Source organism: Pseudoalteromonas tunicata (assembly GCF_002310815.1).
Lineage (GTDB): Bacteria > Pseudomonadota > Gammaproteobacteria > Enterobacterales > Alteromonadaceae > Pseudoalteromonas > Pseudoalteromonas tunicata.
The window spans coordinates 3,211,926-3,327,268 of record NZ_CP011032.1 but is presented as its reverse complement, the minus strand read 5'-3'; the positions used below and the strand labels follow the sequence as shown (position 1 = coordinate 3,327,268).

At 39.4% G+C, this 115,343-nt stretch carries 100 protein-coding genes and 2 pseudogenes (2 of these 102 cut by a window edge); 66 read left to right on the top strand and 36 right to left on the bottom strand.

Going from position 1 to position 115,343, the window contains the following annotated elements:
• The 9 genes from secD to PTUN_RS15060 all read left to right on the top strand — a co-directional run.
• Positions 1–1,143: the 3' portion of a protein translocase subunit SecD gene (gene secD / locus PTUN_RS15100; RefSeq protein ID WP_040643687.1), read on the top strand. It extends 714 nt beyond the left edge of the window; only the last 1,143 of its 1,857 coding nucleotides appear in the window; the start codon falls outside the window, past its left edge; its stop codon occupies positions 1,141–1,143.
• A gap of 9 nt (positions 1,144–1,152) precedes the next feature.
• Complete coding sequence (secF, locus tag PTUN_RS15095) at positions 1,153–2,097, top strand: protein translocase subunit SecF (RefSeq protein WP_040643686.1); 945 nt, start codon at positions 1,153–1,155, stop codon at positions 2,095–2,097.
• Between the two features lie 129 nt (positions 2,098–2,226).
• The gene (locus PTUN_RS15090) at positions 2,227–2,757 is read left to right on the top strand and encodes a hypothetical protein (protein WP_009837810.1); all 531 of its coding nucleotides are present in this window, start codon (positions 2,227–2,229) and stop codon (positions 2,755–2,757) included.
• Between the two features lie 299 nt (positions 2,758–3,056).
• Positions 3,057–4,847, top strand: coding sequence for a bifunctional diguanylate cyclase/phosphodiesterase (locus PTUN_RS15085; RefSeq protein ID WP_009837809.1), 1,791 nt, complete (start codon positions 3,057–3,059; stop codon positions 4,845–4,847).
• Between the two features lie 79 nt (positions 4,848–4,926).
• Positions 4,927–5,760 (top strand): substrate-binding periplasmic protein, encoded by an 834-nt coding sequence (locus tag PTUN_RS15080; RefSeq protein ID WP_009837808.1) that lies wholly within the window; start codon positions 4,927–4,929, stop codon positions 5,758–5,760.
• A gap of 71 nt (positions 5,761–5,831) precedes the next feature.
• Positions 5,832–7,949: a response regulator gene (locus PTUN_RS15075; protein ID WP_009837807.1), complete on the top strand. Its 2,118-nt coding sequence runs from the start codon at positions 5,832–5,834 to the stop codon at positions 7,947–7,949.
• A complete protein-coding gene (locus PTUN_RS15070; protein ID WP_009837806.1) occupies positions 7,946–8,653 on the top strand; it encodes a response regulator transcription factor in 708 nt (235 codons plus the stop codon). The genes PTUN_RS15075 and PTUN_RS15070 overlap by 4 nt, the downstream gene beginning before the upstream one ends.
• Positions 8,654–8,939: 286 nt before the next feature.
• Positions 8,940–16,700 carry a putative Ig domain-containing protein gene (locus PTUN_RS15065; protein ID WP_157742136.1) on the top strand — a complete coding sequence of 2,587 codons (7,761 nt, stop codon included), beginning with the start codon at positions 8,940–8,942 and terminating at the stop codon, positions 16,698–16,700.
• Positions 16,701–16,750: 50 nt separating this feature from the next.
• Positions 16,751–18,667, top strand: a complete 1,917-nt coding sequence (locus tag PTUN_RS15060) for a HEAT repeat domain-containing protein (RefSeq protein WP_009837804.1) — start codon at positions 16,751–16,753, stop codon at positions 18,665–18,667.
• A gap of 60 nt (positions 18,668–18,727) precedes the next feature.
• Here the strand turns inward: PTUN_RS15060 and suhB are convergent, their stop codons facing one another.
• Positions 18,728–19,531, bottom strand: coding sequence for an inositol-1-monophosphatase (suhB, locus tag PTUN_RS15055; protein ID WP_009837803.1), 804 nt, complete (start codon positions 19,529–19,531; stop codon positions 18,728–18,730).
• Between the two features lie 215 nt (positions 19,532–19,746).
• Between suhB and trmJ the strand changes: the two genes are divergently transcribed.
• The 13 genes from trmJ (at position 19,747) to PTUN_RS14990 (ending at position 32,713) form a co-directional block, all read left to right on the top strand.
• Entirely contained in the window at positions 19,747–20,496 is a 750-nt protein-coding gene (trmJ, locus tag PTUN_RS15050; protein ID WP_009837802.1) for a tRNA (cytosine(32)/uridine(32)-2'-O)-methyltransferase TrmJ, read from the top strand.
• A 39-nt stretch (positions 20,497–20,535) separates the two neighbouring features.
• Complete coding sequence (gene cysE / locus PTUN_RS15045) at positions 20,536–21,360, top strand: serine O-acetyltransferase (protein WP_009837801.1); 825 nt, start codon at positions 20,536–20,538, stop codon at positions 21,358–21,360.
• A gap of 166 nt (positions 21,361–21,526) precedes the next feature.
• Positions 21,527–22,015 carry a Fe-S cluster assembly transcriptional regulator IscR gene (iscR, locus tag PTUN_RS15040; protein ID WP_009837800.1) on the top strand — a complete coding sequence of 163 codons (489 nt, stop codon included), beginning with the start codon at positions 21,527–21,529 and terminating at the stop codon, positions 22,013–22,015.
• Between the two features lie 23 nt (positions 22,016–22,038).
• On the top strand, positions 22,039–23,253 hold the full coding sequence (locus PTUN_RS15035; RefSeq protein ID WP_009837799.1) for an IscS subfamily cysteine desulfurase: 1,215 nt from the start codon (positions 22,039–22,041) through the stop codon (positions 23,251–23,253).
• 66 nt (positions 23,254–23,319) lie between these two features.
• Entirely contained in the window at positions 23,320–23,703 is a 384-nt protein-coding gene (gene iscU / locus PTUN_RS15030; protein WP_009837798.1) for a Fe-S cluster assembly scaffold IscU, read from the top strand.
• A gap of 9 nt (positions 23,704–23,712) precedes the next feature.
• Positions 23,713–24,036 carry an iron-sulfur cluster assembly protein IscA gene (iscA, locus tag PTUN_RS15025; RefSeq protein ID WP_009837797.1) on the top strand — a complete coding sequence of 108 codons (324 nt, stop codon included), beginning with the start codon at positions 23,713–23,715 and terminating at the stop codon, positions 24,034–24,036.
• A gap of 87 nt (positions 24,037–24,123) precedes the next feature.
• On the top strand, positions 24,124–24,651 hold the full coding sequence (gene hscB, locus PTUN_RS15020; protein ID WP_009837796.1) for a co-chaperone HscB: 528 nt from the start codon (positions 24,124–24,126) through the stop codon (positions 24,649–24,651).
• Positions 24,652–24,672: 21 nt separating this feature from the next.
• Positions 24,673–26,535: a Fe-S protein assembly chaperone HscA gene (gene hscA / locus PTUN_RS15015; RefSeq protein WP_009837795.1), complete on the top strand. Its 1,863-nt coding sequence runs from the start codon at positions 24,673–24,675 to the stop codon at positions 26,533–26,535.
• Position 26,536: 1 nt separating this feature from the next.
• Positions 26,537–26,875: an ISC system 2Fe-2S type ferredoxin gene (gene fdx, locus PTUN_RS15010; RefSeq protein ID WP_009837794.1), complete on the top strand. Its 339-nt coding sequence runs from the start codon at positions 26,537–26,539 to the stop codon at positions 26,873–26,875.
• Between the two features lie 169 nt (positions 26,876–27,044).
• A complete protein-coding gene (locus PTUN_RS15005; RefSeq protein ID WP_009837793.1) occupies positions 27,045–28,511 on the top strand; it encodes an NAD-dependent succinate-semialdehyde dehydrogenase in 1,467 nt (488 codons plus the stop codon).
• A 113-nt stretch (positions 28,512–28,624) separates the two neighbouring features.
• The gene (locus PTUN_RS15000; protein ID WP_009837792.1) at positions 28,625–29,515 is read left to right on the top strand and encodes an NTP transferase domain-containing protein; all 891 of its coding nucleotides are present in this window, start codon (positions 28,625–28,627) and stop codon (positions 29,513–29,515) included.
• A 23-nt stretch (positions 29,516–29,538) separates the two neighbouring features.
• Entirely contained in the window at positions 29,539–30,606 is a 1,068-nt protein-coding gene (locus PTUN_RS14995) for a phosphotransferase enzyme family protein (protein WP_009837791.1), read from the top strand.
• 154 nt (positions 30,607–30,760) lie between these two features.
• Positions 30,761–32,713 carry an LTA synthase family protein gene (locus tag PTUN_RS14990; RefSeq protein ID WP_009837790.1) on the top strand — a complete coding sequence of 651 codons (1,953 nt, stop codon included), beginning with the start codon at positions 30,761–30,763 and terminating at the stop codon, positions 32,711–32,713.
• A gap of 88 nt (positions 32,714–32,801) precedes the next feature.
• Here PTUN_RS14990 and PTUN_RS14985 read toward each other — a convergent pair whose 3' ends face one another.
• Together PTUN_RS14985 and trhP are read right to left on the bottom strand one after the other, a co-directional pair.
• A complete protein-coding gene (locus PTUN_RS14985) occupies positions 32,802–33,050 on the bottom strand; it encodes a YfhL family 4Fe-4S dicluster ferredoxin (protein WP_009837789.1) in 249 nt (82 codons plus the stop codon).
• Between the two features lie 2 nt (positions 33,051–33,052).
• Positions 33,053–34,429, bottom strand: a complete 1,377-nt coding sequence (gene trhP / locus PTUN_RS14980) for a prephenate-dependent tRNA uridine(34) hydroxylase TrhP (protein WP_009837788.1) — start codon at positions 34,427–34,429, stop codon at positions 33,053–33,055.
• A gap of 308 nt (positions 34,430–34,737) precedes the next feature.
• On the opposite strand from trhP, the gene ndk reads away from it, so the two are divergent.
• The 10 genes from ndk to PTUN_RS14930 all read left to right on the top strand — a co-directional run bounded on the left by ndk (position 34,738) and on the right by PTUN_RS14930 (position 45,811).
• The gene (gene ndk / locus PTUN_RS14975; protein WP_009837787.1) at positions 34,738–35,169 is read left to right on the top strand and encodes a nucleoside-diphosphate kinase; all 432 of its coding nucleotides are present in this window, start codon (positions 34,738–34,740) and stop codon (positions 35,167–35,169) included.
• Between the two features lie 185 nt (positions 35,170–35,354).
• Positions 35,355–36,533, top strand: a complete 1,179-nt coding sequence (gene rlmN, locus PTUN_RS14970) for a dual-specificity RNA methyltransferase RlmN (RefSeq protein ID WP_009837786.1) — start codon at positions 35,355–35,357, stop codon at positions 36,531–36,533.
• 114 nt (positions 36,534–36,647) lie between these two features.
• Entirely contained in the window at positions 36,648–38,132 is a 1,485-nt protein-coding gene (pilW, locus tag PTUN_RS14965) for a type IV pilus biogenesis/stability protein PilW (RefSeq protein ID WP_009837785.1), read from the top strand.
• Positions 38,129–39,076 (top strand): RodZ domain-containing protein, encoded by a 948-nt coding sequence (locus PTUN_RS14960; RefSeq protein ID WP_009837784.1) that lies wholly within the window; start codon positions 38,129–38,131, stop codon positions 39,074–39,076. The genes pilW and PTUN_RS14960 overlap by 4 nt, the downstream gene beginning before the upstream one ends.
• 6 nt (positions 39,077–39,082) lie before the next feature.
• Positions 39,083–40,201: a flavodoxin-dependent (E)-4-hydroxy-3-methylbut-2-enyl-diphosphate synthase gene (gene ispG / locus PTUN_RS14955; protein WP_009837783.1), complete on the top strand. Its 1,119-nt coding sequence runs from the start codon at positions 39,083–39,085 to the stop codon at positions 40,199–40,201.
• 157 nt (positions 40,202–40,358) lie between these two features.
• Positions 40,359–41,633 (top strand): histidine--tRNA ligase, encoded by a 1,275-nt coding sequence (gene hisS / locus PTUN_RS14950; RefSeq protein WP_009837782.1) that lies wholly within the window; start codon positions 40,359–40,361, stop codon positions 41,631–41,633.
• A gap of 9 nt (positions 41,634–41,642) precedes the next feature.
• Positions 41,643–42,278 carry a YfgM family protein gene (locus PTUN_RS14945; RefSeq protein ID WP_009837781.1) on the top strand — a complete coding sequence of 212 codons (636 nt, stop codon included), beginning with the start codon at positions 41,643–41,645 and terminating at the stop codon, positions 42,276–42,278.
• A 10-nt stretch (positions 42,279–42,288) separates the two neighbouring features.
• Positions 42,289–43,464 carry an outer membrane protein assembly factor BamB gene (gene bamB / locus PTUN_RS14940; RefSeq protein WP_009837780.1) on the top strand — a complete coding sequence of 392 codons (1,176 nt, stop codon included), beginning with the start codon at positions 42,289–42,291 and terminating at the stop codon, positions 43,462–43,464.
• Positions 43,465–43,595: 131 nt separating this feature from the next.
• Entirely contained in the window at positions 43,596–45,074 is a 1,479-nt protein-coding gene (der, locus tag PTUN_RS14935; protein WP_009837779.1) for a ribosome biogenesis GTPase Der, read from the top strand.
• Between the two features lie 335 nt (positions 45,075–45,409).
• A complete protein-coding gene (locus PTUN_RS14930) occupies positions 45,410–45,811 on the top strand; it encodes a VOC family protein (protein ID WP_009837778.1) in 402 nt (133 codons plus the stop codon).
• Positions 45,812–45,855: 44 nt separating this feature from the next.
• Here the strand turns inward: PTUN_RS14930 and argE are convergent, their stop codons facing one another.
• The gene (gene argE, locus PTUN_RS14925) at positions 45,856–47,001 is read right to left on the bottom strand and encodes an acetylornithine deacetylase (RefSeq protein WP_009837777.1); all 1,146 of its coding nucleotides are present in this window, start codon (positions 46,999–47,001) and stop codon (positions 45,856–45,858) included.
• Positions 47,002–47,186: 185 nt separating this feature from the next.
• Between argE and argC the strand changes: the two genes are divergently transcribed.
• The 7 genes and pseudogenes from argC (at position 47,187) to PTUN_RS14890 (ending at position 53,544) form a co-directional block, all read left to right on the top strand.
• Positions 47,187–48,203 carry an N-acetyl-gamma-glutamyl-phosphate reductase gene (gene argC / locus PTUN_RS14920; RefSeq protein WP_009837776.1) on the top strand — a complete coding sequence of 339 codons (1,017 nt, stop codon included), beginning with the start codon at positions 47,187–47,189 and terminating at the stop codon, positions 48,201–48,203.
• The gene (gene argB, locus PTUN_RS14915; RefSeq protein WP_009837775.1) at positions 48,196–48,957 is read left to right on the top strand and encodes an acetylglutamate kinase; all 762 of its coding nucleotides are present in this window, start codon (positions 48,196–48,198) and stop codon (positions 48,955–48,957) included. Before argC ends, argB begins: the two co-directional genes overlap by 8 nt.
• An 8-nt stretch (positions 48,958–48,965) precedes the next feature.
• Entirely contained in the window at positions 48,966–49,886 is a 921-nt protein-coding gene (locus tag PTUN_RS14910; protein WP_009837774.1) for an ornithine carbamoyltransferase, read from the top strand.
• Between the two features lie 9 nt (positions 49,887–49,895).
• Positions 49,896–51,104, top strand: a complete 1,209-nt coding sequence (locus PTUN_RS14905; RefSeq protein WP_009837773.1) for an argininosuccinate synthase — start codon at positions 49,896–49,898, stop codon at positions 51,102–51,104.
• A 69-nt stretch (positions 51,105–51,173) separates the two neighbouring features.
• A pseudogene (gene argH / locus PTUN_RS14900) lies at positions 51,174–52,538 on the top strand (argininosuccinate lyase); the annotation flags it as partial.
• Positions 52,539–52,829: 291 nt separating this feature from the next.
• Positions 52,830–53,015 carry a hypothetical protein gene (locus tag PTUN_RS14895; RefSeq protein WP_009837771.1) on the top strand — a complete coding sequence of 62 codons (186 nt, stop codon included), beginning with the start codon at positions 52,830–52,832 and terminating at the stop codon, positions 53,013–53,015.
• A 70-nt stretch (positions 53,016–53,085) separates the two neighbouring features.
• Positions 53,086–53,544 carry a hypothetical protein gene (locus PTUN_RS14890; protein ID WP_083781259.1) on the top strand — a complete coding sequence of 153 codons (459 nt, stop codon included), beginning with the start codon at positions 53,086–53,088 and terminating at the stop codon, positions 53,542–53,544.
• A 22-nt stretch (positions 53,545–53,566) separates the two neighbouring features.
• Here PTUN_RS14890 and PTUN_RS14885 read toward each other — a convergent pair.
• The 4 genes and pseudogenes from PTUN_RS14885 to coaD form a co-directional block, all read right to left on the bottom strand.
• A pseudogene (locus PTUN_RS14885) lies at positions 53,567–54,418 on the bottom strand (IS3 family transposase); the annotation flags it as partial.
• Positions 54,409–54,564, bottom strand: a complete 156-nt coding sequence (locus tag PTUN_RS22270; protein WP_232284985.1) for a hypothetical protein — start codon at positions 54,562–54,564, stop codon at positions 54,409–54,411. The pseudogene PTUN_RS14885 and the gene PTUN_RS22270, both read right to left, overlap by 10 nt.
• 428 nt (positions 54,565–54,992) lie before the next feature.
• Entirely contained in the window at positions 54,993–56,441 is a 1,449-nt protein-coding gene (locus tag PTUN_RS14875; RefSeq protein WP_009837767.1) for a capsule assembly Wzi family protein, read from the bottom strand.
• The gene (coaD, locus tag PTUN_RS14870) at positions 56,438–56,920 is read right to left on the bottom strand and encodes a pantetheine-phosphate adenylyltransferase (RefSeq protein WP_009837766.1); all 483 of its coding nucleotides are present in this window, start codon (positions 56,918–56,920) and stop codon (positions 56,438–56,440) included. The genes PTUN_RS14875 and coaD overlap by 4 nt, the downstream gene beginning before the upstream one ends.
• A gap of 123 nt (positions 56,921–57,043) precedes the next feature.
• Here coaD and PTUN_RS14865 point away from each other — a divergent pair, with 123 nt between their 5' ends.
• Positions 57,044–57,685 carry a TetR/AcrR family transcriptional regulator gene (locus tag PTUN_RS14865; protein ID WP_009837765.1) on the top strand — a complete coding sequence of 214 codons (642 nt, stop codon included), beginning with the start codon at positions 57,044–57,046 and terminating at the stop codon, positions 57,683–57,685.
• Positions 57,686–57,741: 56 nt separating this feature from the next.
• On the opposite strand, the gene PTUN_RS14860 is transcribed toward PTUN_RS14865, so the two are convergent.
• On the bottom strand, positions 57,742–58,071 hold the full coding sequence (locus tag PTUN_RS14860) for a MaoP family protein (RefSeq protein WP_009837764.1): 330 nt from the start codon (positions 58,069–58,071) through the stop codon (positions 57,742–57,744).
• 195 nt (positions 58,072–58,266) lie between these two features.
• Here PTUN_RS14860 and rimK point away from each other — a divergent pair, with 195 nt between their 5' ends.
• Positions 58,267–59,181 carry a 30S ribosomal protein S6--L-glutamate ligase gene (gene rimK / locus PTUN_RS14855; protein WP_009837763.1) on the top strand — a complete coding sequence of 305 codons (915 nt, stop codon included), beginning with the start codon at positions 58,267–58,269 and terminating at the stop codon, positions 59,179–59,181.
• A 45-nt stretch (positions 59,182–59,226) separates the two neighbouring features.
• Here rimK and PTUN_RS14850 read toward each other — a convergent pair whose 3' ends face one another.
• Together PTUN_RS14850 and waaA are read right to left on the bottom strand one after the other, a co-directional pair.
• Positions 59,227–59,778 carry a DUF1415 domain-containing protein gene (locus tag PTUN_RS14850; protein WP_009837762.1) on the bottom strand — a complete coding sequence of 184 codons (552 nt, stop codon included), beginning with the start codon at positions 59,776–59,778 and terminating at the stop codon, positions 59,227–59,229.
• Between the two features lie 3 nt (positions 59,779–59,781).
• On the bottom strand, positions 59,782–61,050 hold the full coding sequence (gene waaA, locus PTUN_RS14845; protein ID WP_009837761.1) for a lipid IV(A) 3-deoxy-D-manno-octulosonic acid transferase: 1,269 nt from the start codon (positions 61,048–61,050) through the stop codon (positions 59,782–59,784).
• A gap of 167 nt (positions 61,051–61,217) precedes the next feature.
• On the opposite strand from waaA, the gene PTUN_RS14840 reads away from it, so the two are divergent.
• The 3 genes from PTUN_RS14840 to hldE are packed head-to-tail and all read left to right on the top strand — an operon-like array spanning position 61,218 to position 64,722.
• On the top strand, positions 61,218–62,630 hold the full coding sequence (locus PTUN_RS14840) for a capsule assembly Wzi family protein (protein WP_009837760.1): 1,413 nt from the start codon (positions 61,218–61,220) through the stop codon (positions 62,628–62,630).
• A gap of 59 nt (positions 62,631–62,689) precedes the next feature.
• Positions 62,690–63,277, top strand: a complete 588-nt coding sequence (locus PTUN_RS14835) for an SIS domain-containing protein (RefSeq protein ID WP_009837759.1) — start codon at positions 62,690–62,692, stop codon at positions 63,275–63,277.
• Positions 63,277–64,722, top strand: coding sequence for a bifunctional D-glycero-beta-D-manno-heptose-7-phosphate kinase/D-glycero-beta-D-manno-heptose 1-phosphate adenylyltransferase HldE (gene hldE / locus PTUN_RS14830; RefSeq protein ID WP_009837758.1), 1,446 nt, complete (start codon positions 63,277–63,279; stop codon positions 64,720–64,722). The genes PTUN_RS14835 and hldE overlap by 1 nt, the downstream gene beginning before the upstream one ends.
• A 57-nt stretch (positions 64,723–64,779) precedes the next feature.
• Here the strand turns inward: hldE and PTUN_RS14825 are convergent, their stop codons facing one another.
• A complete protein-coding gene (locus tag PTUN_RS14825; RefSeq protein ID WP_009837757.1) occupies positions 64,780–65,505 on the bottom strand; it encodes a 3-deoxy-D-manno-octulosonic acid kinase in 726 nt (241 codons plus the stop codon).
• A 127-nt stretch (positions 65,506–65,632) separates the two neighbouring features.
• Here PTUN_RS14825 and PTUN_RS14820 point away from each other — a divergent pair, with 127 nt between their 5' ends.
• From PTUN_RS14820 to glpG, 6 genes are all read left to right on the top strand, one after another.
• Positions 65,633–66,688: a glycosyltransferase family 9 protein gene (locus PTUN_RS14820; RefSeq protein WP_009837756.1), complete on the top strand. Its 1,056-nt coding sequence runs from the start codon at positions 65,633–65,635 to the stop codon at positions 66,686–66,688.
• Positions 66,685–67,233, top strand: coding sequence for a D-glycero-beta-D-manno-heptose 1,7-bisphosphate 7-phosphatase (gmhB, locus tag PTUN_RS14815; RefSeq protein WP_009837755.1), 549 nt, complete (start codon positions 66,685–66,687; stop codon positions 67,231–67,233). The genes PTUN_RS14820 and gmhB overlap by 4 nt, the downstream gene beginning before the upstream one ends.
• Positions 67,234–67,365: 132 nt before the next feature.
• Positions 67,366–68,562 (top strand): glycine C-acetyltransferase, encoded by a 1,197-nt coding sequence (locus tag PTUN_RS14810; RefSeq protein ID WP_009837754.1) that lies wholly within the window; start codon positions 67,366–67,368, stop codon positions 68,560–68,562.
• A gap of 87 nt (positions 68,563–68,649) precedes the next feature.
• Entirely contained in the window at positions 68,650–69,675 is a 1,026-nt protein-coding gene (gene tdh / locus PTUN_RS14805; protein ID WP_009837753.1) for an L-threonine 3-dehydrogenase, read from the top strand.
• Positions 69,676–69,749: 74 nt separating this feature from the next.
• Positions 69,750–70,070 (top strand): thiosulfate sulfurtransferase GlpE, encoded by a 321-nt coding sequence (gene glpE / locus PTUN_RS14800; RefSeq protein WP_009837752.1) that lies wholly within the window; start codon positions 69,750–69,752, stop codon positions 70,068–70,070.
• Complete coding sequence (gene glpG, locus PTUN_RS14795; protein WP_009837751.1) at positions 70,067–70,882, top strand: rhomboid family intramembrane serine protease GlpG; 816 nt, start codon at positions 70,067–70,069, stop codon at positions 70,880–70,882. Before glpE ends, glpG begins: the two co-directional genes overlap by 4 nt.
• Before the next feature lie 74 nt (positions 70,883–70,956).
• Here glpG and PTUN_RS14790 read toward each other — a convergent pair whose 3' ends face one another.
• Positions 70,957–71,352: a flagellar basal body-associated protein FliL gene (locus PTUN_RS14790; RefSeq protein ID WP_009837750.1), complete on the bottom strand. Its 396-nt coding sequence runs from the start codon at positions 71,350–71,352 to the stop codon at positions 70,957–70,959.
• Between the two features lie 229 nt (positions 71,353–71,581).
• On the opposite strand from PTUN_RS14790, the gene PTUN_RS14785 reads away from it, so the two are divergent.
• Both PTUN_RS14785 and ubiA read left to right on the top strand, forming a co-directional pair.
• Positions 71,582–72,124 (top strand): chorismate--pyruvate lyase family protein, encoded by a 543-nt coding sequence (locus PTUN_RS14785; RefSeq protein WP_009837749.1) that lies wholly within the window; start codon positions 71,582–71,584, stop codon positions 72,122–72,124.
• Entirely contained in the window at positions 72,121–72,999 is an 879-nt protein-coding gene (gene ubiA / locus PTUN_RS14780; RefSeq protein WP_009837748.1) for a 4-hydroxybenzoate octaprenyltransferase, read from the top strand. Before PTUN_RS14785 ends, ubiA begins: the two co-directional genes overlap by 4 nt.
• A 7-nt stretch (positions 73,000–73,006) precedes the next feature.
• On the opposite strand, the gene PTUN_RS14775 is transcribed toward ubiA, so the two are convergent.
• The 4 genes from PTUN_RS14775 to PTUN_RS14760 all read right to left on the bottom strand — a co-directional run bounded on the left by PTUN_RS14775 (position 73,007) and on the right by PTUN_RS14760 (position 77,151).
• Positions 73,007–73,636 carry a 2OG-Fe(II) oxygenase gene (locus tag PTUN_RS14775; RefSeq protein WP_009837747.1) on the bottom strand — a complete coding sequence of 210 codons (630 nt, stop codon included), beginning with the start codon at positions 73,634–73,636 and terminating at the stop codon, positions 73,007–73,009.
• Positions 73,637–73,746: 110 nt separating this feature from the next.
• On the bottom strand, positions 73,747–74,667 hold the full coding sequence (locus PTUN_RS14770; RefSeq protein ID WP_083781264.1) for a LysR family transcriptional regulator: 921 nt from the start codon (positions 74,665–74,667) through the stop codon (positions 73,747–73,749).
• A gap of 490 nt (positions 74,668–75,157) precedes the next feature.
• On the bottom strand, positions 75,158–76,684 hold the full coding sequence (locus tag PTUN_RS14765; protein ID WP_009837745.1) for a DUF3369 domain-containing protein: 1,527 nt from the start codon (positions 76,682–76,684) through the stop codon (positions 75,158–75,160).
• A 62-nt stretch (positions 76,685–76,746) separates the two neighbouring features.
• Complete coding sequence (locus tag PTUN_RS14760; RefSeq protein ID WP_009837744.1) at positions 76,747–77,151, bottom strand: DUF2721 domain-containing protein; 405 nt, start codon at positions 77,149–77,151, stop codon at positions 76,747–76,749.
• Positions 77,152–77,387: 236 nt separating this feature from the next.
• On the opposite strand from PTUN_RS14760, the gene PTUN_RS14755 reads away from it, so the two are divergent.
• Genes PTUN_RS14755 through PTUN_RS14745 form a run of 3 tightly spaced genes read left to right on the top strand, consistent with a single transcriptional unit; the run spans position 77,388 to position 79,896 of the window.
• Positions 77,388–78,983, top strand: a complete 1,596-nt coding sequence (locus PTUN_RS14755) for a coiled-coil domain-containing protein (RefSeq protein WP_009837743.1) — start codon at positions 77,388–77,390, stop codon at positions 78,981–78,983.
• The gene (locus tag PTUN_RS14750) at positions 78,984–79,319 is read left to right on the top strand and encodes a putative signal transducing protein (protein ID WP_009837742.1); all 336 of its coding nucleotides are present in this window, start codon (positions 78,984–78,986) and stop codon (positions 79,317–79,319) included.
• The gene (locus PTUN_RS14745; protein WP_009837741.1) at positions 79,303–79,896 is read left to right on the top strand and encodes a YjaG family protein; all 594 of its coding nucleotides are present in this window, start codon (positions 79,303–79,305) and stop codon (positions 79,894–79,896) included. The genes PTUN_RS14750 and PTUN_RS14745 overlap by 17 nt, the downstream gene beginning before the upstream one ends.
• 1 nt (position 79,897) lies before the next feature.
• Here the strand turns inward: PTUN_RS14745 and rsmD are convergent, their stop codons facing one another.
• Positions 79,898–80,494 (bottom strand): 16S rRNA (guanine(966)-N(2))-methyltransferase RsmD, encoded by a 597-nt coding sequence (rsmD, locus tag PTUN_RS14740; RefSeq protein ID WP_009837740.1) that lies wholly within the window; start codon positions 80,492–80,494, stop codon positions 79,898–79,900.
• Between the two features lie 150 nt (positions 80,495–80,644).
• On the opposite strand from rsmD, the gene ftsY reads away from it, so the two are divergent.
• The 4 genes from ftsY (at position 80,645) to rpoH (ending at position 86,181) form a co-directional block, all read left to right on the top strand.
• The gene (ftsY, locus tag PTUN_RS14735) at positions 80,645–83,287 is read left to right on the top strand and encodes a signal recognition particle-docking protein FtsY (protein WP_096035256.1); all 2,643 of its coding nucleotides are present in this window, start codon (positions 80,645–80,647) and stop codon (positions 83,285–83,287) included.
• 50 nt (positions 83,288–83,337) lie between these two features.
• Positions 83,338–84,015, top strand: coding sequence for a cell division ATP-binding protein FtsE (gene ftsE / locus PTUN_RS14730; RefSeq protein ID WP_009837738.1), 678 nt, complete (start codon positions 83,338–83,340; stop codon positions 84,013–84,015).
• Positions 84,012–84,998, top strand: a complete 987-nt coding sequence (gene ftsX, locus PTUN_RS14725; protein WP_009837737.1) for a permease-like cell division protein FtsX — start codon at positions 84,012–84,014, stop codon at positions 84,996–84,998. The genes ftsE and ftsX overlap by 4 nt, the downstream gene beginning before the upstream one ends.
• A gap of 316 nt (positions 84,999–85,314) precedes the next feature.
• Positions 85,315–86,181, top strand: coding sequence for an RNA polymerase sigma factor RpoH (rpoH, locus tag PTUN_RS14720; protein ID WP_009837736.1), 867 nt, complete (start codon positions 85,315–85,317; stop codon positions 86,179–86,181).
• A gap of 62 nt (positions 86,182–86,243) precedes the next feature.
• Here rpoH and PTUN_RS14715 read toward each other — a convergent pair whose 3' ends face one another.
• From PTUN_RS14715 to gpmI, 4 genes are all read right to left on the bottom strand, one after another.
• Positions 86,244–86,999 carry a divergent polysaccharide deacetylase family protein gene (locus tag PTUN_RS14715; protein ID WP_009837735.1) on the bottom strand — a complete coding sequence of 252 codons (756 nt, stop codon included), beginning with the start codon at positions 86,997–86,999 and terminating at the stop codon, positions 86,244–86,246.
• 120 nt (positions 87,000–87,119) lie between these two features.
• Positions 87,120–88,307 carry a S41 family peptidase gene (locus tag PTUN_RS14710; RefSeq protein WP_009837734.1) on the bottom strand — a complete coding sequence of 396 codons (1,188 nt, stop codon included), beginning with the start codon at positions 88,305–88,307 and terminating at the stop codon, positions 87,120–87,122.
• A gap of 38 nt (positions 88,308–88,345) precedes the next feature.
• Positions 88,346–89,488, bottom strand: coding sequence for a murein hydrolase activator EnvC family protein (locus tag PTUN_RS14705; protein WP_009837733.1), 1,143 nt, complete (start codon positions 89,486–89,488; stop codon positions 88,346–88,348).
• 5 nt (positions 89,489–89,493) lie between these two features.
• Positions 89,494–91,038, bottom strand: a complete 1,545-nt coding sequence (gene gpmI / locus PTUN_RS14700; RefSeq protein ID WP_009837732.1) for a 2,3-bisphosphoglycerate-independent phosphoglycerate mutase — start codon at positions 91,036–91,038, stop codon at positions 89,494–89,496.
• 282 nt (positions 91,039–91,320) lie between these two features.
• Between gpmI and PTUN_RS14695 the strand changes: the two genes are divergently transcribed.
• From PTUN_RS14695 to gpsA, 4 genes are read left to right on the top strand one after another with little or no spacing between them, the layout of a single operon-like run.
• Entirely contained in the window at positions 91,321–91,752 is a 432-nt protein-coding gene (locus PTUN_RS14695) for a rhodanese-like domain-containing protein (protein WP_009837731.1), read from the top strand.
• Positions 91,753–91,755: 3 nt separating this feature from the next.
• Complete coding sequence (grxC, locus tag PTUN_RS14690) at positions 91,756–92,013, top strand: glutaredoxin 3 (RefSeq protein WP_009837730.1); 258 nt, start codon at positions 91,756–91,758, stop codon at positions 92,011–92,013.
• A 24-nt stretch (positions 92,014–92,037) separates the two neighbouring features.
• Entirely contained in the window at positions 92,038–92,523 is a 486-nt protein-coding gene (gene secB, locus PTUN_RS14685; protein WP_009837729.1) for a protein-export chaperone SecB, read from the top strand.
• Positions 92,524–92,525: 2 nt separating this feature from the next.
• Positions 92,526–93,536 (top strand): NAD(P)H-dependent glycerol-3-phosphate dehydrogenase, encoded by a 1,011-nt coding sequence (gpsA, locus tag PTUN_RS14680; RefSeq protein WP_009837728.1) that lies wholly within the window; start codon positions 92,526–92,528, stop codon positions 93,534–93,536.
• On the opposite strand, the gene PTUN_RS14675 is transcribed toward gpsA, so the two are convergent.
• Complete coding sequence (locus PTUN_RS14675; protein WP_009837727.1) at positions 93,533–97,327, bottom strand: EAL domain-containing protein; 3,795 nt, start codon at positions 97,325–97,327, stop codon at positions 93,533–93,535. The genes gpsA and PTUN_RS14675 overlap by 4 nt on opposite strands.
• Positions 97,328–97,493: 166 nt before the next feature.
• Entirely contained in the window at positions 97,494–97,958 is a 465-nt protein-coding gene (trmL, locus tag PTUN_RS14670) for a tRNA (uridine(34)/cytosine(34)/5-carboxymethylaminomethyluridine(34)-2'-O)-methyltransferase TrmL (RefSeq protein WP_009837726.1), read from the bottom strand.
• Between the two features lie 136 nt (positions 97,959–98,094).
• Between trmL and PTUN_RS14665 the strand changes: the two genes are divergently transcribed.
• Positions 98,095–98,991 (top strand): cation diffusion facilitator family transporter, encoded by an 897-nt coding sequence (locus PTUN_RS14665; protein ID WP_009837725.1) that lies wholly within the window; start codon positions 98,095–98,097, stop codon positions 98,989–98,991.
• On the opposite strand, the gene PTUN_RS14660 is transcribed toward PTUN_RS14665, so the two are convergent.
• The 3 genes from PTUN_RS14660 to PTUN_RS14650 are packed head-to-tail and all read right to left on the bottom strand — an operon-like array spanning position 98,949 to position 101,980.
• Complete coding sequence (locus PTUN_RS14660) at positions 98,949–99,908, bottom strand: alpha/beta fold hydrolase (RefSeq protein WP_009837724.1); 960 nt, start codon at positions 99,906–99,908, stop codon at positions 98,949–98,951. The genes PTUN_RS14665 and PTUN_RS14660 overlap by 43 nt on opposite strands.
• Before the next feature lie 3 nt (positions 99,909–99,911).
• A complete protein-coding gene (locus PTUN_RS14655; RefSeq protein WP_009837723.1) occupies positions 99,912–101,294 on the bottom strand; it encodes an ATP-binding protein in 1,383 nt (460 codons plus the stop codon).
• 2 nt (positions 101,295–101,296) lie between these two features.
• The gene (locus PTUN_RS14650) at positions 101,297–101,980 is read right to left on the bottom strand and encodes a response regulator transcription factor (protein ID WP_009837722.1); all 684 of its coding nucleotides are present in this window, start codon (positions 101,978–101,980) and stop codon (positions 101,297–101,299) included.
• Positions 101,981–102,116: 136 nt separating this feature from the next.
• On the opposite strand from PTUN_RS14650, the gene PTUN_RS14645 reads away from it, so the two are divergent.
• Positions 102,117–102,536, top strand: a complete 420-nt coding sequence (locus PTUN_RS14645; protein ID WP_009837721.1) for a Spy/CpxP family protein refolding chaperone — start codon at positions 102,117–102,119, stop codon at positions 102,534–102,536.
• Between the two features lie 59 nt (positions 102,537–102,595).
• Here the strand turns inward: PTUN_RS14645 and PTUN_RS14640 are convergent, their stop codons facing one another.
• The gene (locus PTUN_RS14640; protein ID WP_009837720.1) at positions 102,596–102,901 is read right to left on the bottom strand and encodes a hypothetical protein; all 306 of its coding nucleotides are present in this window, start codon (positions 102,899–102,901) and stop codon (positions 102,596–102,598) included.
• 128 nt (positions 102,902–103,029) lie between these two features.
• Between PTUN_RS14640 and PTUN_RS14635 the strand changes: the two genes are divergently transcribed.
• Positions 103,030–105,573: an EAL domain-containing protein gene (locus PTUN_RS14635; RefSeq protein WP_009837719.1), complete on the top strand. Its 2,544-nt coding sequence runs from the start codon at positions 103,030–103,032 to the stop codon at positions 105,571–105,573.
• On the opposite strand, the gene PTUN_RS14630 is transcribed toward PTUN_RS14635, so the two are convergent.
• The 8 genes from PTUN_RS14630 to prmA all read right to left on the bottom strand — a co-directional run.
• Positions 105,565–106,377: a DUF2797 domain-containing protein gene (locus PTUN_RS14630; RefSeq protein WP_009837718.1), complete on the bottom strand. Its 813-nt coding sequence runs from the start codon at positions 106,375–106,377 to the stop codon at positions 105,565–105,567. The two genes, PTUN_RS14635 and PTUN_RS14630, sit on opposite strands and share 9 nt — an antisense overlap.
• A 49-nt stretch (positions 106,378–106,426) precedes the next feature.
• Positions 106,427–108,913, bottom strand: a complete 2,487-nt coding sequence (locus PTUN_RS14625) for an EAL domain-containing protein (RefSeq protein WP_162892527.1) — start codon at positions 108,911–108,913, stop codon at positions 106,427–106,429.
• A 208-nt stretch (positions 108,914–109,121) separates the two neighbouring features.
• Complete coding sequence (purD, locus tag PTUN_RS14620) at positions 109,122–110,408, bottom strand: phosphoribosylamine--glycine ligase (RefSeq protein WP_009837716.1); 1,287 nt, start codon at positions 110,406–110,408, stop codon at positions 109,122–109,124.
• A gap of 10 nt (positions 110,409–110,418) precedes the next feature.
• Positions 110,419–111,246, bottom strand: a complete 828-nt coding sequence (locus PTUN_RS14615) for a class I SAM-dependent methyltransferase (protein WP_009837715.1) — start codon at positions 111,244–111,246, stop codon at positions 110,419–110,421.
• A gap of 119 nt (positions 111,247–111,365) precedes the next feature.
• Complete coding sequence (gene purH / locus PTUN_RS14610; protein WP_009837714.1) at positions 111,366–112,958, bottom strand: bifunctional phosphoribosylaminoimidazolecarboxamide formyltransferase/IMP cyclohydrolase; 1,593 nt, start codon at positions 112,956–112,958, stop codon at positions 111,366–111,368.
• 158 nt (positions 112,959–113,116) lie between these two features.
• Complete coding sequence (gene fis, locus PTUN_RS14605; RefSeq protein ID WP_002957804.1) at positions 113,117–113,407, bottom strand: DNA-binding transcriptional regulator Fis; 291 nt, start codon at positions 113,405–113,407, stop codon at positions 113,117–113,119.
• A 17-nt stretch (positions 113,408–113,424) separates the two neighbouring features.
• Positions 113,425–114,396 (bottom strand): tRNA dihydrouridine synthase DusB, encoded by a 972-nt coding sequence (dusB, locus tag PTUN_RS14600; RefSeq protein ID WP_009837713.1) that lies wholly within the window; start codon positions 114,394–114,396, stop codon positions 113,425–113,427.
• A 211-nt stretch (positions 114,397–114,607) separates the two neighbouring features.
• On the bottom strand, positions 114,608–115,343 hold the 3' portion of the coding sequence (prmA, locus tag PTUN_RS14595; protein ID WP_009837711.1) for a 50S ribosomal protein L11 methyltransferase. The gene runs 143 nt beyond the window's last position; 736 of the gene's 879 nt are visible here — the last part of the coding sequence; the start codon falls outside the window, past its right edge — the gene reads right to left on this strand; it ends in the stop codon at positions 114,608–114,610.

The following is a 115,343-nucleotide window of genomic DNA, read 5'->3' as shown; positions in this document are numbered from 1 at the left end:
CGTGTAAATCAAATTGGTGTTGCTGAGCCAAATGTACAGCGCCAGGGTGCTGAACGCATCATTGTACAGCTGCCAGGTATTCAAGATACCGCACGTGCGAAAGAGATTTTAGGTGCCACTGCTACGCTAGAATTCCGTGAAGTAGACGAATCTGCCGATGTGCGTGATGCAGTTGCAGGGCGAGTGCCACCTGGTAGTGAAATTATCATGGCACGCCAAGGTTATCCGGTATTACTGAAAAAGAATTTAATTTTAGCCGGTAGTCACATTACGGGGGCGCAGTCGGGTAACGATGAGTATCAACGTCCGCAAGTGAACATTTCACTTGATAGTAAAGGCGGCTCAAAAATGGCTGCGTATACAAAAAATGCGATTGGTAAGCGTATGGCCACTGTATTCACTGAATATAAGCCGTCAGGAAAAGTCGACGAAAATGGTAAAGCATTACCACCAATTAAAGTTGAAGAAGTGATTAACGTTGCAACGATTCAGGCGCGTTTAGGTCGCTCTTTCCGTATTACGGGCATTGATAATCCAGCTGAAGCGCATAACTTAAGTATGTTACTTCGCGCAGGTGCTTTAGTTGCGCCAATTCAAATCGTTGAAGAGCGTACGGTAGGTCCAAGCCTTGGTGCTGAAAACATTGAAAAAGGTTTCACTGCTGTGGCACTTGGTTTTATTTTTGTATTAGTGCTCATGCTACTTTATTACAAAGCGTTTGGTTTAGTGGCTAACTTAGCACTTGCAGCAAACTTAGTATTAATAGTTGGTGTAATGTCACTTATTCCTGATGCTGCGCTGACCTTACCTGGTATTGCTGGTATCGTACTAACTGTTGGTATGGCAGTTGATGCCAACGTACTTATTTTTGAACGTATTCGTGAAGAACTTGAAGATGGACGTAGTCCACAGCAAGCTATTCATCATGGTTACGACAGTGCCTTTAGTACAATTTTTGATGCCAATATCACCACGTTAATTGCAGCAGTTATTCTATTTGCTGTAGGAACGGGTCCTATTGCCGGTTTTGCAGTTACATTAGCAATCGGTATTGTGACATCAATGTTTACAGCTATTATTGGTACGCGTGCTGTAGTTAACTTAGTCTGGGGCGGTAAACGCCTGGATAAATTGTCTATCTAGGGGTTAATGATGCAACTTTTAAGAGTTAAAGACACAATCGATTTTATGTCGATACGCAAATTAACAATGGCATTTTCTGCCTTGTTGATTGTTATCTCTATTATTTCGATGGCAGTTCGCGGTCTAAATTTTGGTTTAGATTTTACCGGCGGTACCGCCGTTGAGGTTGGCTTTTCACAAGCTGCGGATATAGACAAAGTGCGTGGCTCGCTCGAAAGCAGCGGTTTTGCTGATGCTTCGGTGCAGTTATTTGGTTCAAGCCAAGAAATCCTTGTTCGTTTAGCGCCACGTGGTGCTGATGTAACAGCGGTAATGATTGGCAATGATATGATGACTGCGATTCAACAGGTTTATCCTGATGCACAAATGCGTCGTATTGAGTTTGTAGGCCCAAGCGTAGGTGAAGACTTAAAAGAGCAAGGTGGTTTAGCTATGCTAACAGCCTTGATCTGTATCTTGATTTACGTTGCGATGCGTTTTGAATGGCGTTTTGCGGTTGGTGCCGTACTTGCACTTGGACATGACGTTATTATCACCATGGGGTTGTTTTCGATTTTAGGTTTGGAGTTTGATTTAACTGTGCTTGCTGCTATTTTGGCGGTAATCGGTTATTCGCTTAATGATACCATTGTTGTATCAGACCGTATTCGTGAAAACTTCCGAAAAGTACGCATCGATGACACCATTGAAATCATTAATATTTCACTGACACAAACGTTAAATCGTACCTTGATGACCTCAATGACAACGCTTGTGGTATTAGTGGCGTTATTTATTTGGGGTGGTCAAATTATCCATGGTTTTGCTACTGCGTTATTGATCGGTGTATTCATAGGTACTTACTCTTCGGTTTATGTGGCAAGTTCAATTGCTATCAGCTTAGGGATCAGTAAAGAAGATTTGATCCCTGTTGAAGTTGAAAAAGAAGGTGCTGAATTTGATAACATGCCGTAAAGGCTGTTTAATACAGTGAAGAAAAGCCACTTATTGAGTGGCTTTTTTTTTACAAAAATTAGATGAAAGTGGTGCAAAGTATGCTGTAAATTGTAATAATGAGAATTATTATTATTTGGAGTGTCATTGATGAAAACAATTAGTATTATAATTTTATTTGGTTTATTAAGTGGATGTAGCGATCCTGTTGTGCCACAAGAAACGGTGGTTAAGCAAGTGCAAGAGACTCAATTAACGCAATATAAAACAGCAACCAGTGCTTTGGTCGAACAAATTAAAGCTAATCACAATACACAAGAAATTGAGTTACAAGCGCAGCAATTAGTCAATTTATCTAAGGGTATTATTGATGATTTCTTAGTAGTTTACCCTCAATGTGAAGCCTATTTAAGTGCATTAAAACAAGCTGCTGATACTATTCCAACCCTACCATTAGCTGATATTGAGTCAGGTTATCATGCTGATGGACGCTTGCCGGCGTTTAGCGATCCAAACTGTTACCATGCTAAAGATTTATTAGTTCATCCTGCGACGGTGCAAGCGATTGCAAAATTAGGTTTTAATGAACCACATTTACGCGAGCAAGCTCAAAACGAATTGATTGAAGTATTAGCGCACTTTTCACAAGTTGAAATGGCTATTAAAAAACATTCACTTTAATGGGTTATAAGTAACCTCAATACCAGATAATAAATCTATCTCATGCAGCTTTTTTAAACGTAAACAGCGTTGGATTAACGTGTATTAGACCCACTATTGACACGTTAATCAGCCTTGTTAGGCTTGATAATCTCTGGCTAGAGATCAACAAATTTAGATATTTACTTTTAATTCAATATGTAGAACAACCTCTTATCTAGGCTGAGGTTAAGTAACCTTTGTTTACTGTCGCAATGCCATAAAATTGTCATTATTGGGTGTTAAATTCCCGGCTCACAGCAGTCGCGGGGTATTGAGTAGTGAAATTAAATGGCGCTCATTTGTTAGTGCAACTATTAACAGAGCAAAATATTAGCACTGTATTCCAGCCTATTTTTGATTTAGCAAATAGCTGTATTTTAGGGTATGAAGCCTTATCGCGCGGGCCAAAAGGGCATCCGCTTGAGTTTCCTAACCAACTCTTTTTAGCGGCAGAGCAGCAAGGTAAAGTGTCTGAACTTGAATTGCTTTGCCGGAAAAAAGCGATAGAAAATTTTGCATTGCTTGGGTTAAGTGGAAAGTTATTTTTGAATGTAAGCCCAAGAACTTTACTCGATCCTAAGCATCCTAAAGGTGAAACTCAGCACTTGCTTGAACAGCATGGTTTAAGTGCCGCGCAGGTGGTTATTGAAGTGACAGAGCAAGATGAAGTGCCTAATCATCAGCTATTACAGCAAACGTTGGCCTATTACCGCGAGCTTGGATTTTCTATCGCGATAGATGATTTAGGTGCAGGGCATTCTGGCTTAAGAAAATGGTCAGAACTACAACCTGATATTATTAAAATTGATAAATACTTTATTGATCATTGCCACCAAAGTATTGTAAAAAAAGAGTTTTTAAAATCTATCATCGATTTAGCCAAAGCAACAAATACCCAAGTGATTGCCGAAGGCATTGAGCATCAAGAAGAATTAGATTTACTGACAGGGTTGGGCGTGAGTTTAGCGCAAGGCTTTTTACTTGAAAGGCCAAGCATAGAGCCATCAAGACTGTTTTCTAGCGATTTACTCGCAAAGCAAGCGCTTAAGCAGCAAAATTCCCCCGAACTAGATGATCAAACCATAGGTTTATTGGTTGAAACTCAGCAAGCTATTTTTGCATCAACTCACTGCGCCGCAGCGCAAACTTGTTTTGAGAAAAATAAAGGTTTAATTAGTTTAGCTGTGCTAAATGAGCAGCAGCAACCGGTTGGCATGTTACATCGTGACCAGCTTGCAGAGCTTTTTGCAGCACCTTATGGTCATGCTTTGTATGATAAAAAAAGTGTTACACGAGTGATGGATACACAACCTTTGATTGTCGATAAACTTGATACACTTGATATGGTAAGTCAACAAATTACCGATTTTGATTTTGATATTCGTCGCCATATTTTAGTGACTGAACATCAAACTTATTTGGGCGTGGTACCACTGCGTAAAATATTAAAACATATCACAGACCAAAAAGTACGCCATGCACAACACGCCAATCCTTTGACTATGTTACCCGGTAATGTGGCCATCACTGAAGCAATTGAACTGCGGTTAAGAAGGCAGCAAAATTTCTTTTTAGCTTATGTCGACTTGAATCATTTTAAGCAGTTTAATGACCTATATGGGTATGCCAGTGGTGATGCAGTGATTAAGTTACTTGCGGATGTAATTAGTGATAGTTGTGATCCTGCAAATAGCTTTGTGGGGCATATTGGCGGCGATGATTTTATGGTGATTTTTGATGGTACAGATGCTTGGCATACCTGTCAGCTAATCATCAAAGAGTTTGAACGACGCTCACAAAGTTTTTTTACCCCTGAGCATATTGCAGCTGGCGGTTACTGGGCGCCAAATCGTGAAGGGCAGGAACAATTTGTGCCATTACTGACCTTGTCTATTGGTTTGGTGAATCCTGATTTAGCTTTTTGTGAAAATAGTCATCAAGTTTCAGCGCTTGCCACGGATGCTAAAAAAGAAGCAAAACGCTATCGACAAAGTTACCTATTTCTATGTCATCGGCGAAAACCAGCGACTCCCATTGTTCGAATGCGCTTAGCCAGTGGAGCCGATTAAACTAACACCATTTATTGCTTTACCTTTGTACCGTAACCCGTTAGTTTTCATTGAGGCTAGCGTAAGGTGTTCAATAAAAATGAAATTATTAATTGCGATGGCGGTGCTAGGGTTGATGAGCATCACAATACCCGTAGCGGCTAATGTGGTTAACGTCGCTCAAGAGCAACGCATTCTTTATCAACGAGATATTTACCTGATCGAAGTATTAGAGCAGGCCCTTAAAGCTGCCAATTATTCAGCAGAACTGAATTTTGTCGCAGTGCACCCGCATCAACAACGTACCTTATTAATGCTAAGCCAAGGTGAGGTTGATATCCATTGGGGCATGACTAGCACAGCCCGTGAGCAGCTTGCCACGGCAATCAAAGTCCCCTTATTTAAAGGTTTAATTGGCTGGCGAGTATTATTAATTAATCAAGAGTACGGCGCTCAATTTGCAGCAATTAACGATGCATCACAACTCAAATCACTAAAAGCCCTGCAAGGACATGATTGGCCAGATACTAAAATACTGACTCAAAATGGCTACACCGTTTTAGCACAGGCAAATTATGAACAAATGTTTAAGTTGTTAGCGCTTGGGCGAGGTGATTATTTTCCGCGTTCAGTGATTGAGGTGCATTCAGAGCTTGCGGCGCGTAAAGACTTACCGCTAATGATTGAGCCTCATTTATTACTCAAATATCCAACGGCATTTTATTTCTTTGTCAATAAAGAAAAAGTCGAACTGTCAGCTGCACTGCAAACTGGTTTAACGACCATGTTGAACAATGGCGAATTTGATGCCATTTTCACGCGTTATTTTGCGCAATATCTTAATAAATTAAAATTGGATACGCGCAATACATTTGAGCTAGAAAACATTAATGTTTCAGAACCATTGTTAGCTACAGATGATTTTTTACATTAAATGGTAAAAATGTATATTGTTGAAGCTTTTTCAATGATAATGATATTTAAGTAAATATTTATAAAGTCACTGTGTTAGATCCTAAATCATTAACCTTTATTGCTTCATTTACAGCGTTTATTAGCGCTCTTTATTTTATACCTGTTTGGCGAGTGAATAGGTTTATTTCTGGTGTGTCGGAATGGACTTTAAGTATTTTTAGTTTCGCTATTGCCCTGTTCTTATTATCTTTACAAACTGAAGTTCATTTTTTTTATAGCATCATCCTAGCAAATCATTTTTTATTATTGGCTTTTGTTTTATCTCTGATTGGCAGTTTATCTTTTTTTGACGTGCCAATAAAAAGAGGTTGGATGTATTGTTCTTATTTTATTTTATTTACGCCTCTGTTTAGCTACTTCGTTTTTATTGATAACAATGTTAATGCTCGTATTATCCTCGTAAGTGCTATGTGGTTAATGAGTCAGTTAATTGTTCTGGTAGCACTTAGGAAAAGTAACTTAATCTTATCTAAAATCAGTCGAGCCGTTTATATTTCAGTGAGTATTTACATCATTGTATTGATGTTTTTTAGGATTTATTTGTGCACTATCGGCAGTGGCGTTGAAAATTTTTTAGCGCCGAATACTCTTAATATTGTTACATCTCTCGCTGGTTTCCTTGTGCCTTATGGCTTAGTACTTAGCTTTAGCTTCTTATGTAATGATAGAAAAGAGTTTGAATTAAATAGGTTAAAACTCAAAGCTGAGCAAGAGCTTGATCAAAAATCAAAATTTCTTGCCGCATTTAGTCATGAAATTCGAACGCCATTAAACGGTATTGTAGGTCTAGCTCGGTTGATGCATTCAAGGATGTACAGTGATGAGGATAAAAAGGATTGTGAAACTATCATTCAAACAGGGATTCATTTAGGGGAGTTTTCTTCCTATGTATTGCAATCAGCTCAAGTTGAACATCATTCACACAGAGAGAGTGAAACGATCGCTTTATTACCTTGGTTGATGCAGTTATTGAATTTAGTCAAAAGCAAAGAAAAAGCACTTTGTTTAACCGTTGAGCTTAATTATACCTTGAGCAAGGATTTTACGGTGTCGACAGATACGCTGTTTTTACGACATATTTTGGTTAATTTACTCGATAATTCAATTAAATATACCGAGCATGGTTTCATTAGGTTGTCGGTTAGTATTTCTGAAACTAATTTGTTTTTTGAAATATTAGATTCTGGAATTGGTATCCCTAAAGGTGAAATAAATAACCTAATACAACCTTTTACATGGGCTTCAAACCACGGATGGCAGGACGGAGCGGGTTTAGGATTAGCCTTATCCCAAGATATGCTAACTCAAGTTGGAAGTACCCTAAAAATCTCTAGTAAAGAAGGGAAAGGCAGTTCATTTAGTTTTAATTTTCCTTATATTGAACAGCCTGTAGTGGAAAAAAAATCGCAAAGTATCAATGCTATACCATCTTTAAGGATCTTGTTAATTGAGGACATTCCACTAAATCAAAAAGTAACCAAAGGTCTTCTTGAGATCGATAACCACTTAGTAACGATTGCTGAAAGTGGGGAAAAAGCGATGCATGAGATTGAAAAACAAAGTTTTGATTTCATTTTTTTGGATATGAATTTACCTGATATTAATGGAGAGCGTTTATTTGAATATTTTAAATCGCTCAAGCTTACCAGCCAAGTGATAGCTCTTACAGCTAGAGTCGACTATCAGTCCCGTTTAAGATATCAAGAGATAGGCTTGCAGCATGTTTTAGCAAAACCAGTTGATATTGATATGCTCAGAAATACACTTAATAGCTTAGTTAATTTAAACTATAAATTTCAGGGTAATAACTCGCAAGAGCTGTTTAATAAAGAGGTTTTTCGCTACTTGAGACAGGTTTTGTCTGTTTCTGAAATTATCGTTGAAGTTTCACTGCTAAAGATTGAAGTGCTTGCACTAATTGAGGGTATCTCTAATGTTACCGACACCGAGCATTTGTTAAAGCAAATATCACTGCATAAAATCGCGAATAAAACAGCTCAATTCGGCTTAACAGCTGTATCTAAAACTGCATTAGATCTAGAACTTTATCATGAGGTAATAAATGAACAACAAATTATACAACTGACAGTAATGTTTAATGAGTCAATTGTGCAATTAGAAACAATAGGTTTGGTGGATCTACAATGATAATTAAACGTCACCATGTTGTAATTGTTGAGGATGACCCTCTACTGAATCGTGTTTTAGCGATCAATTTTGAGCAAAAAAACTATCAAGTAAGTGCTTTTATTCGAGGTAGTACAGTGATTGAGTTTATTCAAAATAGTAAGAACCATAAATTTGGCCCAGTTGATTTAATTATCTGTGATATTTCCTTATCTGATATTTCAGGTTATGAGCTAATGAATCAACTAAAAGATAACTCATCAATAGGTAAAATTATGATTTCGATGTATGGCTCTGAACAAAATAGAATTAAAGCTTTCCACTGTGGGACAGATGATTTTGTTACTAAACCCATAAATCCTGAAGAGCTTTACTTAAGAAGCCAGGCATTGATGCGCCGCATTAAGCCTGTTGAATATGGGAATCGCTCTATTAGTGTTTTGGATATGTTACTTGATATGGAGACTATGCAGCTTTCAAAAGGAAGTGAGTCTGTCTTATTATCTAAACTTGAGCAGCAGTTACTCATTCATTTAATTGCATATCAAGGCAAAGTAGTAAGTAAAGCTAAGTTACAGCAGTTACTTGGTAACTCTGAGCACGCTGAAGGTCGCTCACTCGATATGTTAGTCGTTCGCCTGAGAAAAAAAATGTTAAATATAAGTGAACTAGGAAAGGTCATAGTAACCGTTAGGGGGGAGGGATTTTTACTTATAACGAGTTAGTTTTTCTAATTAAAAAGGATTGTTTTTTGTTGCTTTTTCTACTGTTTGTTACCTTGTGTTACGTTTGTACCCCTTTCTGTTGTTTTTGTTTTGTAACTTTGCTCTTTGTTGTTTTAGATTGTTTAAACTCACCGATATTCAATAAAAATTTGATCATTCGTGAGTCAATTTAAACAGGAGAGGATTCGGAATGCCTAGTGCAATCTATCAAAAAATAAGGCAAGCATGTTACGTTTCATGTGTGTTTTTGATTCTTATTTTTGCAAAGCAATTACAAGCTGCACAATTGCAAAATTTTAGTTTTACAGCCGGCGATTACACCCCAGGAGCTGAAACGACTTATACTTTTGAATATACTACAGTGACTGAGGTCACAGATAGCCAGTATATTTTATATGTAGCTATTTATGAGAGTACTTTTATATTTCCCACTGGTTGCGAATTTGTAACCGTCGTTATTGATGGGATTGAGAAAACATGCGATTTTACTTCTAATGGCTCAAATTCAAATTATAGACTTATAAGAATTAGTGAGGCTGTTCCAGCAGGATCTGATGTTGTGCTAACAATGCGCGGTGTTACTAATGGATCTTCTGCAGGTAAATATAATTTTAGGTGGGTAATAACAGCGGATGGAGGTGGAAACGAGATTGATGGGGTAAGCCCGGTACCAAGTATTACGCTTGCTAATCCAAATTCAGCACCACTTATTTCAACCACAACAACTTCAATAGCTATTAATGATAATGAAAACCTCAAACCATTTAGTAATGTAACTCTTACTGATTCTGATAATAATGCTTTGACAATCGCCCTCAATTATCAAGGCATGAATGGCAGTTTGTCTGGTACTGGACTATCAGGCGCTGCGGGGACTTATACACTAGCAGGTTTTTCAGTTTCAGATACTCAAACTAAATTACGGAATTTGATTTTTAACCCGATAAAAGATCAAGTTAACGTTGATGATGCGGTAACAACCACGTTTTCTGTGCAAGCAAATGACGGTCATTTAGACAGTAATGCCTTATCAATAGCAGTAATCACAACATCAATTAATGATAACCCTACTATTTCGGGCTCAGCACAAACCATGATTGATGAACAATCATTCTATCAATTTATACCTGTCGCAAGTGATATCGATTTAAATGATACTGTTAGTTTTTCAATTACAAACAAACCGCATTGGGCCACCTTTGATACTGTAACCGGAAAACTTTCTGGGGTTGCACAAAATGGCGTATATCAAAATATTACCATTACAGTAAATGATGCCCATGGTGGTAGTGGTGTTTTAGCGCCCTTTACCATTAATGTGCGTGATGTGAATTATGCACCTTATCATTATCGACAAATTGATAGTATAGAAATTAAAGAAGGTGAAACCTTTAGTGCGACAGCAAGTGCTTATGATCCTGATGGCGATTCAATCACTTTTAGTTTGGTAAATGCCCCAAGCTGGTTATCGATTGATAGTAAAAGTGGTCAAGTGTTTGGTAAAGCTGAAGAAGCTCAAATAGGTGTCTATGAAAATATTGTAGTGACTGCCAGTGATTATGAATACTCAACTGATTCACGACCGTTCAATATTGTTGTATTAGACATAAAACATAAACCTGAAACATCAAATATAGTTATTAATACAGATGAAGATAGCGCTGTGTCTGTGCCTCTTTTTGCGACAGATAGAGATAGCAAAGATATTTTAATATTTAAGGTATTTTCGTTACCAAGTAATGGTCTTTTATCTGTGGGCGATGAAGTCGTTACAGCGTCAAGCTTGCTTACTTTGGCTCAAGCACAATCACTTGTTTTTTTGCCTAATGCCAATTTCTATGGCAAAGACTCCTTTAGTTTTTTAGTTTCAGATGTTGAGCATTCTGTTTCGGGTAATGTTCAAATAGACATTAAACCTATTGATGATTTACCAATGAGCGCAGGTGAATTGTTACTCGCAGACTTCTCTGAAGATGAATTAAACGGTCGACAATATGCTGTAAAAGACCTCTTAATTAATGTATCAGACATTGAAAAAGATGACGTCAAAGTCGTTGAAAAAGAATATCAAGGTTTATACGGTAAGCTGGTATTTAAAGATGGTAATTGGTTTTATCAGTATAACCATATTTTATATTCAGAACTTCCTGAATCAGATGATGGCGAGAGTGTCGAACCAGTAAAAGATTTAATTAATCCATTACATCGTGACGAAAAGCTTGTTGAAAAATTTGTTTTAGAAGTCACTAATTCTGAAAAAGAGACTGGCGTTATTTTAGAGCAACAGATGAGCTTTAACATCATTGGTGTTAATGATAAGCCTGAGGTGTTGTCACCTATTCTATCTGAAGGTAATGATCGAATAGTGAGCCACTTTGTTTTCGAACAAAAAGAATTGTTACAGATAGATGCAATAGATAAAGATAAAGATACTGTATTGAGCTACCAGATAGCAGAGGGGTTTGATGGGCAATTATTTAATATCTCTGAAAATGGCTTAATTTCAATTAATGAAATTATTACCAGAGACGAGATTGTAAAAAAATTAAAAGTAGAATCATATGTTATAAAATTAGTAATTTCAGATGAAATAGACAATGTAGAGTTATTAATTCAATTTGATTTGTCGTACGGCGATGATCTCGATAATGATGGTGTGACCAAAGAAGATGAAATAGCAGCAGGGACCGACCCTCTTGATGGCGCTAGTTTCCCTGATGCAGACAAAGATGGTGTTTCTGATCAGTTAGAAGTGACGCAAGGTACAAATCCAAACGATAAACTTTCATATTTAGATAGTGATCAAGATGGCGTACCTGATTATCAAGAAATACTACTAGAAACAGATACTGAGGATAAGAATAACTTTATTGATTCTGATTCTGATGGTGTACCTGACTATGTTGAGAATTTAGAGCAAACAGATCCATTTAACTCGTTGAGCTTTTTAGATACTGATGGTGATGGTGCAGCTGATGCGGTTGAAAGACGCTTTAATACCGATATAAATCGAGCTAGTTCATACCCTGACGCCGATGGTGACGGAGTCCCTGATACTCAAGAGATGATCGCAGGCACAGACCCAAATAATGAAGATGATTTTCTTGATAGCGATGGTGATAGTGTTTCTGATTATGGTGAAAAGTTAGCTGGAACTGACCCATTTGATGCTACAAGTGTCGATTTTGACTCTGATAGGGATGGTGTCTTTGATAAAGCTGAATTACTTGATGGTACCAATCCAAATGATCCTAGAAGTTTTAAAGATTCTGATGGCGACCAAGTGTCAGATGCTATGGAATTACTTGATAATACTGATATTAACAATGCTTCTATTTATTTAGATACGGATGGTGATCTTGTTCCTGACTACGTTGAGGACTTAGATGGGACTGAACCCGGTTTAGAGCGAGATTACTTAGATACGGATAAAGATGGTGTGCCAAATTATGTCGAAAAAATCGATGGTACAGATAGCTCTGACCCTAAATCTTTTAAAGACTCCGATCTTGATGGGGTTTCTGATTTCATGGAAAGACTCAATGGTACAAATCCGAATGATAGCTCAGATAAAGATAGTGATGGCGACTCCGTACCAGATAGTCAAGAACTGATTGATGGAACAGATCCTAATAATATCAATGATTACCTCGATACTGATGGCGATGGTGATCCTGATTATAATGAGATCTTAAAAGCTAATGATCCTAATGATGCCAAGGAATACAGCGATAACGATGGCGATGGCGTTTCCGATCCAGAGGAATTAAGAGTAGGTACCAACCCTTATGATGCGTTTGACTTTGTTGATTCTGATAACGATGGTGTTTCAGATCGCAGTGAGTTGATAAGTGGTACCGATATTTATAATAAATTTGAGTTTATTGATAGCGATGGTGATGGTTTACCTGATGATTACGAGGTGCGCTATGACCTTGATCATACCAATCCATTTGATGGTGATACTGATTTTGACTCAGATGGTATTTCTAATCTTGATGAATACCTAAATGGTACTAATCCTGCAATAGATTCGGTTGCACCTGAGTTTGTGATTCGCCAACAAGTTTGGATAAATGCTAATGATTACTTAACCGGAATTAATGAAGAGGTTTTTGAGCAAGATTATGCTATTGATGCAAAAGATGGTGTGGTAGAAATTCCTCGGAATGTGCTTTTACTGCGCCCTGGAAAACATCAAATCGAACTTCAAGTTAGCGATGCTCAGAATAATAAAGCTCAAACTATTCAATATGTTAATGTAAAGCCAATTGTGACTTTTGAAAGTAAAAGTATGCAAGTGGGTGAAGCAAACGAAGTTGTGATTAAGCTCAAGCTAAATGGGTTCTCACCAGTTTATCCGTTATCTGTCGGTTATACTATTTCAGGGAGCGCCTCGACTGAAGATCATGATCTTTTAGCTGGTATCGTTACTTTTGGTCAAGATGAAACTACAGCGGAAATTAAGTTTAATACTTTAGCGGATCAACTTGTTGAGGGGAATGAGTCTCTTTTCATTAATCTTGCACCTGTTGGAAGCGATGAATCTCAGCTTGCTAATATTACAGGCGATAATTTTGAATTAACGATTTCTGAAGCAAATTTAGCTCCATCTGTTCAATTGAGTATTAGACAAAATGGTCAAGAGACATCGTGGATATCACAAACTAACGGAGAGGTTTCTGTTACTGCATCGATTGCAGATCCTAATATAAAAGATGAATTAATCTTGAGTTGGGAATTAGAGGGGGATATCGCTCAACCTTCTCAAGGAGCACTTAATTTTAGATTTGATCCGAGTGAGCTTGATGCAGGTACTTATCAAATAATAGCGAGTGTTAGTGATAATGCGCCTGTTGTATTGAGTAGTTCAGCGTTTATTAGCTTTGTTGTGAGTGAGCAAGTAAGAGAAATCACCGATCCTGCAAAAGATAGTGATGGAGATGGCATATCTGACGGTGATGAGGGGTTAAAAGATAGTGATGGAGATTTAATACCTGACTATCTTGATGATGCTTTTTTAGCTGAAAACCAAATCATGATGCCATTATTAAATAGCGCTGCAACTGCCTCTTTCTCATTTACAGAAGATGGACTTCTAATGAAGGTAGGAAAACTTGCTAGCAGCAAGCAAAGTTCATCAATTGTACTAAATGGATTGGCAATAGACTCAGAAAAATATAATCAGATCAGCGATGTTTATGACTTTGAAATTTTAAACATACCTAATAACCAAACTTCGGTTGCAGTTGTTATTCCTTTGAATAAACCAATTGTACCTGAGTCTAATTATCTTAAATATAAACAAGATGGAGTATGGAGTGAGTTTACTATTGATAATCAGAATGCGCTGTTTTCTGCCGTTTCTGTTGCTGGGGTTTGTCCTCCAATGGTGGACCCGAGTTATCAAGAAGGCTTAGTTGATGCGAACGACTGTTTAAAATTGGTTATTGAAGATGGTGGGCCTAATGATGATGATGGTCTGAAAAATGGCGTAATCGTCGACCCAGGGATGATCGCAATTCTTATCGATTCAGGAGATGGCTCAGGTGATGGCTCAGGTGATGGCTCAGGTGATGGCTCAGGTGATGGCTCAGGTGATGGTTCAGGAGATGGCTCAGGTGATGGCTCAGGTGATGGCTCAGGTGATGGTTCAGGTGACGGGGAAGTCAAACCTGAAGAACCCAAACAGCGAAGTGGTGGCACTATGTTTGATATTTTAGCTTTAATCGTCTTAGTTGTATTTTTACGCCAAAAACAGTTGATAATATCTAGCTTTCTAATAAGTGCATTGTTTATTTCGACACTTAGTCACGCTGATATTAATGGTCTCTTTAGTGGTTCGACAGTTCAAATTGAGCAAGTGAGTCTCTCGGAGGAATTAGTTTCAGGTCAAAGCGTACCATTAAATTTTATATTAAAATCAGAAAAGCCTTTAAAAGGAGTGGTACTTGATTTTGCATTAGTTGCTAATGGTGACTATTCCAATGCAGTATTTGTAGGCAAAAAAGTGCTTGATACTATTAATTCGGGCCGACAGGTTATAGAACACACTCTTGAAATCGAAGGGGGTTCTATTTCAGGTGATTATGAGCTTATTATCTCTTTAGATTCAATTTATGAGTCCCAATTAGAACAGCAGGCTTTGTTGTTGCCTTTAAAAGAAGTATCTATTGTTTCAACTGGATTACCTGACATTAAAATACAATCAGCAACATTAAGTCGCTTTAGTTTTTTATTGCCTGAGCGACCAAATGATAGTTCACCTTTGAACAATGCTGAGCCTTTAATTAATATTGACTTAACACTTCAATCTTTGTTTCAAGATACAACGGAACCTGTTGATATCGAAGTTTATTTGGATATGCCAGATATTGGTTTATTTCCATTAAACTTAACAACAGAAATTGTTGATAGAGATTTTACTGAGTCCGACTCAATTTCAAGTATTGATGATAACGGTAAGGTAGCAGACTGGATTAAAGGTGTTACAAGAACAATTAAACCAAGCTGTGAAGAATATGAAAACCAGCAAAGATGCGCATCTTTAGAGCAAGATACAGAGGTGTCTCTAGATGTCGATTTGCATTTAAGTGAGGCCGCTTATTATGCCCTTTATGCATTTGGTAGTGATGTAGTTGGTGAGATAGTTGTAAAGATTAATCCTTCTCAAAGTATTAATGAGTGGCAGAATAATTTTATTAATAACATCGTTAGGCTTCCGGTAATTTATATTCACCAGCGCGTTGAAAATAGTAATGCGGCTTCTGCCGATACTGAAGAGTCTGAGTTTTTTGAACTTACTAAACAAGAAGTTAATCAAAATAGCTTTTTCATAAATACACCTTACTTGAGTAGTCAACAAGCATCTGAGGTGGTTACTTTATCAGAATTGAAACACGAAAAGACAGCGGGTGAAAAATCTAAGTTTGGATTGAAATATGAGTTATCTGGTAAGGCGCGTTATCGTATTGGCGGATTGAAAATTCCATATGAGGGAATGTTTGATGCGGATGGAGATGTTACGTTATATATTTTTGGAAAAAGCTTTAAGTTTTTAGATGCGAAATTTGACGGAGACTTAAAAGAAGATCCTTATAATAGTTATTGGAAAAATAGAGTCAAAATATTAGGTCAAGTAGTCTGGGAAGACCAAAGATATGTCCGCGACCATTATAATGAGGATATTTACGAACTTTGGTCAACCAAGGATGATGATGGTGATGAGCGTTACGTAAAGTATAAAAAGAAAGAAAAAAAGAAACACTACTATTATTTTGGGATTAAATTCACCTTAAAAGGCGCCATAAAAGGTGAAGTAGGTATCGTTGGTAATGTCTCTGTCGCTCGTGGCAATATATTAAGTGGCTTAATCGGTCCTTATGCATCAGTTGATGCCTCTGGTGGTGTAAGCGTTAATGCTTGGGTGGCTAAAGCTGGCGCTAAAGTTGATTTGAATTTATTGCGCCTAGATGCTCCATTTACTGCTAATTTTCAAATGTTACATGGTGAGTATGCTAATGTCACAGCTCGATTAGATTTTACTCGTCGACATCTTGACGGCAAAGTCACGCTTTGGGCTAAATGGAAAAAGCCTAAGTGGATTGGTTTTAAATGGAAGAAAAAAGAGAAAAAAATCATGAGTTGGGATGGTACAAGAGATACCAAAAACCTGTGGAGAAAAGGGAAAACATGGGGGCAACTTACATCCTACACAGTGCCAAATATTAAAAAGCAAAAATTTAGAAGCAAATTATTTGTTAAAAAACCAGCAGGAAAATATGCCTTGGTTAACGCTAAGGGGGAAGTTTATGGTGGTGGTGAAAAGCTTAAAACATGGAAATTGTTTGGTAAAAAATATACTAAAAAAATAAAGATTCCTGCAGATGAAATTTTACTTCAAGGTTGCGGTGGTAAGTTCAGCAAAAAGTTGAAAGGTAAATTTAATCAAACATACCGATTGCCTGAAGGGTGTCTGGCGCTTGATATTATTGGGGAGTTGGGTGGAAAAGGTAAGCGTACATCACCTGTATTTACTATTAACTAAATAAAATTGAGGGAGGTTTATCTCCCTCTTTTTTTGATTATTGTGAAAAAATGAAACATCTAAAATTAACTATTTGTCTTGTGGTTATTGGGCTATTTATTGTTGGTTATATTCTTTTTGATGGGGTTAATGACTATAAGATAAATAGAAAAATAGAAACTCAAGAGTCGAATGAGTTTATTAACCAAAATCTAGACAGGGATACTAGTACAGAACAATATATTGCTTATCGTTTTTCTTTGATTAATACAGGTTGGGTAAACTCAAGTTATTTAATTAACAAATTGATGCAACAGCCGCGCAGTCAGCAATTTGAGAAGCAATTATTTGAAGCGTCATTTTCAGGAGAAATTCATTTTTCTTATTTGGATGAGTCCGAAGGTTTACCATTATTTCAAGTTCAACTAAATGATCTTGTAACTAATACGACAATAACAGAGCAAGAACGTCAATGGATGATGCTGCCCTTTTTAGTCAGTATTGGTGAGCAAGGCTTACTGATTCTAAATAAACCTGAGTTAATTTATTCGGAACAACTCAAGTCGCTGATTGGACAGATATTACCGTACTTTCATGTTTTTGCTAGCAAGTCGCAAGAGTTAAATTGGCAAACTAGAGAGCTTGATTCTTTAGGAGTTTCATTAAATAGCTATCGAGTTCAATCAAACCATAGTTCACAAAAAACGCGTGAAATACAAAAAACGAAAGTACAGTATCTAGAGTTAAATCTTAAAGACGGTTTATTTTCATCTGCTGATGGAGCGCTAAATGTCGCAGTGGTTAATTCTGATACAAAATATAGTGTAGTTTCTGGTGCGATTTGGGCTGAGTCTATTAATTTGAAAGAAAGTCTGTTATCAAAATCAGATAATTTAGAGTTAAGTGAAACAACCGCTGTATTCATTTGTACTCAAATTAATAGAAGAATAAGTTTTAGTAGTGCTTCTTTATCTACAATAAAACCACAGCGTGAGTTAATGGGAATTGAGCAGTTTTATATCACTAACCCTGAATTAAATCAGTTAGTGCTGAATAAAAATCTTAAGGAAGTAACTCAGTTATTTGAAGAACTTTTGCATGATAATGAAGATTTAGCCTTAGATATGTTAATAAATTATCTTCGTTTACACCCTGAACAAAGTAATAATTTGGTCGACTATATCTTTGACGCGTCAGCCTTATTAACTCAGCAAGTCGATTTAAGGTTATGGTATTCGCTAGCTACTTCTGGTCATCAAGAAGCTCAACTAGCATTAATTTATGCAGCTTCGGAACCACGGTTTAATTCATTAATAAAATATCGAGCCATAACTTACATTCAAGATATTGAATTCCCAACCGAAGTATTTATTGACCAGCTCTCCTTATTACGAAAAAACTTATCAGCTTTTGATGATATTGAAAATCAAGAATTGGCTAATATGGCATTGTTTGCTTTAGGTTCAATGGGAGGGAATGACAAGTTAAATCAGATGGTTAAGTATAAAGTTGCGGATATATTAGCAGACAGCCTACCGTCGATTTCATCTGATCAAGAAGCGATTACTTTGTTAACTGCAATCGCAAATACTGGTAATACGGATTTGATACCTGTTATCTCTGAGATGTTTAATAATCCTAACGGTAAGGTAAAAGCTGCCGCATTTGATGCCTTAAGCAATATGGAGGGCAAGCAAGTGATAGATTTATTTGTAGAAGAATATGAAAGAATCAATGAGTTAGAACTACAAGAGTATGCAGTCAAAGTAATGCTTCAAATGCCCGAAACATCAGAAAAGAATCAGTGGATTGCAGCTCAAGTGCAAAAATCAACTAACTCAACATTAAATCAGTTGTTTATTAAGGGGTTAGGGGCAAATTTAAGCAATTATCCTGAAAATGAATCGATACTTCGTAATTTGCTGATAAAGGAATTAACTGTTCAAGAAAAAATGGCTATCTATAAGTATATTCCACCAAAACTCTAGAATGTTAAAACAAAAAAGAGCCGTAGGGCTCTTTTTTGTTGGCTTGATTTAAGCTGAAAATTAACGCAGTAATGCTTCAGTTAAATGTGGGCGCATTTCTTTTACCATGCTTTGTGATAATTTTGGTGCCGCACAAATGATGTTGCCGCTGACTTCGTAGTTATTGCCGCCTGCAAAATCAACTACCATGCCACCTGCTTCTTTAATTAATAATAGGCCTGCAGCGCTTTCCCATGGTTTTAAGCCAATAGCGAAATAACCATCAGCACGACCTGCTGCAGCATAAGCTAAATCTAATGCTGGACAACCTGAATTACGGATATCAGTAGCGTGTATAAATAACGCATTAAACGCTTTGCTATAGGCTTCTAAATGATGTTTGTGACGGTAAGGCCAGCTAGTTGCTAAAACAGTACCAGCTAATTCGTTCGATTTACTAACACGAACACGCTTGCTGTTTATTTGAGCGCCTTGACCACGGCTTGCAGAGAAAATTTCACCACGAATTGGATCGTAGATAACAGCTTGTTCAGTACGGCCTTTTACTTTAAGCGCTACTGAAACAGCAAAATGAGGAATACCTTTAACGAAGTTTGTTGTGCCATTGATTGGATCAATAACCCATAGGTAATCGCTATCAGTTCCTTTGTGCTCGCCTAATTCTTCACCTACTAAACTATGAGTAGGGTAAGCTTTCAAAATGGTATCACGAATAACCGCTTCTGCGTCTCTGTCGACATTTGTCACTAAATCGTTAGTGCCTTTTTGTGAGACTTCTAACTTGCTTAAATCTTCACACGCTCGAAGGATGACCTTACCAGCATTACGCGCAGCACGAACCGCAATGTTTAACATTGGATGCATAGAATTACCTATAGGTTGTAAAAGAACAATTCAAATCAATTAGCCGGCGTATTCTAGCGATTTTTATTGCAATGTAAACCATAATTGAAATTTTATTTTGCTTAACATTTGAGCAACTTTTTACGCTTATGTGACTTCATCATGAACTAGTTTGGCGATTTTTAATCGGCTTATGGTAGAATCCTGCCAGCGAATTTAGTCAAGGCTTAAAGTAAATGTTATTAAACGATATTAGAGTGGTACTGGTTAACACATCTCATACAGGCAACATAGGTTCAGTTGCCCGTGCAATGAAAACCATGGGTTTATCTAAATTGTATTTGGTTGATCCGGTTAATCAAATTGATAGCCATGCCTCTGCATTGGCTGCAGGCGCAACTGATGTGCTTGGTAATGCTGTAGTGGTTGATGATTTAGCGCAAGCGATTGCAGATTGTTCATTAGTAATTGGTACTAGCGCGCGTTCACGTACCTTATCTTGGCCTATGGTTGAGCCGCGTGAATGTGGTCAGATGTTGGTTGATGGCGCTAAAAAAGGCCCTGTGGCGTTAGTATTTGGCCGTGAAAACAGCGGGCTTAGCAATGAAGAGCTACAAATGTGCCATTATCATGTATGTATTCCGGCAAATCCTGAATATAGCTCGTTAAATCTTGCGATGGCGGTGCAAACGCTAACGTATGAAGTGCGTATGGCATTTTTACAACAGCAAGAAAAGAAAGTAGAAGTAGATGAAACTGTTTATCCAAGTTCGCAGCAATTAGAGCTATTTTATCAACATCTTCAAAATACCTTAGAAAACACTGGTTTCATTATTAAGCAGCATCCGGGGTTGGTAATGACTAAGCTTCGACGCTTATTTAATCGTGCTCGTCCAGAAGATGGTGAGTTGAATATTTTACGTGGCATTTTGACCTCAGTAGATAAACTTGATTCACAAGCTACTAAAAACAACGAGCAAAAATAGTAAGCATTTTTAACGGCCGAATAGCAAGAGAAACCAGCCATGTTTGCCAGAATCAAAGAAGATGTTCACAGTGTATTTGCGCGAGATCCTGCAGCGCGAAATTTTTGGGAAGTTTTTTTTAACTCTCCTGGGTTGCATGCTCTATGGTGTTATCGACTTAATCATAAGCTCTGGCAAGCAGGTTGGTTTTTTTTAGCCCGAACCTTTTCTACGGTAGCGCGCTGGTTTACTGGTATTGAAATTCATCCTGCCGCAACAATTGGCCGGCGATGTTTTATTGATCATGGTATGGGCGTGGTGATTGGTGAAACGGCTGAAATTGGTGATGATGTAACGCTTTACCACGGTGTAACATTAGGTGGCACCAGTTGGCAGACGGGCAAGCGCCATCCCACATTAGAGCAAGGGGTGGTTGTTGGTGCTGGTGCACAGATTTTAGGACCAATCACAATTGGCGCCGGTGCTAAAATAGGTTCTAACTCTGTGGTAGTTAAACATGTGCCCAGTCACGCGACAGTGGTTGGCATCCCTGGGCGAGTTGTAACCGCAAAAGCACCGGAACTTGCAGCCGATTCAGCCAAGCAGCAACGAGCGGCCATAGCCGAAAAGTACGGCTTTGATGCTTATGCCGTGTCTTATGATAATCCAGATCCGGTAGCTAATTCGATTGGTAAAATGCTCGATCATATTCATTTACTCGATGCAAAAATTAATGAATTAAGTTGTGCGCTCAATAAGTTGGGTGGTGATGTCTGTGAACAGCAATTACCTGAGCTCAATCTAGATGATCAAGACTTTTGTAAAGCAGAACAATTAGCGAAACAAAAGCGCCAACAGCATGATGACTTTGATCCTAAGATATAACAAATTGTCAGTAGATAATACTTGACTAAATTAGTCGGGTATATACAATCACCTTATGAATACTTGACTAAATTAGTCGGGTAATATTGGTAGCGAGATAATACTTGACTCTTTTAGTCAGGTTATTAAAATTCGCGGTCTTAAAATACTTATTAGTGAGGTCAACATGAAGTTAACATCAAAGGGTAGATATGCAGTTACTGCGCTACTAGATGTCGCTTTGCATACTAATGTTGGCCCAGTATGTTTAGCTGAAATTTCTGAACGCCAAGAAATTTCTCTCTCTTATCTTGAACAATTATTTGCTCGCCTACGTAAACAAGGCTTAGTTCGTTCGGTAAGAGGCCCTGGTGGTGGTTATTTGCTTGGCAAAGAAGCCAGTGAAATTTCAGTGGGTGATGTGATTAGTGCGGTTGATGAGTCAGTCGATGCAACCCGTTGTCATGGTGAAGGCGGATGTCAAAAAGGCGTTCGTTGTTTAACCCACTCATTGTGGTCAGATTTAAGTATTCGAATTGAAGATTTTTTAAACAATATTACATTAGCTGAACTTGTCGCCAAGCGCGATGTCCAGGAAGTGGCAATCCGTCAGGACAAAGCTGTCCAACACGCCCTTCAACAATTAGATAACATTCAAGTTAGCTGTCAACTCTAAGCAGGACTGGAGCACCAAAGAAAATGAAGTTACCAATTTATTTAGATTATGCAGCAACCACTCCGGTTGATCCGCGTGTTGCAGAAAAAATGATGCAATGCCTTACTATGGACGGTAATTTTGGTAACCCAGCATCACGTTCACATCGTTTTGGCTGGCATGCAGAAGAAGCAATCGATCAAGCGCGTCATGATATAGCAGCACTTATTAATGCTGACCCTCGTGAAATTGTATTCACTTCAGGTGCAACTGAATCAAATAACCTTGCAATTAAAGGTGCTGCGAATTTTTACAGCAAAAAAGGTAAGCACATCATTACAGCTAAAACAGAGCATAAAGCGGTTTTAGATACTTGTCGCGAATTAGAGCGTCAAGGTTTTGAAGTGACTTATATGGACGTTGAAGAAAACGGCCTACTTGATTTAGATAAGCTTGCAGCAACAATGCGTGATGACACAGTACTTGTTAGTATTATGCACGTAAACAATGAGTTAGGTGTAGTGCAAGACATCGCTACCATTGGTGAAATGTGTCGCGAACGTAAAATTATGTTCCATGTTGATGGTGCGCAAAGTGCAGGTAAAGTTGAGGTTGACTTACAAGCACTTAAAGTTGATTTTATGTCGTTTTCAGCACACAAAATCTATGGTCCTAAAGGGATTGGTGCGCTATATGTTCGTCGTAAACCGCGTGCCCGTTTAGAAGCGCAAATGCACGGTGGTGGACATGAACGTGGTATGCGTTCAGGTACTTTACCAACACATCAAATTGTGGGGATGGGTGAAGCATTCCGTATCGCAAAAGAAGATTTTTCAGCTGATCACGCTCGTATCGAAAAATTACGCCAACGTTTAATTGATGGCGTAATGGACATTGAAGAAGTGTACTTTAACGGTACGCGTGAGCAATCTGTGCCAGGCATTATCAACATCAGTTTTAACTATATCGAAGGTGAGTCATTATTAATGGCCCTTAAAGATATCGCAGTATCATCAGGTTCAGCCTGTACATCAGCAAGCTTAGAGCCGTCTTATGTTTTGCGTGCTCTTGGTCGTAATGATGAATTAGCGCACAGCTCGATTCGTTTTAGTATTGGTCGTTTTACGACTGAAGAAGAAATTGATTACACAGTTACATTAATTAAAGAGTCAATTGGCCGTCTACGTGAAATGTCACCACTTTGGGAGATGTTTAAAGATGGTATCGATTTAGACTCGGTTGAGTGGGCAGCCCATTAAACCTAAGGTGGTGTGATTAAGCAATGGTCACACCCGGCATGAATAGCAGGTATTGAGGTAATAAAAATGGCTTACAGCGATAAAGTATTAGATCATGTTGCAAATCCACGTAATGTGGGTGCGTTTGATAAAAACGATCCATCGGTAGCAACTGGAATGGTAGGGGCTCCTGCCTGTGGCGACGTAATGAAGCTACAAATCAAAGTATCTCCAGAAGGTATTATTGAAGATGCTAAATTTAAAACTTATGGTTGTGGTAGTGCAATTGCTTCCTCATCATTAGTAACTGAGTGGGTTAAGGGTAAAACACTAGATCAAGCTGCTGAAATCAAAAATACAGATATCAGCGCTGAATTAGAGCTTCCACCAGTAAAAATTCACTGCTCAATTTTAGCAGAAGACGCAATTCAAGCAGCAATTGCAGACTATAAGAGCAAGCACGGTAAATAAGAGATAACTATGGCAATCACACTGACAGAATCAGCTGTTAATCGCGTTCGTACTTTTTTGCAAAACCGTGGTAAAGGAATTGGCTTGCGTGTTGGTATTAAAACTACTGGCTGTTCTGGTCTTGCCTATGTACTTGAGTTTGTTGATGAACTAGCTGAAGGTGATGAAACCTTTGAGCAAGATGGTGTCACTGTGATTGTTGATGCAAAAAGTCTTGTTTATATCGATGGCACACAACTGGATTTTGTTAAAGAAGGCCTTAATGAAGGGTTCAAATTTAGCAATCCAAACCAAAGTGGTGAGTGTGGCTGTGGTGAAAGCTTTACTGTTTAGTAAGCGTTTTGCCTTTTAGCGACCTTATCAAGCCCTCACCTTTAGGTTAGGGCTTTGTCCTTTTTGAAATGTGAATTAGGAAAATGAATGCGTTATTTTGACCTTCTCTCTTTACCTGTTGATTATCAAGTTGATTTAACCTTGCTTAATGCACATTATCTTGAACTTCAAAAAGTTATTCACCCAGATAAATTTGCCAATCATAGCGAGCAAGAGCAGCTATTAGCGGTGCAAAAAGCGGCAGAAGTAAACGATGCGCTACAAACATTAAAACATCCGTTAAAACGTGCCGAATACATGCTTGCAGAGCGTGGTGTAGATATTCGAGCTGAACAGCAAACACTACAAGATCCGATGTTTTTGATGCAGCAAATGGAGCTACGAGAGGCGCTTGAAGAAATTAGTTCAGCTGCTGAGCCAGAAGATGCCATTGCTGATATTGAACAGCAAATTAAACAGCTAATGAGCACCTTGCATCAAGAGTTATTGTCGCTTATCAGCAGTAGCGAAACAGCAGCGCAGCATAAAGCTGCTGATGTAGTACGAAAATTAAAGTTTATCTACAAATTAAAAGATGAACTAGCGCGAATTGAAGATTCATTATTTGAAGACTAAAGAGTAAGTTAAAGCATAATTATGGCACTATTGCAGATTGCTGAGCCGGGGCAGAGCGCGGCACCTCACCAACATAAACTCGCTATTGGTATTGACTTGGGCACCACTAATTCATTGGTGGCTACAGTGCAAAGTGGCGAAGCAAAAGTGTTGGCTGATTTTGATGGTTCGACCATGTTGCCTTCGGTGGTTGCTTACACTGAACAAGGTATTGTTGTTGGCAGTGCTGCAATGAATAACGCAGTCGAAGACCCAACCAATACATTGGTCTCAATCAAGCGATTTTTAGGTAAATCTCATGCTGATTTAGCTGCACGTTATCCTGAGTTACCTTATCAACTTAGTGAGCAAAACGGCAGTTTAAGCATTGCGACCCGTCAAGGCGATGTTAATCCTATTCAAGTTTCAAGCGAAATTTTAAAAGTATTAAAACAGCGCGCGACAGATTCATTTGGTGGTGATGATATTTTAGGTGCTGTTATTACTGTACCTGCTTATTTTGATGATGCGCAGCGCCAAGGTACAAAAGATGCCGCAGAGCTTGCGGGCTTAAACGTTTTACGCTTATTAAATGAACCAACAGCTGCCGCAGTTGCTTATGGACTCGATTCGGGTCAAGAAGGGTTAATTGCCGTTTATGACTTAGGCGGTGGTACGTTTGATATTTCTATTTTGCGCTTGCACCAAGGTGTATTTGAAGTATTAGCAACCGGCGGTGACTCAAGCTTAGGTGGTGATGATTTTGATGCTTTATTGGTTGAGCATTTTAAACAACAAACCGGTGTAAGTGAATTAGACGCTAAAACATCTCGCCTTTTTAGTAATAAAGCGCGTGCCTGTAAAGAAGCATTAACTAACTACAATTCAATTAATGTTGGCCTTGAATTTAATGGTCAATCCCATGTTGTGGTCGTAGATAAAGCACTCTTTAACGAACTGGCAATGCCATTAGTGAAACAAACCTTACGTGCTTGTCGTCGTGCATTAAAAGATGCCGAAGTAGAAAAAGAAGAGATTCTGCAAGTGGTAATGGTTGGTGGTTCAACACGTATGCCGTTGGTTCGTAGTGAAATAGGTGCTTTTTTTGAAAAAGAACCCCTAACTTCAATCGACCCTGATCGAGTTGTAGCCATTGGTGCTGCGATTCAAGCTGACATCTTAGTCGGTAATAAACCTGATTCTGAAATGTTATTGCTTGATGTATTACCACTTTCATTAGGTCTTGAGACCATGGGTGGTTTAGTTGAAAAAATTATTCCGCGTAATACCACGATCCCAGTTGCTCGCGCGCAAGAATTCACCACTTTTAAAGATGGCCAAACTGCAATGTCGCTCCATGTATTGCAAGGTGAGCGTGAGTTAGTTACAGATTGCCGCTCGTTAGCAAAATTTAGCTTAAAAGGCATTCCACCTATGGTGGCAGGCGCAGCGCATATTCGCGTAACCTTTAAAGTAGACGCAGATGGTATTTTAAGTGTCTCCGCGATGGAAAAGTCATCAGGTGTGCAAGCTGAAATCCAAGTTAAGCCTTCTTACGGTTTGTCGGATGATCAAGTAACACAAATGCTGCGCGATTCAATGAGCTTTGCCAAAGAAGATATGCAAGCGCGAATGCTCAAAGAGCAACAAGTTGAAGCGTTACGTGTGATTGAATCGTTAAATGCATCATTAAACGAAGACAGTTACTTATTAGATGAAAGTGAATTAGCAGCGCTTCGCCTTGAAATTGCAGCACTAGTTGTATGTTATGAAACAGCAACAACACCAGATCAACTTAAAAACGCAATTGAAAAAGTAGATAAAGCCAGCTCAGAATTTGCATCCTTACGAATGGATGCGTCAATTAAAAAAGCACTGCAAGGGCAGTCGGTAGACGAGGTTTAACATGCCACAAATTATTTTTCTTCCTCATGGCGAATTATGTCCAGATGGCGCAGTGATTCAGGCGCAAAGTGGGCAAACCGTGCTTGATGTTGCATTAAAAAATAACATTTCCATTCCACATGCATGCGAAAAATCATGTGCGTGTACAACTTGCCATATCATTGTGCGTGAAGGGTTTGATTCTCTTACAGAAAGTGATGAGCTTGAAGATGATATGCTTGATAAAGCATGGGGTCTAGAACCCGAGTCGCGCTTAGGTTGTCAAGCAATCATAGCCGATGAAGACTTGGTCGTTGAAATTCCAAAATACAACTTAAACATCGTTAATGAAGATCATTAATCGTTGCTTTAAAGAATGATGTGAAAGACAAAAACCGCTACCAAGCGGTTTTTTTGTGCTCGATAGCCTCACATCAGGCTTAGTTGACTTATATGGTCTTGCTCTTGTATCAAACGTATTAAGCCCCAATAATAATTGTACTGTGTTTTATATTCCCCTAGGTTTTCTTATGTTTTCACCACTTAGCCAGCCGCTTGTCTTTACAGATTCTGTCATTGCTAATCAGCCTTTTGTAACCAAGACTTTTATAACGGTTGATAATCCTGCTACAGAAAAACTTTTAACCTCAGTCAGTTGTGTTGATGACGCAGGCATTGAGCATGCAGTGCAAAGTGCAGAGCTAGGGTTTGGCACACTTAAATCAATGCACTCTCAAGCACGAAGTGACTTATTGATGCGTTGGTATCAGTTAGTTATCGATTATATTGATGCATTAGCAGAAATTATGACTCTTGAGCAGGGCAAACCGCTGGCAGAAGCTAAAGGCGAAGTGATCTATGGCGCTGAGTTTATTCGCTGGTTTGCAGAAGAATGTAAACGCAGTTATGGCCAGCAAATTCCAAGTAATAATAATCACCAGCAGTTAAGCACCATAAGACAGCCGATTGGTGTGGTACTTGCTATTACGCCGTGGAACTTTCCAATTGCTATGATCACTCGCAAAGTGGCGCCAGCCATTGCCGCAGGTTGTAGTGTTATTTTAAAACCTTCAGAATTAACGCCATTGTCAGCACTCGCATTGGCGCATTTAGCCATCCGTGCAGGCTTTCCTAAAGGAGCATTTAATGTCTTATTGACCGATGATGCGCCGAGTCTTGTAAGCAAATTATTGGCCGATCATCGAGTAAAAAAAGTCACCTTTACCGGATCTACGCAAGTGGGGCGTATTTTATTAGCGCAAGCGGCTAATACAGTGAAACGTACTTCAATGGAGCTTGGTGGTAATGCGCCTTTTATCGTATTTGACAGCGCAAATCTCGATCAGGCAGTTGATGGGCTGATAAAAAGTAAATTTAGAAACGCAGGGCAAGCCTGTGTTGCGACTAATCGAGTATTACTTGATGCGTCAATCGCTGGGGATTTTACGGCCAAATTACTCACTAAAGTGGCGACCTTAAAAACAGGAAATGGACTTTCAAACGATACTGATCTTGGGCCATTGATCAACCAAGCTGCAAAGTTGCGCTTAGTTGCAACCATTGAGCAGGCAATTTGCGAAGGTGCAAGTTGGGTCTTTGGCGAAACAGCATTTGCAGAGGCCAAATGCAGCAAGGATAATTTTTTACCGGTAGTTGTGCTCGGTAACATCAATCAAGATATGGCTATTTTTCAGCAGGAGTTATTTGGCCCTGTAGTATTACTCAGTCAATTTGAAAGCGAGCAACAAGCGATTGAGTTAGCAAATTCAACCGAATACGGTTTAGCAGCTTATTTTTATTCGCAAAATATCAATCAAGTGCATCGAGTTGCTGAATCCTTGACTTTTGGTATGGTTGGCATTAACGAAGGGCTTATTTCTAATGCAATTGCGCCATTTGGTGGTATTAAACAATCGGGACTTGGCCGTGAAGGTGGCCAAGCTGGGCTTGATGAGTATTTACAGCAAAAATACCTTTGCCTCAATATCAAAGATTGAATCTAACCTATTGTTTTAATGTAAAAAACAAAAAATAGAAACTTATCTAAAAGATGCGTACAATAACTGCCCTTATTTGAGTTGGTCGCGGTGACACCGCAGGGCAGTGGTACATGCAGGTACAAACACAACCGTTAACCTTGGTTATTTTAGCCGCTGGGTTAGGTAGCCGCTTTGGTGGCGCCAAACAATTGGCTGAAATTGAAGGGCTTAACCGCACTATCTTTGAGCTTAGTATTTTAGATGCAGCCCCTTATGTTAGCAAAGTGGTATTGGTGGTTAATCAGACCATCCTACCTATTATTGAGCAGCAAATACTGCCGCGTTTGCCAAGCCACTTACAGGTTGAACTGGCTATTCAAGCGATTGAAGATGTGCCTGAGCAATTTCAACACCTTGCAGCTACTCGGGTAAAACCTTGGGGCACAGGCCATGCACTTCTGGCTGCAAAACCTTATGTAATGGGAAAAGCCATTGTCATCACAGCAGATGATTATTATGGTCCCCATGCCTTTGCACAATTGGCTGCGCACCATCAAAAAAGTAATGATTGGGCAATGTTGGCTTATCCCATTTTAAATACCTTATCGAGCCAAGGTGGTGTCAATCGTGGAATATGCCAAATTAATCAGCACGGTTATTTAACCTCAGTTACTGAATACTTGAATATTGCACCTTATATTGGGCAATTAATGGGACAAAACCCAGCTGGAGAAATGGAACCTTTACCGGATTCGGCATTGGTCTCAATGACCTGTTGGTTAGTTGATGAAGCACTTTTTACTTTACTCGAAGCCGGATTTAGTACCTTTTTATTAGAGGCTGACACCGTTGTCAAAAGCGAGTATTATTTGCCGAATCAAATTCAAAGGGCAATTACTGAGCAGCTTGCAGCTGTTACCGTGATTAAAGCTCAAGATAAGTGGCTTGGTATTACCTATCGAGACGAATTGGCAGCGATCACTGCTGAACTTAATCACATATTCAGGGATTCAGTGGCTTAAAGCTGAAATAAAGAGAATTTTAGATGTACCAAAAACAAGCAACTATTTTATCTTCACACTTTGGCTTAGGTGAGCATGATATTAGCATTAAGCCTATTGGTAATGGTCATATCAATACCACTTTATTGCTCAAAAGCCCGACTAAACACATTGTGGTGCAAAAACTCAATACTCATGTTTTTCCAGATCCTAATGCATTAGTGAATAATGCGCGCCAAATAGAACATCACTTAAGTGATAAAAAACATCATGATGCCTATCAATTAGAAGTGATCAAACATGTAGCAACAACAGATGATAACTATCTTGTTGAAATCGATGGTGATAGTTGGCGTGCGCTTGAGTTTATTGGTCGCAGTTACAGCGAAGATGTGGTTGATAATCAAGAGCAAGCACAAATAGCTGCTAATGCGTTTGGACAATTTGCTGCTGCGCTGCAAGATTTTGATGCTGAAAAATTGCATGCGGTGATCCCTGATTTTCATAACCTTGCCATGCGGTTAGATGCACTTAAGCGTGTAATTGATGCAAACCCAGTTGGGCGTTTAAGCGACTGTCAGCACGAAGTGGATTTTTGTTTAGCGCAAACGCAGTTATTACAAGAGTTAGCTGAGCTGATGCCGCAGCTACCCATTCGTGCTTGTCATAATGATACCAAAATCAATAACATGCTTTTTTGTAATAAAACGCAGCAAGCAAAAGCTGTGATTGACTTAGATACCTGTATGCCTGGTTATTGGATGTTTGATTTTGGCGATATGGTCCGTACTTTTTGCTCACCAGAAGCAGAAGATTCAACTAATCTTGACGGCGTACAGGTGCGAGAAAATATTTTTCAAGCCATTGTTGATGGTTATGTCGCACCGCTGCAACAAATAATAACAACACAAGAAAAGCAAAGTTTTTGGTTAGGCGCAAAAGTTATGTCTTTTATGATTGGCGTGCGTTTTTTAACAGACTATATCGATGGCGATAACTATTTTGGTACTAAATATCCAACGCATAATTTAGATCGTGCCCGTAATCAATTTGCTTTATATCGTGATCTGCTGAACAAACAAGCGCAATTGCAGGCAATATTGTTTAAATAAAGTGCATAGCGTGTAAATAAAAAAATTAAATTTGTAATAAAAGGTTAACCCATTTAAAGTGCGCGGGTTAACCTTTTTTGTTAAAGCCATTTAAGTTTGCCTTAAGACAAAATTGTTATGTTAACAACGATTAACTTGTTATTGGGTACTTTAAATGGCTCGTGTGTTGTCTAGTTATAAGCCTCTGCTTTACTTCTTTTTATTTTCGCTCTTGTGGTTATTTTTGTCTCGAACAGCATTGACGCTTTGGCAGTTTGAACGAGTATCAGCCACGCAAGATTGGTTTAATTTCTTATTAGGTGCGCTTCGCATCGATATCAGCACAGTTGCTTACTTGCTGATTATTCCTACTTTATTACAAATAATTGCTCATTGTTTTAGCTTTCTTTCTGCAGTGATGCGACCGATTATTTTCATTTGGCTTGTGCTAAGTGCATTTATTTTAGTGTTCATGGAGTTTTCAACCCCAGCATTTATTATGGAATACGATTTGCGGCCAAACCGTTTGTTTGTTGAATATTTACTCTACCCACAAGAAGTATTTTCGATGCTGTTAACTGGGCATTTGCTTGAAGTAGTATTGGCAAGCATTGGTTGTACAATTGTGATGTATTTCACCTTTGGTTTGCTCAAAGCATGGTGTAATAGTCAACATGAACCTCAGCCACTTTTACCTAGTTTATTTAGTGGATTACTAGTTGTTGTAATGATTTTTTTAGCCGCCAGAGGTACACTACAACATCGGCCTATTAATCCATCGTTGGCGTATTTTTCGACCGATCCCTTGGTTAATTCATTAACACTTAATTCGAGTTACAGCTTGGCCTTTGCAATTAAGCAATTAGGAAATGAAGCGAGTGCCAGTAAAATTTATGGCACTATGGATGAGGTGAGCATTATTGCGCATGTTCAGGCTCAAACGGCTAAACCCAGCACCGGCTTTAATCACACTGAGCTGCCCACTTTGGCCTCAAATCCAGCTGTGTATCAAGGTAAACCTAAAAATTTGGTAATTGTGCTGCAAGAGAGTTTAGGCGCGCAATTTGTACAAAGTCTAGGTGGTAAAAATTTAGCTCCAGAATTTGATAAATTACTCAATCAAGGCTGGTCATTTGATCAACTCTACGCCACGGGTACTCGCTCAGTACGAGGTATAGAAGCGGTAGTGACAGGCTTTACTCCAACACCTGCTCGTGCGGTAGTAAAGCTTGATAAATCGCAACATAACTTTTTTACCCTTGCCGCCTTATTGCAACAAGAAGGCTATGCAACCCAATTTATTTACGGTGGTGAAAGCCATTTTGATAATATGAAAAGCTTTTTTTTAGGTAATGGTTTTGCTGATATTGTTGATTTTGATGATATTGAGCAGCCTGAGTTTGTGGGTTCTTGGGGCGCATCTGATGGTGATTTATTTCGTCAGGCCGATAAAGAATTACAGCAATTTCATTTGCAGGATAAACCCTTTTTTAGTTTGATTTTTAGCTCGAGTAATCACGACCCATTTGAGATCCCTGCTGGAAAAGTGACGGGAATCGATGAAACTGAGCGTTCGCGAGACAATGCCATTCGTTATGCTGATTTTGCTTTGGGTGAGTTTATCGCCAAAGCAAAAACTCAATCTTATTGGCAAGATACCATTTTTTTAGTGGTTGCCGATCACGATGCTCGAGTATTTGGCGCAAATTTAGTGCCAATCAAATCATTTCATATCCCAGGGGTGATTTTGGGCAAAGATATTGATGTTAAACGAGATACGCGCACAGTTAGCCAAATTGATTTAGCACCGACAGTACTGAGCTTAATGGGGATCAATGCTGCGACGCCAATGTTAGGCAGAGATTTAAACCGAACGGATATTAACCAGCGGGCCATGATGCAGTTTGATAAAAACTTTGCTTATTTAGAAGGCGATAAAGTCGCCATCTTACAGCCAGAAAAGCCAATAAGTTATTACCGTTATGATTATGTGGGCAAGGAATTAATTGCGATTAATGACGTAACCGCAGAGCTTGAAACTCTTGGCCAAGTCGCAAAAGCCCACGCCTTATTTGGTTCACTGGCTTACAACAAAAATTGGTTTCGATTGGCAACCCAAATAAATTAGCCCCAATACGTTGGAAAATATCTTATTCAAAACTGAGGTTAAATTAATCTCACATGCAATAAAAAAGCGCCGAGGCGCTTTTTTTGTTTTATAGCTCAGTGAGCTTGAGGTATTTTTGCGCCAGTTCGTCAAGGCTTTCACGGTGAGCTGGGTCGGGTTTAATACAATCAATCGGGCAAACACTGATACAGGTTGGTGTATCATAATGCCCGATACATTCGGTACATTTAGTTGGCTCTATCTGATAAATTTTTGTGCCCATAAATATGGCTTCATTAGGGCATTCAGGCACACACATATCACAGTTAATGCACTTGTTATTAATAAGTAATGCCATGATTAAACACAAGAACTGGCTTTGAATGGATTTCGTGTATCTTGGTCTTTATCAAGATTTCGCATCAAGAGGGCATGGCTTAAATCAATATCCACAGGAATTGGAATTTGCACGATATGACCAGAGCCTTTGGCATCATCAATACGTTCGCCTTTTTTGTTTTCCATATGATCTAATGTGAAATTGATATTGCCTTGTGGTGTCATCAATTCGAGCGAGTGGCCAGTACAGAATTTATTTTTAACATCAATTTCAACTAAGCCATTTTGATTGCGGCCTAATATCTCACCCACAAATTGCTGCTGATCTGATACCGAGTGACCATAATCATAATTTTGATAGGCTTGGTGATTGTGGCGTTTTAAAAAGCCTTCGGTATAACCGCGATGAGCTAAATTTTCTAAGCTATGGAGTAAATTCATATCAAATGGTCGACCTGCAACAGCATCATCGATGGCTTTACGATACACCTGCGCTGTACGCGCAACGTAATAAAATGACTTGGTGCGGCCTTCAATTTTTAAACTATGCACGCCCATTTTTGTGAGTTGTTCAACATATTGCACTGCACGTAAATCTTTTGAATTCATGATGTAAGTGCCATGTTCATCTTCAAACGCTGGCATGTATTCGCCAGGGCGACCTTGTTCTTCAAGCATAAAAATTTCTTTACTTGGTTCGCCAGCACCTAAGGTCGGAATAATTTTTTTAGGGTCGAACTGATGCACGATTTCGCCGGTTTCGGTTTCTTTACCAGGTTTTACATCATATTCCCAGCGACATGCGTTAGTACAGGTGCCTTGATTTGGGTCGCGTTTATTAATGTAACCAGAGAGCAAACAACGGCCAGAATACGCCATACACAGTGCGCCATGGACAAAAACTTCAAGTTCTGTTTCTGGGCAAAGGGTGCGGATTTCACCAATTTCTTCTAGCGATAATTCCCGCGATAAAATAACACGCTCAATGCCTTGTTTGGCCCAAAATTTTACGGTGGCAAAATTGACCGCATTAGCTTGCACCGATAAATGAATGGGCATCTCGGGCCATTTTTCACGCACTAGCATGATCAAGCCAGGATCAGACATGATCAAGGCGTCGGGTTTCATCGCAATTACAGGTTCAATATCGCGCAAATAGGTATTCACTTTTGCATTGTGCGGCGCAATATTTGAGACCACATAGAGTTTTTTATTAAGCTTATGGGCTTCTTTAATACCAAGTGCGAGGTTGTCTAAATCAAATTCATTATTGCGCACCCGCAAGCTATAACGTGGCTGACCGGCATACACTGCATCAGAGCCATAAGCAAAGGCATAGCGCATATTTTTTAAGCTGCCCGCAGGCGAAAGTAATTCTGGAGTAAAAAGGGTAGACATAAGTATTCCTCACACATCGAACTGAGTACGGATCAGTTGCATGAATCAGCCGCGGTGTTTTAGCGGCCATTAAAAAAGCGGGCAAGCGTAGCGTAAATAAAGGGCTTATTATTTGCGTTAGATCATGTTTTTGGCTTTTTACCTGCTTTAGAAAAAATGTCATTTAATCCTGTTACGATCCTTTTTTATGATCTCTCAGATCAAATGGGGGATTATTGCGCAAATTTAATAGGCTTTTGCTTGAAAAAAGCGTATAATCCGCCGCCGTTGAATTTAAACAATCTTACTAATTAATTTGGAGCATAAAGATGGCTTTAGAGCGTACTTTCTCAATCATCAAACCTGACGCAGTTGCTAAAAACCACATCGGTGCAATCTATAACCGTTTTGAGTCTGCTGGTCTTAAAATCGTTGCATCTAAAATGGTTCACCTTTCTAAAGAGAAAGCTGAAGGTTTCTACGCTGAGCACAGCGCACGTCCATTTTTTGGCGCTTTAGTATCTTTCATGACTTCTGGTCCAGTAATGGTTCAAGTTTTAGAAGGCGAAAACGCTGTTCTTAAAAACCGTGAAATCATGGGAGCTACTAACCCAGCTGACGCACTTGCAGGTACTTTACGTGCAGATTACGCAGACAGCATCGACGAAAACGCTGTTCACGGTTCTGACGCATTAGAATCAGCTGCACGCGAAATCGCATACTTCTTCTCTGACGAAGAAATCTGTCCACGTACTCGTTAATATTTGGTTAGGATTTATCCTTAAATCAAATAGATGCGGATCGTAGCAGTTAGAAAAGGGCCTTGCGCCCTTTTCTTGTCAGTATGCTTACACAAGCAATTACAGTGTTTGTGTCAGCACATTGTGGTGTTATCAAGATGCCCTAGTGGCAGGTAAGTTTTATCAAAGTGGTCGAGGTCTCTTCAATGAGCGAAGCGCAAGCAGTGAGTGGTATTGCACAAGGCAATACGACAAAGAAGAAAATTAATTTACTTGATTTGAACCGTGAAGGCATGCGTGAACTGTTTGTCTCATTTGGTGAGAAACCGTTTCGTGGTGATCAGGTGATGAAATGGATCTATCACTTTGGCGTCGATAACTTTGATGAAATGAGCAACATCAATAAAAAGCTTAAAGCACGTTTAGAGCGTGAATGCGAAATTGTTGCACCTGAAATCTCGGCTAAACAAGTGGCTGCCGATGGCACCATTAAATACGCTTTACTGCTTGAGGGCGGTCAAGAAGTTGAGACTGTTTGGATCCCTGAAAAAGAACGCGCTACGTTATGTGTCTCGTCACAAGTTGGCTGTGCTTTGGAATGTACATTTTGTTCAACTGCACAACAGGGCTTTAACCGTAATTTAAAAGTATCTGAAATCATCGGCCAAGTATGGCGTGTGGCTAAAGACATAGGTTTATACGGTGATAGTACTCGTCGTCCGGTAACAAACGTAGTGATGATGGGAATGGGCGAGCCTTTACTTAACATCAATAACGTTGTGCCAGCAATGGAATTGATGATGGACGATTGGGCGTTTGGTTTATCAAAACGCCGTGTAACCTTAAGTACATCGGGTGTTGTGCCTGCGCTTGATATTTTAAAAGAGCGGATTGATGTTGCTTTGGCAATTTCATTACATGCACCGGATAACGCATTGCGTGATGTATTAGTACCTATCAATAAAAAGTACCCAATTGAAGAGTTTTTAGCTGCGTGTCGTCGTTATATCGATGGTTCGAAAGCAAATAAAGACGTGACGGTTGAATATGTGATGTTGGACGGTATTAATGATAGCATGGAACAAGCACATCAATTAGTTGAGACCTTAAAAGGTACGCCTTCTAAAGTGAATTTGATCCCATTTAATCCATTTCCGGGTAACGAATATGGCCGTTCAAGTAATAGCCGAATCGACCGTTTTTCTAAAATCCTACAAGCTGCTGGTATTACTTGTATTGTACGCCGTACCCGTGGTGATGATATTGACGCGGCATGTGGGCAATTAGTGGGGGATGTGGTTGATAGAACCAAGCGTTTAGCTAAGCGTCAGCTGCAAAAAGAAAATGAAATCGCCGTGACTATGGTTTCAAATCCAAACAGCTAAGTTTTATCGAACTATTTTGACTTTATTGATTCAAAGCATTTGAAAAATAAATAGATGAAACAATAGGATGTTGGGTTAAACTCAACATTCGGACCTTAAAATAGAGAATTCGCGATGCGACATTTATTATTAGCCGCCAGTGTTTTGGCGATGACAGGATGTGTAACTGAAAGTGTTTACTTAGGCAGTGATAAACCCGTTGTAGAAAAAAGGATAAATAATGATGATGCAGCTCGAACGCGAGTTTCCCTCGCTCTGAAATATTTAGCCTCAGGTGATAGTTCACAAGCTAAATATAACTTAGAGCGAGCAGTCGGTTTTGCTCCAAAATTACCTGAAGTTCACTACACCACCGCTTATTATTACTCTGCTGTGGGTGAAGTTGAGCTGGCCAAAAAATCATACTTACGCGCCATAGAGCTTGATCCTAACGATCCCAATACCCTAAATAACTATGGGGTGTTTTTATGTAGTAATGGCGAATATGACGAAGCGCAAGAATATTTACTCGCTGCAATTGCGATTCCAAGCTATATCCGTGTCGCTGAAAGTTATGAAAATTTAGCTTTATGTGCAATTGAAAACGATCATTTTAGCGAAGCGAGTGACTTTTTAATTTCATCGGTTAAACACAGTCCGTTGCGTGGTTCATCGTTGCTTAATCTATCTTCGTTATATTATGCCAAAAGTGATTTCCATAAAGCCGAAGATTTATTAGAGCGTTATGAAAATTCGGGTCGAATTTCATCACGGTCGTTATTACTGTCGTACTTAATTCAAAGCAACATGGGCCATCTCGAAAAAGCCAATACGGTTGCCAAAACATTACAACAAACGTACCGCACTTCCTATGAAGCACTAATTGTGCGTGAAAATAAATTGGTAGACAGTGAGTTTGAAAAATTACGTGAGCAATACCGTAAAAGTGAATTGCGTAAGTTGCAAAAAGATTTAGTAAAGGATGTTGATAAGCCAAAAATTAAGATAGTGAAGCGTAAGGCTCCGGTACAGCAAGCAAATGAAAATGCGGCTACAACATCTGTTGAAGCAAGCGAGCAAAAAAACGCTGTGATTATCAATGCGCCTTTAATTAAAATTACGCCAGCAGAGGACAAGGTCACCTTTAACGAAGTCCCGCTTAGCGCCAATGCTGTTGCTGCCCTTGAGCAAGAGGCTGAAGCGGCAATCATCGAAAAACCTAAAACGAAAAAAGCAAAAAATGAAGAGGCTGCATCTGAAAAAATAGCTGTCGTGATTGCAGATCGTAAAGAACTTGGCATGATTGAGCCGCCGTACCATGTAGTCAAAAAAGGTGAAAATCTTTTTAGTATTTCAGTTAAATACAATGTGAAATTACAAAAGCTACTAGAATGGAATGCATTAACTGAAAGTGATCAGGTTTATAGCGGCACCAAAGTGTACTTGAATGACCCAAATGTCTATCACCATGTGGTAGAGGGTGATACCTTGTTCAGCATCTCAGTAAAATACAATATTTTGATGAAAAAATTAGTGGAGTGGAATGAGCTAGCAACTGATGCTTATTTAACACCAGGTCGTAAAATTTTATTAGTGAATCCAAAAACATACTCATTATGATAGAACAAGAAGTAACGGATAATACAGTTGAAACCCCACTACCGTTAGTTGGGAGTTTTTTAACCGCAGGGCGTGAAGCTGCGAAAATTTCGGTTGATGAATTTGCTAAACGTTTAAATCTTAGTGCCGCGCAATTAACTAACCTTGAGAGCAATCAGTTTGCTTTACTTGGTCCGGCTACTTTTGTAAAAGGCTATATTAAATCGTATTGCAAATTTTTATCGCTTGATGAAAGTTATGTACTTTCTTTATATGATGCACAAACAGAAGGCCCCACAATTAGTAAGATGCAAAGTTTTTCGCGTCGGACAGAAAAAGAAGCGCACGATAATCGTTTGATGTTATTCAGTTATGCTGTGCTTTCACTGGTAATTGGTTTGTCGGTTTTGTGGTGGTGGCAAAATCGTGATACCACGCCAGCCCCAATAGCTAGCCCTGAAATTCAAAATGTTGAGCAACAAAGCGTAAGCGTTGTAGCGCAAGATTCTCTTCAAAAGCAACCTGTGCAAAATCAAGATGCACAACTTGGATTAAATTCTGAACAGATAACTAATGAGTTAAGTGAGCAGACACAAGTTGAGCAAAGTGAACAAACGCCAGAATCAACGCAAGTTGAGCAAGAATTAAATGAAGCGACACAAGTTATTGAACCTGTTGTTGCAGTAATAAAAAAAAATGACAAGCAAGCTAATAACTCGCTTAATAAAGTTGTGATGTACTTTAACAACGATAGTTGGGTTGAAATTTTTGATTCGTCGGCTGCTCGGGTAGCATTTGGTGTTAAAAAAGCGGGTTATACCATGACAGTTGAAGGTAAAGCGCCTTTTGCTGTGGTTGTCGGCAAACCTCATTTAGTTGAGGTTGAGTTTGATGGCGAGCAGATTGATATGTCAAAGTTTCCATCTCACCGCCTTGCTAAGTTCAGTCTTCCTTTAACAGAGTAATCGTTTATGTTTTCAGAATCTCCTATTGTAAGACGCAAATCTCGCCGCATTTATGTAGGTAATGTGCCTATTGGCGATGGTGCACCGATTGCAGTGCAGTCTATGACTAATACTGACACCCTGAATGTCGAAGCGACAGTTAAACAAATTCAAGCTATTCAAGCGGCTGGGGCAGACATAGTGCGCGTTTCTGTGCCTACCATGGATGCTGCCGAAGCATTTCGTAAAATTAAACAACAAGTTGATATTCCGTTAGTTGCAGACATTCATTTTGATTACCGTATTGCCTTAAAAGTGGCTGAATATGGCGTTGATTGTTTACGAATTAATCCTGGTAATATTGGCAGCGAAGATCGTATCAAAGCAGTGGTTGATGCAGCCCGTGAGCGCAATATTCCAATTCGGATCGGTGTTAATGGCGGCTCACTTGAGCGCGATTTACAAGAAAAGTATGGTGAGCCAACACCAGAAGCGTTACTCGAATCTGCCATGCGTCATGTGAATATTTTACAGCGCCTTAATTTTGATAACTTTAAAGTATCTGTCAAAGCGTCTGATGTATTTTTAGCGGTAGGCGCCTATCGTTTACTTGCTAAGGAAATTGATCAGCCATTGCATTTAGGTATTACCGAAGCCGGTGGTTTTCGCTCAGGCTCGGTTAAGTCAGCGGTCGGTTTAGGCATGCTGTTAGCCGAAGGTATTGGTGATACATTACGAGTTTCTCTTGCTGCCGATCCGGTACAAGAAATTAAAGTCGGTTTTGATATTTTAAAATCACTGCGCATTCGTTCGCGTGGAATTAACTTTATTGCTTGCCCTAGTTGTTCTCGCCAAGAGTTTGATGTGGTTGCAACCATGAATAAGCTCGAAGAGCGCTTAGAAGATATTATTACACCAATTACCGTATCGGTAATTGGCTGCGTTGTGAATGGCCCTGGTGAAGCGTTAGTCAGTGATATTGGTTTGGCTGGCGCAAGTCGTCGTTCAGGCTTGTATATTAATGGCGAACGTCAAAAAGAGCGGATCGATAATGACAATGCGGCAGAGCAATTAGAACAAAAAGTACGTGAGTATTTAGCGAAAAAAGAGCTGCAAAGCCCTATCGATATCAAAATCGTCGAATAATGATTAAATAACACGACAAAGCCGTGCTTTGTCGTTTACGTTTTAGTCCAGATCGTTATAATTCTTTATTTTAACGAAGCCAAGTTGCAGCAATGTGCGCAAATATTAATCTTGGCTGCGTAAGTAACCCAGTTAAATAGTATTGATAGGATAATCAGTGGCCAAACAAATTCAAGCAATCCGTGGAATGAACGACTGCCTGCCAGGCGATACCCAAGTTTGGCAAAAAGTCGAAACTATATTACGAGATACCGTCGCCTCTTTTGGTTATCAAGAAATTCGCTTTCCAATTGTCGAATCAACCGATTTATTCAAACGTTCAATTGGTGAAGTGACCGACATCGTTGAAAAAGAAATGTACACCTTTGAAGACCGTAATGGCGACAGTTTAACACTTCGTCCTGAAGGGACTGCGGTGTGCGTGCGTGCTGGTAACGAAAATGGTTTGTTATATAACCAAGAGCAACGTTTGTGGTATATGGGCCCAATGTTTCGCCACGAACGCCCACAAAAAGGCCGTTACCGCCAGTTTCATCAATTTGGTTTAGAGTCATTTGGTGTTGCGACTGCGGATATGGATGCTGAGGTTATTTTATTAACCGCTCGCTTATGGCAAGCATTTGGCGTGTCAAAGTACGTGCGTTTAGAACTTAACTCGTTAGGTTCTAATCAAGCACGTGAAGAATATCGTAATGCGCTAGTGGCGTATTTAGAGCAACACATTGAGCATCTTGATGAAGACTCAAAGCGTCGTATGTATTCAAATCCACTGCGTGTACTTGATTCTAAAAATCCTGATGTACAAGCTATTTTAGGCAATGCGCCTAAGTTATCTCAGCACTTAGATGCAGAGTCAGCAGAACATTTTGCAAATTTATGTGAACGTTTAGATGCAGCTGGCGTCGAATACCAGGTTAATGAAAAGCTGGTTCGAGGCCTAGATTATTATAATCGTACGGTATTTGAGTGGGTTACAGAAAGTTTAGGCGCACAAGGTACAGTGTGTGCCGGTGGTCGTTATGATGGCCTAGTTGAACAACTTGGTGGAAAAGCAACCCCAGCGGTTGGTTTTGCCATGGGAATGGAGCGCTTGGTCTTATTATTACAAGAATTAGACTGCGTAGGTGACATTCGTCGTACTTCAGATGTGTATTTAGCTTCTTTAGGTGACAAAGCGAGTATTCAAGCGCCTGTAATTGCAGCGCAATTGAGAGAACAAGTGCCAGGTATTCGCATCATGGTGCATGCTGGTGGCGGTAATTTTAAAAAACAATTAAAACGTGCAGATAAAAGTGATGCCGTGGTTGCCTTGATTTTAGGTGATGACGAGTTAGCGCAAGGGCTTGTAACGGTCAAATATTTAAGAGAACACAAAGACCAACAAACACTTGAACTAAGCCAAGTGGCCACTTTATTAGCCGACCTGATATAGGAAGTTATAATGGAAATTTATTCAACAGAAGAACAACAAGCAGAAGCAATAAAGCGATTTTTCCGTGAAAACGGCACTGCATTAGTGATTGGTGTGGTATTGGGTCTAGGTGGCTTATATGGTTGGAAAGCCTATAACCAAAACCAAGTTGAATCGGCTGAAGCGGCTTCTGATGCGTATGAAAAGCTAGTTAAAGCTGATGCGCAAAATAAAACCAATGCACTTGCTGGCGCAGATGAATTCATTAAAAATAATAAAGATTCAAGCTATGCGGTACTAGCAGCGTTTGTTGCTGCTAAAGAAGCGGTTGAAAAAGCAGACTTTAATTTAGCGAAAGAAAAATTAACGTGGATCACACAAAATAATAAAAATCCTGAGTTAAACGCGATTGCAAATTCTCGTATTGCCCGTATTGAGCTTGAGCTTAAAAATTACGATGCGGCATTAAAAGTTTTATCAGTAACCATGCCTGAAGCGTTCAAAGCAAGTGTTGCCGAATTAAAAGGTGATGTATATCGAGCTCAAGGCGATTTAGGCCAAGCTCGTAGCGCATATCAAGCCGCTGCAGATGCTGGTGGTTTGACAAATAACGCAACATTACAAATGAAATTAGATGATTTAGCTGTCGACACGCCAGCATTATAAGGTAACGGCCATGAAAAAAATTACCATGGCGACCTTAGCATTATGCATGGCGTCGTTAGTTGGGTGTTCTTCAAGTGATGATGAAGACGAATTAGTACTGCCTGAAATCGTAAATAAATTTGAAACCAAAGTGGTGTGGCAAACATCAATTGGTGATGGCGTTGAACATTATTTCTCGCGTTTAACACCAACAAGCTACAAAGATACAGTTTATGTAGCTGCGCGTTATGGTCAAATTGAAGCATTGTCTCTCGCCGATGGCAAAGTAAAATGGCGTCAAGACGCTCGTAAAAAAATTGCTTTTTGGCCGTGGGAAGATGACGATAGCGCCAAGTTATCGGGCGGTATTTTACAAGCTTACGGCAAGCTCTTTATTGGTTCTGAACATGGTGAAGTGTTAGCACTTGATCGTGAAACAGGGGACATTGTTTGGCGTGTAAAAGTGCCGGGTGAGTCATTATCAAAACCTGCTGCGGGCGATGGCTTAATTTATGTCAATTTAGGTTCAGGTAAACTAGTTGCATTACATCCAGATACGGGTGATTTACGTTGGACTTATGAGCAAGAAGTGCCAGCGCTTACGCTGCGCGGAATGAGCTCACCTGTTGCGGCCAATGGCGGCGTATTGGTAGGTGAAGAAAGTGGTAAATTAGCTGTGTTAATTTCAGAAAGTGGCTTTGCTGCTTGGAAAGCTGACGTTGCTATTGCCAAAGGTGCCTCTGAGTTTGAGCGTTTAGTTGATGTTGATACTCAGCCTGTTGTCTCAGGCGGCCAAGTTTTTTCATTGGCCTATAATGGTAATTTAGCAGCTATTGATATTCGTAGTGGCAATGTTATTTGGAAGCGTGAATACAGCGGTTACCGTGAGCTTTCAGCTGATTTACAAAATATTTATTTGGTAGACACCGCGGGTACAATTTACGCGCTAGATAAATCATCGGGTATTGAGCGTTGGAGTCAACCTGCGTTAAATGGCTGGTACCTAACGGGTCCTGCGGTAATTGGCAATTACTTAGCCTTGGGGGATCAAGAAGGAAATTTACATTGGCTTGATAAACAATCTGGTGAACTAGTTTCTCGTGAAGAGTTTGATAGTTCAGGCTTTTTTGTTGAGCCTATCGTTGCGGAAGATAAGCTAATTATCTACACCCGCGACGGTGAAGTCAGTGCCATTGCGGCACCTTAAACTTAAGTTGTTATTATGTTGATACCAATCACATTTAATAACAAACCGCGTTAATCGCTAGCTTATTTTAGTTGATTGGTATTTAGGCTTCGCGTCGCGAAGCCTTTTGTTGTTTTTATAAGGGGTTGTTTATGCTTCCTGTGATCGCTCTCGTGGGGCGACCAAATGTTGGTAAATCCACATTATTTAATCGTTTAACTCGTAGCCGTGACGCATTAGTGGCCGATTTTCCTGGCCTAACGCGTGACCGTAAATACGGCCAAGCAAAGTATGATGAATACGAGTTTATCGTCGTGGATACTGGCGGAATCGACGGCTCGGAAGAAGGTATTGAACTTGAAATGGCCGAGCAATCATTGCTCGCCATTGAAGAAGCTGATGTTGTCATGTTTTTAGTTGATGCGCGAGCGGGTATGACTGCTGCCGATCAAGCTATTGCTAATCATTTACGTAAGCTCAATACTCAGAAATCAATTTTTTTAGTCGCGAATAAAATTGATGGTTTAGATGCTGATTCAAGTTGTGCTGAGTTTTATCAATTAGCACTTGGCGAAGTGTATCAAATTGCAGCCTCTCATGGTCGTGGTGTGACTCAGTTATTAGAAACTGCGCTACAACCAGTGATTGAAGAATTTAATCGTCTGAATGGTGTTGAAGAAGAGCTTGAACAAATCAATGAATTTGATGAGTTTGAAGAAGGTGCAGAAGAGCCTGATGAGTATCAAGAGTTTTCTGATAAACCAATTAAACTCGCCATTATTGGTCGCCCAAATGTGGGTAAGTCAACGCTTACAAATCGTATTTTAGGTGAAGAGCGCGTTATTGTTTACGATATGCCAGGTACTACACGTGATTCGATTTATATACCGATGACACGTAATGACCAAGAGTATGTTTTGATTGATACCGCAGGTGTGCGTAAGCGTAAAAAAGTGAGCGATGTAGCTGAAAAATTCTCAGTTATTAAAACACTTAAAGCGATTGAAGATGCAAATGTTGTTTTACTTGTGGTTGATGCTCGCGAAGGCATTAGCGATCAAGATTTAAGCTTACTTGGTTTTGCATTAAATTCTGGCCGCTCATTAGTTATTGCTGTTAATAAATGGGATGGCTTAGATGAGTACGTTAAAACGCGTATTAAAACTGAATTAGACCGTCGCTTAGGGTTTATTGATTTTGCACGTATTCACTTTATTTCGGCATTACACGGTACAGGTGTTGGTCATTTATTTGAATCTGTAGATGAAGCTTATCAATCTGCGACTAAACGTATTTCGACTGCAATGCTACGTCGTATTATGGATATGGCACAATCTGATCATCAACCACCTTTAGTTGCTGGTCGTCGCGTGAAGCTTAAGTATGCGCATGCAGGTGGATATAATCCTCCTATTATTGTGATCCATGGTAATCAATTAAATGATTTACCCGATTCGTATAAGCGTTATTTAATGAATTATTATCGTAAATCATTAAAAATTATGGGCACACCAATCAAGATTGAATTTAGAGAAGGTGATAACCCGTTTGCAGGTCGCATTAATAAAATGACGATGTCGCAAGAACGTCAACGTAAACGCATTTCAAAAATGCATACCAATAAAAAATAAAGAAAGCGCCGCAAGGCGCTTTTTTATTAGCTCTGATTTTTCAGCTACCGCTTAAGTACAAAACAAAGACTAGAAAATGCTCATATTTTATGCTTAAGTAATTAACCTTAATTCTGGATAATGAATCTATCTTTGGCTGCTGTTTGCAACGCTAATAGCGTTGGATTAATTTGCATTAAGCTTGCCATCGACGCATCAATTCGCCTAGTTTGCCTTGAAACTACCTGAGTAGAGATAAATAAATTAGATATTTACTTTTAATTCAGTATGTTGGTAAATATTTTATCCAGAGCTAAGGTTAATTAAAGTGGTATGATGTTTTTGTAGGGGAAATAATGGAGTATCTCAGTACCGTTATCTATGTCGATGATGTCGAAGAGACCTTAGACTTTTATTATCAAGCATTTGGTATTAGCGCAACTAAATTGCATGAGTCTGGCCAGTATGGTGAATTAAATACTGGCAGCGTAAAATTAGCTTTTGCGGCGCACCCATTAGCGCAATCACATTTTAAACAAAACTATATTCGGGCTCAGCCCAAACAACCGGCACTGGGATTTGAAATTAGCTTTCATAGTGACAACGTTGTTGCTGCTTATACTAAAGCAATCCAAGCTGGAGCCGAGCCTTTAAGTCCGCCAGTGGAAAAGCCATGGGGTCACACAGTGGCTTATGTGCGCTCAATTGAAGGGACACTTATTGCATTAAGCAGTGATATTGAGCCAGAACTAGAATAAATGCCCATACATAAATGCATTGGGCATTACGTCATTGCAATACTTTAAAAACAGCTTTGTAAAATTAATTCTTTAATCATGGCCTGTGTCGGCTTTATTTTCTCTACCGCTAAATATTCATCTGGTTGATGAGCTTGCCTGATTGAACCTGGCCCCATAACAATAGTTTCACAGCCAAGCATTTGAATAAACGGTGCTTCTGTACAGTAATTTACCGCTTGTGCTGGTTGGCCGGAAATTTTCTCGGCAAGTTTCACTAAACTGTTATCGATAGAGCCTGTAAATGCTGGAATTGGATCATGCAAATCAATCACATCAACAGCATTTGGGTATTTTTCATTAATATCTTTAATGGCATTTAGTAATAAAGCTTGTAGCTCTGGAATACTAATGCCAGGCAAAGGGCGGATATCAATATGCAATTCGCAGCAACCACAAATTCGGTTTGCATTATCCCCACCATGGATATGGCCAAGGTTTAATGTTGGGTAAGGAACAGCAAAATGCCCAATTGAATAGTTATTCTTAAGATGCTGTTTAAGCTTTAATAAATTAGCTGTCACTAAGTGCATGATTTCAATTGCGTTTAATCCAGCATCTGGATCGGACGAATGGCCAGCTTTACCGATTACTCTGATCACACTCGACATATGACCTTTATGCATAAAAACTGGCGCCATATCAGTAGGTTCACCAATAATGCAGCGGCTAGGTTTTAAATTAGGGTGCTGACTAACTTGTTGAGCGCCTGCCATGGTGGTTTCTTCATCGGCTGTGGCTAAAATAATTAAAGGTTGTTTTATTTTAGTCAAATCCATCGATTGTAATGCATCAAAAATAAAGGCAAAAAATCCTTTCATATCGATGCTGCCTAAACCAAATAATTTGTCATCTTTTAATGTGAGTTTGAATGGATCTAAACTCCAGCGGCTTTCATCAAATGGCACAGTATCGGTGTGGCCGGCAAGCATTAGACTACCTTCACCTTGACCGAGTTTGGCGATTAAATTGAATTTGCCAGGAGCGAGTTCAAGCTCGGTGATCTCACATTCAAATCCAAGCGATTGAGCCCATGTTGCAAGTTGATCAATCACACCTCGGTTGCTAAGGTTTAGATGTTCAGCAGTCGCGCTGATAGAAGGACTTGCTATTAAATCTTGGTACATTTGTAAAAAATTAGGCTGAGCCATGAAAACCTCAAAAATAATTATGCAATAATATTGCATATTAATTTAATTCTATTTATGCTGCATAGCAATTGTATTTGAAGGCTCACGTCGTTTTTTTGCAACATTTTGCCTGCAAAGTGGACGATAGCATTTTTCATAAAATAGCAAAGCGAAATTATCGCATCATTAAAGAGTTTTGAGGTGTCATGAACGTAATTATTGTTGGAGCAAGTGGCTATAGCGGTGCAGAGTTAGCAAAGTTAGTAGTTGCACATCCTAAATTAACCTTAGCTGGTTTATTTGTTTCAGAACAAAGCTTGGATAAAGGAAAGTTGCTCAGCGATTTATACCCGCAATATGTTGGTGTTATTGATGTACCGTTACAGCCTTTAACGAGCGATGCAATGAGTTATATTCAGCAACAGGCCGATTATGTCTGTTTATGCACAGAGCATAAAGTGAGTGTTGATTTAGCGCCGTTATTTTTAGATATGGGTAAAAAGGTATTTGATTTATCAGGTGGCTTTCGTTTAGCAAACAATCAAGATTATCAAACATACTATGGTTTTACTCATGAAAATGAAGCGCTCCTAAATCAAGCCGCTTATGGTTTGGCTGAGTGGAACAGTGACGCTATTGAAAAAGCCCAGCTCGTTGCAGTTGCAGGCTGTTACCCAACGGCGGCGTTAAATGCACTCAAACCGTTAGTTAATGCAGGTTTAGTGAGTGAGCAAAAAATTATTATTAATGCTGTGTCAGGTGTCAGTGGCGCCGGTCGTAAAGCAAATATATCAACGGGGTTTTGTGAAGTGAGTTTAAAACCTTATGGTTTGTTTAACCACAGACACAGTCCTGAGATTGAGCGCTATTTAGGGCATAAAGTGCTATTTACACCGCATTTAGGTAATTTTCCTCGTGGCATTTTAGAAACTATTTATGTGGATTTAAAACCAGGCGTTACCGAGCAGCAAGTTAATGATGCGTATCAATGTTTGGCTGATCAACCGCTAATTCGTTTATTAGGCAATAAGATCCCATCAATTAATGGTGTAGTTAACCAAGCGTTTGTTGATATCGGTTGGCAACAACAAGGGCAAAGCCTCATTGTGATGAGTGCGATTGATAACTTATTAAAAGGTGCAGCAGGTCAAGCATTGCAGTGCATAAACATTTCAATGGGCTTAAGTGCTGCTTATACATTAGTGGGAGCACATCATGAGTAAGTGGGTTATTAAACTCGGTGGTGCAGTCCTCAATAGTGATAATGCTGCGCAAGCACTATTTGCCGTTTTTGCAGAGCATCCAGATGATCAATTTATTGTTGTTCATGGTGGTGGTGCATTAGTTGATACTTGGCTGCAACAAGCTGGTTTTGCCAGTGCTAAGCATTTAGGTCTTAGGATCAGTCCGCGTGAGCAAATGCCTTATATCGTCGGCGCATTGGCAGGTTGTGCTAATAAGCAATTGATGGGTCAGGCTTTGGCTGTCAATTTAACGCCAGTTGGCATTAGTTTGTTTGAAGCCGGTGTAACAAGTACACAAAAATTAAAAGCATTAGGGCAAGTTGGCTCATGCGAAACGGGGAGTTTTAATTTACTTCCTATCTTATTAGAAAAAAATGTTTTACCTATTGTAAGTTCAATTGGTTTTGACCTTGAAGGCAATTGGTACAACGTTAATGCAGATGAAGCCGCTGCGGCAATTGCCCAAGCTTTAGATGCAGAGTTGATTTTTATGACCGATGTTGAGGCGGTTTTAGATCAAAATAAACAGCCTCTACATCAGCTAAATAGTGGACAAATAACACAGTTAATTGATTCAGGAGTAATTCTGGGTGGGATGCAAGTCAAGGTAGAGACAAGCTTACTCGCTGCCCAACATTTACGACGTGGCGTTTACATTTCTAGTTGGCAAAAGCCAGAAAATCTCAACGCATTGCTTAAAGGTGAGCATGTAGGAACCAAAATTACGCCATAGGACAAACTATGTTAAAACATTATTTACACGGATTAGAGTTTGATAAAAAACAATTACTAGACATTTTATCGTTAGCGCAAAAAATAAAAGCACATCCAAGCGATTTTAATCAAGCATTAGCTGGATTATCGGTTGTGACACTCTTTGAAAAACCAAGCTTAAGAACTCGTTTATCGTTTGATATTGGTATTCATAAATTAGGTGGGCACGCGGTGTATCTCGACCAGCAAAATGGTGGGATGGGAACGCGTGAATCAATTAAAGATTTTGCTCTTAATATTTCAACTTGGGCTGATTGTATTGTCGCCAGAGTCAATCAGCACAATACTCTTCGCGATTTAGCCGAGCATGCCAGCGTACCTGTGGTAAACAGTTTGTGTGACTTGTACCACCCATGCCAAGCGCTTGCTGATTTTATGACCATGCAAGAAGTACACGGTGATGTCAGTGAGCTTAAATTAGCCTATTTTGGTGAAGGCAATAATGTCGCTCATTCATTAATGTTATTGGCTGCGACTTTTGGTACGGATTTTGTCGTGGTTTGTCCAAAAGGACACTCGCCAGATGCACAAATTGTAAAACAAGCAGAGCTAATTGCAGCGTCAAATGGAGCTTCAATACAAATTAGCGATCGTATCGAAGCTGCTGTGGGTGCTAATGTGCTTTATGCAGATACTTGGGTTTCAATGGGTGATAAAACACCGCTTTCGCAAGTGAAAGAGCAATATATGCCTTATCAATTAAATCAGCAATTAGTTGATTTAACGGGTGCAAGCACCGTTTTACATTGCCAACCAGCCCATCGTGAATTTGAAATTACGTCACAAGTGATGGACGGGCCTGCTTCAAGAATTATTCAACAAGCCGAGAATCGTATGCATGCGCAAAATGCCTTGCTTGTTACTTTATTAAATCCAAATTTTGTTTAAGGAACCAAAATGAGTTCAATTAAAAAGGTCGTTTTAGCGTATTCAGGCGGTTTAGATACATCGGCGATTGTACCTTGGTTAAAAGAGAACTATCACTGTGAAGTAATTGCATTTGTTGCCGACGTTGGCCAAGGCGCAGAAGAATTAGAAGGCGTTGAAGCAAAAGCTATCGCCTCTGGTGCTTCAGAGTGTTATATCGTCGATTTAAAAGAAGAAATGGTCGCAGAGTATATTTACCCAACCTTAAAAACCGGTGCAATTTACGAAGGAACCTATTTATTAGGGACTTCAATGGCGCGTCCAATTATTGCCAAAGCACAAGTTGAAATTGCGCGTAAAGTGGGCGCTGATGCTCTTGCTCATGGTTGTACAGGTAAAGGGAATGATCAGGTTCGTTTTGAAGGGTGTTTTGCGGCTTTAGCTCCTGATTTAAAAGTAATAGCTCCTTGGCGTGAATGGGATTTAACCAGTCGTGAGTCGCTGCTTGATTATTTAGCTGAGCGAAATATTCCATGCGCAGCATCGGCAACCAAAATTTATAGTCGAGATGCCAATGCATGGCATATTTCACATGAAGGTGGTGAGCTTGAAAATCCTTGGAATCAACCAAGTGAGCAAGTTTGGATGTGGACTAACTCACCAGAGCAAGCGCCAAATGAAGCCCAATACGTGACATTAAGTGTTGAAAAAGGTCAAGTTGTCGCGGTTAATGGTGAATCACTCAGCCCATATCAATGTGTAGTTAAACTCAATGAAATTGCTTCGGTGCATGGCGTAGGCAGGGTTGATATCGTTGAAAACCGTTTAGTGGGCATGAAATCACGCGGCTGTTATGAAACCCCAGGTGGCACAGTTATTATGGCTGCACTTCAAGCAATTGATGAATTGGTACTTGATAAAGCAAGCCGTAAATGGAAAGCCACGTTAGGCGGCGAGTTTTCACATTTAGTATATGATGGTCGTTGGTTTACGCCGCTAAAAGATTCGGTACTTGCAGGTGCTGAGGCACTAGCCCAATGTGCTACTGGCGAAGTGGTTCTTAAACTTTACAAGGGCCAAGTCACAGCGGTACAAAAACAATCTCCAAATAGTCTTTATAGCGAAGCATTTGCCACCTTTGGTGCTGATGATGTGTATGACCAATCTCACGCAGAAGGTTTTATTCGTTTGTATTCGTTAGCAAGTCGTATTTCGGCGTTAAACAAAAGCACGAAATAAAGACATAAAATATAGTATCGCGGTGAAGCAGTATTGCTTCACCGGACTTTGGGATAATGAGGCAAACACATGGCATTATGGGGTGGACGGTTCTCAACAGGACCCGATCAAGCATTTAAACAATTTAACGACTCTCTTCCTTTTGACTACCAACTCGCAGAACAAGATATTGAAGGCTCAATCGCATGGGCAGGCGCCCTTGAGCAAGTGGGAATTTTAACACCGACAGAACTTGAGCAACTTGTTGCAGCACTGAATCAATTGTTAGTTGAAGTAAGCGAACAGCCACAGTTATTACAACAATCAGATGCTGAAGATATTCATTCTTTTGTTGAAGCTGCACTCATTGAGAAAGTCGGTGATTTAGGTAAAAAATTACATACAGGGCGCAGCCGTAATGACCAGGTTGCAACGGATTTTCGTTTGTGGAGCCGTAAGACAGCACAGTTATTATTAGTTGCTTTAGGTGATCTAAAACAGACTATTTTAGCGCTGGCAGAGCGTGAGTTTGGTACTATTTTACCCGGTTACACCCATTTACAGCGTGCTCAACCGGTATTATTTAGCCATTGGTGCATGGCCTATTTTGAAATGTTAAGCCGAGATGAAAGCCGTTTGCGCGGTGCAATTGAGCGTCTAAATGTCTGTCCGTTAGGATCTGGCGCACTAGCCGGAACAGCTTATCCGATCGATCGGCAACTTCTTGCCACTAATTTGGGTTTTTTATCAGCGAGTAACAATAGCTTAGATGCAGTATCAGATCGTGATTTTGTGGTTGAGTTATTAAGCTGTGCCTCGATATCAATGATGCATTTGTCACGCTTAGCCGAAGACATGATTTTTTATAATACTGGCGAAGCCGGATTTATTGAGCTTGCTGATAATGTCACTTCAGGTTCATCATTAATGCCCCAAAAGAAAAATCCAGATGCGCTAGAGCTAATTCGCGGTAAAACTGGCCGTGTTTTTGGCGCATTTAGCGGGATGATGATGACGTTAAAAGCCTTACCTTTGGCCTATAACAAAGATATGCAAGAAGATAAAGAAGGCTTGTTTGATGCACTACCAACTTGGTTGGCTTGTTTGCACATGGCGCAAGCCTGTTTATCGGGAGTTAAAGTGAACGCAAAACGTACTGAACTTGCAGCGCGTGGCGGGCATGCTAATGCAACAGAACTGGCCGACTATTTAGTCAAAAAAGGCATTCCATTTCGCGAAGGGCATCATATTGTTGGTCAGTTGGTACAAGTTGCCATTGCTGAAAATAAAAGTTTAGAGCAATTAAGTATTCAGCAATTTCAAGCGGTGTGCACTGTGATTGAACAAGATGTTTATCCGGTACTTGAGCTAGATGCTTGTATTAATGCGCGAGTGGCAAAGGGCGGTACTTCAAAACAGCAAGTTAGCCAAGCAATGGCTGCTGCAAAACAGCAGTTCATTTAAGTTGTTATCACGATAATTACAAGAGTAAAACACAGCACGCCACGGCGTGCTTTTTTTGCACTAAAAAATAAGTGATAAAAAGTTGAAACTGGCTAGGGCGGAAATAATTACCTTGCTAACCATTTGATAAATATGATGTTGTATTTTTTAAAACTTGGCCCTAATTTTGCTTTAAATGAATCTGAAAGATAAAAATGCTTTTACGACGCAACAAACAGACAAAATTTTGACAGTTGAATTTGTTTGTTGGTTATATTGATTTAATTTATAAGGAAAATAAAAATGCAAATTAACGCAAATAGTGGTGTATCGGCTCTTGCTTATCAAAAAACACAAAATACTCAACCAATTCAATCGCAAAGCGCTAGCACAAACACCTTACAGTCTGATAAGGTTACCTTTTCTCAACAGGCTATGGAACTTGGTGGTGCACAACTACAACGCGGTGGTGGTGTTATCAAAGTTTAACTAAAGTGGGTGTATGTTAACGAGTAATTTAGCATTGTATTTAGGAACCTTTATTGTTTGGGGGTTCCTAATGTCTTTTTTTCTAAATTTGTATTTTCGATGCATTTCAGTCAAAACTGATAATCTACTTGTGTTTTGCTCGTTTGCGATATTTTGCTCTTACTTTATAAGCGATCATCTTTATGAGCTTTTTGATCAAACTGAGGTTTATAAAACTTGGTCTATTTATGATTTTGTAACACTCTGCATTATTTATATAGGGCAAAGATTATTAAAAACTAAGGCTTCGCCTGGTGTCATTTATACTTATATTGGCCTCTCTATCAATACGTTATTATTCTTATTTATGCATCTAGATATCGTTATATTTAAAAATACAACACCTTGGCTTCTCTGGGATTTATATTCATTGGGAGTGAATGTTTTAGATTTTTCTATGATAGTAGCCCTAATTGTCGATAGGGATATATTCGGTATTATTAAGCTCTTTAATTATGTGAAAAGAAAAAAAGCGCTTAATTTGAAGTGACCCCATTAAGTTGGACTCATTTCTAAGCGGCAACCAAGGCCTGATTTCGATATTGTATCGGACTCAGGCCTTTTAGTTTTAGCTTAATGCGTTCGTTGTTGTAATAGTCGATGTATTCTTTGATGTTTTCAATGAGTTCATTCGCATCTTTGAACGTTTCATTATGATACATCTCAGTTTTTAATATGCCGAAGAAGTTTTCTGCAACGGCATTGTCTAAGCAGTTTCCTTTCCTGGACATACTCTGAAGTAACCCGTACTTTTTCAGGTGTTGTTGGTATTGGTAATTTTGATATTGCCAACCTTGGTCTGAGTGTATGAGGGGTTTCTCGTGCTTCAGCAGTTTTGCTGTCGCAGCTTTGAGCATATCAGTGACTAAGGGTAACGTAACAGATGTTCGTACCTCGTAGCTGACCACCTCTTGGTTAAACAGGTCTATTATCGGTGACAGATATACTTTTTGGCCATTGACCTTAAATTCTGTTACATCGGTCACCCATTTTTGATTTGGCTTCTTTGCCGTAAATTCACGTTTTAGGACATTTTCAGCGATTCGACCGACTTCACCTTTGTAAGACTTATAGCGTTTGGGTCTCACTTTGGACTTTAAACCAAGCTCGTTCATCAGGCGTTGTACACGCTTATGGTTAACGACTAAGCCCATCGCTCTTAGCGCATAAGTTATCCTACGATAGCCGTACCGCCCTTTATGCTTGTGATAGATATCACCTATTTTTACGCGTAAATCAGCATTGGGACACGACCTATTGAGTGCATTGCGATGATAGTAATACACGCTTTTGGGAAGCCCTGTAACCTTTAATAAGTGTTGTAAGCTGTATATTGCCTTGAGCTCTTCGACAACTAGCGTTTTGTCTTTGCTTTTTTCTTTCTGGCTTGAGTCAAGGCTTCTAACTTTTTTAAGACAGCGTTTTCTGCACGTAAATAATCAAGCTCTTCTCTAAGTTCTTTTTCAGTCATCTCTGATGATGGTTTAGGAGTAGAAGAATGACTAGTCACGCGTGGCCTACCTTTGTTCTTTGGTTTTAAACGGGGTGTACCATCGCAAGCATAAAGCTTTTGCCATCGAAATAAAATACCAGGGGATGATAAGTCGAAATAGGCACTGGTATAAGACAGTGACCAATTATTCACTGACATAGTTTTAAGTACATGAAGTTTAAATTCGAAGGAGTAAGGAAGTTGCTCATGAACAAAACTATTAACGCCATTGATGCGATAAACCTGAGACCAATAACGAATAAGGTTAGAGCGTACTTAAAACTTTGAACCTAAGGTTCCCGAACTCTCTTCTTGCGCTAGTCGCACCAGCTTTAACTTAAATACTCTGTGGTATTTGGACATAAAAAGACCCCCAGTAATTGGATAGTCCAACTATTGGGGGTCACTTCAATTAGCGCTTTTTAATTTTTAACTCATCGTCTTGTTTAAAAACGATATTCCCAACTTGTTCGCAGTGCACTAATGCGATCACTCTTTGGATTTAAATCTGACTCTTGCTTGCCAAATTGTGCTGATACTTGCCATAAGCCGTTAAATACACCTTGCTGATAACCTAACTCTATTTGATAGCGCTTTTGGTTTTTTGCTAAAGGGTTATTGGTTGCTTGGTCTTGTTCTATAAAACGAAGCTTAGCATAGGCTGCAATGCCATTTGTTTGGTGATATTGCGAGGCGAGTGTCATGCTTTTTGCGTTCTCAGCAATGCTAGCACCAATATTTTGTGAGTGATGTTGGTAGCCATCAGCAAAATAAGGGTGTTGGTAACCACAATGATAAGGCTGAGTATTATCGCCACATTGCTGCTGTGTATTGGTGTATTCTAGATAGCTCTTAACTAAATAATCCGCTTGACCAAAATAGTGTTCTATTCCCACTGTATAATTACGATGCTCAGGTAACATGCTGTTTTGCTTATCGCCAGCAAGTTCACCATAAACAGCCATACTTTGGCCAAAAAGTTGACTCGAATATTTAGCATCAAGCGAGACTAACTGGTTGTATTCATTAATTATTGAATCGTTTTTAAATTTGTTTTTACCAATTAATACATTATTAAAGTCAGCAAAATCATGGTCTTGATTATTAGCATCAAATTGGGCTGTTTGGCTATAGCCTAGTTCAAGGCCCTGAAATGGGCTGGTTGAAAAACGAGCGCCAAAAAATTTATTACTACTAGGTGTTTGTTTGTTGTGTTTTTGTTCGCCAAGCAAAGCAGTAAATTGCCAGTTGCCAATAAACGATAATAGATTTGGGCCAAAGTAATCACTGTTTAAGCGCGTTAAGCGCAGCGCTTTCATTGGGCTGGCGTTATTTGACAACATTAATGCATTTTCGTTGGCAGGACCCCACCAGTGATTGATTTTTTCGCCGCTCATTACCCAGTTGCCAAAAATAACCGCAAGATAGCTATCATCATAAGCGATTTTTTTGCCGCTGTTAGCGTCGTTTGATACCTGCACACTGACTTTTGCTGTAACACGTTCACCCATCATCATGCTGTAGCCTTGCAGCGCAGCTTGTTCTTGATAGCGCTCCCCAAAAGCTTGTTGTTCATTTGGTTTGCTATTGGCTTTTAGTTTAATACCAGAGCGAACGCTTTTTTGGGCAAAACGCAAAGCGTGACGAACGTGGTTTAATGCAAATTCGGCTTCTTTTGGAAGTTTACTTAAATTAACGTCAGTTAAATCATTTGCAATGCCTTGCCACATAATTGGATAGCTAGTTACTGGGTGCTTAATAACCCCGTAACTCACTAATTGCTCAATCGACTGGCGCAGATAAATATCTTTCGAATCAATCCAAGGTTCTGCAGTAATACTGTTGCTAAAAGTCATTGCAACAGCACATGCAATAACGGAGTAACGCTTGATCATGCTTTAATTCTTTCCTGTAATGCTTTGGCGACAATTGGGTGAACAAATTTGTCGATATTCCCTTGATGTAAAGCAACTTCTTTGACTAATGAGGAGGAGATAAACGAGTTTTCAACCGAAGGGGTTAAAAATATACTTTCTAAATCGGGGTTTAAACTGCGGTTCATATTGGCTAATTGCAATTCAAACTCAAAATCAGAAACCGCACGTAGCCCGCGAACTAATAAATTGGCATTTTGCTGTTTGGCTAAATCTGCGAGCAAACCCGAAAAACCGATAATCTCAACATTTGGGATATGTCCTAGCACTTTTTTTGCAAGCGCAACTCGCTCATCTAAAGTAAAAAATGGCTTTTTGTTGGGGTTAAAAGCGATTGCTAAAATAACGTGATCGAACATTTTGGCAGCACGCGCAACTAAATCGCTGTGGCCATTCGTTATAGGATCAAAAGTGCCTGGGTAAATTGCTTTTACGTTCATGTAATAAATTAGATTATATGATTTTGCTTTAGTTTATCAGTGTTTGTTCTCAATAGCAGCCTTTAGCTTAAGGGTAAGTTTGTTTATAATGTGCGCCAATTTGCACTATGGAAGTAAAATAATATGGGTACTAAGGATAAGATTATTCAGGCAAGTATTATGCTGTTTAATCAACAGGGCGAACGGGCAATCAGTACTAATCACATAGCTGCACATTTAGGCATTAGCCCAGGTAATTTGTACTACCACTTTAAAAATAAAGAAGATATTTTACGCCATATTTTTGCGCTTTACCGTGAGCATTTACAGACCCATTTTGTGCCATTGCGTGCAGATGAAGAGCTGCTTGACCAGTTAGTGGGTTATCTTGATTCATTATTTGAACTCATGTGGAAGTTTCATTTTTTCTACGATAATTTGGGTGATATTTTGTCTCGTGATGAGCAGCTGAAAAAAGAGTATTTAGCGTTGCAGGCTAATTTACTTGAACAAGTTTCTGATGTTGTCAGAGGATTAAAAGTCGCAGGTATTATCGAAATTGATGAAGGGGATATTCCTCAATTTGCGCATACTATCAAAATTATGGTGAGTTTTTGGACGCCGTATTTAAAAATTCATAAATTTGATTCAGATCTAGTAAAAACGGATATTTATAAAGGTTTAGTGAAGGTTTTATTATTGTTTAAGCCGTATAGCTATGGTGAAGGGTTAGATAAAATCTCTCAGTTACAACAGCATTATCAACAGTTGGCAATCCAAGAGTAATACAGTAACCAGAGATAATTTTATCTCTGGTTATCTAATGAGTTGTGATTAGAGCACTAAAGTTCAATAACAGAAAAGTCCGTGCTTGGTTTTACGGTTTCTTTCTTGCCAAAAGCACTGTAAAACTTGTCTTTGCGCGAAATCTCATGCTTATATTTTAGCCATGTTTTCTCAAATTTTGTTTGAGCTGGCTTATTTCCTAAACAGACCTCAACAAAATCAACTTCATCTGGTGATTCAGGCGCTAGCGATTGATTAGCAAGTTTGCTTAAAATATCACCGTAGCTGCTTAATAGCTCCGATTCCGGAATGGAAAATGAGCCAGAACGACGAAATCCCATAGGGAAGTTAACATCGTCGAAAAATTCAAATAGACCATTACGCATAATTTTCTCCGTTAGACTTCTTGTCGGGCTAAATATGTATCATGATTTTATTTTCGTAAAATAGATTTTTTTTATTGGCAAGAGTAAAAAAATTCATCGTTAAAATGCTAGTAATGTCATACTAAAGCTCTTTAAATACCGCCTTTATTTAGTGAGACTTTTCTCATTATTTTGCTGATTTAGCGGACTTTTACTTTGAAAATAGCCATTTTAAGCCTCGGACCACAACTTTACTCAACACAGCGCCTTAAAGAAGCGGGTGAACAGCGTGGTCATCAGGTTGATGTGATCAATACCTTGCATTGCTATATGGATATCACCAGCAACAATCCTCAAGTACGTTACGATGGCGAAGCGTTACCTAAATATGATGCTGTGATCCCAAGAATTGGTTCAGAGATCACTTTTTATGGTACTTCAGTAGTACGCCAATTTGAAATGATGGACACCTTTGCACTCAATAGCTCAATTGCTATTTCTCGTTCGCGGGATAAGCTGCGCTCATTACAGTTGTTATCGAAAAAAGGAATTGGTTTACCTCGCACCGGTTTTGCTTGCCATCCCGATAAAATTGGTGATGTGATCAAAAATGTAGGAGGCGCACCGGTAGTTATTAAGCTGCTTGAAGGAACGCAGGGGATTGGTGTTGTGCTGGGAGAAACCCAAAATGCAGCTGAGAGTATTATTGAGGCTTTTATGGGGCTTAATGCCAATATTTTAGTACAAGAGTTTATTAAAGAAGCCTGTGGTGCGGATATTCGTTGTTTTGTGGTGGGCGGCAAAGTGGTTGCTGCAATGAAACGTCAAGCGCCCGAAGGTGAGTTTCGCTCTAACTTGCATCGGGGTGGCAGTGCTGAAGTGGTGAAACTCAGTAAAGCCGAACGCGAAACAGCCATTCAATCAGCCAAAGCGATGGGGCTTAATGTTGCTGGGGTTGATATTTTGCGCTCAAACCGAGGCCCTGTGGTCATGGAAGTTAATTCATCTCCAGGTCTTGAGGGCATTGAAGGTGCTACAGGAATTGATGTGGCTGCAGCCATCATAGAATTTATTGAAAGCCACACTAGTAAGCAAAAATTTAGTAAAATTGGTTGTCGTATTCAGGGCTAAAATCAGCAAAGTACAATAAAAAACGCAGCCCATAGGCTGCGTTTTTTATTTCGGTGTATTGATACAATTTTGCAACAGTTGCTGCCAAAAATCGATGCCTTTGCGGCGCGCTAGTTTAATATTGTGCTCAGGAATTGATTCGGGCTCTTGGTAATTATCAAGTGCCAGAGACATGCTTAACTCTCGAATTAAATGAAGAGTCGGATAAGGCGCTCTATTAGTATAGTTAGCTGCATCATGCTCATCTGAATCGGCGAAAATATAGTCAGGATGAAAAGTGGCTATTTGATAATGGCCTGAAAATCCTTGAGCAGCCAGCATGGCGTCTGCTAAGTCAACCAGCTCTAAAAAAGTATCAAAATCCGCAAACCCTTCGGGGTAAATTAATAAACTGGTTTCAATTTCTGGTTGTTTATCCAGCAAAAAACATCCATCTAGCATCGCCATTACAGCATCAGTTACGGTGTTTTGTGGGCAAACTTGATAATGAATTTTATTATTTTCGACTTCAGCTCGCGCAAATGGGCAAAAATTGTATTTTACAATTACATCACTCACCCATTGTTTGGTCTGTAAAATGGCAAGTTCGTGTGACATAAGTTAATCCAAATAGTGAGAAATAAGCGTGATGCAGTGATCAACCGCACCCTGATTTTGTTTTACAAAGTGAAGCGCAGCTTGGCCCATTTTTTTGGTTTGTGCAGGATTGTTTGCAAGTACCAGCAAAGTATCGGCTAAGTTGTGGCTGTTGGTGACTAGTTTACAAGCTTGGTTGGCAAACATTCCTTGATATACGTCGTTAAAATTAAAGGTATGTGGACCGGTTAAAACGGCAATTCCAAAAGCTGCTGCTTCAAGTGGATTATGTCCGCCACGTTCAATTAAGCTGCCGCCAATAAATGCCGTATCAGCACCGCCATATAAAGTCGAAAGTTCGCCTAAGGTATCACCAAGCAGCACTTGGCAAGTGGTCAATTGTGAGCTGCTAGGGTGGTGGCTTTTACGCGATAGCTTAAAACTACGTTGATGCACTAAATCGGCAACCGTATCAAATCGTTCAGGGTGGCGTGGCACTAAAATAAGTAATGCATTGGGAATTGAGCAGCAAAGCTGCTGGTGGGCATCAAGTAACTGTGCATCTTCACCTTCGTGCGTTGAACCTGCAATCCAAATAAATGGGCGAGGCCCTAAACTCTGGCGAAATGAGTTTGCGTGCTCACATGTGCTTGCTGATAACGAAACATCAAACTTAATTGAGCCTGGGATTGTAAGCTGTGATTGAGGATAGCCCAACGCAACAAAACGCTCTGCGTCTGTTTGATTGTGAGCAGCGATATGGGAAATACCACTCAAAATAGCATGAGTTAACGGTTTTACGTTTTGATAGCCTCGCATTGATTTTTCAGAGAGGCGTGCATTAAGCAATAATACGGGGATATTGCGTTTTTTGGCTGTGGTAATTAAATTTGGCCAAAGCTCTGTTTCTAAAATAATCAGTACGTTAGGTTTAAAGTGAGTCAAAAATCGCGCCACTGCGCCACAAAAATCAAGTGGTAAATAAACATGCTTAACAGTATCGCCAAAGGTTTTTTTTATTTGAGCGCTGCCCGTTGGTGTATTGCAAGTTAGGACTATATTTAACTCTTGCTGCTGTTGAAGCTTTTTGATCATAGGGGTTGCCGCTATGACCTCACCGAGTGATGCACAGTGAAAAACTACTGATTGGGTCGTTGCTTTTTGAGCATAAAAACCTAGGCGCTCACTCAATCGCTTACGATATTCAGGGGCTTTTTTGCCTCGTAGCCATAAATGGATAAAAACCAAAGGGCTGAGCAGATACAACAGCAAACTATAAATAAATCGTGCCATGAGATTTCTTTGGGGTAAAAATTGCCGATATAGTAGCGTTTTTTACATATTTTCGACACTCTATCTGGCTAAAATCTTCTATCTAACAATTTTCAACAGCCACTTTCTATAAAGTTCAGATAAGATTTGATACCATCAAGCGGCCTTATTTTATTTACAGCAAATTTATGAAATTAAAATATTTATCTTCTTTACTGCTGGTTGCCGCAACTTGGCAAGCAAGTGCAAAACCATCGGCTTATTTGCCGCTTTATGTTGATGCTCACCTTGAGCAACAAGTTGATACCATGTTTGTATTAACCACCGGCACACCAATGAGTAAGCCTTATTCATTTAATGAAATCGATATTGCGCTGCGCCAATTACGTAAGGTTGATAATGGCTTATATGATGCCATTCGTATTGCGCTTAAGCCGTATCGTGGTCAGGATCAAATTAGTCGTAGCGGTTTAAAAGCGACAATGAAATACGATAAAACGGTCGCCATTGCCAATCAACGCGGTTTGCAATCGGATGAATGGGGCCAAGGATTTTTTGAAGGTGTCTGGCGCCCAAGTGAATCAACACTGGTACAAATTGGTGTCGATTATCGTTTTAGTTCCGGTGATTTAGTTGCTTACAATACGTTTTTTAGTGTGGCTGGTGATACTTTACAACTTGATATTGGTTATAAAGAACATTGGTTTTCACCGTTTAAATACGGCGCACAATTAATCTCAACCAATGCAAAAACATCTCCTTCGGTATCGCTTGGTTTTTCACAACCTCTGGCCGATTGGTGGAATCTTGATTTTGAATTGTTTTACGCCAAGTTAGAGAAAGTAAAGCAAGGTATTGAATCACAAGGTGAATGGCATGATGGTCGTCCTCGTATTGCTGGCACACATTTAAGTATTGAGCCGTTAGAAGGCTGGAAAATAGGCTTAAACCGAATTTTACATTTTGGCGGTGGTCCGCGAGAAGTGAGCACGAATGATATTATTAAAGCTTATTTTGATCCGGGCGGTAATGACAATAAGCATGGTGATGATGAAGAACTTGGTGATCAATTAGCTTCGGTCACGTCGAGTTTTAATTTTAATTGGGTAACACCAACAGAACTTTATTTTGAATATGGCGGCGAAGATACCGATCAATACAGTAACTATGGTTTTGGTAATACCTCCTTTAATAGTGGGATTTATTTACCCAAATTAACTTCGAATTGGTCGGTGCGTTACGAATATAGCTCCTGGAATACACGTTGGTACACTAACTCTATTTATAAGTTTGGTAATACTAACGATGGTGCTGTGTATGGCCATTTTGCGGGCGATCAGCGTGTTTTTTCTGATGGCACACGTTCACAAATTCATGTGGTTGATGTCGGTTACAGTGAAAATATTCAATCATCGTGGCATTTTAAAGTGACCAAAATTAATAATGAAGACTCGCAAGTGGCTGATTACACGCCATCGCTTGAATTTCAACTCAGTAATAGCCGAAAATGGCAAGAGTATCGGGTTGAAAGCCAACTGACGTATGGCACAGATGTTTTTGATGAGAAATACGGTCACTTATCTGTCGCTTGGTTTTGGTAACTCAGGCATTTTATATAGTTAGAAATGGCACTTAGGCCATGTTCTATGAAGGATTAATAATGAATTCGACAACAACAGCCCAAAGTTATCTTGCAAGTTTAGCGCGTCATCGCGCTGCCTTTGATACTTTAGAAAATCATCAAACTCAAGCGTTAGCGCTTTTAGAGCAATGTCTTATCACTTTAAAACAAGGTGGTAAAGTTGTGTGGTTTGGTAATGGTGGTAGTGCCGCCGACGCTCAGCATTTAGCGGCTGAATTTGTTGTGCGTTATAAAAAAGAGCGCGGGCCACTGGCTTCTATTGCCTTAACCACCGATACGTCAATATTAACGGCTCATTCAAATGACTATACCTTTGATACAGTGTTTGAACGCCAAGTTCAGGCGTTATGTAAACCACAAGATTTAGTTATCGGTTTAACCACCTCTGGTACCAGCAAAAATATTAATCTAGCCCTCGAAGCAGCCAACGAAATTGGCGCTTATACCGTTGCGCTTACGGGCCGTGATGGCGGTTTAGTAAAAGACATTGCCAAACTTGCCATTATTATTGCTAATGATGAAACAGCTCGTATTCAAGAAGCGCATATGTTTTTGGGTCATTGGTTATGTGAAGCGCTTGATTTAACTTGGACGGAGTCGCTTTAATGGATTTGGCATTATTAAAAAATTTATCTCATGCCAAAGTGCTGGTGGTAGGTGATGTGATGCTCGACCGATACTGGCATGGTGATTCGGGCCGTATTTCACCAGAAGCGCCTGTACCGGTTGTTAAAGTAAATCAACTTGAAGATAAAGCGGGTGGCGCTGCCAACGTTGCTAAAAATATTGCTCATCTTGATGGCAAAGTGAGCTTGCTTGGCATCATTGGTAAAGATGAGTGTGGTGATACGTTACAGCGTTTATTGGCAAATGAGAAAATAGCATCGGAGTTAGTGGTGCAAGAGTCTCATCCTACCATAGCTAAAATGCGCGTGATCAGTCGCCATCAGCAAGTGGTGCGCCTAGATTTAGAAGAAAACTTCACCCAAGAGCAAAGCCAGCTATTACTTAATCGGTTAGCACAAATCATTGATGACTACGATTTTGTTTTATTTTCTGATTACAACAAAGGCTCGTTAACGCTTATTGAGCCTATGATTGCTTTGGCCAAACAAGCGGGTAAAACCGTATTGGTTGACCCAAAATCAAAAGATTTATCGCGTTATGCTGGTGCTGATTTTATTACCCCTAATTTAAGTGAATTTAAAGCCGCTGGTGGCGAGGTCGGCTCTGAAGAAATTATTCTGGCTTCTGCCCGTAATATTATTCAAAACTGTGGTTTAGGTGCGATATTATTGACGCGCTCTGAGCAAGGGATGTCGCTTATCACCCTACAAGATAAGTTTGATTTTGCGGCGCAAGTGCTTGAAGTTTCAGATGTGACCGGTGCTGGTGATACGGTAATAGCAACCTTAACAGTGATGCTTGCAGCGGGTATGGCGCCCAAAGATGCAGTTGAGATTGCTAATTTAGCTGCAGGGTTAGTGGTTGCGAAATTAGGTGCTGCAACAGTAACGCCTGAAGAGCTTGGGCGTAAGTTGAGCCAGTATTTATTGCAAACAGGTGAGCACTATCAAGCACCATTTGAAGATGTATTACAGCATATTGAATTTGCAAAACGTAATGGCGAAACCATTGTTTTTACTAATGGCTGCTTTGATATTTTACATGCTGGGCATGTGCGTTATTTGGCACAGGCCAAAGCAATGGGTGATCGCTTAGTTGTTGGACTGAACAATGATGAGTCAATTGCCCGTTTAAAAGGTGCTGATCGTCCAATAAACCCATTAGATGAACGCGCGATGGTATTGAGTGCGTTAAAATCGGTCGACTGGGTTATTCCGTTTGGTGATTTAGCACAAAACGATACTCCTGCAGCGCTGATTGAACAGGTTAACCCAGATATTTTAGTCAAAGGTGGTGATTACACCGTTGAACAAATTGCAGGTGCTGATTTTGTATTAGCACAAGGGGGAAAAGTGGCGGTGTTAGAGTTTTTAAACGGTTGTTCAACCTCGAATGTGATTAAAAAAATCAAAACACAAGACTAACGGCGGTTAATTTAGTCATTCATTCTGTAAAAAAGCATTACCAAAAAGCCTGAATTATCAGGCTTTTTTTATGTTTTTTTGGTAATGGCTGATAAACAGCGCCCAATCTTGCTCTGTCCAATAAAAACAACTTAGCCGTTTGGCTTGCTTATTAAATGAGCGCAATAGTCGGTTGATATTTGCTTGTTGCCAGCTCTGTGCTGGTGGCTTTAATTGGCCGCGATCAAAGTCGATTAAGAAAATTTCACCTTTATCATCAAATAAAATGTTATTGATATTTAAATCAGCATGAAACACACCGGCGTTATGAAAATCTGCGATGCACTGTGCGATTTTGATGATTTCATCTTGGGTTAACGCTTTGATCTGTAACCGATCAAGCAGGCTATCGGCGCCAGTAATTGCTTGGGTAATAATATCGGCGCGATAAATTAAACCTGCTTGACTAAAACAAGCTGCAACTGGGGTTGGAACATTAAACCCTTGCTGATGGAGCTGACATAACAACATAAATTCGCGATAGACTCGTGAGCGTTTAATTCCTAAATTTAGATATTGGTCTTGTAGTATTTTTCCGACTAACCCTCCTCGCCAATAGTGGCGCAGCACAGCTTTAAGTTCATCATGTTTAAAAAACCAAGTGGTGGCTCGTCCTGTTTTTTGTGCATAAATTTTGTCTTGCTGTTGCCAAAAGCTTGGTTCGAACCAGGCTGGGGTCAGATCAGTTGGGCTGTATTGCCAAGTGAGTAGCGTATTATTGCCACATTGAGTGGATTGGATCATAAAACAAGATTACCGCAGGTTAAGTCTGCTGCTAGTTTACAATAACTTGCCTTAATGTGAACATTTGGTTTGTGGCGTGATTTAATTTAAGATCAGCCCTGCGCTTTGTTCTGCCTTAAGGATTGTTGTGAATTCACACTTAAACATTAAAGAAATTTGTATTTTGCGTTTGTCAGCAATTGGTGATGTATGCCATGCCGTAGCGGCTGTGCAGGCTATTCAAAAACAGCATCCTACGGCCAAAATAACCTGGGTGATTGGTAAAATTGAAGCCATGTTATTAGCTGATTTACCGGGTGTCGAATTTGTTATTTTTGATAAAAAGCAGGGTAAATTAGCCTACCAGCAATTAAAACAACGTTTTAAAGGCAAACAATTTGATGTATTGCTTCATATGCAAGTGGCGTTACGGGCAAATTTAGCCGCAGCTTGTATTCCAGCCAAAGTAAAATATGGTTTTGATTGGCACCGAGCTAAAGAAGGGCACAGCTTATTTGTTAATAAACGAATTGCAGCACAATTTGAACCTCATGTATTAGAAGGTTTTTATGGCTTTGCCGCCAAACTGGGTGTGAAACCGCAACTACCAGCGTGGCAAATGCCTTATCAAGAAAGTGATTTAGCGTGGGCGCAGCAACAGTTAGCCGGATTTGAAAAGGTATTTGTTATCGCGCCTGCTGCGAGTAAAAAAGAGCGTAATTGGCTTGCAGAGCGTTATGCTGCTTTGGCTGATTATGCGGTAAGCAAAGGTTATAAGGTCGTGCTCAGTGGCGGGCCAACGGAAATGGAGCGTGAACTAAGCACCGAGATTATTGGCTATAGCCAAAGTGATATTTTAAATTTGGTCGGTAAAACCAGCTTAAAGCAGTTATTGTGTGTATTAAAATGTGCTGATTTAGTACTGGCACCTGATACTGGGCCTGCGCACATGGCGGTGACTGTTGGCACGCCTGTGATCGGCTTATATGCGCATTCAAATCCAAAACGCACAGGGCCATATTTATATCAAGACTACGTGGTCGAAGTGTACCACCATAATATACAGGCTCAGTTTGGTCGCCCTGCGTCACAATTGCCTTGGGGTAAACGCTGTAAAGGTGCTGATTTAATGGCGCAAATTACTACTGATGCAGTGATTAAAATGTTCGATACTGTGGTTGCCAAAGAGTTAAATAAATTATGAATAAAGCAATATTTTTAGACCGTGACGGCGTGATTAACGTTGATCATGCCTATGTGCATAAAATTGATCAATTTGAGTTTGTAGCTGGCGTATTTGAGGCGTGTCGACATTTTGTTGCTTTAGGTTACAAATTGGTGGTGGTGACGAATCAGTCGGGCATTGGTCGCGGTTATTACTCTGAGTCTGATTTTGCCACCTTAACGGATTGGATGACATTACAATTTGAACGCGAAGGAGCCCCATTAGCGGGTGTTTATTTTTGTCCGCATCATCCTAAAAATGCGCAGGGTATGTATCAAACAGATTGCGAATGTCGAAAACCGGCTCCAGGTATGCTTGCTCAAGCAATTAGTGAGCATCAGATTGATGTAACACAAAGCATTATGATTGGCGATAAATGGTCAGATATAGAAGCCGGGCAGCGAGCTGGGGTAGCGCGATGCATTTTAATTCAATCTCAGTACTCATCCGATGAGCAGGCAATCGCGCAGCCAGACATCGAAATTTGGTCATCCTTAGCACAAGGTGTCGACAAAATAAGCTAAACCATACACTAGGTGTACAGTATTTATGTAGTATTTCAGTGCATTTATAAGTTGAAACTTTTACAATGCCACTCAGTTTTTTAGGTTACACCAGCCTAACTATCAACTCGTTCAAAACTTTGGAGAAAACAGATGAGAGCATCTGCGTTTTATGAGCAGCTACAGCAGCAAATCAATGAAGTCAAAGCAGAAGGTTTGTACAAAAGTGAACGTATTATCACGTCACAACAACAAGCCGAAATTCAAGTAGCATCAGGCCAAAAAGTTATTAACTTTTGTGCTAACAACTACTTAGGCTTAGCTAATCATCCAGAGTTAATTGCAGCTGCAAAAAATGGTTTAGATCAACATGGTTTTGGTGTTGCATCGGTGCGTTTTATTTGTGGTACCCAAGACATTCATAAGCAGCTTGAAGCAAAAATCAGTGAATTCTTAAAGACTGAAGATACTATTTTATATTCGTCATGTTTTGACGCCAATGCCGGTTTATTTGAAACGATTTTAGGCGCTGATGATGCGATTATTTCAGACTCTTTAAATCATGCGTCAATTATTGATGGTGTGCGTTTATGTAAAGCAAAACGCTTTCGTTATGCCAACAATGATATGGCTGACCTTGAGCAACAACTTATTGCCGCAGATGCTGCTGGTGTGAAAACCAAATTGATTGCCACCGACGGTGTATTTTCAATGGACGGTGTGATTTGTAATTTAGCCGCTGTGTGTGATTTAGCTGATAAATACAATGCACTTGTAATGGTTGATGATTCACATGCTGTTGGTTTTGTTGGTGAAAATGGCCGTGGTACACCAGAGTACTGCCAAGTGATGGACCGAGTTGATATTATTACCGGTACATTGGGTAAGGCTTTAGGTGGGGCATCAGGTGGTTATACATCAGGTCGCGCTGAAATTGTTGAATGGTTGCGCCAACGTTCGCGTCCATATTTGTTTTCAAACTCACTCGCGCCATCAATTGTAACTGCTTCACTTAAAGTGATCGATATGCTGAGTGAAGGCCAAGCGCTGCGCGATACGTTATGGCAAAATGTGGCTTATTTCCGTGAGAAAATGGAAGCTGCTGGTTTTACCTGTGCCGGTAAAGATCACGCGATTATTCCTGTGATGTTAGGTGATGCCAAAGTGGCATCAGCAATGGCTGATAAGCTACTTGCCGAGGGTATTTATGTAACTGGGTTCTCATTCCCAGTGGTACCAAAAGGTCAAGCACGTATTCGCACTCAAATTTCAGCGGCTCACACCACTGAGCAGTTAGACATTGCCATCGATGCATTTACTCGCATTGGTAAAGAAATGCAGATTATTTAATCTATAGTTAAATTTCAGCATTTAACGTTAGATTCCAAATTGACTAAACAGCCTCTTATTTGAGGCTGTTTTTGAAAGAGAAATAGTATGAAAGCGCTATCGAAATTAAAAGCAGAACCGGGCATTTGGATGACCGAAGCGGCAAAACCAGAAGTCGGTCATAATGATTTATTAATTAAAATCCGTAAAACAGCAATTTGTGGTACAGACGTTCACATTTATAAATGGGATGAGTGGGCGCAAAATACAATCCCTGTACCTATGGTGGTTGGCCACGAATATGTGGGCGAAGTAGTTGATATGGGCCAAGAAGTACGCGGATTTAAAATTGGTGATCGTGTATCGGGCGAAGGCCATATTACATGTGGTCATTGCCGTAACTGCCGTGCGGGTCGAGTGCATTTATGCCGCAATACCATAGGTGTGGGTGTTAACCGTGAAGGATCATTTGCAGAGTATTTAGTGATCCCTGCTTACAATGCATTTAAAATCCCAGACAATATTTCTGATGAATTAGCATCAATTTTTGATCCATTTGGTAATGCGGTACATACAGCTTTATCGTTTGATTTAGTGGGTGAAGATGTACTTATCACTGGCGCAGGCCCAATTGGCATTATGGCAGCAGCTGTTGCTAAGCATGTTGGTGCTCGTTATGTTGTTGTTACCGATGTGAATGAATATCGCTTAGACCTTGCGCGTAAAATGGGTGCTACACGAGCGGTAAATATCGCAAACGAAAAGCTTGAAGATGTGATGAAAGAGCTTGGTATGACAGAGGGCTTTGATGTTGGTCTTGAAATGTCTGGCGTACCTTCTGCATTTAAAAACATGCTGAGTAATATGAATCATGGTGGAAAAATTGCCATGCTAGGTATTCCACCTTCAGACATGGCGGTTGATTGGAATCAGGTTATTTTTAAAGGGTTAGTGATCAAAGGTATTTACGGTCGTGAAATGTTTGAGACCTGGTATAAAATGGCCAGCTTAATTCAATCGGGGCTTGATTTATCTCCGATTATTACGCATCAGTTCCCAATTGATCAATTCCAACAAGGATTTGACACCATGTTGTCTGGTCAGTCAGGTAAAGTGATTTTAGATTGGTGTTAATCCTTTTTTAAACACGTTATTATTGAGGGGCATTCGCCCCTTTTTTTCGCATAAAATTCCATTTAGAGGTAGTTATGGCTTTTAAACATTTAACAGTGGCTCAAGCTAAAGAGTTATTGGCAAACCCTGCAACAGTAATTGCTGATATTCGTGATGCAAACACATATTCAAAAGGGCACATTCCTCAAGCGGTGAATTTATCTAATGCGAATATTGGCCAATTCATGATTGAACAAGAGTTTGAACATCCTATTATTGTGGTTTGTTATCATGGAATTAGCTCACAAGGTGCTGCTAACTATTTAAATGAGCAAGGTTTTGAAGATGTCTATAGCTTAGACGGCGGTTTTGAAGCATGGGCCACATCGTGTGCAGATAATATCGAACGCTCATGATTTTATTGGCTGAATTAACCAACCCGCGTGCGGCACAGGCTTTTTTTGATTATCTTAAAACGCAGCATATTACTGCTAAATTAATGCCAAAGTCTGCTCAGCGGGTCGAAATATGGGTTGATGAAGCGCATCATGCCAAAGCAGATGTGCTTTGGCATGAGTTTGAGCAAGACTCAAGCGCAGATAAGTATTGGTCTGCATCATGGGATGTGGGGACAACAGATTCAGGGTTGGCGTATCAAGGTGCTTCATTCGATCTTAAAGCGCGCTTTGATGCCTTAAGTTGGTTAAATCGTTCAGTGAGCTTGGTTTCGGTTGGGTTATATTTAGCCTTTATGTTTGGTGGCTTTAATGGTTTATTTAGTGTTTTAAAATTTAACCCCGCAAATCCTTTGCAATGGTTTACACCTGCGATTATTCATTTTTCAGCTATCCATTTAATTTTTAATTTGATGTGGTGGATGAGTCTAGGAAGCAAAATAGAACAAGCGCTAAGCAGTCGGCACTTAGTATTCCTTTTTTTGTTTACGGCATTGATAAGTAATTGGGCACAATTTTTATTGGTGGGTGATAACTTTGGTGGCTTATCGGGTGTGGTATATGGCTTGTTAGGTTTTTGCTGGATTTATGGCTATTACAGTAAAAATGAACAATTAGCGGTATCTCAACCAATAGTCGGTTTTATGCTGGTTTGGTTGGCACTTGGTTTTGCTGATGTATTATTTGTCAGTATGGCCAATTGGGCGCATTTGTTTGGTTTGATTGCTGGGTGTGTGGCTGGTTGGGCTTTAGCATGGCAGGCTAAAAAGTAGGCATCTAAAACGACGAAGCTCGAATCTAGGTTAAGATACGAGCGTCATTTTAAAGTTTGAAATATTATTTAAGCTTAATGATAGAGGTATTTAGTAAATAAAATATCGCGAATAATTTCATTACCTGTTTCTTCTTTTAATAGCTTTTTCACTGCTTCAACACATTTTTTACGAATTTCCTCACGACCAGTGAGAGACTTTATTTTATCTTCGGGTTCTTTGCTGAGTATTTCGACAATCGCATCGCGCAGCAGAGGATCATGATGTTCAACGACCGCTAAATTGGCCATATCCTGCAGCATAAGTTCAACGGTCACTCGTACGTAGCCCATTTTTTTGTTTGAAGCGCCAATATAATTGGTAATGACATCAGGTTCAAAACCGTAATAACCATAATTTGATGCTGCATAGCTGTTTAGGCTAGTGAACTGAATACCTATAGCGCACAATAAAACGGCTAATGATCGCATGTTTTTGTCTCTTATATTAGTAAATAACAACATAGTTAAGTGGTTTAGCTTGGCAATGATATCTGGTTTAGCAAATTATAGTCCAGCTTTTCCGTCAAGATATGTACGGCTTTATTTTGATTTATGTTCACTTACTTAATTGCTATGGATAACAATCTTAATCCATTGCGCTTTTTCATAAACTATTGAAATGTTATGATTGCTTTATAGGTATTGAGGTAAGTTATTTGTGTTCAAATATCCATTAAGTTTAGAAAACCATTGGTTACATCACGCTATTTGGCCTTTAACTGAGTTACAGCAACAATGGTTATTTGGTACTGGCTCTCTTACGGCTAAATTAAAAGCTAATACTAATCAATTTAGCGTTGAGGTACTGAGTGAAAAACACATGATGTTGACTGAATCGGACGCTTTAATGTGTGGCTTGGCTGTGCAAAACGTATTAGTCCGAGAAGTACTGCTGATGGGCAATGGCCAGGCGCAGGTTTATGCACAAAGTTGGATCCCTACAGATTTATTAGACAATGACCTTTCACTTGCCGCGTTAGGCGATAGACCTTTAGGTGAATACTTATTTCAACATGCTGATTTAATTAGAAATACTATAGAGGTTGCGCAGTTTTCTGTATCACATTGCCTCTTGCAATTAGTAAAGTCATTAAATTTACCTGCTGCTTGTTGTTATGGTCGGCGCAGTGTTTTTTCTCTTGCAGAGCATAAGATTATGGTTTGTGAGATTTTTTTACCTAACTCGGTATTATATCGATGAGTTTTATTTCATTACGTTTTGCACACATTGAACATTATTCAAAATTAATGCGCGTGGACAAACCAATCGGGACTTTGTTATTGCTTTGGCCTACGTTTTGGGCACTTTGGCTGGCCTCTAATGGATTGCCTGATTGGCATTTTATTATCGTATTTAGCGCTGGGGTCTTTATAATGCGCTCAGCCGGTTGTGTGATTAATGACTTTGCCGACCGAAAAGTTGATGGCCAAGTTAAGCGTACTAAAGATAGGCCCCTTGCTGCTGGTCTTGTGAGTACCAAAGAGACACTTCAGCTTTTTGCATTGTTAATTATTACTGCTTTTTTGCTGGTGCTTACGCTTAATTATCAAACCATTTTATTGTCTTTTGTTGCTCTGCTATTAGCATTTAGCTACCCATTTATGAAACGCTATACTCATTTACCTCAAGTGGTTTTAGGTGCAGCTTTTAGTTGGTCTATTCCAATGGCGTATATGGCGGTAGGGCAATCAGTTCCTGTTGAAGCTTGGATGCTTTATGGTGCAAATCTACTTTGGACTGTGGCTTACGACACAATGTATGGCATGGTTGATCGGGATGATGATATTAAAATAGGGGTCAAATCCACAGCAATTTTATTTGGCCGGGCTGATAAACTGATCATTGCAGTATTACAAATCTCGAGCTTACTGCTCATCTCTTACCTTATGTGGCAGCAACAAATGGCGACTTGGTTAATTATGCTCAATGCTGGTGTGGTGAGTATATTTTTTATGTATCAGCAATGGTTAATTAAAAATCGCGACAGAAATAATTGTTTTAAAGCTTTTTTAAATAATAACTATGTTGGTCTAGTTACTTTTATGGCTATCGCACTCGGGTTGAGTATCGGTTAACCTTACGCTAGTTAGTGGGATCGATAACACCGTTGACTGAGTTGTTTTTTCTAAACCAGCCTGCAATTGAATGACGAATATCAACGGCAGGTAGTACCTCATGAGCAAATCGCTCGCTTTCAAATACCACGAGAGTTCCTGCTTTTGGAGCTATGGTAGCTAAAACATCCTTACTTTTAGGTTGGTAAATAACCAGTTCACCACCTTGTTTTGGAGTATTAAGATAAAGCACCGTGGTAAAAACGCGATTAGAACGACCTTTAAAGGCATCAAAATGCTTTTTGTAAAAATCCCCATGATGGTAAGTTGCGTAATGGCATTCATAGTCAAATAAACCTAAAAAGAAGTGACGGTTTATTGCAGTGCGTAATTGTTCCATTAAAGCTAAATAGTGTTGCTGAATCAGGTTATCGTGTTCAAACCACTTTGTTTTATCAGAGCGAATAGTTGGATTAAGTTGTTTATCTAGCTGGCGACCAATACCCGCGAGTTGAAATAGCGCTTGCTGGCTTAAGCAATCGGTCAGTAATAACTCGATGAGATTTTCATCTATTGCGTTATCAATTACACCATAACCATCTTGGTGAATATGATCTAAAACATGTTCAAGAGTCAGATTGAAATTAGCGGTGCGCATATGGGATCCTTCAAGAAGTAGCGCATTATACAGTTAAGATGAGTTATTTTGCGAGAGTGAGTTGTGGGGATTAATAGCTATGTTTCCCCACACTTTATTTGAAAAAAGTATTAAAAAGTTTCGCTTTCAATACTTTCAAGTTGAGCTCCGGTTTGTAATTTCACTTCATCGGCAATATAGCTTAGTAGTTGAAGAGCTTGATGCTGAAGGTTGAAATCACGACTAGTAGTCAATGAAAGAGCTAACTTTTGAGACTCTTGTGTCGGTTTGATAATCATTAAATCAGGATTGCCGTCTATGGTATTGGTATGTTCAATTCCAGCAATGGCGACATGTTTATTATCTTTCACTGTTTGGGTAATTTGATCAATATTACCTACTTTGACAGTCGACACTTTATGAAGTGCTACAGCCGCATCTTGCAGCATTTTTTGTACTTGAATGCTAGATGAAAGGCAAGACAACATTGGATATGGATTAAGTGCCGTGCGATCAATTTCAGTTGCAAATGCTAATGGGTGATTCTTACTCACAAACAAAACAAGTTGATCGGGTAGTTGCACTATTTGGTTTTCAGGCAAATGATTTTGACTACTACCAATTGCGATATCAAGCTCATTGATTTTCAGCTTTTCGTTAAGTTGAGTTTGAGTATATAAGTGCATTTCGATAGAAATTTCAGGATGCTGCTGCATAAATTTACCACAGGCAAGCGGCACAATAGTTGTGGCATCCATGGTATAACCGATAATAATTTTGTCTATTAGGTTCTTTTTATGTTTAGCGAGTTTTGTTTTTATTTCTTTTAATTGAGTTAATGTATCTTGGCAGTAAATCAGAAATTGCTCTCCAGCATCAGTTAAATTAACAGAACGTGTGGATCGCGCGACTAGCTCGCAGTCGAGTTCTTGCTCTAAAGTTTGAATGCTACGGGTGAGTGCTGATGTACTGAGGTTACATTGTTCTGCTGCTTGGCGGAAATGGCGAAGTTTGCCGAGTGCCAAAAATTGCTCGAATTGTTCCAATCTCACTTTATGATCCTTCTCTTTCAAGTGAACTGAGCTAATACTGACTGTTAAACCAAATTCATTTTGGTATTTTGCATATTGATAAGTCAAAGGTTTTTGATTCTAAAACTTAATCTCTAATGCCGGGGGAGATAATATTAAAAAATTGGGTACTAAAGCAAGCTTTAATCTGAATAATAACTAATCATTTAGTCGTGCTTTTAGGCTCAAGGGCAATTTATGATACAAAAAAATGAAAGAGTTAACGTAATAATTAGTATATAACTTATTGTTTTGTTAAATTAAAGTTACATCAGTGGTGTGAAAATACGGTATCAGTAAAAGGGGCTGAGTTGACTCGTAACGGGGTTGCTATTAATGCGTCAACTAAGCTTGTTACCATTAAAAATTTTTAGCTTATAGAAATTAGCTTTGATATTTGTTTTTAATTCAGCGTACTAATGAGAGTCTTGCCTGAGCATTAGGTTAAATAAAAACATTGGAATTAGATTGTTCAATCTGGGTAGGCATCTCGGATTGCCAAAAATGCATCTAGATCATTTAGAAAAAGGTCGACTAATTTAGGGTCAAATTGTTTGGCTCTTTCTTGTTTTAACAAATCGATAATATCAGCAAGAGGCCAAGCTTTTTTATAGCAGCGGTCGCTTCCTAATGCATCAAATACATCGGCTATTGCGGTTATACGACCCGAAATATCAATTGCTTCGCCACTAAGTCCAGAAGGGTAACCTGTACCATCCCATTTTTCGTGATGCTGATACGCGATAACTGCACCCTGGCGCAAAATTTCATTAGTAGAATTTTTTAAAATTTCATATCCCATTTGTGCATGAGATTGCATTATTTGCCACTCATCTGGAGTATGTTTTCCTGGTTTATTTAAAATACTGTCAGGGATCCCTATTTTACCAATATCGTGCAAAGGGGATGCAAGCTTAATTATTTCAGCTTGATAAGGTGTTAATCCATACTTCAGTGCAAGCATAAAGCTGTAATTAGCGACTCGTTTAACATGACTGCCAGTTTCCTTACTTCGTCTTTCTACTGCCTCACCTAAAATGTACGACAGTTCTTTTTGAGATTCTCTGACTACTTCTCGTAATCTTAAATTATCATAAGCAAGTGCAATATTGTTGGAGAAAAACTCTAATAACTGATGATCTGAAGGTTGTAGTTTTGATGATTTACTAACATACAACATAGTTTCTAGGCCACCTTTTGTTGGAAAGTAACCGACAAACTGGTTTTCATTTTTACAAGATTCTTTTTTGTTATGTACATCAATAAAAAGATTACTAATTTCTTTTGGTAAGGTTTTTTGTTCAGGGGCGCTGCTATTTACGGATGCAGCAAGCAGCATAAAATCAGTGCCTTTTTTATCTTGCGAATTAACCGCAGCTGCACAATAAATTTCATTATCATCTAGCCCCATAACATTGGAGACATGCCCCAAAATTGTTGAAGCGAATTGATCAACAGTATCGCATTCTAGAAAATTAGCAGATGCATTAATTATATTTTCTAAACCGCGTTTATGTTTTTCAATGGTGCGAATATCGCGATAAGCACGTAATGCAGAATAAAGTAGAGTTTTGAGTTTAATCGCGGTAAGTTCTGTTTTGTTTTTATAGTCGTTTATATCAAAGTCACGAATGATAGACTCTTCAGGTGCTTCACCTGGTTGACCTGTCCGTAAGATAAGCCTGACATCGTGGTTTTCAGCTTCTTCACGAATGTACTTTATAAGATCTAAACCAGCATGATTTGTTTCCATTACCACATCAACAAGACCTACCGCAATTTGGTCAATATCTTGCAAAACTTCTCTTGCTTGTGCTGCCGAATAGGCATGATGAAATCGCAGTGGCTTACCCTCAAATTGGAATCCTGAAAGTACCAATTTGGTTACTTGATGGATATCTTCTTCATCATCTACAACTAAAATATCCCAGCCAGTTTCAACTGCTGCTACTTGTTCATTGTGATTTAAGCTGTCATCTGCAAACAAGAAATCTGACACAAATTACTACCTATATTTAAGCGGTTGCTTAAGTATAGGTAGTAAATTTTGAAAACATCAAATTAGCTATCTTTGCTTAACGGTTTTTCTGCAATGCTGGTAAGTTCTAATTCGATTGCATCACAAGAGATATGAATTTCATAGAGCGAAAAGAGTAATGAGCCAAGTAAACAAATTAGGCTAGCACCAAAAAAAATAGCTCCTAAAAGAAGTAGCTCAAGAAAGACTGCGAACATGGCTGCTGTACAGAGTAAAAAAGAGATCACTCCATAAAACTGCATGGTACGAATTAGCTTTATCCGTTTTCGTAAATTAGAAATTTGCGCTTTTACGACAGGGCGGATTGTATCTCCTTCTCTGGAGTTCAGTTGGCGGATTAATTGAGCTAAAACCAAGAAACGGTTGGTATATGCAAGTAAAAGCAGTGAAATTGCAGGGAAAAGTAGAGCAGGGGTCGTTAAGGTCATAGTGATTATCAGATAGCCTTTTAATTTGTTTGTTAATTATATGTTTTAATGTGTTTAAATTCACGCACTAGCAGTGTTAAGATAGCTACAATTTATACAATGTAATTATTTTAACTTATTAATTTTATAAGATTAAATGATTCTAATTTAGCTTTCTTCTGCAATTGAATTAAACGAAATTTAAAAATTGAACGAGCTAATAATAACAAAAGCATTGCTCTAGGGGATAGATTTCGATGGGTGAATTTCAAGGTACACAACTTCATCAATTACTACAAGGTTTAGAGGCGGTATCACCGCAAGAGACATTTTCATCAGTGGCTCGAAGTTTATCACAAGAACCAACCGATTTTATTGGTAATTTGGCTGCAACAATCACAGAGCGTCATCCGTATATTGATACCGTTTCTCAGCAGTTTTTATCGCTGATTTCACCGCAATTACAGGCAATGATGCTTGTAGCTTGCCAGCAGGCGCTTGAAAAAGGCCATCAAGCGGCAATCGTACAGCACCAATCTGATGAAGATGAATTAATAGCATCTTTAGAACAAAAAGTGACTTTGCTGCAAAAAGGCGCATTGCAACTTGAGCAAAAATTACAGGCTGAACAGAAAAATTGTCAGGCAAGCCAACTTGAGATAGAGCGCTTAACAGGGTTACTTGAACAAGGAAATGGTTATCAAGAACAATTTGAAACACTGCAAGCGCATCATCAAAAAGAGTTAGTTCAGCATTCAAAACTTAAAGAAACGCTTGCTGAGCAGCAAAATATCATTCAAGAAAAAGAACTTCTTTTACAGCAATCTGAAGCTGCCTTACAAAAACAAAAAGAACTTAATGCATTACAATCAGATAAGGTTAAACAACTTATTACCGAACGAAGTGCAGAAAATGCATCGCTAGATGATAGGTTGAAACAGCAAGAAACACATTATCAAAAAGAGTTGTCAGATCTTAAACAGGCATTTGAGCTATTACAGGGCGAATTAGAGTCTGGTAATGCTAACCTTGCTACGCAGCAGCATGCGATTGAAGAGAAGGATTCCGCGTTACAGCAAGCACTCGCTTCTCTGAAAGAGAAAGAGTTGTTATTAACCGATATAAATAGTGCTAATGGTCAATACACAGCGCAAATCAAAAATCTTCTACAAGAAAAGCATAAATCAGACCAAATGATTGCTGAACAGCAAAAAACATTTGAAACTTTACAGCAGGATCTTATTTCGCAGCGTGCAGCGGTTGAAGAGTTAAATAAAAATAAAGAGTTACTCAGCGGGCAAGTTTCTGACAAAGAAAATCATTTGGCTGAGTTACAAGCGAGTTTAACAGAGTTAGAGCAGCAAAACGAAGCATTGCAAGCTGAGCATGCTTCAGTCTTAGAAGCGAATGCGCAGTATAAAGACAAAATTGCAGAGCAAGAGAAGAAACAAGATGGTCGATTTAATGATCTGAAAAAAGACCTGTTTGCTGAAACTAAATTATTAAAAGTAGAGTTAGAGCAAGCGTTATCAAATATTGTGAATTTAGAGCAAGATAAAGAGCAAATGTCTGAGCTGCTTAGTGAATTTAGAATCAAAGAGCAAGCATACCAAGACGCGATTGCCAAAAAAGAAAGCTTATTAGCCAATCAAGATTCTGCATTAAACATGGCGCAAGGTCGAAATACCAGTTTGGTATCTCGTTTAGAGGCAGAATCAAAACAAGCTCGTAATGCGTATGAAAGTATTCGAGCACAAAATAATGAATTAAATGAAAAAATTGAAGAATTAGAAGGCAAAGTAACCGAATTTAAACTTAAATTTGAGTATGCCCAACAACAACTCAATAGCTAAATGGAAAAACTCTTTGATTGGATCCGTATTTATCAAGCTGAAAATGCACTTGAAGCCTATTTAATCAAAGGGTTATTGCACATCAATTCAATCGATGTTCGCTTTCATGGTGAAGCCCTTGCGGGGGCTTTAGGTGAAATTCCCCAAGATCAAACCTATATTTCGATACTTGTCTTGCAGATAAAACAGCGCCAAGCTGAAAAAATCTTGTTAGAATATCAAACTCAACGACAATCAACTCATGAATGGTTTTGCCGCCATTGTGGTGAAAAAAATGGTGCAGGGTTTGAATTATGCTGGTCCTGCCTAATGGATAAAGATGAACAGACCGAATAATTTTCAACGTATTAGAGAATTAAATTACCTGCAAAAAGCAGTACTGGCCGCCGCTTTATTGGAGCGAATGCTGCCAAATTATACTTTATTCAGTCAAGCAACTGAATTTGGTGATGATTCTGTTTTACGTAATGCGTTAAATTTAATCTGGGAAAGAATAGTTTTGCCAAAAAGCAAAATTAACTTCGAATTATTAATTGATAAAGTTGAGCCAAATGTTCCGGAAGTAACCGATTTTGATATGTTTGGTGTTTATCCTGCGATTGATGCAGCAACAGCATTGTTAGGTATGCTGCACGGATTAATTGCACAAGATGAAGCTGAATTTGTTGATATCAGTAAAATATCCCAGGCCACAGTTGCAAAACTAATTGAATATCAACTGACATCAGAAGATGTGATAGCTGATAACCAAGCTATTCGTGAACACCCTTTAATGCAATATGAAATTGAAGTGCTTGGCGAGCTTATTGATTATGTTGAAAATATGGGGCGGATCAGTTCAGAAAGCGTCAAAGCGCTTCGAGTTAAAGCGCTTGAAGATGGTCAAACAAATATTGGTATTGAAATCGAATAGCCTAATTGTTTACTAAGCCATTTTGATAGAGACGGTAGCTCACTTGACCTGCCGTTTTTTCTTTTTTAAGGCTCCAATTTACAGGCGCTTTAAAATCAGAAAGCTCGTTTTCAACTTCAAGATAAATTAAAGCATCTTGAGCAAGGGCATTTCTTTCGACCAATAAATCACAAAGAGGTTGTGCTAACCCTTGGCGAAATGGCGGATCGATAAAAACTAAGTTAAATAATCTGTTATTGGTTGCTATAAATTGAAGTGCATCACCATGGACGAGGTTAGCGTTTGGATTTTTTAACGTCAAAATATTGCTCTGAATTTGCTGCGCGGCTATTTTATCTTTCTCAATAAATGTCACAGAGCTGGCATAACGAGATAGCGCTTCAAAGCCAAGCCCACCAGAACCTGCAAAACAATCGAGAACAACAGTGTCTCTCACATCATTCATTAACCAGTTAAATACGGTTTCTTTTACTCGGTCGGTTGTTGGTCTTAGCCCTTGAACATCTTTTACTGGCAGTTTTCGCCCGCGGTATTGACCACTGATGATGCGAATTTGACCTGAGGTCGATTTGTTTGATTTTGATGTGTTTGGCTTCATTAATATCACTAAAAAATGGTGTCGAGAAACGCTCTCATATAGTATATGGGCTAAATTTTATCGCTGCGGTACTTTTTCATTCTGTTAATGAAAGTGTTACCATATTGCACGCATCAGTTTATCAGATTTTATAAGTGGTCATTAGCTAGTATGGCAAAAAAAAATAGATTTTTATCTTGGTTAGGCTTTGGTGAAAAAGACACAACCAATGAAGTTCAAGAGCAAGCACGCTTAGCAGAAGAAGCACGTTTAGCAGAAGAAGCTCGCTTAGCGGAGGAAGCTCGCTTAGCAGAGGAAGCTCGCTTAGCAGAAGAAGCACGTTTAGCAGAAGAAGCACGTTTAGCAGAAGAAACACGCTTAGCTGGTGAAGCTCGCTTAGCAGAAGAAGCACGCTTAGCTGGTGAAGCTCGCTTAGCAGATGAAGCACGCTTAGCTGGTGAAGCTCGCTTAGCAGAAGAAACACGTTTAGCAGAAGATGCACGTTTAGCAGAAGAAGCACGTTTAGCAGAAGAAGCACGTTTAGCAGAAGAAGCACGTTTAGCAGGTGAAGCTCGCTTAGCAGAAGAAACACGTTTAGCAGAAGAAACTCGTTTAGCAGAAGAAGCACGCTTAGCAGAAGAAGCACGCTTAGCTGGTGAAGCTCGCTTAGCAGAAGAAACACGTTTAGCAGAAGAAACTCGTTTAGCAGAAGAAGCACGCTTAGCAGAAGAAGCACGCTTAGCTGGTGAAGCTCGCTTAGCAGAAGAAACACGTTTAGCAGAAGAAACTCGTTTAGCAGAAGAAGCACGCTTAGCAGAAGAAGCACGCTTAGCTGGTGAAGCTCGCTTAGCAGAAGAAACACGTTTAGCAGAAGAAACTCGTTTAGCAGAAGAAGCACGCTTAGCAGAAGAAGCACGCTTAGCTGGTGAAGCTCGCTTAGCAGAAGAAACACGTTTAGCAGAAGAAACTCGTTTAGCAGAAGAAGCACGCTTAGCAGAAGAAGCACGCTTAGCTGGTGAAGCTCGCTTAGCAGAAGAAACACGTTTAGCAGAAGAAACTCGTTTAGCAGAAGAAGCACGCTTAGCAGAAGAAGCACGCTTAGCTGGTGAAGCTCGCTTAGCAGAAGAAACACGTTTAGCAGAAGAAACTCGTTTAGCAGAAGAAGCACGCTTAGCAGAAGAAGCACGCTTAGCAGAAGAAGCACGCTTAGCAGAAGAAGCACGCTTAGCAGAAGAAGCACGCTTAGCAGAAGAAGCACGCTTAGCAGAAGAAGCACGCTTAGCAGAAGAAGCACGCTTAGCAGAAGAAGCACGCTTAGCAGAAGAAGCACGCTTAGCAGAAGAAGCACGCTTAGCAGAAGAAGCACGCTTAGCAGAAGAAGCACGCTTAGCAGAAGAAGCACGCTTAGCAGAAGAAGCACGTTTAGCAGAAGAAGCACGTTTAGCAGAAGAAGCACGTGTAGCAGAAGAAGTACGCTTAGCAGAAGAAGCTCGCTTAGCAGAAGAAGCACGCTTAGCTGGTGAAGTTCGCTTAGCAGAAGAAACACGTTTAGCAGAAGATGCACGTTTAGCAGAAGATGCACGCTTAGCAGAAGAAGCACGTTTAGCAGAAGAAGCTCGCTTAGCAGAAGAAGCACGCTTAGCAGAAGAAGCGCGCTTAGCTGGTGAAGCTCGCTTAGCAGAAGAAACACGTTTAGCAGAAGAAACTCGTTTAGCAGAAGAAGCACGCTTAGCAGAAGAAGCACGTTTAGCAGAAGAAGCACGCTTAGCAGAAGAAGCACGCTTAGCAGAAGAAGCGCGTTTAGCAGAAGAGGCTCGTTTAGCAGAAGAAGCGCGCTTAGCACAAGAAGCAAAGATTCAAGCCTTGCCTGCAGAAGAAAGCCCTAAAAAAGATAGCTTTTTTTCACGCTTGAAAAAGAGCCTAATCAAAACAAAACAATCAATCGGTTCTGGTTTTATAAATATTTTCTCAGGTAAGAAAATAGATGACGAATTATTTGAAGAGTTAGAAACGCAATTATTAACTGCTGATTTAGGCGTTGATACTACGCTTAAATTAATTGCTCGTTTAACCGAAGCGGCTGATCGTAAGCAATTAAAAGATGGTGATGCGTTATACGACCTTTTAAAACAAGAAATGGCGCAAATGTTAAAGTCAGCGGAGCAAGCGCTTGATACTGAAAAAGCAACCGGGCCATTTGTTATTTTAATGGTCGGTGTTAATGGTGTAGGTAAAACTACCACTATCGGAAAACTGGCTAAGCAATTTCAAGCAGAAGGTAAATCTGTAATGCTTGCAGCGGGTGATACCTTTAGAGCAGCAGCTGTTGAGCAATTACAAGTTTGGGGGCAACGGAATGATATACCGGTGATTGCTCAGCATACCGGTGCGGACAGCGCATCAGTCATTTTTGATGCTTTTCAAGCAGCCAAAGCGAGAAAGGTGGATATACTGATTGCCGATACCGCAGGTCGCTTACAAAATAAAGACAACCTCATGCAAGAGTTAGAAAAAATTGCTCGTGTCATGAAAAAGCTTGATCCTGACGCTCCACATGAAGTGATGCTGACTATTGATGCAGGTACTGGTCAAAACGCGATTAGCCAAGTTGATTTATTTAATAAAGCGGTTGGATTAACCGGCATTAGTTTAACTAAACTTGATGGCACAGCCAAAGGGGGAGTTATTTTTGCGGTTGCCGATAAGTTTAATATTCCAATTCGTTATATCGGGGTTGGTGAAGGAATTGATGATTTAAGAGCCTTCAAAAGTGATGAATTTATCAATGCTTTGTTTAGTCAGGATGATAAGTAAAGATTTAAATTTAGGGCGCTTTGCGCCCTCTTAGCTGTAAGATACTAATAATGATAAAATTTCAGCAAGTAAGTAAAACATATCCCGGTGGTCATCTCGCACTGGAGAAAATTAATTTTCACCTTAAAGCGGGTGAACTGGCCTTTTTAACCGGTCATAGTGGCGCAGGTAAAAGTACACTCCTTAAGTTGATAAGCGTAATGGAACGCCCATCAGCTGGTGATGTGTTTATCAATAGCGTTAAGTTAAATAAACTTGATACTAAACAGGTGCCGTATATTCGCCGTGATATTGGTATGATTTTTCAAAACCATAGGCTATTGAATCGTTATAATATTTTTGACAATGTGGCTTTTCCTTTGGTAATCGAAGGTATGCATCGTAAAGATATTGAAAAACGTGTGCATGCTGCACTTGATAAAGTTGGTTTGCTTAGCAAGGTTAAATGTTTTCCAGATACTCTATCTGGCGGTGAGCAACAGCGAGTCGGTATTGCACGAGCTATTGTGAACTCTCCCCCAATTTTACTCGCCGACGAACCAACTGGAAATTTAGATCCTGAGTTATCGGTTGAAATTTTAAATTTGTTTGAAGATTTTAATCAGCAGGGCACGACTGTACTTATTGCAACCCATGACCTTGGTTTGATTGCTCGGATGAAATATCGCAGTCTTACTCTAAAACGCGGTCGTTTAATTGATGATCCGTTAACAGGGAGCCAGCCGTGAGTATTTTATTTAAAGGGCGCAATAGTCAGGCTGAGGCTTATCAAAAATCTTGGCTGCTCAATATGTATTTTGTAATCCAAAACGTCCTACGCCAAGGTGTGCATAGCCTAGGTGAAATGTGGCGAACACCTGCAGCTTCTTTAATGACCATTGCAGTGCTTGGTTTGAGTTTAACATTACCAGCAACTCTTTATTTAGTGGTTAAAAATGTACAGCTAGTAAGCAGTGGTTTTGAGAACGCAGCTGAAATCTCGCTCTTTGTGAAAAAAGATACGACAGAGCAAGAGGCGGGCTCATTAGTTAATCGCTTAAGGCTTTATCCAGAGATTGCCCAAGTAGATTATATTTCTAAAGATGATGCATTGGCTGAATTTAAGGTTGCTTCAGGCTTTGGTCAGGCGCTTAATTATTTAGATGAAAATCCTCTACCTAGTGTTGTATTAGTGACTCCAACTAAGCGCTTTACCTCAGCTCAAGCCGCAAGGGAGCTTTTGCTTAAACTTGAGCAAGAAAGGGAAGTTGATTTTGGAAAATTAGATATTGAATGGCTAGAGCGTCTAAATGCTTTGCTTTCTTTATTACGCGAAAGTGTGATCACAATCGCATTGTTATTGCTGACTTCCGTCATTTTAATTATCGGCAATACAATTCGCTTATCAATTATGGATAAAAAAGAAGAAATTCAGGTGATGAAGCTGGTTGGTGCAACCAATAATTTCATTCAAGCACCATTTTTGTGGACCGGTATTTGGTATGGTCTAATTGGTGGGCTGTTCTCATTTATCGCCATTGTTGTGATGATGTGGTGGTTAGCGTCAGCTGTAAGTCATGTTGCGGGTGTTTATCAAACCGAGTTTATATTGCAAGGGTTGTCTTTTAATGAGTTTTGTTTGTTAGTTTTATTGGGTATCGCACTTGGCTTAAGTGGGTCATTTTTATCAGTGAAACGTTATATTGATGCAATCGAGCCGGACAAAATATAATTTAAAACTCTTTAAAACTCTTTAAAATCTGATGGATGTAAAAATAGATAAATATTTTTACATCTTCTTACTTGCACTGTTCGCATATTTTGTTAAGTTAAGTAGCAAGCACATATTTGAGTGTGCACAAGCAGAGTTTAAATTAGACATATTACGTATTTATATCCATTCTATTTTGTTTCTTTTTCTTTGAATTATCCGACCAAGATATTTTGAACTTAAGTAAATATTTAAGGTCATAAGAAACGAAATGAAGTTAGCACTCTCGATAAAAGAGTGCTAATATTGTTTAAAAGATGGACCCAAGAGGTGAAATATGAGCAAAGATTTACAAGCAATGATGTTAACAGTTCCACAGCAAAGTGGCAGCATGGAAGGATATCTTCAAGCTGTTAGCGGTATTGCAATGCTAAGTGCTGAAGATGAACAAGCATTAGCAGTAAAACTACAGCAAGATGGTGACTTAGATGCTGCAAGACAGCTTATCATGTCGCATTTACGTTTTGTTGCTCACATAGCTAAAGGTTATTCGGGCTACGGACTGCCACAAGCTGATTTAATTCAAGAAGGGAATATCGGCTTAATGAAAGCTGTAAAACGCTTCGACCCTACTGTAGGCGTTCGTTTGGTATCATTTGCAGTACATTGGATTAAAGCTGAAATTCATGAATATGTGCTAAAAAATTGGCGTATTGTAAAAGTTGCTACTACGAAAGCTCAGCGTAAGTTATTTTTTAATTTGCGTAAGAATAAAAAGCGTTTAGGTTGGTTTAATCCTGAAGAAGTTTCAACAGTTGCCAATGAATTAGGCGTGACAGAAAAAGATGTACGTGAGATGGAAGCACGAATGAGCAGTCAAGACATGGTGTTTGACTTAACAACCGATGATGATGATTCAACTTCTGCAACGCAATATTCCCCTGTGCAATATTTAACAGATAATAGTGTTGATTTAGCCGATAAAATTGAAGAAGAGCAGTGGGAAGAGCAAACTCACAATCGTTTATTCCACGCATTAAAAAGTTTAGATGAACGCTCTCAAGATATCGTTCAGACCCGTTGGTTAAGTGATGACAAGGCTACACTACAAGATTTAGCGGTAAAATATGATGTTTCAGCTGAACGTGTTAGGCAGCTTGAGAAAACAGCAATGAAGAAATTGCAGCACCTGTTAACGGCTTAAATTATAAATTGAATAAAATAAAAAAACCGCTTCAATTGAAGCGGTTTTTTATTTTATAAGGCTTATTCTTGGGTTTGCTGTTGCGGATTCGCTTGAGTTAAAGCAGCTAAACGTACATATTTTTTAGTAACTAAATCTGACAGTGGAACTAACTTGATCCCTTGCTCAGCTAATTTTGGTAATGCTTGTTCAAGAAAGGCCAATGTTTCAGGGTAAGGATGCGCAATTGCAATTGCGTAATCATTCTTTTTTGCGAGGCGGATCAGCTGGTTCATTCGAAAAGTCATTTGTTTTTCACTTGGAATGTTATCGATAAAAACATGACGACTGATGTTATCTACACCAAATAAATTAGCCATATGTTGTGCTTGGCTATGCTGAGTTGTTTTACTATCTAAAAAGTACAAATTCCTTTCTTTTAGTACTTCCATGGTCCAAGACATAGGTTTTATTTTTTGGGTTAGAAGTGACCCCATATGGTTATTGATACCTTTTACTTGTGGTAAATCATCCAAAGCACGGGCGAGCATATGTTGAAGCTGCTCTTTATTCATATCATAGGTAATTGCACCGGGCCCGAGCTCTTTGCCGCTAATCGCTTGCATGGGGACATGTAATAGCATTTCTTTTTTTGCCAATTGTGCTTGTTGTGCAAATGATTTAGCAAAAGGAGTAAAGGGTAGAATAGAAAAAGACACCTCTCCTGGGAGGTTGATAGCGTCGAGATCTCGTTCATGATATCCAATATCATCAATAACGATGGCCACTTGGCCTGCATAACTAAAATGGCTAACCATTAAAGCTATCAAAGAAAGCATCCTGAGTTTTAAGCGCACAATTATATCTTTTTATTATTATGGCAACCCATTACGTATTGAGTAATGAGTTGCTCAGTTATTTTTATTATTGTTTTGTCCTTAAAGAACAAAATACCTTAACTAATATTTTTTCAGTATTTTTTGAGCTTCTTCCAATTGTACATCGCGAAACGCGGTAAGCAAGGGTTGATTATTATTCCCGCTACTCATTTTTAACAAGGTCTGGCCATCTTCACTTGGCAGCTTACTCTGTTCTATTGCGATATCAGGCACAATACCAATGCCATCAATAGATTGACCCGATGGAGTGTAATATTTAGCTGTGGTAAGTTTTAGGGCTGTATGGCCATCTCCAAGCGGGATGAGAGATTGAACAGAGCCTTTACCATATGATCGAGTGCCAACTACAATGGCTCGTTGATTATCCTTTAATGCGCCAGCTAAAATCTCAGCCGCAGAAGCTGAGCCTTTATTAATGAGGACAACAATAGGCGCACCATTAAGTACATCGCCTGTTTTAGCCAAATACTTATGATTAGCATCATAAAAGCGGCCTTTAGTTGTAACTATTGTGCCATGTTGCAAAAATAAATCAGAGATATCAACCGCGCTACCAAGAACGCCACCGGGATTGTCACGTAGGTCTATGAGTAGTCCCTTAAGATTTTGTCCATTTTCATTGGCTAATTGGGCTAATAGTCTGGCCAAATCATGCAGGGTGTGATTATTAAAATTACTGATCCGAATGGATGCATAGCCATGTTCATTGAGCTGACCAGAAACGCTTTCAATTGCAATTTTTTCTCTTTCAAGGGTAAATTGCAGCGCATCACTATAGCCACTTCTTGCTATCGCTAGCTTAATTTGAGGTGTTTTTGATTTACTGATTAGTGCAGCCACTTTTTTAATTGGCTCATTAATCACAGTTTCATTATTTACTTTAAGTAAAATATCGCCTTTTTTAATTCCTGCATGTGAGGCCGGTGAATTTGGCAGCGCGGATACAATAATAATATGCTCATCTCGCTGTTCAACTTCAATGCCCAAGCCCGTATATTGACCATTTGCGATATTAAATAAATCTTCTAATTCTTCAGGATCTAAATAGTCCGAGTGAGGATCAAGTTGTTTTATGAGTGAATCTATCGCTGTGTGATTTAACTTTTTAGGATCAATTTCATCGACATAAAAAGCTTGGATATGTTCTAAAATATCTTGCAGCTCAGCTGCAGGCTCATTAGCCTGCGCAGAGCTAGGGAGAGTAAATGTTAGATAAAAACAAACAATGAATTGGGATAAATATTTCATTGGCTTACTCCTAATTCGAGTGCAACCAACTACTTACATTATAGTTTTTTGCACCATGTGGTGGGGTTTACCGCACTTCCCTTATGCCGTATTTCGAAGTATAGACTAGGATCGCTTTGTCCACCGCTTTGTCCAACTAAAGCGATGACTTCTCCCTTGGTAACCTTGTCTCCCACTTCTTTTAAAATGGCTTGATTGTGACCGTAGAGGCTCATAAATCCTTCACCATGATCAATTACAATCACCCAGCCAAAGCCTTTTAGCCAATCGGAAAAAACGACCTGACCATCATGAATAGTTGAAACAGGGCTGCCTTCTTTGGCTGAAATCACAACTCCTTTCCATTTAAAATTGCCATGCTTGTGTTGGCCAAATTTATGGCTATGTCTACCTCTGCTTGGCCAATTGAGTTGACCTTTAAATGCCATAAGCCCATCTAAATTAATTATTTTTTTAGCTTCTTCATGCAAAGCTTCTAACGTTTCTACAAGTACTTGTTCATTTTGTTTTAGATAATCAATAGCCGACAAAGTAGATGAAAATTGTTTTTGTAACTGGGCTAAATTTTCTTTGCGATCTTTTTGCGCAAGCTCTAGGGCTTTTTGTTTTTGTTTTTGTTCAGCGACTAATTTAATTAACTCATTCTCGCTATTTTTTAATTTTTCTTGTGTATTGGCGAGTTCTAATAACGTATTTTTTAAGGCGTCAATTTGCTGTAAACGTGCATTGTTAAGGTAGCTGTAGTAGCTTAAAGTACGTTCAAAACTAGCGACTTGTTGTTGATTTAACAGCAACTTGCTGTAATCATGGCTGCCTGTCATAAAGGCACTTTTGAGCTGTGCTGCAAGAGCAGCCTGCTGCGTTGATTTATTTTGTGTCAGTTCATTAATTTTATCTTTAAGTGCAATTTGTTCATTGCGGTTAAATTCGGTTGAAAAAAGCAGCTCTTTGAGTGATTTTGCATTTTGTGCAATTTCAAATTCAGAATTTTTAAGGTTTACTTCAAGTTGACTTATTTGCGTTTTTTGCGCTGCTAAGCGCTCAGCATTGAGCTTGAGTTCTTTTTGGATTTGTTCGAGATCTTCTTTGGTGCGAGTTTCATTGCCATTAGCGTGGGCTAATGGCAATGAAAGTAAGGTGCACACTAAGGGTAAGATTATTTTTTTTATTGTATTACCCATAACGTTTATTGTACTTGCATGATTGTTGTGCCAGTCATTTCCTCTGGTTGAGCCATACCGAGTAAATGCAGCATGGTTGGAGCAACATCACTGAGCTTTTTATCTGAATAAGCCTGAGCTTGGCGTCCAAAATAAATAAAAGGAACTGGTTCACTCGTGTGCGCAGTGTGCGCTTGTCCAGTTTCTTCATTTTGCATTTGTTCAGCATTTCCATGATCAGCCGTGATAAGCGCTTCGCCGCCCGTTTGTGTTAAGGCTTCAATTACTCTACCAATACAATGATCTACGGCCTCGCAGGCTTTTACTGCCGCACTAAATACGCCTGAGTGACCAACCATGTCACCATTTGGGTAATTACAAATAATGACATCATGTTGACCTGCATGAATTGCTTCAACCAGTTTATCTGTCAGCATTTCTGAATTCATTTCGGGTTGTAGGTCATAAGTTGCCACTTGAGGTGAAGGGATTAAAATACGATCTTCACCTTCAAACAATGCTTCTCGACCGCCGCTAAAGAAAAATGTTACATGAGCATATTTTTCGGTTTCAGAAATGCGCAATTGCGTTTTATTGTGCTTTGCTAACCACTCACCGAGTACATTTGTTAATGCAACCGATGGGAAAGCAGAAGGTGCTGGAATATCTTTGGCATATTCGGTCATGGTGACAAATGCGGCTAATTCAGGTGCTTTTTGTTTTACAAAACCATCAAAGTTTTTATCAACAAATACGCGACTCATTTGACGAGCGCGATCGGCTCTGAAGTTTAAAAATAGAACAGCATCGCCATCATTTATTTGAGCTGTATCTTGCTTTGCTGGCGTTATACTGGTGGCCGCAACAAATTCATCATTTTCATTACGGTTATATGCTGCTTTAAGTGCTGAAGTGGCATCATTAAAGTGATATTCAGCGCTCGCTTGAGTCATTAGGTTGTATGCTTTTTCAACGCGATCCCAGCGATTATCTCGATCCATTGCGTAATAACGGCCGATCAGAGAAGCAATACGACCACATTGTAATTCATTGAATTTTTTATCAACTAAATCAATCGATTCTTGTGCACTACGAGGAGCTGTATCTCGGCCATCTAAAAAAGCATGTAAATAAACCGCTTTGGCGCCACGTTTAGCTGCCAGTTCAATAGTTGCTAAAATATGATCAACATGGCTGTGAACACCTCCGGGGCTTAATAGACCCATTAAATGAACAGCTTTATTATTCTTAACGGCTTGGTCTATTGCATTAACAAATGTTGGGTTTTCAAAGAAATCACCATCAGCGATTGATTTTGTAATGCGCGTGAAATCTTGATATACGATTCGACCTGCACCTAAATTGACATGGCCAACTTCTGAGTTACCCATTTGACCTGGTGGTAAGCCAACATCAAGGCCTGAACCTGATATTAAGGTACTTGGACAGGTCTGCCATAATTTATCCATCACAGGAGTGTTTGCAGCTAAAATGGCATTACTTTCTGGGTCTTCTCTATAGCCCCAGCCATCTAAGATTATCAATACTAAAGGCTTTTTTTTCAATGTCATTACAGCTCCTGTGCTTTGGCGCAAATCAAATTTTGAAATGAATGGCCTTAGCATACCGTTTTTTGTTTTTTTATTCAGCAAAGAAACTGAGATATTAAAATAATTCACCTTTATAGATATAAAATATTAAGGTATAAAATTGCCGCCGCAACGAGCTTTTTACAAGTGAGTAAAAACTGTTCAGAGAGTCGGTTTGGCTTTATCTCAGAGGCTGGTATCTTAGTGCTAAGCGTGTATACTTACGCGTTTTATATAAACTTAAATAAGAAAAGTGGAAGGTCAATGGCACAATTCGTAGAATTTATCGGAAATCATCCGATCTTAAGTTTGATCTGGATCGGTTTAGTTATGGCGATTGTCTTAGGTTGGTTCAAAGCGAGATTTTCAGCAATTAAGCATATTAATCCTCAGCAATTAACGTTGTTAATCAATCGTGAAAATGCAACTGCGGTTGATATTCGTGCTTTAAAAGATTTTAATACAGGTCACATTGCAAGCTCAGTTCATTTAAGTGCTGAAAAAGCGAAAGAAAAAGAGTTTTCTGCGCTTGAAAAGCTAAAAAATGCGCCCATTATAGTCGTATGCAATACAGGAATGACTGCTTCAGGCGTAGCTGATAATTTACACAAAGCTGGTTTTGAGCACGTTTTTATTCTTTCAGGTGGGATCGGTGCTTGGCAAAGTGCTGGTTTACCAATGACCACGGAGCGTTAAACAATGGCTGCAACAGTCGTTATTTATACTAAAGATTATTGCCCTTACTGCATTCGTGCAAAAGCACTTTTAAGCAGTAAAGGTGTTCCATTTACCGAGTTTGATATTGGCAAGCAGCCTGAACTTCGTGATGAAATGGTAGCAAAAGCAAATGGTGGTTATACGGTGCCACAAATTTTTATTGGTGATCAACATATCGGTGGTTGTGATGATATGATGGCGCTAGATTCGCAGGGTAAACTTGATACTTTGCTCAAATAATTAATAAATTCAATAGGAAGTAACATGGCAGAACATGATCAAAATGCAGCGCAAGAGCAAGTAGGCCCTCAGTTCGCAATTCAACGTATTTATACAAAAGATATTTCTTTTGAGACGCCTAATTCACCTGCAATTTTTCAAAAAGAATGGACGCCTGAAGTTAAATTAGATCTAGACACTCGTTCAGCTCGTTTAGACGAGGGTGTATTTGAAGTTGTTTTAGCGTTAACTGTGACAGCAACTATCGGTGACGAAACAGCATTTTTATGTGAAGTACAACAAGCGGGTATCTTCACCATTACTGCTGTTGAAGAAGGCCAACTAGCACACATGTTAGGTGCATTCTGTCCAAATACATTATTCCCATATGCGCGTGAAGCGGTTTCAAATTTAGTTAATCGTGGCACATTCCCACAATTAAATTTAGCGCCTGTTAACTTTGACGCATTATTTGGTCAATATGTTCAGCAGCGTGCAGCTCAAGCTGAGCAGGTTCAAGCAGACGCATAATTATGACAACAGCTAAATACGCTGTGTCAGTCTTAGGGGCGGGCTCGTATGGGACCGCCCTTGCTATTTGTTTGGCTAGAAATAACCATGCAATAGGCCTTTGGGGACGTGATGCAAGCCATATCGAAACTTTGGCAAAAGATCGTGCAAATGAGCGTTATTTGCCAGGTGCCGCTTTTCCTGAATCATTGTCATTAGAATCGGATCTACAAACAGTGGTTAGCCAATCTAATACTATTTTGGTGGTAGTGCCAAGCCATGCTTTTGCACAAGCACTGATTAGTATTAAACCTTTTTTACAGCCAGGTAGTAAAGTTGCCTGGGCGACAAAAGGACTTGAGCCTAATACTGGTCGATTATTACAAGATGTTGCCAGAGAGATTCTGGGGGATGAAATTTCCCTAGCTGTTGTTTCAGGGCCAACCTTTGCTAAAGAAATGGCGATGGGCTTACCTACAGCAATTTCTGTTTCTTCAACTGATCCGTTATTTGTTAAACAACTGTCTGATTATCTTCATTGCGGGCGTTCATTTCGTGTTTATAGTAATGATGATTTTATTGGCGTACAACTGGGCGGAGCGGTCAAAAACGTGATTGCCATTGGCGCTGGTATTTCTGATGGATTTGGCTTTGGTGCTAATGCACGTACCGCTTTAATCACCCGCGGACTTGCAGAAATGTGCCGTTTAGGCTGTGCCATGGGGGCAAAACCTGACACCTTTATGGGTATGGCCGGTTTAGGTGATTTAATTTTAACTTGTACTGATAACCAATCTCGCAATCGTCGTTTTGGCCTAGCGTTAGGTCAGGGGTCTGATGTCGAAAAAGCGCAAACTGAAATTGGCCAAGTCGTTGAAGGATATCGTAATACTAAAGAAGTATATTTACTTGCTAAACGTGTTGGAGTAGAAATGCCAATAACCGAACAGATTTATCAAGTTTTGTACGAAGGTAAAAATGTTAAAGAAGCAGCAATGTCGTTATTAGGTAGAGAAAAAAAGGCTGAGAGTTAACCAGCCTTTTGATCTGAAAGTTTGATTTTTTTGGTAATTTTCAAATTTTCAATTTCTTGTACCGCAACCGGCGCGCTAAAGTAATAGCCTTGCACCACATTACAACCCATCACATGAAGCAAGTAGGCTTGCGCATAAGTCTCTACGCCTTCACTGACGACACTAATGTTCAAATACTTAGCTAAGCGAATTATAGTTGAAGTAATGTTACGATCTTGCTCACTGGTCGTGATATCAATAATAAATGAACGGTCAATTTTAAGTGTATCAATTGGAAATTTCTTTAAATAACTTAAAGAAGAATGCCCAGTACCAAAGTCATCTAACGCGATTGAAAAACCAAGGGTTTTTAATTTATTCATTTGGTTTAGAGCAAACTCAGGATCTTGCATCATTGCACTTTCGGTTATTTCTAGTTCGAAGTGACGGCCACTGATATTAAATATTGATAAGTAATGAGCTAAATCCTCAATCAGGCTTGCTTGTTGAAAATGGACAGCTGATAGATTAATTGCAATGCGTCCTTCGAGTTTTCCTTGTTCATACCATATTTTCGTTTGTTTAAATGCTTGTTGAACAAGCACTTTTGTTAAAGGAATGATAGCGCCATTTTGCTCTGCAATTGGTATAAACTCACCCGGGCCAACCACTGTGCCATCAGCTTGAGGCCAGCGAACCAATGCTTCATAACCAACTATTTTATTGGTTAGCGTATTAAATTTAGGTTGGTAGTAAAGGATAAATTCTTGATTTTCAATCGCATGAAATAGGGCGCTTTCTTTTGAAAGTGTTTGTACATTCGCTGTTTTAAGACGCTTATCGTAAAACTGAAAAGAGTTTTTACCATTGCGTTTAGCGTAGTTAAGTGCGCTGTCTGCACTTCGCATTAGGCTTTCGGAATCAAGGCCATTATCAGGAAAAAGCGCGATACCGATACTTGATGAAACGCTGACTTCAATATTGTTTAAGGTAAAGTGGTTAATTTGAGTTAATAACTTGTCAGCTATTCTTTTGAGGTAAAAGATAGTCATACTTGAATACAGATAAGGTGGAATTAGGATGGCAAATTCATCCCCACCTAAGCGAGCTAAAGTACAGCTACTATCAAGGTTTTGCGCTATTCGGTCGCTCACTAGTTTCAGTAAATTATCACCTTCGGTATGTCCTAGAGATTCATTAATTTTATGGAAATTATCTAAATCTAAAAATAATAAGGCAAAGTTTGGATGGGCATCTTTACTATCATTAATTGCTTTGCTTAAGTGTTCAATAAATAAAGTACGGTTAGCCAGCCCTGTAATTGGGTCGCGAGTTGCAAGGCGTTGTAATTCTTTTTCGTTACGTTTTTTTACGGTTTGATCCGTAAACATTCCTATATACATTAATTTGTTTTTAAAGTTGAAAAATGACTTTTGCTCGGTTTTAGTGATTGTTAAATCTAAATAAAAGTCCTCGCCATTCTTGCGTTGGCTCCAAATCTGTCCAGACCAAAAGTTATGGGTTTGGAGTTCTCGAAAAATGAGCTGTTCTAGTTTTAAATCTCGTCCTTTTTGATTGTAGATTCGCGCTGATTTTCCTATTAACTCTAGTTTTTTAAAGCCAGTTAATAGACTAAAAACGGCATTTACTTCAATAATTTTTAAATTGTGATCTGCAATCCAGACTGCTTCTTTGGTCTGATTTAACAGTGAATATGTGAGAGTTTTATTTTTTATCGCTCTATTTTTGTTGATAAACCAAAATAATAAAATAAAGGCTAGCAGTAAAAGTGCAGCATAAAATAGCGAAAAGTTAAGTTGTTTTGTATCTTCGCTAATAAGCGTTAAATCGATTGTTTGTAATGATGGTTGTCCATCATTTTGTATTTGAAGGTTATGAGTGCCTTGCGGCAAGGATATTAGGTTTAGTGTTGCTTGGTTTGGTGCCAAGTCTAGCCATTCGGTGTTTGGTTTAAAACGATATTTTAAATTAAACAGTTTTGCTTCATTTGGCAGTTGTGCAGCTATTTTTAGTTGAATGTTTTGTGCATTGTTTGGTAGTGATATTGTATTAGATGGAAACAGTAATGAATTTTGTCCATTATGGGAGAAATTGACTTCAGAGAGCCTTAATCTATCGGTTAGCTGCTGGGTTGTTTGTTGTGGTTTTAATAAAAATAACGATTGGTTGTGGCTTAGCAATAATTGTTGTTTGTACGGTAAGAAATTTAGTAAAAAATTATCCGTTACTTGATTGTCTATGTATTCAAGCTGCATCGCAGTTGCGTCAAATAAAGCGACGTGTTGGTTATACAATAACCAATCTTTAGCTAAAGTATTCGCGGCTATTTTTGTGATTTTGCCTTCAAGCAGCAACTCAAATTTACCATTAACTAATTCTTCATTTTTTAAACGCCAAAGACCGTTTTCAGTTGCAAAAAGAAATGCATTATTAAGCGCATCATAACGTAAGTCATTAATGTCTGAAACTGTGTTTGGTAACGAGTAAAGCAACCGTGTTTGGTTGTTTTTGATGTGATAAAGGTGTTTGTTGGTAGTGAAAATAACTTCATTAAATTGATAGTGCGCAATGGCGCTGATCCCTTCAAACGTTAATTTAGCACCTCTGTTAAAATCATTTAAATTTAGGTAAAAAATATTTTCATCGGTACTTAACCACAGCTGATTATTGGCTAGCGCTAAATGCTTAACACCTTGCTCCATTGATATTTTTTTTAATTCCTTTAACTGCGAATCAAATAGATAAACCCCATCATAACGGCTCAAAAACCATTGATGCTCTTGATAATTGATGATGTTATTAAACGCAGTTCCTGCTGTAATGTTTTTAGTGATAAGTTGCTGTAAATCACTTAATGGGTGATCTGTAGGAATGGTTGACTTCAAAACTAATGGGGTATACGAGGTTACCCACTGACCGTGTGAATTTTTAAACCAAAGCCGCTGTTGGTTGTCTATATAGCTCTTATCTAAGGTGGATGCTGGTATAGCATCAATCGCCATATCCATTTCATTAAGACTATCGTGTTTAAAAATCCCATTATTAGTTGCGTAATAAAAATATCCATTAAGGGTGTGTTTGAGTGCTTTTATACTTATTTCGGATAAGGCTAAATAGGGTTTTAATTGAAGGTCTTTAATTTGTAGGAGTTGATTTTTTCGTGTTATTAACCATGTTCTTGCTTGGCTATCGACGGAAATATGCTTAATACCATCAGCAACGAGATGTGATGCTAAAATAACATTACTTAAAGTATCAATCATAAAAAGCTGTTGGTTTGAGTTTGCAAGCCATAGTAAATGATCAGAAACAAGGCTAAATTGATTGGCTATGCCCATAGGCAGGTTAATTTGTTCTATTGTTTGCTGTTCTCGGTTATAAAAATGCAATTTTCCTTGGCTTAAAAACCAAATTACTCCCTGTTTATCCAGTGCCAAACTGCTGACTGGGCCATGATAGAGATGTTGGCTACTCTGATTTTTAATTGATATTTGTTCAAGGCCTAAATTGCTCGCCAACCAAATGTAATCTTTGTTACTGGTAATTTCTGAATATGCATCACCAACTAGCCCAGGCAAATGGGTTGCGTTGATTTTTTCAAAATTAATGCCATCAAACCGATAAAGACCTGATGTTGTTGCAAGCCAAAAGTTACCCGCAAAATCTTGTTCAATTTGTAGGATTTCAGCACCATTAATTATTTTATTATCAATAATTAAATGTTGCTTTGCTGTCGCAAAAAAGCATAGTTGGCAGCAAAAAAGGGTTAAATAAAGGAGATAAAGCGACATCCGTTTCATAAGTCATAAACTCTAAAATCCATTTAGTTTGAGTTTAGTTTAGTTTATGGAAACTTGCTTTAAACGTTGCTGGCTTTGTTTCAAGTTGTTGAGTTTAATTGGTTTTTGTTTTCATATTCAAAGAAGATGTGCCGACCCAAAAATTGGGTCGAAAATGTTAAACTGAGCCTGCAAAATCCAGCTGACGCCAAGATTCATAAATAAATACAGCAACGGCATTGGATAAATTCATGCTGCGACTATTAGGTTGCATCGGGATGCGAAGGCGCTGCTCGTTTGGGAGTGATTCGATAATCTCCATTGGTAAACCTCTGGTTTCAGGGCCAAATAATAGACAATCACCCGCTGCAAATTGGGCTTGATGATAAGGACCTGATCCTTTGGTGGTACATGCATACACTTTCTTCGGTTTTTCAGTGGCAAGATAGCTTTCTAAGCTCGGATGGCGTTTTACATGACTAAACTCATGATAATCAAGTCCTGCACGGCGCACTCGTTTGTCGTCCCATTCAAAACCAAGAGGTTCGATAAGATGAAGCGAATAGCCAGTATTGGCACATAAACGAATAATATTGCCTGTATTAGGTGGAATTTCAGGTTGATATAAAACGATGTCGAGCATAATTGCCTCAATTAAATAGCCAAAAAGGGATGATGTGCGCTTTTACACATCGCAGGTTATAGTAACAAAAAGAGGTTGATAGGCGTATTAAAATGATATCATTCCTTGAATCGTTTTCATAAATCGGACAGCATCAATGAGCAAAAGAGATTATGCATTTTGGGTTAAGTTGGCGAGCTGGAGCACTATGGCTTTAGTTAGTTTGATGATTTTAACCAAGGTGTGGGCTTGGTTAACAACGGGCTCAGCTGCAATGCTTGGCTCATTAACTGATTCTTTGATGGATATCACAGCCACATTAATGAATTTTTTTGTACTACGCTATGCGCTGCGACCAGCTGATGATGATCATCGTTTTGGCCATGGTAAAGCTGAATCGTTAGCGGGACTTGGACAGGCTGCATTTATAGCTGGAAGTGGTTGTTTATTAGCATTTCATGGGGTTGAAAGACTGATAAACCCATCGACCGTAAGTAATACTGGCATTGGTATCGGTGTAAGTGTGTTTGCGATTGTATGTACTTTAGCCATTGTTTTGGTGCAAAACCAAGTGATTAAACAAACTAATTCAATAGCTATTAAAGCCGATTCAATCCATTACAAAGGGGATTTGATTTTAAATGCCAGTGTTATTTTAGCTATGGTGCTTGCTTATTACGGTTGGCTACAAGCGGATGGTTTTTTTGCAATTGCAGTAGCTGGGTATTTACTTTTCAATGCGTGGCAGGTTGCACTTGAAAGCGCCGACCATTTGATGGATAAAGAACTGCCCGAAGAAGAGAAATCACAGATACTCTCTTGGGTGTGCAGCCATGAGCAAGTACATGGTGCACATGATTTGCGAACCCGCCAAGCTGGGCAAATTAAGTTTGTACAATTACACATTGAACTTGATGACCATTTACCTTTGGTGCAGGCGCATAAAGTAACCGATGAGATTGTGGCAATTTTGACAAATAAGATGAGCGGTCAGATTGATGTATTAATCCATCAAGATCCTGTCTCTGTAGTACTGAGATCAAAAAATTCATAAATAGCAGTCATGACTGGTGTTCGAATTTTATCTTGTTCGGACAGCAGTTCATGTTTGGCTTGCTCAAAGCATTTCAATTGGGCGTGTTTGTTATGACTCAGCCATGCATTTTGCGCGCTGTTATCAACGATAGAATCGGCACCGGCTTGTAAAACTAGGGTTGGCAAAGTGAGGTTGATTTTACTTAATTTTTCCATCGCAATAAAAGCAGCATTGAGCCAAGCTACAGTTACCCCACCTAATTGAACAACAGGATTTGCTTGGTAAGTTTGGCGAAATAGTTGATAACGCAATGCACTTGTTGTGAGCTCATTTTCACTAAAAGGTTTTGCTAGATAATCACCTTGGTCGATAAAATAGCGTTTACCTGCCCCAAGACGATTTAATGTTTGAGTGAGCCCTTTTGCTAACCATGCAGGCGCCTTGCCTAAATCAATGCCAAACATTGGACCACACAAAGCTACCTTACTAAAACGATGTGGGTAATGATCTAAATATAATGTGGCAATCGCAGAGCCCATCGAGTGCGCTAATAAATATTTTTTTCCGTGCCAAAGTGAATCAACAATTTGCTGATTAAAAAGTGAAAAGTCATCGGTATAGTTTTTAAAATCCGCAATATACCCTTTGTGCGGATTAACTAAATCACGACTTGATAATCCTTGGCCTCGATGATCAATAATAAACACCGCGTAGTTATTTTGTGCTAATTCCCAAATAAGCTCTTGGTATTTTAATAAGCTTTCAATACGACCACTGCTTATTACAACTGCCTGTATTGCCTGGGCTGGAATGACATAAGCGTAATGCAGCGTATGATCACTAAGTAATAACTTATCTTGTACAACCTGCTGCTGCCAAAATAAATTAATTTCGGCTTGGTTTTCAATTAACTTATCTTCTTGACTAATAAACATTTTTTAGTGTTCCAGTGGTAGAGTTACTGTAACACAGAGGCCTGAATTGGGCTGATTACATAACGTTATTTTACCTTGATGTGCTTCGATAGCGTGTTTGCTGATTGCAAGCCCAAGCCCAGTACCACCAGAATTACGGTCTCTGGCTTGAGAGATCCGAAAAAAAGGTTCAAAAATGGCGGTGAGGTACTCATCGGGCACTCCAGGGCCATCATCGCAAATGATAACCGTAATACTATCGGTTTGTTGCAGCAAGGTGACATGCACTTGTGCAGAGGCATATTTAATCGCATTACGTAATAGGTTTTCTAGAGCACTGGCTAATGCTTTGGCGTCAAAGTTAAACTGACAATTGATTTCACCATCGCAGACTAACGATTTATTGTGCTGTTTGGCTTCAAATTCCGCATCGGAAATCACTTGGTTTAATACCGAACTAATATCATTGAGCTCTTTAAATAGGGTGTGGCTTTGCGCTTCTAAGCGAGAAAGAGTCAGCACATCGGCAATCATTTTATCGAGGTTTTCAGCTTCTTGCTCAATGCGTTGAATATAAGGTGATGCTTGCTCAGAACTTTGCATTTGTGCAAGCCCTGCGGCCATTTGTAAGCGAGTTAGTGGAGAGCGAAGTTCGTGTGAAATATCAGCTAATAAGCGCTTTTGGCTTGTAACTAAGAGTTCTAACTTTTCAGCCATTTTATTAAATTCTGCGGTTAATTCACCAAGCTCGTCGTGACGCGGGCGTAAGTTTGATACTCGACTTTTTAATTGGCCAAGCGCTAATTCGCCAGCAGCTTGTTTTAATGCATTGATAGGCTGCATCAGTGTTTTACTAAATAGCAGGCTTAAGCTTAGTGAAGCGCCAAGGGCAATGAGAAGTTTCAACCACAATGGCATGAGCTTTAATCTAAAAATTAAGTGAGGTTTTGCATCGGGTTGAATTTCATAAAAAAGATAGTTTTTATTTTGTACTGTTAGTTTGACTGGCCCAAATGCGTGGTAGCGCTCGGTTAAAATAAATTGAGGTAATAAATCACGGCTAAAATTTATCAGGCTAATGTCGAGATTCTCAGGTACTTCTTGATTAAAAAAACTCTCGTCACCACTTTCAGTCGTAACGTAAATTAATCGCATTTTAGCCATTCTCGGATGGCTAACAATTTCTTGGATACTGCGTTGGTTTTTTTCGGCTAATCGCTCAACATTTGATGCTAAATGCTGAATATTTTTTGCCATAGGGCCTTCGAGTGGCTCACTAGTGACATTACCGGCGGTGATATTACTTAAAAATAATGCCAAGCTAATGGTGGCTAAAATGGTAAGCCAAAACCATAAAAAGATTTTAAAAAAAAGGTATCGCCTTGGGTCAAAACTAATATTTTTCATGGCTAGCTTCCATAGACAAAAATATAACCTGTGCCTCGAATCGTTTTAATTCTTTCATCACTAATGTGTTCGGCAATTTTTTTACGGATATTACTAACATGCATGTCAATGGAGCGGTCAAAAGCGGCCAAACGTCTGCCAAGCACTTGTTCGCTAATTTGCTCTTTACTAATGATTTCCCCTGCATTTTTTAACAACAAATGTAAAATCTCATATTCGGTCCCAGTTAACAGTAAAGCATGCCCTGCAGCATAAACTTCACGGCTTTGAGTTTTAACTTCAATATCATGCCAAAGTAAGTTCTGTGTTTTATTTGCGGCGGTAATATGCTCAATCCGACGCGTAATCGCTTTTACTCGAGCGAGTAACTCACGATGATTAAAGGGTTTTGCTAAATAATCGTCTGCACCTAGCTCTAAACCAAAAATGCGGTCAAAATCTTCTCCTCGGGCTGTGAGCATAATAACAGGGGTCAGCTTTTGCTGGCGTAGGAGCTTTAATACTTCAAAACCATCACGTTTTGGTAGCATCACATCGAGTAATATTAATGCAAAATCGTCGGCTAATGCTGCTCTTAGGCCAGCATCACCGTCATTTTTTATTACTAAATTGAACCCTTGCGCACCTAGATATTCATTAAGTAACTCGCACAGTGCGATGTCATCATCGATGAGTAATATTTGCATTTTAATCTCCTCTAATGGCTCTAGTTTACCTCGCTATAAATTGAATTGGCATTCTTTACACAACCTTTACGTTGCTTTGCGTTCCTTTTCATTAAGACCGTTATAGTTACATCGTCAACCCATTAGGAGAATTACTATGAAATTATCTCAATTAGTTATGATTGCTGGATTAAGTGCTGCAACATTATTTTCAACAGCAAGCATGGCCAAACCAGACCATGACATGTTTCGTTTTTTACAATCTGAAAAAGCAGCTAAACGACTCGAGTTAACTGATAGTCAACAGGCACAAATTGCGGCTATTGCTACGCTCAGTAAAGCTGATTTAAGCCCGTTTAAAGACGTGATGAAAAGCAATAAAGATCAAACAAAAGCGATTGTTCATGCCGCACAGTTTGATGAGGCTGCATTTCGCAGTGTGATGCAAGGTAATCAAGCCGAAATGCTTGAAATGGCAGTTATTCACGCGCGTTATAATAACCAAGTGTGGAATGTACTAACCCCTGAACAGCAAGAAAAACTGGGTAAAATGCGTAAACATATGCAGAAAAAATGAAAAAAGAAGACTAAATTAAAAACCAAAGCCTCGCTTGCGTGAGGCTTTTTGATTGTCGATTAATCGGCAAACTCAGCCAATAGTGCAAAACCTTGCTGGTAATCGTTCAGTTTTATTTTATCGATGCAACATTGACCCTCAAGCACTAAAGTGTGTTTCACTTTATGGCTAAAATCTTCCAGTGATACTTGTCCAAGCTGGTTAAATAAGCCGTCATATTCAAAGCCATCTTGGCATACTAAGCGTAGGTCTTGATGCATGCTTTGTGGCAGGCTTGCTAAATATTCACTTAAGTTAGTTTGCTTAGCAAAATAACTCACGTCATCAAATCCGACTGTAAAACATAAAATTGGAAAATTGGGCATAAATAAGAAGACCTAAGTCGTAAGGTTATTGGGTTATTATTGGCTGAAATTTGTTCTGAATCAATTTGAATATTACTAATTTAAGCTAACCTTGCGGCTATTTTAGTCAATTGTCTGAATTTTATAGTATGCAAATGAAGTCAAAAGCAATAACCGCAGCTGATGTAATGTCTGCAAATTTGGTCACTTGCGATGAATACACCACATTAGCGCATGCCGCTAAAATTATGAAAAAGCATAATGTCAGTGCTATTTTTGTCACCAGCAAAGGGCAAATCATTGGTATTTGGACTGAATCAGATTGTGCAAAAGTCGATTTTTTAGCGTCGAATTTTGCTCAAACATGTATTACAGATTCGATGAGTTCTCCGGTAAAAAAAGTAACTAAGCAAACTTTATTATCTGATGTTACTGCTATTTTTCATCATCATCATTTTCGCCACTTGTTGGTTGTTGATGAAAGTAGCCAACCCATAGGCATGATAAGTTTAAGTGATGTTGTTAAAAATCAGGGGCTTGAACATTATTTGCATTTTCGCCAAGTTGAGCAAAGTTTTAATGCCCAAGTGCCTATAATCGATAGTGAACAAAGTATTAATGATGTTGCGCAAAATATGCGTCGTCAACGTGTTAACGCCGTTTTAGTCTTTAATCAAAAACTCCAGCAAACGGGCATTATCACTGAGCGAGATTTGCTCCATGTATTGGCTGACAATAAACATCAAAGTCGCTGTTGGTCACTTGCAAGCTGGCCGTTGTTAACAATCAGGCGTGATATTAGTCTTTATCGTGCATATCACTTACTTAAAGCGAATAATATCCGCCATTTAGTTGTTGAAGATCAAGATCTTACTATTTGTGGGATATTATCGCTCAGTCATATCATTACCGATATTGAAGCTGCGTATATGACTGAACTTGAAACAGTACTCTCGCAGCGTAATCAAGCACTTAAAACATCCCAAAAAAACTTATTTTTAGCAAAACAAATAATCAATGCATCGCTTGATGGCGTGATGATCACCGATAATAAGGGCACTATCTTTCAGGTAAATCCCGCTTTTACCACATTAACCGGTTATAGTGCCGAGGATGTTGTTGGTCAAACGCCCAGTCTATTAAGCTCAGGTAAGCATGATAAAATCTTTTATGATCATATGTGGCAATGTTTACGTCGTGAGCATATGTGGCAAGGTGAGATTTGGAATAAAAAGAAAAATGGTGAGGTATATTTAGAATGGCTCACCATTATTGAAATAAAAGAGCCTGACGATGATGAGCTGTTATATGCGGCAATTTTTAGCGATATTACCGAGCGCAAAAAAGCTGAAAAACGCATTATTTCATTGGCATACTTTGATGAGCTGACGCATTTGCCTAATCGACGATTATTTAGCGATCGTCTTGAAATGGCGTTGGCAACTGCGCATCGTGATAACAGTAAATTAGCTGTAATGTTTTTAGACTTAGATCACTTTAAACAAATTAACGACACTATGGGGCATAACGTTGGCGATATTTTATTGCGCCAAGTGGCCGAGCGATTACAGGCATGTGTTCGTGAAGGGGATACGCTGGCACGTTTAGGTGGGGACGAGTTTACTTTGTTAATTACAGAAATAAGCGATGTAGAGCAGCTCACAATTTTTGCTCATAAGCTTATTCATCAGCTCCAAGCTCCGTTTAAATTGAATGGGTTGGATGTATCGATAACGACCTCAATCGGGGCAGCTGTTTATCCAGATGATGGCATTGATTCACAAAGTTTACTCAAACATGCTGATGTTGCTATGTATCGCAGCAAAGATTTGGGACGCAATTCGTTTCAGCTTTATAAACCTGCAATGAATGCGCGCTCATTAGAGCGATTGGCGATGGAAAGTAAATTTAAAAAAGCATTACGAACTAATGAGTTTAAATTGTGTTTTCAACCTCAAATAGATGCTAAACACCAACGCTTAACAGGGCTTGAGGCTTTGGTTCGTTGGCAAAGTCCTGAACTTGGTAGTATTTCTCCTGCACAATTTATCCCACTGGCAGAAAATCTAGGGTTAATCGTTGAACTTGATATTTGGGTGATAAATAAGGCTTGTCAGCAAATTAGGCTGTGGCTTGATGAAGGTGTGCCGTTTGCAAAGGTATCCATTAATGTATCTGCTTTACATTTTAGCCAAGGAAATTTAGTGCTTGCGGTACAAAATGCGCTGCATTATTGGCACGTTGACCCTCATTGGGTTGAAATTGAAATCACTGAAACGAGTTTTATTTCCTCATTACCAGAGGCTAAAAAAGTGCTTACCAATTTGAAAAAATTGGGTGTTAAAATCGCGCTTGATGACTTTGGTACGGGTTATTCGGCGCTGAGTTATTTAACTCAACTACCCATTGATACCGTAAAAATAGATGCTAGCTTTATTGCCAAAGTACCTGATGAATATGGAAATAGCCAAATAGTAACCGCGATTATTGCGTTAGCTAAAAGTTTGCGCTTAGGTCTGGTGGCCGAAGGGGTTGAGAAAGCTGCACAATTGAGATTTTTAGAGCAATTAGAATGTTATGTAATACAAGGGTTTTATTTTAGTAAACCCTTGTATCCATGTGAATATGTGCGTTTTATCGCACAAAAAAAGTTTTCAGTCTTAGCAAGTTTGCCGGAACCACTTTTAAAATGACACTGAGACTTCGTAAGAAGTGAATTTACGGATATTAATAACGCCAGTATCAAAAATAAGGTATTGGCCTTTAATTCCTAATAATACAGCTGAAATATTCGGGTCTTTATCAAAATTAAAACTGGTTAATTTTTTAGGATATTGATTAACCGGATACGCTAAATCAACAACCTCTTCATTGAGGACTTCAATTGCTGTGGCACCAAAAAGCTGAGCTAACTCATCAAGCTTTGGTTTGATTTGAGGGATTAATTCGGCTGCAGCGGCTTTTAAATCTATCGCGTCACCCGGACCTTTTAGCATGGTGCGCCAATTTGTTTTATCAGCGATAAATTCGGCAAGTGCAACCTCAACTAAACCTGATTGCAAGCGAGTTTGCACTTTAAAAATAGGTAATGCTTGAGTCGCGCCTTGATCAATCCAGCGGGTGGGCACTTGGGTGTGGCGAGTGATCCCCACTTTAAGGCCTGAAGTATTGGCAAGATAGACATAATGCGGGATCATGCAGTTTTCTTCACCCCATTGTGGCTCTTTACATGTGCCAGCAGCATGATGACATGTTTCTGGTTTCATAATGCACATGTCGCAACTAGCTAGCTTGCGCATACATACAAAACAATGGCCTTGCGAGTAGCTTTTACTGGTTTTTTTAGCGCAGTTGCTGCAAAAAATGTTGCCGGTATAGCTGATGGTAAATGGTTTACCAATTAGACTATTAAGTGGAATTAACTGATCGCCAACAGGTAAATGGTATTCGACAGGTGTGGTTAAACTTGCTTTTAGTTTTTTTAATGTACCTTGCATGCTTGGTTCGCCCCCAATTATTCAGGTAACCATAGTAACAAACATTGAGTTAATAAACTTGGATAATTGATTGCTCTTGATATTTTCTTAACCAAATCAAATATTCAGAAAAGGGAAGTGGTTTACTGTAGTAATAACCTTGCACAATATCACAGCCACAATCACGCAGTTTTTGCTCAACTGCGCTTGTTTCAACGCCTTCTGCAACCACACACAGGTGTAAGTTTTTTGCCATCTCTATAGTGTTTTTAACTATGGTGTAGTTTCGTGGTGATTCAGATAAATTTAAGACAAAACTTTTATCTATTTTTAATTCATTAAAAGGCAGCTGCGAAATATAGGCCAGTGATGAATAACCAGTACCATAGTCATCCACTGATACATTAATTCCCATATTGGCAAACGCTTTCATTAATTCACTCAGGATTTTGAAGTCACTTACCATGACAGATTCTGTTAATTCTAGATTGATAAGCTCAGGAGGGACTTGAGACACTTCGAGCGCCATGCTTATTTTGTTTAAAAAACCACGCATGCTAATGTCTTTTCCGCTGATATTAATCGACACTTTATGATTACTAATACCTTGGTTTATAAGCTCATTGAGATGCTTAAATGCACTATTAATGACCCAAAGTGTCAATTCATTAATGACGCCGGTATCTTCGGCAATTCTAATAAATTTATCAGGTGGAACAAAACCAAATTCGGGGTGATTCCAGCGCAGCAATACCTCAGAGCCGGCAATGGTATTGGTCGCTAGATGGATTTGTGGTTGATGATAGAGCTCTAATTCATTATTACGGATCGCTTGTTGTAACTGGGTGGCGAGCGCAAGGCGCTGGGTAACATTAAAGTCTTCACTATCTTCAAAGATACAAATATCAGCACCTTCGCGTTTGCCTTTGGCTAAAGCCTGAAAAGCTTGGCTGATGATATGACTGATCAGGGTTTCTTTTCCTGGGTGGTCGCATACACCAATGTGGGTATCGAGATTGATAAACAAACCGCTTAAGGTTAAATCTTTATTTATGGTGTGCTGAATTTTCTCTAACTGTAATAACAGAGCTTGTAAGTTAATAAATTTACTCGCCAAAATGGCTAAAACACCATCGCGTGCTTTTGCTACTTTTATAGGCATTCCTTGTTGATCTTCAAATTCAATAAAGCGGCGGTCAGTATTGATTTGTGCACTGATATCTTGAACAACTTTTAAAATTAATTTATCAATTTCTTGGTTACTAATATAAGGCGAAATTGAATGAAAATTGGTAATTTCAATAACACACAGGCTGTATTTAACGTCTTGCTGCTGTAATTGTTTTAAACGAGTTTCTAATAAATTTAAATTAGGCAAACCAGTCGTCAGCTCGTGAGTTGCGTTATAGAGTGCTTTTTCTTTTTGATAACGCATTCTGTCTGCGAGCGCCATCGCCATTAAAATAATTTCGAGTGATACGCCAATTAAAAAGGCGTAACTGGTTAAAAATGAATATTCAATTTTACCCGTGAGCATTAATGGCTGAATGGGTGCACAAAGGATCATCGGTAGCCAAGAGATGACATAAAATTTGGCCCAACGAAAACCTAGCCTAATTTTGTAGCCTATTAGGGTGAAGGTAATGACATACAAAATGGCCATGTTAATAAAGAAAATTGGTGCTGCGATATATTCAGGAAGTAGCAAAGAAAGTGTGGCAAAGAACATCATGCAATACAAAAAATAACGGGCGACAATAAACAAGCGGCCGCGACTTTTAAAGTAGCGTAAAAATGAGAGAGTAAATAATAATGAAAAAATCGCGATTGAAAAATTAAGAAAAATAACATGCTGATGTAGCTGAAATTCTAGCGCACTCGGCCAAATGTAATGGCCAAAACCAAGTACAACACCAGTCAGCATTAATACTGAAATAATATAACCAATATAAATAAGATAAACCGGGTCTTTGATACCATAAAATAGTACTAGATTATAAAGCGCTATCATGATGCAAATACCAATAAAAGCTCCCCAGATGAAATGGACGATTTCTTTAAATTGGTAATATTCGTTTGCACTATAAATTTGGATTGGGGTTTTTGCGATGCCAGTTGTTTTTATTCTTAAAAACAAAGTTGTGGAGTCATGCGCTGCAAGTGCAAAACTAAAGGTTGGAAAGCTTTTATCCGCAAGGCTTAATTCTTTAACATGATCCCCCAATTGTTTTTTCTTAACGAGGTGCTGTGCTTTATTAACTTGAATAATATCAAGCTCATCGAGCATAGGATTATCAAAATAAGCGAATAATATATTGTTTTTATTTGATTTGTTGTCAAGTGTTAACTTTAGCCAGTATGTTTGTTGGATAAAACTCCATGGCACATTACTTAATGGAGCATTAGTGAATAAGTGCGGTTTTGTCATTAAGTCATCAAATTCCATGTTGTTATTCGAGTCGATGAAATAAGCTGTGCGGGTATAAATGATTTGCGTATGTTCAATGGTACGTAATGTCGGATCACCAATTATTTTTATAATATGGTTCAATAACATAGATATAATTATGATAATTAAAAAGGCGGCTGGATAAGCTATTTTTGATTTTATAGGCATCGAGTTAGTGTGGCCGACATTGATTTATTTTACTTAGCAAGTGTAGACGTTAATAAGATGGATTGAAAAGTTTACAAATGAAAAACGGATGCAATATTAAGTGCATCCGTTGAAATAGTGGCTAATAAACTGTATTTAATACAGGTAATTATGCTTGTTCACGCTCAATAGCGCGATAGCCGATGTCAGTGCGGTATTCAACACCTTGCCAGTTTACTTCGTTAACTAAAGCATAAGCGGCTTGTTGCGCTTGAGTTACTGTGTGGCCTAACGCTGTGGCACACAATACGCGACCACCGGCTGTTACGACATCATCACCAACTTGTTTGGTCCCAGCATGAAATATTTTTTGCCCATCAGGATAAGTAACTTTTAAACCAGAAATAACATCACCTTTTGGATAATCGCCAGGGTAGCCTGCAGCTGCTAGCACAACACCCACAGCTGCACGTGAATCAAATTCAATCGTAGTTTTATCAAGCTCAACGCGATTTGCTGCTTCAATTAGCTCTACCAAATCTGATTGCAAACGTAGCATCATAGGTTGTGTTTCTGGGTCGCCAAAACGACAGTTATATTCGATTACCTTTGGCGTGCCGTCGGCTGCAATCATTAAACCCGCATAAAGAAAGCCTGTGTATGGATTTCCTTCTGCCGCCATTCCTTCAACAGTTGGATAAATGACTTCGTTCATGATGCGCTGGTGGATTTCATCGGTCACAACAGGAGCTGGTGAGTAGGCACCCATACCGCCCGTATTTGGACCTTGATCTTGGTTATAAGCACGCTTGTGATCTTGTGAGGTTGCAAATGGTAATACGTTTTTGCCATCTACCATCACAATAAACGAGGCTTCTTCACCATCTAAAAACTCTTCGATAACTACTCGGCTACCCGCAGCGCCAAAGGCGTTACCCGCAAGCATATCGCGAATTGCTTCTTCTGCTTCGGCTTGTGTCATTGCCACAATCACACCTTTACCTGCGGCAAGGCCGTCGGCTTTGATTACGATTGGTGCGCCTTTTTGCGCTAGATAAGCAAGAGCAGGTTCAATTTGCTCGAACGTTTGATAGTCAGCAGTTGGGATTGCATGGCGTGCTAAAAAGTCTTTGGTGAAAGACTTTGAACCTTCAAGCTGCGCTGCACCCGCTGTTGGGCCAAAAATTGGCATATCAGCGGCACGGAACTTATCAACCACACCCAATACTAATGGCACTTCAGGGCCAACAATAGTCAGTGCAACTGCATTTTGCTTAGCAAAGGTAAGTAAGCCATCGAGGTCTTCAACCGCGATAGCCACATTTTCTAATTTTGGTTCAAGCGCTGTACCAGCGTTGCCAGGAGCTACAAATACTTTAGTTACTTTTGCAGATTGCGCCGCTTTCCATGCTAAAGCATGCTCACGACCACCACTACCAATTACGAGTACATTCACAAGGAGATCCCTATTTATTGTCTGGTTTTCTAAATTTAAGTGTCATGCGATCACTTTCACCAATGGTGCGATATTTTTCAGTATCTTGCTCACCAAGGGCGAGGCGAGGTGGAAGTGTCCACACCCCTTTTTCATGATCTGCAGTATCAAGCGGATTGGCATTAATCTCACTTTTTGCGACGAATTCAAAGCCTGCTTTTTGGGCTAAAGCAATTACCCAACTTTCTTTTACATAACCTGAGCGTTTTGCTTTTCTCTCATCACGGTTCTCAGGTAAGCGATGATCAACAACCCCTAAAATGCCACCAGGCTTTAAAGCACTATAAAAAGCGGCAAAGGCATTATCGACACCTTCTAAGTCATGTTGGATATACCAATTGTGTAAGTTACGAAAGGTTAGCACCATATCGACACTATTGGCAGGTGCGATAGCATGATGAGTGCCTGGATAAAACTCAGTTACCACTACATCGCTAAATGCATTGTTACTGCTTAGTTTTTCGTTAAAGTTATTTACTGCTCTTTGGTAATATTTTACCTCAGAGTCCGCAGGGAAGTGCGCGGCGTAGTAGGTACCCTCGTTGCGAAGTGCTGGAGCGAGTAGCTCGGTATACCAACCATTTCCTGGCCATATTTCAACGACGTTCATATTGGGTTGCAAACCAAAAAATGTGAGCGTTTCAATGGGGTGGCGGTATTGGTCGCGCGCAATGTTTTCGCTACTACGTAGTGATGATTGGCTCGTTTGGCTTAGTAACTCAGTCATGTTGCTGCTGGTACACGCGCTAAGCGCTAGAGTGGCGGCACCGATGAGTAGGCTATTGAATCGTAACGTCATCTTCATTCCCTTTTGTTATCATTTTAGAGCTAACAAAATAACAGAAAAAAAAATACTGGCTATGAATTTTGAGCTGATAAATATAAAGCAGCCTGAGCTGCTTTATATTTTATGGTTTTTTAGTGGCGAAAGTGACGCATGCCAGTAAAGACCATTGCCATACCATGCTCGTCTGCTGCGGCAATAACTTCGTCATCACGCATCGAACCACCTGGTTGAATTACGGCTGTTATGCCTGCATTGGCAGCTGCATCAATACCATCTCTAAATGGGAAAAATGCATCAGAAGCCATTACTGAACCTTTTACTTCAAGGTTTTCGTCAGCCGCTTTAATGCCTGCAATTTTAGCAGAGTAAACACGGCTCATTTGACCTGCACCGACACCAATTGTCATGCCGTCACGAGCATAAATAATCGCATTAGATTTAACAAATTTTGCAACTTTCCAGCTGAACATCAAATCGTTTAATTCTTGTTCTGTTGGTTGGCGTTTTGAGACAACTTTAAGGTCGCCTTGTGTCACCATGCCTAAATCGCGGTCTTGTACTAAAATGCCACCATTAACGCGTTTAATATCAAGGCCAGATGTTTTTGCTGACCATTGACCACATTCTAATAAACGTACATTTTGTTTAGCCGCAACTATTTGAGCCGCTTCTTCAGACACGCTTGGCGCAATAATTACTTCAACAAATTGGCGCGATACAATCGCTTCTGCAGTGTCTGCATCTAACTCTTGGTTAAACGCAATGATGCCACCAAAAGCCGATGTTGGATCCGTTTTAAAGGCGCGCTCGTAAGCTGCTAAAATGTTTGCGCCAACAGACACACCACACGGGTTTGCATGTTTAACGATAACACAAGCTGGCTCAACAAATTCTTTAACACACTCTAGGGCTGCATCGGTATCAGCAATGTTGTTATAAGAAAGGGCTTTGCCTTGTAATTGTTTGGCTGTTGCAACTGACGCTTCGACGATGTCATTTTCAACATAAAATGCTGCATTTTGGTGTGAATTTTCACCATAACGCATGTCTTGTTTTTTCTTAAACTGGAAGTTAATAGTGCGAGGGAAAGCTGAATCTGGATGCTCAGCTGCATTTTCGCTGTAATCAGGTACTTTAGTTCCAAAATAGTTCGCAATCATGCCATCGTATTGTGCGGTGTGCTCAAAAGCGGCAATCGCTAAATCAAAACGAGTTTGATAGGTTGTAGCGCCATTGTTTGCATCCATTTCAGCAATAACGCGACTATAATCATCCGCATTAACAATAATGGTGACATCTTTATTATTTTTAGCTGCAGCACGTACCATTGTTGGGCCACCGATGTCGATGTTTTCAATCGCATCTTCTAAACTACATCCTTCTTTGGCAACCGTTGCCGCAAATGGGTAAAGGTTAACTACAACCATATCGATTTCAGAAATGTTGTTTTGAGCCATAACCGCTTCATCAGTACCACGGCGGGCTAAAATGCCACCATGAATTTTTGGGTGAAGGGTTTTAACACGACCGTCCATAATTTCAGGGTGACCAGTATAATCTGACACTTCTGTAACTTGGATGCCATTGTCGGCTAAGAGTTTACACGTTCCACCAGTAGATAAAATATCAACACCTTTAGCAGCTAGGGCGCGAGCGAATTCAACAATACCAGTTTTGTCAGACACGCTCAGTAGGGCGCGGCGAATAGGACGAAGTGTATCCATTGTAGTTTTGATTACCTCAAATTATAGAGTTAGCAAAAAAAAGTTATCTTATAACTTATTAACAGTTGTACCAGTAGCGCTGGACTTTTTTGAAACATTTTAACTATAACAAAAAAGCACCCGAGGGTGCTTTTTATGCAGCCTAAGCTGCGTGGTGATTAGTTCATACCGTATTTTTTTAACTTCTTGCGAAGTGTGCCACGGTTAATGCCTAATAATATAGCTGCGCGAGTTTGGTTACCGCGAGTATAGGTCATTACTTCTTCAAGTAATGGCGCCTCAAGCTCAGAAAGAACAAGGTCATATACGTCTTGCACGTCTTGGCCATTAAGCTGTTTCAAATAATGATGAACAGCTTTTTTAACTGCATCGCGTAATGGTTGCGGTTTTTCGTGTGACTGAACATGTGGGTTTGTGATAAATGGAGAAGTCACATTTTGCTCGAACATTGTATTCTTTCTCTTTCTTAATTTGCTGCTAGTGTTTCAAAGTATTTTTCTAACGCAGAAACTTGCTGGTTATTTGTTTCTAACGCGTTAAATACTCGCCTAAACTGTCCTTCATTATCATGAGCTTGCAAATACCATGACACATGTTTTCGAGCAATGCGTACACCCATTACCGACCCATAGAACTCAAAAAGATGATTAATGTGTTCCATCAAAATACTTCTTACTTCTGCTATATCAGGAGTAGGGAGTAATTCGCCAGTTTGTAAGTAGTGTGCGGTTTCCCTAAATATCCAAGGGCGACCTTGTGCTGCTCTTCCAATCATGATGGCATCTGCGCCCGTGTAGTCTAAAACCTGTTTTGCTTTCTCTGGTGATGTAATATCGCCATTGGCAACAATCGGTATAGACACTGAACGTTTTATATCCCTAATGGTTTGGTATTCCGCTTCACCTTTGTACATACACGCTTTAGTGCGTCCATGAACAGCAAGTGATGCAATGCCATTACGTTCAGCTATCTTTGCAATTTCAACACCGTTACGATTATCGGTATCCCAACCTGTTCGGATTTTTAACGTAACAGGAACATCGACCGCTGAAACGACAGCTTTGATAATTTCCTCTACTAAATCCGGATATTGTAATAGTGCTGAACCTGCAAGTTTTTTATTCACTTTCTTAGCTGGGCACCCCATGTTGATATCAACAATCTGGGCACCATTTGCCACATTAAATTGAGCTGCCTGTGCCATGAGCTCCGGATCTGCACCTGCAATTTGAACCGCTCGAATTCCCGACTCACCAGAATGATCCATTCTGTTCATCGATTTTTCGGTTTTCCAAACATCAGGATTAGATGACAGCATTTCTGAAACGGCTAAACCAGCACCTAAGCGACGGCATAACTGTCTAAATGGTCTGTCTGTAATGCCAGCCATTGGCGCGACAATTACGTTGTTCTCTAATTTGTACTGACCGATCTGCACAGCGTTACTAGGCCTCTATTTAAGGGGCGCTAAGTTTACGGTTTTTTTCGCAAAAATCAAAGGCTATAAATTGAACAAAAGTGTTTTTTTTTGAACTTTTTGACTTGACTTTTCCTAACCGGTTGACAGATTTTTCATTTTGTACAAAAAAAGTACAGCGTGGAAGTGCAAGCCGCGCTGAGTGCGACTTGCAAGGCACTGCAACTTTTAATTAATTCTTTATACCTGAGACGCGAACCCATTCTCCTTGTTCTGCAATTGCATCAAGTTGGCAATATTCTTGATACACATTTGCAACAGAATCAGCTTGCTCAACCAAGATGCCTGATAACGCAAATGCACCTTGTGGCTTTAATAAACCTAAAATAACACTGTGAAGTTCGCGAAGTGGTGCGGCTAAAATGTTAGCAACCATCACATCGGCCATAAACTCAGGTTGATCTTGTGGTAGATATACTTCAAGTTGATGAGCGACACCATTACGCTGGGCATTATCTAAGCTTGCTTCTAATGCCTGAGGATCAATATCAATACCAATGACGCGAGCAGCACCTAGTTTGATAGCTGCAATACCTAAAATGCCAGAGCCGCAACCAAAATCAACCACGGTTTTGCCAGTTAAATCTAAGCTTTCTAACCACTCAAGACAAAGTGCTGTGGTTGCATGAGTGCCAGTGCCAAATGCAAGGCCTGGGTCGAGCAGTACATTAACAGCTGTTGGATCTGGGATTTCTCGCCAACTAGGACAAATCCATAAACGCTCACCAAATTTAATTGGGTGGAAGTTATCCATCCATTCACGTTCCCAATCTTTATCCTCAAGTTGCTCAATCTTATAATCGAAAGTTTGAACCAGTTCTGGTTGCTCACTTAAGTAGTCAACTACGGCTTGCATATCTTCTGAGGCATCAAATAAACCGATAACAGTGGTATCTGCCCATAAGATA

What these genes read in the sequence shown, in the direction of transcription:
- secF (WP_040643686.1), top strand. Translation starts at nt 1,153, where the DNA reads ATGCAACTTTTAAGAGTTAAAGACACAATCGATTTTATGTCGATACGC.
- PTUN_RS15090 (WP_009837810.1), top strand. Translation starts at nt 2,227, where the DNA reads ATGAAAACAATTAGTATTATAATTTTATTTGGTTTATTAAGTGGATGT.
- PTUN_RS15080 (WP_009837808.1), top strand. Translation starts at nt 4,927, where the DNA reads ATGAAATTATTAATTGCGATGGCGGTGCTAGGGTTGATGAGCATCACA.
- PTUN_RS15070 (WP_009837806.1), top strand. Translation starts at nt 7,946, where the DNA reads ATGATAATTAAACGTCACCATGTTGTAATTGTTGAGGATGACCCTCTA.
- PTUN_RS15060 (WP_009837804.1), top strand. Translation starts at nt 16,751, where the DNA reads ATGAAACATCTAAAATTAACTATTTGTCTTGTGGTTATTGGGCTATTT.
- suhB (WP_009837803.1), bottom strand. Translation starts at nt 19,531, where the DNA reads ATGCATCCAATGTTAAACATTGCGGTTCGTGCTGCGCGTAATGCTGGT.
- trmJ (WP_009837802.1), top strand. Translation starts at nt 19,747, where the DNA reads ATGTTATTAAACGATATTAGAGTGGTACTGGTTAACACATCTCATACA.
- cysE (WP_009837801.1), top strand. Translation starts at nt 20,536, where the DNA reads ATGTTTGCCAGAATCAAAGAAGATGTTCACAGTGTATTTGCGCGAGAT.
- iscR (WP_009837800.1), top strand. Translation starts at nt 21,527, where the DNA reads ATGAAGTTAACATCAAAGGGTAGATATGCAGTTACTGCGCTACTAGAT.
- PTUN_RS15035 (WP_009837799.1), top strand. Translation starts at nt 22,039, where the DNA reads ATGAAGTTACCAATTTATTTAGATTATGCAGCAACCACTCCGGTTGAT.
- iscU (WP_009837798.1), top strand. Translation starts at nt 23,320, where the DNA reads ATGGCTTACAGCGATAAAGTATTAGATCATGTTGCAAATCCACGTAAT.
- iscA (WP_009837797.1), top strand. Translation starts at nt 23,713, where the DNA reads ATGGCAATCACACTGACAGAATCAGCTGTTAATCGCGTTCGTACTTTT.
- hscB (WP_009837796.1), top strand. Translation starts at nt 24,124, where the DNA reads ATGCGTTATTTTGACCTTCTCTCTTTACCTGTTGATTATCAAGTTGAT.
- hscA (WP_009837795.1), top strand. Translation starts at nt 24,673, where the DNA reads ATGGCACTATTGCAGATTGCTGAGCCGGGGCAGAGCGCGGCACCTCAC.
- fdx (WP_009837794.1), top strand. Translation starts at nt 26,537, where the DNA reads ATGCCACAAATTATTTTTCTTCCTCATGGCGAATTATGTCCAGATGGC.
- PTUN_RS15005 (WP_009837793.1), top strand. Translation starts at nt 27,045, where the DNA reads ATGTTTTCACCACTTAGCCAGCCGCTTGTCTTTACAGATTCTGTCATT.
- PTUN_RS15000 (WP_009837792.1), top strand. Translation starts at nt 28,625, where the DNA reads ATGCAGGTACAAACACAACCGTTAACCTTGGTTATTTTAGCCGCTGGG.
- PTUN_RS14995 (WP_009837791.1), top strand. Translation starts at nt 29,539, where the DNA reads ATGTACCAAAAACAAGCAACTATTTTATCTTCACACTTTGGCTTAGGT.
- PTUN_RS14990 (WP_009837790.1), top strand. Translation starts at nt 30,761, where the DNA reads ATGGCTCGTGTGTTGTCTAGTTATAAGCCTCTGCTTTACTTCTTTTTA.
- PTUN_RS14985 (WP_009837789.1), bottom strand. Translation starts at nt 33,050, where the DNA reads ATGGCATTACTTATTAATAACAAGTGCATTAACTGTGATATGTGTGTG.
- trhP (WP_009837788.1), bottom strand. Translation starts at nt 34,429, where the DNA reads ATGTCTACCCTTTTTACTCCAGAATTACTTTCGCCTGCGGGCAGCTTA.
- ndk (WP_009837787.1), top strand. Translation starts at nt 34,738, where the DNA reads ATGGCTTTAGAGCGTACTTTCTCAATCATCAAACCTGACGCAGTTGCT.
- rlmN (WP_009837786.1), top strand. Translation starts at nt 35,355, where the DNA reads ATGAGCGAAGCGCAAGCAGTGAGTGGTATTGCACAAGGCAATACGACA.
- pilW (WP_009837785.1), top strand. Translation starts at nt 36,648, where the DNA reads ATGCGACATTTATTATTAGCCGCCAGTGTTTTGGCGATGACAGGATGT.
- PTUN_RS14960 (WP_009837784.1), top strand. Translation starts at nt 38,129, where the DNA reads ATGATAGAACAAGAAGTAACGGATAATACAGTTGAAACCCCACTACCG.
- ispG (WP_009837783.1), top strand. Translation starts at nt 39,083, where the DNA reads ATGTTTTCAGAATCTCCTATTGTAAGACGCAAATCTCGCCGCATTTAT.
- PTUN_RS14945 (WP_009837781.1), top strand. Translation starts at nt 41,643, where the DNA reads ATGGAAATTTATTCAACAGAAGAACAACAAGCAGAAGCAATAAAGCGA.
- bamB (WP_009837780.1), top strand. Translation starts at nt 42,289, where the DNA reads ATGAAAAAAATTACCATGGCGACCTTAGCATTATGCATGGCGTCGTTA.
- der (WP_009837779.1), top strand. Translation starts at nt 43,596, where the DNA reads ATGCTTCCTGTGATCGCTCTCGTGGGGCGACCAAATGTTGGTAAATCC.
- PTUN_RS14930 (WP_009837778.1), top strand. Translation starts at nt 45,410, where the DNA reads ATGGAGTATCTCAGTACCGTTATCTATGTCGATGATGTCGAAGAGACC.
- argE (WP_009837777.1), bottom strand. Translation starts at nt 47,001, where the DNA reads ATGGCTCAGCCTAATTTTTTACAAATGTACCAAGATTTAATAGCAAGT.
- argC (WP_009837776.1), top strand. Translation starts at nt 47,187, where the DNA reads ATGAACGTAATTATTGTTGGAGCAAGTGGCTATAGCGGTGCAGAGTTA.
- argB (WP_009837775.1), top strand. Translation starts at nt 48,196, where the DNA reads ATGAGTAAGTGGGTTATTAAACTCGGTGGTGCAGTCCTCAATAGTGAT.
- PTUN_RS14910 (WP_009837774.1), top strand. Translation starts at nt 48,966, where the DNA reads ATGTTAAAACATTATTTACACGGATTAGAGTTTGATAAAAAACAATTA.
- PTUN_RS14905 (WP_009837773.1), top strand. Translation starts at nt 49,896, where the DNA reads ATGAGTTCAATTAAAAAGGTCGTTTTAGCGTATTCAGGCGGTTTAGAT.
- PTUN_RS14895 (WP_009837771.1), top strand. Translation starts at nt 52,830, where the DNA reads ATGCAAATTAACGCAAATAGTGGTGTATCGGCTCTTGCTTATCAAAAA.
- PTUN_RS14890 (WP_083781259.1), top strand. Translation starts at nt 53,086, where the DNA reads ATGTCTTTTTTTCTAAATTTGTATTTTCGATGCATTTCAGTCAAAACT.
- PTUN_RS14875 (WP_009837767.1), bottom strand. Translation starts at nt 56,441, where the DNA reads ATGATCAAGCGTTACTCCGTTATTGCATGTGCTGTTGCAATGACTTTT.
- coaD (WP_009837766.1), bottom strand. Translation starts at nt 56,920, where the DNA reads ATGAACGTAAAAGCAATTTACCCAGGCACTTTTGATCCTATAACGAAT.
- PTUN_RS14865 (WP_009837765.1), top strand. Translation starts at nt 57,044, where the DNA reads ATGGGTACTAAGGATAAGATTATTCAGGCAAGTATTATGCTGTTTAAT.
- PTUN_RS14860 (WP_009837764.1), bottom strand. Translation starts at nt 58,071, where the DNA reads ATGCGTAATGGTCTATTTGAATTTTTCGACGATGTTAACTTCCCTATG.
- PTUN_RS14850 (WP_009837762.1), bottom strand. Translation starts at nt 59,778, where the DNA reads ATGTCACACGAACTTGCCATTTTACAGACCAAACAATGGGTGAGTGAT.
- waaA (WP_009837761.1), bottom strand. Translation starts at nt 61,050, where the DNA reads ATGGCACGATTTATTTATAGTTTGCTGTTGTATCTGCTCAGCCCTTTG.
- PTUN_RS14840 (WP_009837760.1), top strand. Translation starts at nt 61,218, where the DNA reads ATGAAATTAAAATATTTATCTTCTTTACTGCTGGTTGCCGCAACTTGG.
- PTUN_RS14835 (WP_009837759.1), top strand. Translation starts at nt 62,690, where the DNA reads ATGAATTCGACAACAACAGCCCAAAGTTATCTTGCAAGTTTAGCGCGT.
- hldE (WP_009837758.1), top strand. Translation starts at nt 63,277, where the DNA reads ATGGATTTGGCATTATTAAAAAATTTATCTCATGCCAAAGTGCTGGTG.
- PTUN_RS14825 (WP_009837757.1), bottom strand. Translation starts at nt 65,505, where the DNA reads ATGATCCAATCCACTCAATGTGGCAATAATACGCTACTCACTTGGCAA.
- gmhB (WP_009837755.1), top strand. Translation starts at nt 66,685, where the DNA reads ATGAATAAAGCAATATTTTTAGACCGTGACGGCGTGATTAACGTTGAT.
- PTUN_RS14810 (WP_009837754.1), top strand. Translation starts at nt 67,366, where the DNA reads ATGAGAGCATCTGCGTTTTATGAGCAGCTACAGCAGCAAATCAATGAA.
- tdh (WP_009837753.1), top strand. Translation starts at nt 68,650, where the DNA reads ATGAAAGCGCTATCGAAATTAAAAGCAGAACCGGGCATTTGGATGACC.
- glpE (WP_009837752.1), top strand. Translation starts at nt 69,750, where the DNA reads ATGGCTTTTAAACATTTAACAGTGGCTCAAGCTAAAGAGTTATTGGCA.
- glpG (WP_009837751.1), top strand. Translation starts at nt 70,067, where the DNA reads ATGATTTTATTGGCTGAATTAACCAACCCGCGTGCGGCACAGGCTTTT.
- PTUN_RS14790 (WP_009837750.1), bottom strand. Translation starts at nt 71,352, where the DNA reads ATGCGATCATTAGCCGTTTTATTGTGCGCTATAGGTATTCAGTTCACT.
- ubiA (WP_009837748.1), top strand. Translation starts at nt 72,121, where the DNA reads ATGAGTTTTATTTCATTACGTTTTGCACACATTGAACATTATTCAAAA.
- PTUN_RS14775 (WP_009837747.1), bottom strand. Translation starts at nt 73,636, where the DNA reads ATGCGCACCGCTAATTTCAATCTGACTCTTGAACATGTTTTAGATCAT.
- PTUN_RS14760 (WP_009837744.1), bottom strand. Translation starts at nt 77,151, where the DNA reads ATGACCTTAACGACCCCTGCTCTACTTTTCCCTGCAATTTCACTGCTT.
- PTUN_RS14755 (WP_009837743.1), top strand. Translation starts at nt 77,388, where the DNA reads ATGGGTGAATTTCAAGGTACACAACTTCATCAATTACTACAAGGTTTA.
- PTUN_RS14750 (WP_009837742.1), top strand. Translation starts at nt 78,984, where the DNA reads ATGGAAAAACTCTTTGATTGGATCCGTATTTATCAAGCTGAAAATGCA.
- PTUN_RS14745 (WP_009837741.1), top strand. Translation starts at nt 79,303, where the DNA reads ATGAACAGACCGAATAATTTTCAACGTATTAGAGAATTAAATTACCTG.
- rsmD (WP_009837740.1), bottom strand. Translation starts at nt 80,494, where the DNA reads ATGAAGCCAAACACATCAAAATCAAACAAATCGACCTCAGGTCAAATT.
- ftsY (WP_096035256.1), top strand. Translation starts at nt 80,645, where the DNA reads ATGGCAAAAAAAAATAGATTTTTATCTTGGTTAGGCTTTGGTGAAAAA.
- ftsE (WP_009837738.1), top strand. Translation starts at nt 83,338, where the DNA reads ATGATAAAATTTCAGCAAGTAAGTAAAACATATCCCGGTGGTCATCTC.
- rpoH (WP_009837736.1), top strand. Translation starts at nt 85,315, where the DNA reads ATGAGCAAAGATTTACAAGCAATGATGTTAACAGTTCCACAGCAAAGT.
- PTUN_RS14715 (WP_009837735.1), bottom strand. Translation starts at nt 86,999, where the DNA reads ATGCTTTCTTTGATAGCTTTAATGGTTAGCCATTTTAGTTATGCAGGC.
- PTUN_RS14710 (WP_009837734.1), bottom strand. Translation starts at nt 88,307, where the DNA reads ATGAAATATTTATCCCAATTCATTGTTTGTTTTTATCTAACATTTACT.
- PTUN_RS14705 (WP_009837733.1), bottom strand. Translation starts at nt 89,488, where the DNA reads ATGGGTAATACAATAAAAAAAATAATCTTACCCTTAGTGTGCACCTTA.
- gpmI (WP_009837732.1), bottom strand. Translation starts at nt 91,038, where the DNA reads ATGACATTGAAAAAAAAGCCTTTAGTATTGATAATCTTAGATGGCTGG.
- PTUN_RS14695 (WP_009837731.1), top strand. Translation starts at nt 91,321, where the DNA reads ATGGCACAATTCGTAGAATTTATCGGAAATCATCCGATCTTAAGTTTG.
- grxC (WP_009837730.1), top strand. Translation starts at nt 91,756, where the DNA reads ATGGCTGCAACAGTCGTTATTTATACTAAAGATTATTGCCCTTACTGC.
- secB (WP_009837729.1), top strand. Translation starts at nt 92,038, where the DNA reads ATGGCAGAACATGATCAAAATGCAGCGCAAGAGCAAGTAGGCCCTCAG.
- gpsA (WP_009837728.1), top strand. Translation starts at nt 92,526, where the DNA reads ATGACAACAGCTAAATACGCTGTGTCAGTCTTAGGGGCGGGCTCGTAT.
- PTUN_RS14675 (WP_009837727.1), bottom strand. Translation starts at nt 97,327, where the DNA reads ATGTCGCTTTATCTCCTTTATTTAACCCTTTTTTGCTGCCAACTATGC.
- trmL (WP_009837726.1), bottom strand. Translation starts at nt 97,958, where the DNA reads ATGCTCGACATCGTTTTATATCAACCTGAAATTCCACCTAATACAGGC.
- PTUN_RS14665 (WP_009837725.1), top strand. Translation starts at nt 98,095, where the DNA reads ATGAGCAAAAGAGATTATGCATTTTGGGTTAAGTTGGCGAGCTGGAGC.
- PTUN_RS14660 (WP_009837724.1), bottom strand. Translation starts at nt 99,908, where the DNA reads ATGTTTATTAGTCAAGAAGATAAGTTAATTGAAAACCAAGCCGAAATT.
- PTUN_RS14655 (WP_009837723.1), bottom strand. Translation starts at nt 101,294, where the DNA reads ATGAAAAATATTAGTTTTGACCCAAGGCGATACCTTTTTTTTAAAATC.
- PTUN_RS14650 (WP_009837722.1), bottom strand. Translation starts at nt 101,980, where the DNA reads ATGCAAATATTACTCATCGATGATGACATCGCACTGTGCGAGTTACTT.
- PTUN_RS14645 (WP_009837721.1), top strand. Translation starts at nt 102,117, where the DNA reads ATGAAATTATCTCAATTAGTTATGATTGCTGGATTAAGTGCTGCAACA.
- PTUN_RS14640 (WP_009837720.1), bottom strand. Translation starts at nt 102,901, where the DNA reads ATGCCCAATTTTCCAATTTTATGTTTTACAGTCGGATTTGATGACGTG.
- PTUN_RS14635 (WP_009837719.1), top strand. Translation starts at nt 103,030, where the DNA reads ATGCAAATGAAGTCAAAAGCAATAACCGCAGCTGATGTAATGTCTGCA.
- PTUN_RS14630 (WP_009837718.1), bottom strand. Translation starts at nt 106,377, where the DNA reads ATGCAAGGTACATTAAAAAAACTAAAAGCAAGTTTAACCACACCTGTC.
- PTUN_RS14625 (WP_162892527.1), bottom strand. Translation starts at nt 108,913, where the DNA reads ATGTTATTGAACCATATTATAAAAATAATTGGTGATCCGACATTACGT.
- PTUN_RS14615 (WP_009837715.1), bottom strand. Translation starts at nt 111,246, where the DNA reads ATGACGTTACGATTCAATAGCCTACTCATCGGTGCCGCCACTCTAGCG.
- purH (WP_009837714.1), bottom strand. Translation starts at nt 112,958, where the DNA reads ATGGATACACTTCGTCCTATTCGCCGCGCCCTACTGAGCGTGTCTGAC.
- fis (WP_002957804.1), bottom strand. Translation starts at nt 113,407, where the DNA reads ATGTTCGAGCAAAATGTGACTTCTCCATTTATCACAAACCCACATGTT.